Raw genomic sequence first — 110,606 nt, forward strand, 5'->3', positions numbered from 1 at the left:
TTTTTGTGTTTTTTTTTTTTTTTTTTTGGTTTGGGGTGGTTGTTTTTGTTCGTTCCCCCAAAAAAAAAAAAAGGGGGGGGGGGGGGGGGGGTGGGCCCCCCCCCCCCCCCCCCCCCCTCGGCATGCCTCCTACAGGTACAGCCCCGTGGAGTCCTCCGACCCCTCGAACCGGTCGGCGGCGACGGCGTGCAGGTCACGCTCGCGCATCAGCACGTACGCCACACCCCGCACCTCGACCTCCGCCCGGTCCTCCGGGTCGAACAGGACGCGGTCGCCGGGCTCCACCGTCCGGACGTTCTGACCGACGGCGACGACCTCGGCCCAGGCCAGCCGCCGCCCGACCGCCGCGGTGGCGGGAATCAGAATGCCGCCCCCCGACCGCCGCTCGCCCTCACCCGTCTCCTGCCGCACGAGAACCCGGTCGTGCAGCATCCGGATGGGGAGCTTGTCGTGGTGGGGAGTGCTGTGCTCGTTTCTGTTGGCGCTCACGCCTCGAACCTACCCGCCCCCGTCAGTCCCGGCGCCGCCGGGCCCCAAGGGCCAGCAGCCCCACGACCCCGACGACGACCAGGGCGACCGGCACGACCCGCTCAAGGCGCGGCGCCCCCTCGTCGTCCACGAATCGCGCCCGGACGTCGCTGACGACCCGGTTGACCTGCACGTACGCCCGTCCGACCGTGTGATCGACATGGGCGACGGCCTTGGCCTTGGCATCCCCGACGATGGTCTTGGGATGCACACGCACCCCGATCTCGTCGAGCGTCTCGGCCAGCACTTCACGGCGGCGCCTGATGTCCGCCTCGATCTGCGCCGGGGTTCTGGTGTCCGACGTGTCCGCCACCGTACGGCCTCCGAAGTCTGCCGAAGTCTGCTGATGCTGGTTGATGCTGTTCTCGAACAGTCTGTCAGCTCACGGCCCCACCGCACCGCAAGGCCCCCCGGTTACGCTAGTCCGATGAGCGAGCGACTCCAGCCCGGGGACGTGGCCCCCGCCTTCACCCTCCCCGACGCCGACGGCAACGAGGTGTCCCTGTCGGACCACAAGGGCCGCAAGGTCATCGTCTACTTCTACCCCGCCGCCCTGACTCCAGGCTGCACCAAGCAGGCCTGCGACTTCACCGACAACCTGGAGGTCCTGGCCGCCGCCGGCTACGACGTCATCGGCATCTCCCCCGACAAGCCGGAGAAGCTCGCGAAGTTCCGCGAGAAGGAGTCCCTGAAGGTCACCCTGCTGGCCGACCCCGACAAGCGGGTCCTGGAGGCGTACGGCGCCTTCGGAGAGAAGAAGCTGTACGGCAAGACGGTCGTCGGCGTCATCCGCTCCACGGTGGTCGTGGACGAGGACGGCAAGGTCGAACGCGCCCTGTACAACGTCAAGGCCACCGGCCACGTCGCCAAGATCCTCAAGGACCTGGGCGTCTGACCCCCCGCCCCACCAAACGGCCCGCACCGGAAGCCCCGGCGCGGGCCGTTCCCCGTTCCCGTCATTCCGGGCGTGACTGTCCGACAACCGGTTCGTTACTCCGTACGGGTGGCGAACACCCGCCCGGAACGGAGGGGGCTCGATGGGGGCCGGCACATACACCAAGGAACGGCTGGAGACGGCGGCCCGCGGGGCACGGACGCTGTCGGAGGCCCTGGAGGCACTGGGGGTGGATCCGAGGAGCCCGGCACGGCGCTACGTGCTCGGACGGATGAAGAAGCTCGGGGTGGGCGTCTCGCACTTCGAACGGGAGGGGGTGAAGTGGACCAGGGAGGTCCTCGAGCGGGCCGTGGCCGCCTCCACGAACATGAGCGAGGTGCTGCGCCGTCTCGGCCTGGAGGTCGTCGGCGGCCATCACGCGCACATCAGCCGGAGGATCAGGGCGTACGGGATCGCCACCTCGCACTTCACGTCTGTGGTCCGAACCGAGCGGATGCGGGACAACCGGCGCCGCCGAACTCCCGAGGAGATCCTTGTCGAGGACACCTCGGTACATGCTCCGCGCATTCCGAGTCAGCGGCTCAAGCGGGCGATGATCGAGCTGGGCGTGGAGGAGCGCTGCGTCCTGTGCGGTACCGAGCCGAGCTGGCTCGGCGAACGACTCCCACTGGAGGTCGACCACGTCGACGGCAACTGGCGGAACAACCGCGTCGAGAACCTGCGACTCCTCTGCCCCAACTGCCACTCGACCACCGACACCTACCGAGGGCGTGGCAAGGGCCGTCCCCGAGCAGGTGCCGTATGAGCAGCGGAGTGCAGTACACGCGCGAGCGGTTGGTCCAGGCAGCCGCGCAGTGCGCCGACATTGACGAGGTCATCGCCTTTCTAGGCGTACGTCCTTATCGCAACCTGCGGCGGCATCTCTATAAGCGCTTCGAACACTACGGTGTTGACATCTCACACTTCCCACGTCGGCGGCGGGCTGGTGGAGCGCCGCCGAAGCCGGCCGCCGAAGAACTGCAGCGTGCGGTCGAGAAGGCAACCTCCGTCGCGGGTGCTCTCCGCGTCCTGGGTATGCCATGCACTGGCCAACTACGCACGCTGTTCCAGCAGTGGGTGGCAGAGGACAGCCTCGATACCACCCACTTCCTCGGCCAGGCACATCAACGAGGGAAGCCGGGTACGAATGCCAAGCGGCCGGAGGCTGTCCTGGTGCGGCATGACGGCGGACACCGGATCGCGACCACACGCCTCCGGCGCGCACTCCGGGAAGTAGGCGTTGCCGAGCAATGCGCCAGGTGCGGGATCGGCCCGGAGTGGCGTGGCAAGCCGATGACGCTGGAGATCGACCACATCAACGGGGACTGGCGCGACAACAGACGGGAGAACTTGCGCCTGCTGTGCCCCAACTGCCACGCGATCACGAGTACCTGGTGCAGAGGCGGTCGGCGAGACGCGCGCAGCGCCCAGTAGAGTAGTGCACCGCTGAGGGCCCGTACCCCAGCTGGCCAAGAGGGCGCCGGTTTAGGTCCGGTGTGTCGTGGGTTCGAGTCCCACCGGGCCCACAGGGTAAGGGGCCTACGCACCTTCGATCTGAAGGTGCGGGGCCCCTCCGTGAAGTCAGCCCAGCAACTCCCGCACCACCGGCACCAGCGCCCGGAACGCCTTCCCCCGATGGCTGATCGCGTTCTTCTCCTCCGGGCTCAGCTCGGCGCAGGTCCGCGTCTCGCCCTCCGGCTGGAGGATGGGGTCGTAGCCGAAGCCGTTCGTGCCGGCGGGGGCGTGCCGCAGGATCCCCCTCAGCTGTCCCTCGACCACCCGTTCCGTGCCGTCCGGCAGGGCGAGCGCCGCCGCGCAGGCGAAGTGGGCGCCGCGGTGTTCCTCGGCGATGTCGGAGACCTGCGCCAGGAGCAGTTCCAGGTTGGCCCGGTCGTCGCCGTGCCGGCCGGCCCAGCGGGCGGAGAAGATGCCGGGGGCGCCGTTGAGGACGTCCACGCAGAGGCCGGAGTCGTCGGCGACCGCGGGCAGGCCGGTGGCCTGGGCGAGGGCGTGGGCCTTGAGGAGGGCGTTCTCGGCGAAGGTGACGCCGGTTTCCTTGACGTCGGGGACGTCCGGGAAGGCGTCCGCGCCGACGAGTTCGTGGGGGAGTCCGGCTTCGGCCAGGATGGCCCTCAGCTCGGTGATCTTTCCGGCGTTGCGGGTGGCGAGGATCAAGCGGGTCATGTCCGCCAGTATTCCTCGCCGCCCGGTTCCCGCCGTGCCCCGCCCCGCTCGGGTTCCCGCGGTGCCCGCCCCGGCTACAGCTCGGCCTGGCCCGCGCCCTTCAGGGTGCGGAGGTCGAAGACGTCGGCCATGGTGCGGTAGCCCAGGTCGCTGGGGTGCAGGTGGTCCCCGGAGTCGTACTCGGGGCGCAGTCGGCGTGGGTCGTACGGGTCCCGGAGGGCCTTGTCGAAGTCGACGACCGCGTCGTAGACGCCGCCGGCCCGGATCTGGGCGTTGACCTGCAGGCGTACGGCTTCCCGGGCGGGGGTGTAGCCGCGGTGGCCCTGGAAGGGCATCAGGGTGGCGCCGACGACCTTCAGGCCGCGGGCGTGGGCCTGGCGGACCAGGGTGCGCAGGCCGGTGACGATGCGGTCGGGGTCGGCGAGCCTGCGGTTGCGCAGGATGTCGTTGACGCCGAGGTCGATGACGACGACCTTGACGCCGGTGCGGGAGAGTGCGTCCCGGCCGAAGCGGTCGAGGCCGCTCTGGTTCTCGGCGGGCCGGCCGAGGCCGTCGGCGAGGACCTGGTTGCCGCTGATGCCCTCGTTGACGACGCTGTAGCGCGGCAGTTGCCGTCCTTCCTCCAGTGCTCCGCGGAGCCGGCCGGAGAGGACGTCGGGCCAGCGGCGGTTGGTGCCGGTGGTGGAGGTGATGCCGTCGGTTATGGAGTCGCCGAAGGCGACGACGGTGCCGGCGGCCTCGTTGCTGAGCACGTCCAGGGCGGTCAGGTAGCGCCAGTAGGGGGTCTGTCCGGTGTAGGGGGTGCCGGTCGCGTCCTCGGTGCGGTCGCCGTCGGCGACGTACGAGACCTGCCGGGCGTGGGGGTGGTAGGTGACCGGTCCGGAGGGGGTCGGGGAGTAGGTGGTGACCAGGACGTCGGCGTCGTGCGGGACGGTGACGCGTACGGCGTCGCTGACGGCCTGTCCGCCGGCGGGTATGACGATGCCGGTGCTGCCGCCGAAGGTGAGGCGCCGCATCGTTTCCGCGTCGGCCGCCGCGGTGCCGTCGCCAGTGGCGAGGGCGAGGGAGGCGTGGGTGATGGTGAGGGCCGACTGGCCGTAGAGATTGGACAGCGTGATGCGGGCACCCGTACCGCCGGCGCTGGTGTGCACCACGTTGCGGACCGAGTGGCCCGCGAGGCCCGTCGACTCGGTGCCGGGTTCGCCGCCGACGGGGGCGGTGGCCCAGGCGCCGACCCAGGTGCCGGTGGAGGCGGGGGCGGCGTGGGAGTCGCGGTGCGCGCTGCCCGCGGCGAGGGTGCTGCGGGGGGTGCCGTCGTCGGCGGCAACGGTGACGTATATGCCGGCGGACACCGCGATGACCAGGGCGATCAGCGCTCCGAGCACCGCATAACCATGACGCTTGGCCACTCTTGTGTTGTTCTCCTCGGGAGATGGGAGCCTGGGGCTCCGATCTTGTTGTTCCCATGATGCGTCATGGGCCGGGGAGGCCTGACAGGACCCTGCCACTGCCGCCCTTCAGACAGACGCCGGGAACTCCCGTTTCGTTCCGGGAGTCGGTCAGGAAGGGACAATTGTGTGCGGGATCACCGAACGGGTGGAGCTGATGGAACCTACCGAGACGGGAACGCCGGAGCGGGTGGCGTCGTACAAGACGATGACGGCGTTCACTCCGGCCGACGAGGAGCGCCGGCGCGGGGTGCGGCGGATGAAGCTCACGGCGACGGGTCTGCTGCTGTTCGTCGCGGTGGTCTACGCCTTGGCGAAGACGGCCGGCGGCGCGGGTGCGGGGCCGTGGGCGGACTATGTGGCGGCGGCGGCGGAGGCCGGCATGGTCGGCGCGCTCGCGGACTGGTTCGCGGTCACGGCCCTCTTCCGGCACCCGCTGGGGCTGCCCATCCCGCACACCGCGATCATTCCGACGAAGAAGGACCAGCTTGGCGTCTCGCTCGGCGAGTTCGTGGGGGAGAACTTCCTCTCCGAGGACGTCGTGCGGCAGCGGCTGCGCGCGGTCGGCATCGGCAGTCGGCTCGGTGCCTGGCTGGCGGAGCCCGCGCACGCGGACCGGGTGACGGCGGAGCTGGCGACGGCGCTGCGCGGTGCCCTGACCGTGCTGCGGGACTCCGATGTGCAGGCGGTGGTCGGTGAGGCGATCAACCGGCGGGTCGGTGCGCAGGAGATCGCGCCGGGCATCGGCAAGACGCTGGAGAGGATCGTCGCCGACGGCGGGCACCGGCGGGTGGTGGACCTGGTGGTGTCGCGGGCGCACGACTGGCTGGTGCTGCACCGGGACGACGTGATGGTGGCCGTGGAGGGCGGGGCGCCGGGGTGGACGCCGCGGTTCGTGGACCGGAAGGTCGGCGAGCGGGTCTACAAGGAGTTGCTGCGGTTCGTGACCGAGATGCGGGACATGCCGACGCATCCGGCGCGCGGCGCGCTGGACCGTTTCCTCACCGATTTCGCCTCGGACCTGCAGTCCGACACGGACACCCGGGCGCGGGTGGAGCGGCTCAAGGACGAGGTGCTGGGGCGTGGGGAGGTGCAGGACCTGATCGCGTCCGTGTGGACGGCCGTACGGTCGATGATCGTGGCGGCGGCCGAGGACGAGCGCAGCGAGTTGCGGCAGCGGGTGCGGGCCGCGCTGCTGTCCCTGGGGTCGCGGATGGCGACCGAGCCGAAGGTGCAGGACAAGGTCGACAGCTGGGTGGAGGGCGCGGCGGTGCACGTCGTGACGACGTACCGGGCGGAGATCACCTCGTTGATCACGGACACCGTGGCGGGCTGGGACGCCGAGCACACCACTCGGAAGATCGAGGCGCACATCGGCCGTGACCTGCAGTTCATCCGTATCAACGGCACGGTGGTGGGGTCGCTGGCGGGTCTGGTGATCTACGCGGTGTCGCGGGGGCTGGGGGCCTGACCGGACTGTTCGGTGTGCGCCCGGTGTGCTCAGGGCACCCGTTATCCCGCCTCGACGTGGAGGGAGCCCCATGAGCGCAGCAGCCGAAGCGCCGTCGCCGGAGACGGGCCGGACCATCACCACGAACATCCCCGCCCGACTCGACCGTCTGCCGTGGTCCCGCTGGCACTGGACGATCGTGATCGGGCTGGGGACCGTGTGGATCCTCGACGGCCTGGAGGTCACGGTCGTCGGCAACATCGCCAGCCGGCTGTCGGAGCCCGGCAGCGGTCTGTCCATCTCGTCGGGGCAGGTCACCGGCATCGCCGCCGCCCTGTACGTGGCGGGTGCCTGTCTGGGCGCGCTGTTCTGGGGGCGGCTGACCGACCGGTTCGGCCGGAAGAACCTGTTCATGATCACGCTGGCGGTGTACCTCGCGGCGACGGCGCTGACGGCGGTGTCCTGGGAGGCCTGGTGGTTCTTCCTGTTCCGCTTCCTGACGGGTTTCGGTATCGGTGGTGAGTACGCGGCGATCAACTCCGCGATCGACGAGCTGATCCCGGCCGACTACCGCGGCCGGGTCGACCTGGTCATCAACGGCAGCTTCTGGCTGGGCGCGGTGGGCGGTTCGCTGCTGTCGATCGTCGCGCTCGACACCGACGTGCTGGCGGCGAACGTCGGCTGGCGCCTCACGTTCGCGCTCGGCACGGTCCTCGCCCTGGTGATCCTGCTGGTACGACGGCACGTCCCGGAGAGCCCGCGGTGGCTGCTGATCCACGGCAGGGACCGCGAGGCCGAGGAGATCGTCACCGGCATCGAGCGCCGCATCGAGGAGGAGCGGGGCGAGCGGCTCCCGGAGCCGGAGGGCGAGCTGGAGATCCGCCAGCGCAAGAACGTCACCTTCCTGGAGATCGCGCGGACGGTCTTCGGCCAGTACCGCAAGCGGGCGGTGCTCGGCTTCTCCCTCTTCATCGGCCAGGCGTTCCTGTACAACGCGATCACCTTCGGTTTCGGTGCCATCCTGACCAAGTTCTTCGACGTGCCCGCCGACCGCACCGGGTACTACTTCGCGGTGATCGCGGTCGGCAACTTCTGCGGTCCGCTGCTGCTGGGCAAGCTGTTCGACACGGTCGGCCGCCGCGTGATGATCTCCTCGACGTACCTGCTCTCCGGCCTGCTGCTGTTCGGCACGGCGTGGCTGTTCGACCGGGGTTCGCTGAGCGCGGGCACACTGACGGCGTGCTGGTGCGCGGTGCTGTTCTTCGCGTCGGCGGGTGCCTCCAGCGCCTACCTGACGGTGTCGGAGATCTTCCCGATGGAGACGCGGGCGATGTCGATCGCCTTCTTCTACGCCCTCGGCACGGCGGCCGGCGGTATCAGCGGACCCCTGCTGTTCGCCGACCTCACCGGTACGGGCCGGGTCGGCGACACGGTCCTGGCCTTCTGCATCGGCGCGGCGCTGATGTGCGTCGCCGGTCTGGTCGCGGCGGCCCTGGCGGTACGGGCCGAACGCCGCTCCCTGGAGGACGTCGCCCGCCCGCTGACGGCGGTGGCCGGCCGGGCGAAGGCGGCGGCGCGCAACACCCGCCCCGGCACCCGGGGCGGTGGCCCGGCGGCACCGCCGGCGGCGAGCAGGCCGTAGGGGCGGGGTTCGCGGGGGAGGGCCTCGCAGGAGAGGCCTCGCGGCGGGTGGCGGCGGCGGGGCGGTGCGCTCCCCGCGCCCGGTGCGAGGCGTCGGCGGGTGGCGGCGGGCCGTGGGTTCCGTGTGGTGCGAGGCGTCGGCGGGTGGCGGCGGGCCGTGTCCTTCGCCTGGTGCGGCCCGGCGGGTGGTCTCAGGCGCCGGTGGTCGAGCCGGGCCGGACGATCATCAGGACGGTCACGGTGGCCCAGAGCAGGTTGAACAGCCCGGTGACCATGGCGAGCCGCGCGGTCGGTGTGGGCCTGCCTTCGAGGAGGGCGGCCTGGGCCGGCAGCACCAGCGCGACGAGGACGAGCGCGGCGAGTGCGGTGAGGGCGATCGACACGATCAGCCAGGCACTGCCGAGCACGCCCATCTCACTGGCGGTGGCGAACCCGAAGACGGGGACGACGACGCCTACGACGGCGTAGACGCGGCAGATCCGGTGCAGCAGGTGGAGCGTGCCGTCGGTGCCCGGGCCACCGGGGCCGTCGCCGGCGCCGGGCTCACCGGACCCCGCGCCGACACCGGAGGTACCGCCGACGCGGACCCCTACGCCGGCTCCGGCGGCCAGGACGCGACGGGCGGCGGGCGGGAACATGCTGGCGGCGACGGCGACGGGTCCGATGGCGAGGATCGCGGCGATGACGTGGACGGCGAGAAGGAACTTGGTCACAGAGGGACGGTAGGAGCGGCGGAGACCGCGGAGGAGTGGCAGGAGTGCCAGGCTCCAACGGATTCCCGCCAGGACGCCTGCGCGCCTGGGCGCATGCCCGCGGGGACGGGTGCTCGCCAGGGCACCTGCCCGCCTGGGCGCCTAGATGCGTGGGCGCCTGCTCGCCTGATGCGCACCCGGGCCGGAGAGAAGGCCCCCACGGGGAGCCGGAGCCCACGTTTGGCGAGACTCCGCCGCCCCCCTACCCTCTCGCCATGCACACCGTGGCCGTACTGGCGCTGGACGGCGTCATCCCGTTCGACCTCTCCGCCCCCGTCGACACCTTCGGCTGGGCTCGGCTGCCGGACGGCCGGGAGCCGTACCGGATCCGGGTCTGCTCGGTGCGGGAGGAGGTGAGCGCGGGTGCGTTCACGGTCCGGGCGCCGTACGGCCTCCAGGCGCTCGCGGAGGCCGACACGATCATCCTGCCCGGGGTCGCGGACCCGCCGGAGACCCTGCCGCCCGGGGTCGGCGAGGCGCTGCGCGCGGCGGCGGCGAACGGCACGCGTATCGCGTCGATCTGCGTGGGCGCGTTCCTCTTCGCGGCGACGGGGCTGCTGGACGGCCTGCGCGCGACGACGCACTGGATCGCGGCCCCGGATCTGGCCCGGCGTCATCCGGCGGTGACGGTGGACCCGAACGTCCTGTACGTCGACAACGGCCAGTTCCTGACGTCGGCGGGCGCCGCGGCCGCCCTGGACATGTGCCTGCACATGATCCGCAAGGACTTCGGCTCGGCGGTGGCCGCGCACGCGGCCCGCATGTCCGTGATGCCGCTGGAGCGGGAGGGCGGCCAGTCCCAGTTCATCGTCCACGACCTCCCCCCGGCCCCCGCGGGTACCACGCTGGAGCCCCTCCTGAGCTGGCTGGAGGACCACTGCGACCGCGATCTGACGCTGGCCGGGATCGCGGCGGAGGCCGGCATGAGCACCCGCACCCTCAACCGCCGTTTCCGGGAACAGACGGGCACCACACCGCTGCAGTGGCTGCACCGGGCGCGGGTGCGGCGGGCGCAGCACCTGCTGGAGACCACGGCGCACCCGGTGGAACGGATCGCCGTCCAGACGGGCTTCGGCTCACCGACGGCCTTCCGGGAACGGTTCCGCAGGGTGGTGGGGACGAGTCCGCAGGCGTACCGGAGGTCGTTCAGGGCGGGTGGGTCGTAGAGGCGGGTCCTCAGGTGTCCCGGCGGTCGGCGACGGCCCAGGAGGCGAGGGCGACGGCACCGGCGACACCGAGGACGGACGGCCAGGCGCCGACCTTCTTGGCGAGCGGGTGGGACCCGGCGAACGCGGCGACGTACGCGGCGCTCAGCGCGCCCGCGGCCTTCCCGCCGGCCTGCGTCCGCCACTGCCGCGCGGCGGCGACCCCGGCCGCCGCCAGGACGACCCCGCCCAACTGCCGCTTCTTGGTCCAACGGGCGACGCCGTAACCGCCGACGAGTCCGGTGGCGGCTACGACCGCGCTGGGAACCTTGGCCATGTGTGCCTCCTCGTATCCGCACCGAGGCTAACGCGCGGGCGGGACTGGGCCGTCAGCCTGAGCCGAGGCTTGTCAACTTTCCCGCGCAGAGTTATATAAATAGCCGTAGGGCATCGCATCCCAGTCCCTGAGGAGAGGAGTGACCTGTGATGCTCATGCGTACGGACCCGTTCCGCGATCTCGACCGGCTCACGCAGCAGGTCTTCGGCGCGACCGCCCGCCCGGCCGCGATGCCGATGGACGCCTACCGCTCGGGGGACGAGTTCCTGGTCCACTTCGACCTTCCCGGTATCGACCCCGAGTCGATCGAACTCGACGTCGAGCGCAACGTCCTCAACGTCCGGGCCGAGCGCAGCAACCCCGCCCCCGAGGGCGCGGAGATGCTGGTCGCCGAACGCCCCACAGGCACCTTCACCCGCCAGCTGTTCCTGGGCGAGACCCTGGACACGGAGCGCATCGACGCCTCGTACGACGCCGGCGTCCTGACCCTGCGCATTCCGGTGGCCGAACAGGCCAAGCCGCGCAGGATCCAGATCAGCGGCGGTGGCGACGGCCGCAAGCAGATCGGCGGCTGAACCGACAGTCCCAGTCCCTGACAGGGGCCGACCACGGCCGGCCCCACTGATCCACACGCACCACGCATCCACACGCACCACGCATCCACACGCACCACGCGTCCACACGCACGCGTCCCGCGGCCGGAGCGGGCCACGGGACGCGGCGGCCTGCCCCCGGACCCACCGGCGTACTGGCCCACACCACTCACACGGGCCACGCGGGCCCCCACGGCAGGCCCACCCCCGACGTCCCCACCCGACCGCACGACCCCACCGGCCGCACCTTGGCCGAAGTTCCGCTCATGCCCGCCGCGTTACGGGGTAACCGGGCTTCCGGTGCCCCGAAGTGTCCCGGAGGAGGAGCCACCACGATGACCGTGACGACCCCGCAGCCCAGAACCACCATCCCCACCCCGTCCCCGCGCCCGCGCGCCAAGGGCGAGGCGGAGAACGCCGACTGGCTGGCGCTGATCGAGGCGGTGCGTGACGCGGGCCAGTACCCGACGAGGGCGGAGGCGGAACGCGTCACTCGCATCGTCCTCTCGGCGCTCGGCGGCCATGTCACCGGCGAAGAACGCGTGGCCCTGGCCCAGGCGCTCCCCCGCGAGGCGGGCAGCGTGATCGCCTCCCAGATCCCCGCGACCCACCCCCTGACGGCCCGCGAGTTCGTCGAATCGGTGGCCACCCGCATAGAGGGCTCGACCCCGGCGACGGCCCGCTGGGACGTCAGCTCGGTCCTCAGCGTCCTGTCGACCCACATCGGCGAAACGCTGACGACCCGCGTCCTGACCCAACTCCCCCCGGGGTACGCGCTGCTGTTCGGGCGGGCGGAACTGGCGGCGACGGCTTAGCAGGTGGTGGGCGCCGCGGTCGTCGGGCGGCGCCCGCCAAAGGTGACCTTGCCTTTTGTGTGGCACCTTTGCGGCCTACGGCATCCCTGGCTTGTAAGCGGTCAACTCGCGGTGATGGCCGAGTACGTCCATGCGTCGGCCGGCAGCTCGTGCTTGAGGCGCCACGTGATGGACATGGGCTTGCTACCCGTGTGCGTCTCATACGTCGCAGGGCCGAGAAGCATCCACGGTTGTGGCTTGCCGATGTCGGTGTTCTTGTAGCGGCGCATGAACAACAGGACTTCGCTGTCTCGCCGCACGTGCTCCTGGTATCGCCTGCCAGTGCCGGAGTCAGCGGCTGTCGAGTTCTGGGACTCCCAGTGGAAGAGCGTTGGGCTCAGCGCGTAGTCCTTGTACCGGACCGTTGGTGAGAAATCCTTCTCATTCTTCTCCAAGGTAATGAGCAGGGCATCCGTCTGGAGCTCTTCCACCCACTGCACTCCTTGCGCGAACGACCGTGGCATTTGACCGCCGAAGCGTGCCACGCCCAGTGCGGCGAGGATCTCGGAGCGGTTGTACGCGCAGTGCACCTTCAACGGTACGTCGCTGAGGCGGCCCGACAGCGAGATGGGGAAGTGGTCCGCCTGTTCGATGACGTACGACAGCATCTGCCGTAGCTCGTCACGGAAGGGGCGCTGGGAGCGCAACGACTGCAGGCCTTCCTCGAAGCTGGTGAAACCGCCGGCGTTGTCCCAGATGTTGAAGAACAACATGCGTGCGTACACCTGGGCGGTGGGCCCTAGCTCCCCGTACGGCGGGGCGTCGTCTTCCAGGAGATGGAGGTAGGCCTGGGCGCGCTCGGGATCATCCACGTGGAGAAAGGCATGAGCTCTCTTGAGTAGTGCTGCTTCGCCCGCCGGTGCGGCATCCTGGATCAGTCCGGCTCGGCGGAGAATGGTTGTCCAGGAGTTGTCATTCTTGTACAGCTCCTTGATCTCCCGTCGGCTCTCGCGGAGGTAGTCCGCGAGGCGCGGCGTGCTGTAGGCCTTGACCTCGCTCACCAAAGTGCGGATGGTGGCGCCCAGTTGGCTCCGGATGTTGTCGAGGATGAGGTCCTTGGACTTGCCTTCCAGGAGGATCTGGCAACCAGAGGGCAGTTGGGGAAAGTCATGCTCAATGTGTTCAACCAGCCGGTTCCGTGACAAGTTCGTTAGGGCCCGGAACTGTTCCTCGAAGCGGAATTCCGCTCGGTGCTGTCCGATGAAGTCGAGGACGGTGAGCACCGGCTTCTTTTCCGTACGCCTCAAACCCCGTCCCAGCTGCTGAAGAAAGATCGTCGCGCTGTTGGTCGGACGGAGGAGGAGAAGGGTGTCGACGTCGGGGATGTCGAGTCCTTCGTTGAACAAGTCGACGGAGAAGATCACCTGTAGCTTGCCGTCACGCAGGTCTTTCAGTGCCTGAGTGCGCACCTCAGCGGGCGAATCGCTGTCCAGCGCCACGGCCTGGAACCCAGCCCTGGTGAAGAAGTCCGCCATGAAGCGGGCATGCCTCTTGCTGACGCAGAAGCCCAGCGCGCGCATCGTAGCCGGGTTCGAGACCTTGTCCCGGATCTGTTTCACCACGATCCGGGCCCGGGCGTCGTTGCCTGTGTAGACGTTGTCGAGGTCTTGATCGGCGTACGTGCCCTTCCGCCAGCCAAGGTTCCTCAGGTCTGTACCGTCCGGGATACCGAAGTAGTGGAACGGGCACAGCAAATCGTTTTCCAGTGCCTCCCACAGGCGCATCTCGGCAGCGATGCGTCCCTCGAAGAACTCATCTTGGACGTTGCGCCCATCCATCCGCTCAGGGGTCGCCGTCAGGCCGAGCAGTTGCTGTGGCTTGAAGTGATCGATAACTCGGCGGTACGTCGTGGCGGTGGCGTGATGAAACTCGTCGATGACAATGATGTCGAAGTGATCGGGAGCCAACTGCTCCAGCCGCTGGATGTTCAGTGACTGAACGCTGGCGAAGACGTGGTTCCCCTCCCGTGGGACCTGCCCCGCGTGCAGCAGTTCCCCGAATGAGGCGTCGTCCAGCACTTCCCGGTAGGTGCGCAGGGATTGGTTGAGAATTTCCTTGCGGTGGGCCACGAACAACAAGGTGGGTCGTCCGTTGGTCGACTTCTTGCACAGGTTGCGGTAGTCCAGCGCGGCCATCACGGTCTTTCCCGTGCCAGTGGCGGCAACCAGCAGGTTCCGGTTCCGTCCACGCAATTCCCGCTCGACACTGAGTCGTTCGAGCATGTCTCGCTGGTGCGGAAACGGACGTACCTCCAGACCCGAGAGGCTGATCTTCAGATCGGTGGTGGCAGCCGTGCCGCTTGCCTGAGCGAGTGCGCCATCCAAGCGTTCGCCATGGAGGTGCGGGTCGTACGTTTCGAAAGCGATGTCGTTCCAGTACGCGTCGAACGTTGCCCCGAATTTGTCCAGGACAGCGGGTGTGGCGACCGATGACAGGCGCACGTTCCACTCCAGGCCATCGAGCAGCGCGGCTTTGGACAGGTTCGAGCTGCCGACGTAGGCGGTGTCGAAACCGGTGCGGCGACGGAACAGCCAGGCCTTGGCATGCAGCCGGGTGGAGCGGGTTTCGTAGTTGATTTTGACGGTGGCCCCGAAGTCACGGACGAGACGGTCAAGCGCGTGGCGGTCCGTGGCACCCATGTACGTGGTCGTGATGACCCGGATCTCCACGCCCCGGTCTTTCGCGGCCCGAAGAGCGTCCTCCAGGACCCGTATGCCGTACCACTTCACAAATGCGCAGAGCAGATCGATGCGGTCCGCCGTGGCCAGTTCTGCCCTTAGCTCCGCCCCAAGGCTGGGGTCATCCGGAGCATTGGTGATCAGCGCAGTCTCCGATAGTGGAGTGAGGGGGCGGATGGCGAAGACACCTGGGGCTTCCTGCTTGGCCAGCGCCAGCAACTGCCGAGGCCCCTCCGCGATGGCCCCGACCACCCCACCGCCTTCGAGGCCAGCAGTGTGGGACGCCAGCGCACGCATGATCGCGTTTGCTGCTTCAACCTGCTTGTCGTGCGGAAGTTGGCTCAACTGGTTGCGGATCTCTTCGCCGATGTGTCGGGCGAGCACGTGTGGAGTGGACTCTTCGCTCACCTCTGCCTGCACGGCCTTCCAGCCGGCTGCGTCCAGCTCCTGCAAGCGGTCCTGCAAGCGACGGGTGACAAGCTCTTCGTACACACCCGCCACCGGCTGAGTCTGGTCTGACTGCGTCACGCCCGCCCCCTTGGTCCCTCTGCGACGCGACCAGTTGTAACAGGGGCCACTGACAGCCTGCGCTTGTGTCACATTGGGAATCGAGAGTGACACAAGTGATCGATTTGTTTCAGTATGGCGTCGTGGGAGAACGAAAGATCGGTCACATCGACGGCATTGCCCCGGGTGCGGAGTTTCACCGCCGCGTGCAGGTGAAGCGCAACAACCTGCACAGCGACACCGTAAGGGGCATCTCCACCCTCGTGGATGAGGACGGCAGCCACATAGCGGATGCCATCGTCCTGCACGGAGGGTACGAGGACGATCACGACGACTGGGACAGCATCCGCTATACGGGCGCCTCACCTGACGTGGACAAGTACAAGGTCAAGGGGGTGCCAAGGCTCCGGCGCAGTCAATCCTGGGACTACGCGGACAACGCCGCTCTGAAGCGGAGTTACGAACGCGGCCATCCGGTCCGGGTCATCCGTGGGTGGAAGGGTGACAAGCGGTACTCCCCGATCGACTGCTACAGGTACGACGGCCTGTACCTGGTCACGGACATCCGCACCGCCGTCGCGCACTCGCCCGCTCCCGACGGCACACCAGTCGACATCTGCCAGTTCGACTTGAAGCGCCTCCCTGAAGACCGCCAGGATCCGACCTCTTTGGAGCATCAGATCGCCGACTTGCTCGAACGGCGCTCCGAAGTGCCCGCGGGCAGGGCAGACGACGAAGGGGGACACGATGAAGGCACCATGGACGAGCCCGAGGAGGGGGCGGAGGCCGAAGAGGAAGCGGCTCAGGGGGAGAAGTTCCCTGAGACGCGGACGGCCCGGGTCCAGCGTCTGGTACGAGACGACGCGGTGATACGGAACGTGAAAAGGCTCTATGCCGGAGAGTGCCAAGTGTGTGGCCTTCGCTTGCTCGGCCCGGACGGTGAGCCGTACAGCGAAGGCGCCCACATCAGGCCTTTGGGTAAGCCACACCGGGGCCCTGACGTCGAGCCGAACGTCCTGTGCCTCTGCCCCAACTGCCACGTCCGCCTAGACATAGGCGCGATCGTCATCGAGGACGACTGGTCGATCGTCGTACGGGCAGGGGCCTTCGGCATGGACGTTCGGCCGAAGCTCAAGCGGCACCGACGGCACAAGGTTCACCGGGACTACCTCCGCTACCACCGGGAGTGGTGGTTGGGCCGCTAGTCCACCCCGTGGCACTCGCCGTAGCCCAACCCGGCCCCACACCAACACCCCGCCCCCTCCCCCGGAGGCCAGGCCACGGCCCGCCCCCGCGCGGCCAGCGTCGTCGCGTACTGCGGCAGCAGCGTCGCGTCGCCCGGTGAGGCTCCCTCCGATGCCGCGAACGCCTCGTACGACGGGACCGTGGCCGTGACGATGCCGAGGTTGGGGGTGCCGGAGGCGGAGAGTTCGCGGAGGGAGGACTCTATGGTCGCCAGGTGCTCGGCGTGGGAGGGGTACTCCGAGGACAGGGTGGGGTACGCCGACAACAGCTCCGACAGCTCCGGGGCCGGCCAGTGCAGGACCGCCACCGGGAACGGGCGGGAGAGGGCCTCGCGGTAGGCGCCCAGTTCGGCGCGGAGGCGGGAGATCTCCGCTTGCAGTTCGGCGGGGTTGTCCGAGCCCAGGGACCACACGCGTTTGGGGTCGTGGAGTTCGTCCAGGGGGATGGAGGACGTGTGGAGGGTGTCGGCGAGGGTGTCCCGGTCGTCGTGCGGCAGGCCCAGCATGCGGCGGACGCGGTGGCGGCCGTAGAGGACGGGGTGGGTGGCGGGAGGGGGCTGCTCCACGGAGGCCAGCAGGAGGTCGGCGGCCTCGCCGAAGGTGTCCGCCGCCGCCTCCAGCTCGTCGTGGGACTCCAGGGCCTCGGCCACGATCACCCAGGGGGCGGGGTCCCGCGGGGCCGTCGTGCGGATGCCCTCGATGATCGCCCTCGCCTCCGCCTCGTGGCCGTACTCCCAGAGGTTCGACGCCTTCAGGGCGCGGACCAGGGCGGCGTTGTCCAGGCCTTCGGCGGAGGACAGCAGGCGGTCGTAGAGGGCCGTCGCCGCGGGGCGGTCGCCGGACAGTTCCAGGTGGGCCGCCGCCCGCAGGAGGAGGGCCTCGGCGTCCTCCGGGTACAGGCCGGCGGTCCGCTCCAGGCGTGCCGCTTCGGCGGTGTGGTCGACGTTCTCGGCAGGCGTGTCGGGGCGCATGGGGGACACCGTACTGCCGGGACGCGACAAACGTGAGGTGCCCCCGGGCCCCGCACCCCGCAGGGATGTCCGGTGGTCGTACCGGGATATCTTCGGTGCCGCGTCTACACACGGAGTCGGCATGCAGAAGACGGGTGCGCCGGCCGAGGACACTCGGGCCGACGCCGGGAGCGAGGAGGGCCTCCGGGCCGAGCCGCCCCGCCACTGGGTGCTCCTCCTCGTCGGTGCCGCCGTCGTCCCCGGTGCCCTCCTCTTCCTCCTCGGGCGTTGGGGGGACGCCCCGGCCGTGCAGGCCTGGCGGACGGTGTGTCTGGCCGTCGTCGTGCAGGCCCTGCCGTTCCTGCTGCTCGGTACGGCCCTGTCCGGCGCCATCAACGCCTTCGTGCCGGAGGGGGTGTTCCAGCGGCTGCTGCCCCGTCGGGCCGTGTTCGCCGTGCCCGTGGCCGGGGTCGCGGGAGTCGTGCTGCCGGGGTGCGAATGCGCCTCGGTGCCCGTCGCCGGCAGTCTCATCAGCCGCGGGGTCACCCCGGCCGCCGCCTTCGCGTTCCTGCTCTCCGCGCCCGCCGTCAATCCCGTCGTGCTGACCGCCACCGCGATCGCCTTTCCCGGGAACCCCGCCATGGTGCTCGCCCGGCTGCTCGCCTCCCTCGCCACCGCCGTCGCCATGGGCTGGCTGTGGCTCCGGTTCGGGCGGGCCGAGTGGCTGCGGCCCGTCGTACGGCACACCGGGCACAAGGAGGGAAGCAGCCGGTTCGACGAGTTCCGGCGCGGGTTCCAGCACGACTTCCTGCACGCCGGGGGGTTCCTGGTGCTCGGCGCCATCGCCGCGGCCACCTTCGACGTCGCCGTCCCGCGCTCCGTGCTCGACACCTTCGCCGCCGCGCCCTGGCTGTCCGTGCTGTTCCTCGCCGGGCTCGCCGTGCTGCTCGCGGTGTGCTCCGAGGCCGACGCCTTCCTGGCCGCCTCGCTGAGCGGGTTCCCGCCGGTCGCGCGGCTGGCGTTCATGGTCGTGGGGCCCATGGTCGACCTGAAGCTCATCGCCCTGCAGGCGGGGACCTTCGGGCGGGCCTTCGCGGTACGGTTCTCCGCCGCCACCGTCGTCGTCGCCGTCGCGTGCAGCGCGCTGGTCGGAGGGGTCCTGCTGTGAAACGGTCGCTCCAGGCGGGGCTGCTCGTCCTGTGCGGGCTCGGACTGCTGCGCGTCTCCCTCGTCACCGACCTGTGCCTGCGGTACGTCAAGGAGGGCATGCGGCCCCTGCTCGTCGTCTCCGGGGCCGTCCTGCTCCTGCTCGGGATCGCCGGCGCCCTCCTCGACCGGGGGGAGGGGTCCGAGGACCACCACGGCCACTCCGGTGTGCCCCGGGTGGCCTGGCTCCTGCTCCTGCCCGCCCTCAGCCTGCTCTTCCACGCCCCGCCCGCCCTCGGCGCGTACACCGCCGCCCGGCAGCCGGCGAAGGCCGTCGTCCACGACGCCGACTTCGATCCGCTGCCCCGCACCTCGCCCCTGCCCATGACCCTCTCCGACTTCACCAGCCGGGTCCGGCAGGACCGGGGGCGGGCCGTCCAGGGGCGCACCGTCCGGATGACCGGGTTCGTCACCCCCGGGGCCGGCGGAAGCTGGGAGCTGACCCGGATCATCCTCAACTGCTGTGCCGCCGACGCCCAGTCCGTGAAGGTGCGCATCTACGGCGGGCCCGCCCTGCCCGCCGACACGTGGGTGACGGTCACCGGGACCTGGCACCCGGGCGGGACCCTGGGCACCGCTTCCGCGGCGGTCGCGCTGGACGCTCGTACGGTCACCAGGGTGCCCCGGCCCGTGAACGGCTATCAGGACGCCCTGCCGCTGGGCTGAACCCGGCGCGTCCTGCCGCCGGGCTGAACCCGGCGCGTCACACCGTGACGCCGTCCACCTGGAGCGTCTGCACCGACTTCGCCGCGAACGGCACGGACACCGACGTCCCGCTCAGGCGGGTGTCCGAGTGGGCCGTGTAGCGGTCGCCGCCCGTGGTCACCGTGTTCCAGCGGGGGACCAGGCCGCCCGGGCCGCCGGTCACGGCGGAGAAGCGGGAGAGGTCGAAGGTCAGGGTCTGGGCGGTGGAAGAGGTGTTCGCGGCGACGATCACCAGGCGTTTCGCCGAGCGGTCCAGGGCGGCCGCCGCGTAGCTCGCCCCGGTGTCCAGGATCGTCATACCGGGGCGGATGTGGCGGGTGAACTGGGCCAGGACGTAGTACTTCGTCTGGACCGCGCCCGGCCGGAGCGTGTCCGGGTCGTAGGCGATCGTCGCCCAGCCCGCGCTCGAGTCCATGACCTGCCAGTACACCCAGGCGGTGGGGTGCAGCCAGCGGAAGTCGTAGAGGAGGTTGCTCGCCGTCGTCAGGCCGGTGGCGTCGCCGTCGCCGGTCTCCGAGTTCCACAGGGCCTTGCCGGCCGTAGTCACCACGTCCGTGTGGAGCAGGTCGCGGCGGCCGCCGGAGCCCTGGTAGCCGTGCACGTTGACGCGGTCCACGTAGCCCTTGGTGGTGGCGGAGAAGGAGTTCCAGGTGGTGCGGGCGAGGTCGTAACCCGTCTCGTCGGAGGCGGAGATACGGGTGCCGGTCAGGCCCCGCTTGTCCAGCTCGCCGCGCAGGTACGGCAGTACGGCCGCCTGGGTGCCCGCGTCGATGTGGCAGCCCTCCTGGGTACCGGTGGCCGTCCACCACGACGAGGACGGCTCGTTGAAGGCCTCGACCGCCGCGAAGGTCACGCCCCAGTGCTGCTTGGCGTACAGGGCCACGGCGGCGAGGTGGGAGGCGTGTTGGCGGTGGTTCCAGGACTGGAGGTTGTCGCCCCCGTCGGCCGCTCCGGAGGGGTTGTGGTTGGAACACATCCACCACATCGGGGAGTTGGCGAAGAGTTCCGAGACGGCGCCGCGCTGGGTGGCCTTGACGAGCATGGCCCGCTGGGTGGCGTCCGCCGTCCACTTCCAGGCCGGGGAGGCCGGGTCCTCGTTCGTCCAGTCCTGCCAGTAGCCCTCGATCTGCTTGAAGGAGGGGATGTGGGGGGAGACGGCCATCGACGCGCCGCCCACGCTGTTCCAGCTGCACGCGCCCAGGTTGTAGCGGGCGATGTTCAGGCCGAGACCGGGCAGCGAGGTGCCGTTGTACGTCGTGCTCCCGGTCGTGAAGAAGATGTCGGCGAAGTCGTCCCGCGTGCCGAAGACGTTCGCCCACCAGGCCAGGGAGGTACCCCAGCCCTCCCAGGTGCCGTAGGTGGCGGCCGGGTCGACGGCGATCGTCGCGTCCGCCCGGGCGGTGCCCGTGGCGAGTGCGCTGCCGAGGAGGCCGCCGCCCGCGGCGGCCAGCAGTGTTCTGCGTCGGATCATGGGTCGTTCGCTGCCTCTCCGTGCGGCTCGGGCACCGCGTCCTGTGCGCGGTGCCGACTCGTGGCCCCCCGGCATGCCGACAGGAAGCATGGGGGGCGCCGTACGGCGTTGTCGAGGGGTGCGACGGCTGTTTCCCGAACCCCTTTCTCAAACCCGTGGAAAAAGCGATGCGCCCCTTCTGCATGGCCGGTTGAGGGTGTCGCGCCTATCGTGCGGGCGGCTTCGGGTGGAGGTGGGCGCGGATGCGGGCTGTGGCGGGCGTGCGGGTCGTACGGCATGGCGACCGGCGCAGGAGCGCCCGGCGCAGACGGGTGCTGTGGACCGGGGGCGAGGTGCTCGTGACGGCCGGGCTGGTGCTCCTGATGCTGGTCGTGCACCAGATGTGGTGGACCGGCCGGGAGGCCCGGCGCGGGGCCGAGCACGCGGTGGCGGCGCTGGAGCGGGAGTGGGGGAGGGGAGGGGGAAGCGGTACGACGGGCGCCCCCGACGGCGACTCTCCCGCTGACCCCTCCCCGCCCGGCACCGCCACGGCGCCGGGCGCCCCCGCGGCCCCCGGCACGCCCCGGCACCCGTCCACCCCCGCGGCCCCGCCCCGGCGCTCCCAGGCGTACGCCGTGCTCACCATCCCCCGGCTGCACCTGCGCGTCCCCGTCGCCGAGGGGGTGAGCAGGACGGAGGTGCTGAACAAGGGGTACGCCGGCCACTACCGCGGCACCCAGCAGCCGGGCGAGCCCGGGAACTTCGCGCTCGCCGGGCACCGGAACACGCACGGCGAGCCCTTCCGCCACCTCCCCCGGCTGCGGCGCGGGGACGCGATCGAGGTGGAGACGCGCTCCGCGACGTACACGTACGACGTCGACCAGGTCCTGCCGCGCACCTCGGCCCGGGACTCCGGGGTCCTGCGGCCCGTACCGCGCTCGCTGGTCAGGCCCCGGTACGGGTACGACGCCCCGGGCTCCTACCTCACCCTGACCACCTGCACCCCGGAGTTCACCTCCCGGTACCGGCTGGTGGTGTGGGCGAGGCTGGTGTCCGTACGGCCCAGGTGGGCAGGGCTCGGCGGGCCCGCGTGACCCCGGCCCGGCGGCCCCGGGTGCCCCGGCCCGGCGGCCCCGGGTGAGTCGGGCCCGGTGGCGCCCCCGCCCCGGGGCCCCGGCCCGCCGCAGCGCGTCCCGTCACGCCCGCTCCCGCAGCGCCAGCACGCTCACCGCGCCCGCCACCGCCAGCCCCGCCGACACCAGCAGCGCCGCGTCCGCGCCCCGGGTGAGGCTGTCGGCCGAGGTGGCGACGGCGATGGTCAGGGCCACGCCGGCGCAGGAGCCGACGTAGCGGAAGGTCTGCTGGGCGCCGGAGCCCATCGCGGCCCGCCCGGGCGGCACCGACTCCACGGCGAGCAGCGGCAGCGCGCCGTTGAGCAGGCCGCTGCCGAGGCCGCCGAGGATCAGGCCGGGCAGCAGGCGGGGCCAGGAGCCGGAGTCGAGGGAGCCGAGCATCGTCACCACGGCGACCGTGTGCAGGGCGAAGCCGACGGCGAGCTGGACGCGCGGGGCGATCCGCCCGGCCAGGTGCTTGACCTGGAGGGCGACGGCGAAACTCAGCCCGGACCAGAGAAGGAACAGCCAGGCCGTGGCGAGCGCGGAGAGGCCGAGCGCCTGCTGGAGCAGCGTGGGCAGAAAGCTGAACAGGCCGATCACGGCGAGGCCGGTGAACAGGCCGCCCGCCGAGGAGGCCAGGAAGCGGGGGTGGCGCAGCAGCCCCAGGTCGATCATCGGAGTGCCGGTCCGGCGTTCCACCGCGACGAACCCGGCGACCAGGACGACGGCGGCCGCGGACAGCAGGCCGACCGGGGCGCGCAGCCAGCCGTCCCGGCCCAGGGTGAGGGCCGCGACCAGGGCCACCAGGGCCAGGCCGAAGGTGAGCGCGCCGAGCGCGTCCGGCCGGCCGCCGCGCGGGGCGCGTGACTCGGCCAGCGTCCGGGTGCCGAGGGCGGCCACGGCGAGGGCGGCGACGCCGAGGACGACGTAGCCGACCCGCCAGTTCGGCAGCGCGCCCGCGAGCAGCGGGCCGACGGCGATGCCGCCGCTGACGAAGGCGCCCCACACCCCGGTGGCGTGCAGCCGGCCGCGCGGATCGGGGAAGGCGTGCACGATCAGGCCGAGGGCGCTGGCCAGCAGGGCCGCGCTGGCCGCGCCCTGGGCGATGCGGGCCAGGGTGAACTGCCAGGTCGACGTGGTGAGGGCACCGAGGGCGGTGGTGAGACCGAGCCCCAGGGTGCCGGCGAGGAAGATCCGCCGCCGGCCGTGGTCGTCGGCGAGGCTGCCGGCCACCAGGAGGAGGGCGGCGAGACCGAGAGGCGCGCCGTTCAGCAGCCAGGCCTGGGCGGAGAGCGGGGTGTGCAGGGCCTTCGCGGTGTCCGGCAGCGTGACCATCGGGGCCGTGTACGTCATGAGGGCGACGGCGGTGGCCGCACTGGTCAGGGCGAGGGTGGCGCGGGGGCGTACGGGGGTGTCCCCCGGGACGGCGGGGCGTACGGCCGCGGGGGCGGCGGTGGAGTGGAGCCGGGGCATTGGCTGTCCGTCCTGTCCTGTCGTGGCGGTCGTGTCCTGCCGGGTTCTGCCGGGTTCTGCCGGGTCAGCCGGGTCCGCCGGGCTCCGGCGAGTCCTGCCGTGTCCTGCCGTGTCCTGTCCTGTCCGCCCGGACCCGGCCCTTGAGCCGCCGGGGGCGGGCGGTCCTGCGGTTCCGTACCGCGGTCGGCTTCCGCGGTTCGGTCCCGCGGTTCGGTTCCGCGACCGGAGGTTCGGTCACTGAACTGACCCGGCTCACGCCACCGTACCACCGAAGGTTCGTTGAATGAACCCACCCTCGCCGAGTGGTTACAGTGGACGACATGGCACTGGGCAAGGACTACGTGACGCAGGAGTGCTCCATCGCCCGGGCGCTGGAGGTCGTCGGCGAGCGGTGGACGCTGCTCGTCGTCCGCGACGCGATCTACGGCGTCCGGCGCTACAACGACTTCCTCGTCCACCTCGGAATCCCGCGCGCCGTCCTCTCGGCCCGGCTGCGGACGCTCACCGAGGAGGGCATCCTCGAAAAGCGCCGGTACCAGCAGTCCCCGCCCCGGGACGAGTACGTCGTCACCGAGCGTGGCGCCGCCCTCTGGCCCGTGCTGCGCGCCCTCGGCCACTGGGGGCGCGAGCACGTCGACGCGAGCCGGCTGCGCTCCTTCCGGCACGCGGACTGCGGCGGGGAGGTCGAGCCGTACGGAAAGTGCGCGGCCTGCGGAACTCTGGTGACGGCCCGGGACGTTGTCATGGTGCCGGGGCCGGAACTCGACCCGGACCCGGCGGATCCGGTCAGCAGGGCGCTGCTGCGGCCGAAACGGCTGCTGGAGCCCCTGGAGACCGACCCGGATCACCTGGCACACTGACCGTCGGACACGAGAGGCAAGCGGGGGGGAGAGACGATGACCGGTCGTTCCGGCGCCGTGCGCGCCCTCGCCTCCCTGCTGCTCCTGGCGCATCTGCTGCTGCTCCAGGCCGCGCTCCTCGGCACCGGCGGCCTCAGCACCGCCGTCGCCCTCGCCGCGACCGCCACCGTGGCCGCCGGCCTCACCGCCTGTGCCCTGCTGTCCGCGCGCGGCGTGCCCGCCGTACCGCCGACCCGCGTCCGCACGGCGATACGCGACCGGGCCCGCCGTACGGCCTTCCTGCCCCAGCGCGATCCCGACGCGCCCGGCCGGCGGCGCCCCCGAGCCCCCGGACTCGCCGGTCCGGCGACCGCCGCGTAGGGCACGTCCGCACACCTTCTCAGCGCGTGACCCGGCGCGGGTCGTCATGCCGTCTTCCGCTCACTTCCGGCACGACGAGACCCCCGGAGGGCTCACCCATGTCCGTTTTCGCCCGTCTGGTCGAGCAGTTGGCCGACCTGCTGACCCCGCTCTTCCACGCCTCCGCGGCAGCCGCCGCGATCGTCCTGTTCACCGCGCTGGTACGGCTCCTCGTCCACCCGCTGTCCCGGGCCGCCGCCCGCGGCCGCAAGGCCCAGGCCGCGCTCCAGCCGAGAATCGCCGAACTGCGCCGCACGCACGCCAAGGACCCGCAGCGGCTCCAGCAGGCGGTGCTGGAACTGCACACCCAGGAGAAGGTCTCGCCCCTCTCCGGCTGCCTGCCCAGCCTGCTCCAGCTGCCCGCGTTCTTCCTGCTCTACCACCTGTTCTCCAGCTCCACGATCGGCGGCGAGGGCAACGGCCTGCTCGGCCACCAGCTGTTCACGGCCCCGCTCGGCGGGCGCTGGGCCGACACCCTGACGGACGGCGGGCTGTTCGGCCCGGCCGGACTGGTCTACCTCGTCCTCTTCGCCGTCGTCGCCGTCGTCGCCACCGCCAACTTCCGGCGCGCCCGGCGCATGACGGCCGCGCAGCCGGCCCCCGCCGGCCCCGCGGGAGAGGTGCCCGCCCTGGCCGCGGTCACCCGGTTCACGCCGTTCCTGTCCTTCCTCACCCTCGTCACCGTGGCGGTGGTCCCGCTCGCCGCCGCGTTGTACGTCGTCACCAGCACGGCCTGGAGTTCGGCGGAACAGGCCCTGCTGTCCCGCTGAGCGGTGACGGCCGTCCGGTTACGGTCCAGTACGTGAACAGGGTCTTGCGGACTGGACAGCGCGATTGGAGGATCAGCCAGTCCTCCGATGGCTGCACCCATCGGTCGGGCGCCCGCGATCGAGGGAGATTGTGACCATGAAGCTGCTGCGAGTCGGTACGGCGGGGGCGGAGCGCCCCGCGCTGCTCGACGCCGGGGGAACCCTCAGGGACCTGTCGGGCCTCGTGGCCGACATCGACGGCGCGCTCCTCGCCGACGACACCGCGCTGGACCGGGTGCGGGCGGCGGCCGAGACCGGTGAGCTGCCCGCGCTGGACGCGGCCGGCCTGCGGATCGGCCCCCCGCTCGGCCGGATCGGCAAGGTCGTGTGCATCGGGCTCAACTACCACGACCACGCCCGCGAGACAGGCGTCGAGCCGCCGCCCGAGCCGGTGGTCTTCCTCAAGGCGCCGGACACGGTCGTCGGGCCGAACGACACCGTGCTGGTGCCGCGCGGCTCGGCCAAGACCGACTGGGAGGTCGAACTCGCGGTCGTCATCGGCCGTACGGCCCGCTACCTGGACTCCGCCGAGGAGGGCCTCGCGCACGTCGCCGGGTACGCGGTGGCGCACGACGTCTCCGAGCGGGAGTTCCAGATCGAGCGCGGCGGGACGTGGGACAAGGGAAAGAACTGCGAGACGTTCAACCCGCTGGGCCCGTGGCTGGTGACGGCCGACGAGGTACCGGACCCGCAGCGGCTGTCGCTGAAGCTGTGGGTGAACGGGGAGCTGAAGCAGGACGGCACGACGGCCGAACAGATCTTCCCCGTGGGCGAGGTCGTGCGGTACCTCAGCCGGTTCATGACGCTGTACCCCGGGGATGTCGTCAACACGGGGACGCCGGCGGGGGTGGCCATGGGGCAGCCCGAGCCGAAACCGTACCTGCGGGGCGGGGACGTGGTGGAGCTGGAGATCGCGGGACTCGGCCGTCAGCGGCAGGAGCTCAAGGACGCCTGACGGGCCGGGGCCGCGCGGGCGCCGTGGGCGCTCGCGCGGTTCCCCGCGCCCCTCGGTCCGGTCCGCTCACGCCAGCAGGGAAGCCAGCCGGCGCCACTCCTCCCTCGGGAGGGCGTCGTCCGTGGCCGCCGTCACGACCTGGAGGGCCACGTGGTCGGCGCCCGCCTCGTGGAAGGCGGTGATGCGCTCGCGGATCCGGGTCTCGTCGCCCCAGGCGAAGACCGCGTCGACGAGCTGGTCGCTGCCGCCGTCGGCGAGGTCGGTCTCGGCGAAGCCGAGGCGGAGGAAGTTGTCGGTGTAGTTGGGGAGTCGCAGGTAGCGGGCCAGATAGGCGCGGGCCGTCTCCCGGGCGCGGGCCGGGTCGGTCTCCAGGATCACCTTGAACTCGGGGGCCAGCAGGGGCTTCTCGCCGAGGGTCTCGCGGGCCCGGGCGGTGTGCTCGGGCGTGACCAGGTAGGGGATCGCGCCGGCCGCGCGGTCGCCGGCCAGGCCCAGCATCCTGGGGCCCAGCGCGGCGAGTACGCGGCGGTCGGCCGGGACGCCCGCCTCGTCCAGGTCGTCGAGGTAGCCGGCCATCGCCGTGTACGGGCGGCGGTAGCCCCGCACCAGCGGCCCGTGGCTCACACCGAGGCCCAGCGCGAAGCGGCCGGGGTGGGCCGTCTCCACGGCGAGGAAACCGGCCGCCGTGGTGGCGGCGTCCTGCTGCCAGATGCTCTGGATGCTGGTGCCGACGACGAGGGTCCGCGTCGCCCCGATGAGCGGGACCGCGTGGTCCACGGTGGTGCTGCCGCCCAGCCAGACGGCGCCGTACCCGAGTTCCTCCAGTTCGGCGGCGGCCTCGGTGAGTTCACCGTGCCGGCCCGGGTCGTCCGAGCGCAGCTCGTGGCTCCAGATGCCGTGGCGGCCGACGGTCTCCTTCAGCGAAGCGGTCATCGCGGTGGTCCCTCCGGTGGATGGGTGCGTGATCATCACGTCCTCAGCCACGGCCAACCGGAGGGCGCCCCGGCTGATTCCCGCCGCCGGCTCAGCCCGCCGAACGGTCCAGGAACCTCTCCAGCGCCTCGGCCACCAACCGGTGGTCCTGGAGCTGGGGCAGACCGGAGACCGTCACCGCGCCGATCACACCCGCGCCCTCGACCGTGATCGGGAAGGATCCGCCGTGGGCCGCGTAGGTGTCCGGGTCGAGACGGGAGGACTCCTCGAAGGTCGTGCCCTTGGCGCGGAAGCGGGCCCCGACCAGGTAGGAGGGGGCGCCGTAGCGTTCCACCACCCGTCGCTTGCGGGCGATCCAGGCGTCGTTGTCCGGCGTCGAGCCCGGCAGGGCGGCGTGGAAGAGCTGCTGGCCGGCGCGGTGGATGTCGATGGCGACCGGCGCCTGGCGCTCCCGGGCCAGCTCCACCAGCAGGGAGCCGAGGGCCCAGGCGTCCTCGTGGGTGAACCGCTCGAAGACCAGACGGCGTTGCTGCGCCTCCAGCTCCTCGACGGACGGGACCGGTTCGGACGTGGTCCGGGGCGTTTCCTGGGGCATCAGAGGGTCACCGTCACCTTGTCGCGGGCGGACCTGCGGGCCGCTTCCAGTACGTCGAGCGCGGCGGCCGCCTCCAGGGCGGTCACCGGGTTGGGGCCGGTACCGCGCAGGGCGTCGGCGACGGCCGCGTAGTAGGCCGGGTAGTCACCGGGGAGGGTCGGTACCGGGGTGCCGCCGCCGGTCAGCGGGGACTCGCCGGAGCCGATACGACCCCACAGGGACTCGTCCTCGGCGCCCCAGTCGGCGACGGAGCCGGGGCGGCTGCCCTCGCGCAGGGCCGCTTCCTGCGGATCCAGGCCGTACTTGACGTAACCCGCGCGGGAGCCCAGCACCCGGAAGCGGGGGCCGAGCTGGGCGGCGGTCGCCGAGACGTGGAGGTGGGAGCGGACGCCGCTCGCGTGCGTGAGCGCGATGAAGGTGTCGTCGTCGGCCTCGGCGCCGGGGCGGCGGATGTCCGACTCCGCGTAGACCTCGGTGGCCGGGCCGAAGAGGACCAGGGCCTGGTCGACGACGTGACTGCCGAGGTCGTAGAGCAGACCTCCGATCTCTGCCGGGTCCCCGGACTCCCGCCAGCCGCCCTTGGGCCGGGGGCGCCAGCGCTCGAAGCGGGACTCGAAGCGCCAGGCGTCGCCGAGCTCGCCGTCCGCGAGGAGCCTGCGGAGGGTCAGGAAGTCGTTGTCCCAGCGGCGGTTCTGGAAGACCGAGAGGAGCAGGCCGCGCTCCTCGGCGAGGGCGGCGAGCGTGCGGGCCTCGGCCGCGGTGCCGGCGACCGGCTTGTCCACGACCACCGGCAGACCGGCCTCGAGGGCGGCCGTGGCCAGCGGGACGTGCGTCTTGTTCGGGGAGGCGACGACGACCAGGTCCAGCGCGTCCGCGCGGTCGAACAGCTCTTCCGCGGTGGCGGCGAGCGTCACGTCCGGGAACTCGGCGCGGGCCTGCTGCTGCCGTTCCGGGCGGGAGGTGACCACGGTGTCCAGGGCGAGGCCCTCGGTGGCGGCGATCAGCGGGGCGTGGAAGACGGAGCCGGCGAGGCCGTAGCCGATCAGGCCGACGCGGAGGGGGGTAGCAGTCATGACTCCCACTTTGGCAACGCTGTTGCGAAAGTGCAAGCGGCGAGGAGAATGGGGGCTGTGAAGAGGGTGAACGCGGCGGCGACCGGGCCGGGACCGAGAAGCGGGGCGTCCGCGGGGGCGAACCTCGGGGTGCTGCGCAGCCACAACACCGCGCTGGTGCTGGGGCTGCTGCGGGACGCCGGGGCGGAGGGCATCAGCCGGCTCGAACTCGCCGAGGGCACCGGGCTGACCCCCCAGGCCGTCAGCAAGATCACGGCGAGGCTGCGGGAGCAGGGGCTGGCCGCGGAGGCCGGACGGCGGGCGTCGACCGGGGGCAAGCCGCGGACCGTGCTCCGGCTGGTGCCGGAGGCGGGGCACGCGGTCGGGGTCCATCTGGACCGCGACCGGCTGCGGGTGGTGCTCGTGGACCTGGACGGGGCCGTGGTGGCGGAGCGGTGTGCGGAGCTGGACCTGGGGGCCGGGGCGGAGGCCGTGCTGGGGGCGGTGTCCGCGGCGGTGCGGGAAGTGGCCACGGGCTCGGCCGGGGGCGGCGGTTCCCCGGGCGGCGGTTCCCCGGCTGTCGGAGGGGAGGACCCTGCCGCCGCCGGCGCGGGGCTCGGCGGGATCGGGACGCTGGTGGGGGTGGGGGTCGCGCTGCCCGGGCCGTTGGACCACGCGCGGGGGGTGCTGCACCGGGTCACCGGTTTCCCCGAGTGGGACGGCTTTCCGCTGCGGGACGCGCTCGCGGAACGGCTGGGGGTGCCGGTGGTGGTGGACAAGGACACCAACGCGGCGGCGCTCGGGCTGGCGGTCTGCGGGGAGACGGGCGGCGCGGGGAGGTCCTTCGCCTACCTCCATCTCGGTACCGGGCTCGGAGCCGGACTGGTGATCGGCGGGAGCGTGCACCGGGGGGCGCGGACCGGGGCGGGTGAGTTCGGGCACCAGGTGGTCCAGCTGGACGGACCGCTGTGCGAGTGCGGGAACCGGGGGTGCGTGGAGGTGCTCTGCCTCGCGGCGGTGGCGCGGGAGGACGTGGGCGAGGCGGCGCGGGTGCTGGGGGTCGCGGCCGGGAACCTCGTCGGGCTGCTCGACATCGACGTGGTGCTGCTCGGAGGGCGCACCGTGGCCGGGGCGCCCGAGGCGTACGTGCGGGGAGTGGCCGACGTGCTGGGGGCGCGGGCGCGGCGGGAGGGGACGCGCGGGGGTGCGGTGCCGGTACGGGTCGCTCCGCGGGGGGAGCGGGTGGTGGCCGAGGGGGCCGCGCAGTTGCTGCTGGCGCCGCTGTTCGGGCGGGGGGATGCGTGACGGAGCCTGTGTCGGGGCCTGTCGGGGCGGGAGGAATGGGTGCCGGGCGTCGGCCCCACCCGTTCCGCTGATCGAGGGGACTTCGGTCCCGCCCCGGAGCGGTGCCGCTCCTCACCCACGCCGACCGGCATGGTTATGTGTTCATGCGACCGCGCACGTCCCTGTTCCTCCGCCGCACCGCATCCGTCACCGCGGCTCTCACCGCCGCGACCGTCGCCGTCCCCCCGGCGGCCCTCGCCGCCACGACGCCGCCCCCCTCCTGCGTCGGCGGTGACGCGCGGGCCTTCCCGCTGGCCACCCGGATCCACGGCGGCCCCGGCTCCTACGAGGCCGGCGGCGGATACGGCACCTGGTACATCGACCTCACCAACACCACCCGCCGGACCTGCGCCGGCATCCACCCGGTCGTGGTGCTCGTCGACGACACCCGCGCGCTGCGGCCGGACCAGCCCCGCCTGGACTTCTACGACGGCGTCCGCAACCGCCCGGTGGCCTTCGAGAGCACCGACGAGCAGGAGCTGGTCGGCGTGCTGGACGGCGCCGGTTTCGGCGGGTTCACCGTGCCGCCCGGACGCACGGTGAGCGTCCGCGTCCGGTTGGCGCTCCCCTCCGACGCCGCGGCCGACCAGGTCACCGCCAACGCGGCCGTCGTGCAGCGGCGGGGCGCGGACGGGGACTGGGTCGGCGAGTCCAACGCCTACCGCTTCTCGATCGGCGAGGAGGGCGAGGAGGGCACACGGGAGGCGGCGCAGGAGGACGAGGACGCCCAGGAGACCGGGGACCTGCCGGCCACCCCGCCCAGCAGCACACCGTCCACCGACTCCGCCGGCACGGACGGCACCGCGGACACCGCCGGAACCGACGGCACCTCCGTCACGGACGTCTCGCAGGACACGGACGACCTCGACGATCCGGACGGCCCCTACGACCCGGACGACCCGGACGGTTCCCACGACCCCGACGACCCCGACGACCCGGACACCTCCCTGACCCTCGCCCGCGAGGCACGCGAGCTGGCCCGCACCGGCCCCGGCGCCCTCGCCCACGGCCTCCTCGCGGCCCTCGCCGCCCTCGGCTGCGTAGGCATCGGCGCCTGCCTCCTCGCCCGCAACCGCCGCTGACCACCGAACCGGCGGCACCCGCGACCGCCTCACCCGGAACCGACGGCGCCCGCACCGCTCGCCCGGAGGCCGGCCGTTCAGCGGCCCGGGTCTCCCGGTTGGCGGTCCTCGGAGGGTTCGTCCGGAACCGGCGGTCGTTCAGCGGCGGGGTTTTTCGGTTGGCGGTTCTGGGAGGGTTCGCCCGGAACCGGCGGTCGTTCAGCGGTCGGGTCTCCCGGTTGGCGGTTCTCGGAGGGTTCGCCAGGATCCGGCGGCCCCTCAACGGCCGGGTCTCCCGGCTGCCGGGTCCCGAACGGTTCGCCCGGAACCGCCGGCCCCTCAGCGGCCGGGTCTCCCGGTTGGCGGGCCGCGGACGGTTCGCCCGGAACCGGCGGTTTCTCAGCGGCCGGGTCTCCCGGTTGGCGGTTCTGGGAGGGTTCGCCCGGAACCGGCGGTCGTTCAGCGGCCGGGTCTCCCGGTTGGCGGTCCTCGGACGGCTCGCCAGGATCTGGCGGCCCCTCAACGGCCGGGCCTCCCGGCTGCCGGGCCCCGAACCGTTCGCCCGGAACCGCCGGCCCCTCAGCGGTCGGGTCTCCCCGCTGCCGGCCCCCGAACGGCTCGCCCGGAACCGGCGGCCCCTCAACGGCCGGGCCTCCCGGCTGCCGGGTCCCGAACGGTTCGCCCGGAACCGGCGGTTTCTCAGCGGCCGGGTCTCCCGGCTGCCGGGTCCCGAACGGTTCGACCGGAACCGCCGGTCCCTCAGCGGTCGGGTCTCCCCGCTGCCGGCCCCCGAACGGCTCGCCCGGAACCGGCGGCCCCTCAGCGGTCGGGTCTCCCCGCTGCCGGTCCTCGAACCGCTCGCCCGAACCTGCGCAGCCCCCGCGAGACGCGGCAGCGCGTCGCCGAGGCGCGGGAGCCGGCCGGCGCGACCGGGTAAGCGCGACGGGGACGACATCGGGGAGCGGGGAGACCTCACGCCGTACGCCGGGGGGCTGGAAGGCCGCCACCGGCGCCTGGCCGGCAGCTGACCCGCGGCTGTCAGGCGGCGGCGGATGATCGGCGGGGTCGGGAACGGCCGGTCCTGACTAGGCTGGGGGCGTCGGTACGCCGTGGTTCCGGCGCCCCCGCTCCCCGACCGTACGTACGCCAGGAGACGCACAGCATGGCAGACCGCAAGCCCATCGAGTCGTGGCTCACCGACATGGACGGCGTCCTGATCCACGAGGGCGTCCCGATCCCCGGCGCCGAGGCCTTCCTGAAGAAGCTGCGCGAGTCGGGCCGGCCCTTCCTGGTCCTCACCAACAACTCCATCTACACCGCCCGCGACCTGCACGCCCGGCTGCGCCGGATGGGTCTGGACGTACCGGTGGAGAACATCTGGACCTCGGCGCTGGCCACCGCGCAGTTCCTGGACGACCAGCGGCCCGGCGGCACCGCCTACGTCATCGGCGAGGCGGGCCTGACCACCGCGCTGCACGACATCGGCTACATCCTCACCGACCACGACCCCGACTTCGTGATCCTCGGCGAGACCCGCACCTACTCCTTCGAGGCCCTGACCAAGGCCGTCCGGCTCATCAACGACGGCGCCCGGTTCATCGCCACCAACCCCGACAACGTCGGCCCGTCCACCGAGGGCGACCTGCCCGCCACCGGCTCGGTCGCCGCCCTGATCACCGCCGCGACCGGCAGGAAGCCGTACTTCGTCGGCAAGCCCAACCCGCTGATGATGCGGGCCGGGCTGAACGCGATCGGCGCCCACTCCGAGACCTCCGCGATGATCGGCGACCGCATGGACACCGACGTCCTCGCGGGCCTGGAGGCGGGGATGCGCACCTTCCTGGTGCTCAGCGGCGTGACCCAGCCGAAGGACGTCGACCGCTACCCCTTCCGCCCCTCCCAGGTGGTCGACTCCATCGCGGACCTGGTCGACCTGGTCTGAGCAGGCGGTACCGCCGAAACCCGGCATCACCCGTTCGGAGCAACAAGGCGCCTCCCGAGGATGCGGAGGCCCCTGGGGCGGGGGAGCCTCCAGATAACTGGAGGTTCACGATGGGCTCACTACGCCTCACTCTCTGCACCGGACTCCTCGCCGTCGCCGCCGGCGTCGCGGCCGCCCCGGCCGCCCGCGCGGCGGACGGCGGCGCCGTCACCGTGACCCCCGCCACCCCGGCGCCGGGCGACGACGTCACCCTGCGGATCAGCGGCTGCGCCGGCGAGCAGGGCACCGCCGCCTCGGCCGCCTTCGTCGCCGACGCCCAGCTGACCGGCGCCCAGGGCGGGCTCACCGGCGAGACCCGGGTCCGCTCCGCCCTCGCCCCCGGCGCGTACACGGTGAAGATCAGCTGCGCCGGTTCCGTGCGCACCGGCAGCATCACCGTCACGGAGGCGGGCGGCGCCGGCCGCCCGGCAGAGCCCATGGAACCGCCCGCCGCGGCCGCCGCGGCCGCCTCGCCCGTCGCCCCGGTCTCCGCGGGCGGCGGCGGCACCGCGCACTTCGCCACCGTGGCCACCAGCGGCTCCGGCCCCGACACCGGGCAGGCGATGACCGGCCTCGCACTCGCCGGTGTCGCCGCGGTCGCCGTCGGGCTGCGCGCCCGCCGGAGCCGCGAGCCCCGCTGAGCCCGCCATGTCCGACGAGGGGCACACCACCGGCACCGGACGGCTGCTCACCGTCCTGACCTGGGCGCTGCTGCTGTGCGGCCTGTGGCTGTGGGGGCGCGGGGTGTCCGGCACGCCGGAGGGCACGGACGACCCGGCCACCGACGCCGTCCTCGCCGTCGGCAGGGACGCCGGCCCCCTGCGGCTGCCGAGCCCGGCGAGACCCCTGGCGGGATCGGTGCCCCAGCGCGTCGACATCCCCCGGCTGGGCGTCCAGGCCCCGGTGGTGGCCCGCGGTCTGGACGCCCGTGGCGCGCCCGACCCGCCGCCCTACGACCAGCCGGGCGTGGTCGGCTGGTACGGCGCCGGCCCCGCACCGGGTGCCGCCGGGCCGGCCCTGCTGGTGGGGCATGTCGACACCGAGACCCGGCCCGCCGTCTTCCACCGGCTCGGCACGGTCAGGCCCGGGGAGAGGGTCCGGGTCTTCCGCGCGGACGGCAAGGTCGCCGAGTTCACCGTCGACGACGTCCGTGTGCTGCCCCGCGACGGCTTCGACGCCCGGCAGGCCTACGGCCCCCGCCGGCCCGGCCGCGCCGAGCTGCGCCTGATCACCTGCGGCGGCTCCTTCGACCGCGCCGGCCGCAGCTACACGGCGAACGTCGTGGTCTCCGCGTACCTCACCGGGACGCGCGGCTGAGGGTCCCGCGAGGCGGGCGGAGGCTCACCGGTGGGGCACGGCGGCCGGGGACAGCCGGCTGCGCAGGTTGCCGAAGTGGTCCCGTATGGCCCGCTCGGCGCGCAGGGAGTCACCGGAGCGCACCGCGTCCAGGATCTCCCGGTGCTGGCGGCAGGTGAGCCGCGGATCCTGCGCCACCTCCACCAGGTCCCGCTGCACCCGGTGGAAGGCCTCCCAGAACGCCTCCAGCACCTCGCCGAGCAGCACGTTGTCCAGGCCCCGGTAGAGGGTGGCGTGAAAGGCGCGGTCGGTCCCGGCGAGCCCGGTGCCCTCGGCGGCCTCCCGTTCCATGCGCTCCACGAGCGCCTCCAGCTCCACCAGGTCCGCCTCCGGCAGCCGCCCGGCCAGCCGCGACACCAGCCCGGTCTCGACGGCCTCGCGCAGCTCCAGCAACTGGAGCAGGGAGTCCTCGCCGCGGTAGTGGCCGGCGACGGTCCGGAAGGCGAGCCCCTCGATCATCGGCGCGAACGACATCGAGCCCACGTACGTCCCGAACCCGTGCCGGATCTCCACGATGCCCATCGCCTGGAGCGCCTTCAGGGCCTCCCGCACCGAGTTCCGGCTCGCCCCCAGGAGCCTCATCAGCTCCGGCTCGGTGGGCAGCGGCGCGCCCGAGGGCAGCCGCTGGTCCACGATCAGCTTCTTGATCCGCTCCTGAAGGTCCCGGGCTGCCATGGCGAGAGGGTATCCGGCCATTCGGGCGGAAGGGATAGAGCGGAGGCATGCGAAAGGCCCCCCGCTTCCGCGAGGGGCCTTCCGGTCGGTGCGCCGCCAGGGACTCGAACCCCGGACCCGCTGATTAAGAGTCAGCTGCTCTAACCAACTGAGCTAGCGGCGCCTGCTGACAGGGAAAACTCTACCCGACCCCGGAGGGTGCTCCCGACCACCGGGGGGCGGCGCGGGAGGGCCGCGGAGGCGCGAGGGGGGCGGCGTACATCATTCGGACCGTCAAAATGCGCGTTCTGTGCACAGTTGGGAAACTGATCAACGTGCACACTCGCGGACAAAACACCCCCGAATGTGAGGCAGATCGCATGACCGCTCCCGTGTTCGAGGACGTCGACCCGGCGAGCGACTGCGACTGCCCAGGCTGTGTCCACGGACGGCGGTCCGCCTCCCGCCCGCTGCCCGGCCGCGGCCGGGCGGCCGCCCGGGGCGTGGTGGTCGTGGCCGCCGCGTCCGCCGCCCTCGCCCCCGTCCCCCCGGCCGCCGCCCTCGCCCCCGGCCACTCCCCGCACCGCCAGGCGGTGCCCGGCGACGGCGAACCCGACACCCCGCAGGGCGCCAAGGCCCCCCTGCACGGCCCGGCGGGCCGCCCCGGCGGTTCCGCCACCGACCCGATCCCCGCCACCACCCGCACCCAGATCATCAACCGGGCCAAGACCTGGGTCGCCGCGCAGGTGCCGTACAGCATGTACGCCTTCTGGTCCGACGGCTACCGGCAGGACTGCTCCGGCTACGTCTCCATGGCCTGGGGCCTGCCGAACAACGAATGGACCGGCAGCCTCGGCCAGTTCGGAGTGAAGATCACCAAGGAGGAGCTGCAGCCCGGCGACATCCTGCTGTACCACAACCCCGACAACCCCGAGAAGGGCTCCCACGTCGTGATCTTCGGCGGCTGGACGGACCACACGCACACCTACTACACGGCCTACGAACAGACGCCCCCGCACACCCGCCGCCAGGCCACCCCGTACCCCTACTGGAGCAACGCCGGCAAATACGTCCCGTACCGCTACAAGGGCGTGACCAAGGCCGCGGCCGCCGCGCAGCCGGCGGCCGGCGGGAAGGCGGTGGAGGCCTACCCGGGCGCGGCCTCCTTCGGCCCCGGCGCCGACAACCCCTACGTCACCCTGCTCGGAGAGATGCTGATCGCCAGAGGCGCGCGCGGCTACTACGGCACGGGTCCGGGCCCGGTCTGGGGCGAGGCCGACCGGCGTGCCACCCGGGCGTTCCAGCTGGCGCAGGGGTGGACGGGCGCGGACGCCGACGGGATCCCCGGCCGGCGCACCTGGCGGCTGCTGAGCACGGGCCAGGGCAAGGACGTCGGACCCGGCGCCGGCGCACCCGCGTCGCACGGGGTGCCCGGCTATCCCGGCCGGCAGTACTTCCGCCCGGGCGCGACCAACGACCACATCACGCGCCTGGGCGCGCAGCTGGTGAAGAAGGGGTTCGGCCGGTTCTACGCCCACGGTCCGGGCCCGCACTGGGGCGAGTCGGACCGCAGGGCCGTCGAGGCCTTCCAGCGCGCCCAGGGCTGGCGGGGCGGCGCGGCCGACGGCTACCCGGGCCCGGAGACCTGGCGCCGCCTGTTCGCCTGACCGGTCCGGGCGCAGCCCCCCCCATCCACCCCCTGTTCATGACGCGTCTGGCGCGGAGGCTGGAGCACGCATGAGTACGACCACATCCCACACGCCGCCCGAGTCCGAGGGGCAGTCGGACGGCGCGGGCACCGGGCCCGGCACCCGGCCGGCCCGTCTGATCCACACCGAGGCGACCACCGAGATCCCCGTCCACCTGCTCTTCCGGGACGATCCCGACCCGGTGAAGGTTCCGCTCCGGCCCGCCGTGGTGGCCCGCCGGCAGGGCACCGGTGAACAGCCCCGGCTGGGCCGCCCGGTGCCGGTGCGCCGGCGGCCGCTGCCGGAGGTCGACGCGGGACTGGCGGAACGGCCGGCGCGGGTGCTGCCCGGCGCGGCCGGGGTGCTCGCCGGGGCCTGCGGGGTCACCGGCTGTCTGGCCACCACCTGGTGGGCGGGGCTGCTGCCGCCGCTCGCCGCCGAGGCACTGCGGCTGCCGGCGGTCGCGGGCGCCGGTCCCGGTCCCGCGCAGTGGGCCGCGTACGCCGGGGCCGGGATGCTCGGGGTGCTGGGTTTCGGCGGGCTGGCCCGGGGCCGGACCGGCCGGGCCTGGGTGCTCGGGCTGTTCGGCCGGTACCGGGGCACGGTCCGGCGCACCGGGCTGCTGTGGGTGAACCCGCTCGTGCCGCGCCGCCGGGTCGATGTGCGGCTGCGGCACTGGCGCAGCGAGGCGATGCCGGCGACGGACCCCGACGGGGTGGCGCTGCGGGTGGTGCTGCTGGTGGTGTGGCGGGTGCGGGACACCGCGCGGGCCCTGCTCGGCATCGACGATCACGAGACGTACCTGCGCGAGTGCGTGGAGGCGGCGCTGGCCCGGGTGCCGGTGGAGCACGCGGGCGGGGTGCGGGGCGGGACGACGGCGGCCGGGGACGCGCTGACCCGGCTGGTGGCGCAGGAGACCGCGCCGGTCGGTGTGGAGGTGTTCTCCGTACAGCCGGTCCGGGTGGACTACGCCCCGGAGGTGGCCGCCGCGATGCACCGCCGCCGGATCGCCGCGCTGGACGCCCGGCAACGGGCCAGCATGCTCAGCTCGGTGGTGGACTCGGTGGAGGACACGGTGACCCGGCTGACCATGCGCGGGCTGGTCGAACTGGACGACTACGAGCGCAAGGTGCTGGTCCGCGACCTGACGGTGGCGTTCTGCTCGGGGCGTGCGGAGCCCGTGTAGGGCGGGCCCGGAACCACCCGGCAATTGGTATGGACATGTTCAACAGTCAGCAATAATCTGGGACTTGGTCTAGACCTACGTGCACGGCTCACCGAACTCCCCACGTTCCCCAGGAGCGGCAGTATGCGCACCAAGACCAAGTTGTCCGCGGTCGTGCTGGGCGCGGTGACCGCCGGAGCGTTCGCGCTCTCCACCGGCGGCGCCAGCGGGCACGGCTACACCGACCTCCCCGTCAGCAGGCAGAAGCTCTGTCAGAACGGCACCGTCACGGGCTGCGGCCAGATCCAGTGGGAGCCGCAGAGCGTCGAGGGCCCCAAGGGCTTCCCGGCCGGCGGCCCCGCCGACGGCCAGCTGTGCAACGCGGGCCTGGGCCAGTTCGCCCCGCTCAGCGCGCCGAGGACGCCGTCCGGCGCGGCCTGGCCCACCACCAAGGTGACGGGCGGTCAGTCGTACACCTTCCGCTGGCAGTTCACCGCCATGCACGCCACGACCGACTTCAGGTACTACGTCACCAAGCCGGGCTGGAACCAGAACCACAACCTCTCCCGCTCGGACCTCAACCTCACCCCGTTCCTGACGGTGCCGTACAACGGCCAGCGCCCGCCGGCCACCCTCAGCCACAGCGGTACCCTGCCGACCGGCCTGAGCGGGCACCACGTCATCCTCGCGGTGTGGACGATCGCCGACACGGGCAACGCGTTCTACGCCTGCTCGGACGTCACCTTCTGATCTCCCTTCGGGTACGGCCCGGAAACTGAGGTTCCCTTGAGGCCGGGCGCCCCGCGCGCCGGGTAGGTTCCCGCCACACTGCTCGACCAGGAGCGGCGGACCTGACTCGGGGGGCCCCATGTTCCAGTTGCTCTTCTACGCCGTGCCCGCAGTGATGCTCGCGGGCTTCGCGTACGCCGCGTACCTGCTGGTCCGCCGTGCCCGGCGGATCAGCAGGACGTGGGCGCACGGCCTGACCGCCGAGGCGCGCTGCCTGCGGATGTACACGACGACCAGCGGGGGCGCCGGGGACACCTCCGTGCACACGACCCTGCACCACGTCTACGAGTTCACCACCCGCGACGGCCGCACGGTCCGCTTCGAGGAGGAGGACGGCCCCGCGACCGTCCTGGAGGGCGACTTCGTGACCGTCCGCTACCTCCCGGAGCTTCCCCAGCAGGCCACCGCCCGCCCCCCGGCCCCCGGGAAGCTCGCCGCCGGCACCGGCGTCGGACTGGTCCTCCTCGGTGTGGCGTGCACCTTCTGCGTCGGCTTCATGGCCGTGGCCCACATGATGTTCACCGAGTCGGGCGGGATGCCGTAGGCCTCCCCATTTGACGCATCGTCAGTTACCGTGCCGGGTCATGGAGTCCACGACGGTCGCCGCGCTCGTCGCGGCGCGCTGGGGCGACCACCGGCCGGGGCTGTGGTGCGAGGACCGGGTGCTGACCCACCACGAGACGGCCGCCGGAGCCGCCGCCCGCGCCGCGCTGCTGGCCGACCTCCTCCCGGCCGGTGCCGTACCGCACGTCGGGGTGCTGCTCGACAACACCGAGGAGTTCCCGCTCTGGCTCGGCGCCGCGGCCCTCGCCGGAGCGGCCGTCGCGGGGATCAACCCGACCCGGCGCGGCCCGGAGCTGGCCCGGGACATCCGGCACACCGAGTGCCCGGTCCTGGTCACCGAGAAGGCCCACTTGCCGCTGCTGGCCGGGCTCGACCTGCCCGGGGTACGGCTCCTCGTCACGGACACCCCGGAGTACGGCGCCCTGCTGGCGCCCTACGCCGGCGCCGTGCCCGACCCGGCCCGGGCCGCACCGGCCGACCGGCTGCTGCTGTACTTCACCTCCGGCTCCACCGGCGCCCCCAAGGCCGCGCTCTGCTCCCAGGGGCGACTGGCGGCGGCCGGGCGCGCCCTGGTCCGGCAGTTCGGGGTTCGCGCGGACGACGTGCACTACGTCTGCATGCCGATGTTCCACGGCAACGCCGTGATCGCGGACTGGGCGCCCGCGCTGGCCGCCGGTGCCGGCGTGGCCCTGCGCCGGCGCTTTACGGCCTCCGGTTTCCTGCCCGACGTACGCCGCTACCGCGCGACCTACTTCACCTACGTCGGCCGGGCGATCCAGTACCTCCTCGCCACCGAGCCCCGCCCCGACGACCGGGACCACCCGCTGCGCCTCGGTTTCGGGACGGAGGCGGGCACGGTGGACGCGGCGGCCTTCGAGCGGCGCTTCGGGGTGCGGCTGGTGGAGGGGTACGGCTCCTCGGAGGGCGGCGCGGCGATCCGGTGGGCACCCGGGACCCCGCCGGGCGCGGTGGGTCCGGCCGGGCCCGGCCTGGTGGTGCTGGACCCGGCCACCGGGCGGGAGTGCCCCCCGGCGCTCTTCGACGGTGCCGGGCGGCTGCGCAACGCGGAGGAGGCGATCGGCGAGCTGGTCAACCGGGGCCCCAGCCCCTTCGAGGGCTACTGGCGCAACCCGGCCGCCGAGGCCGAGCGGCGCCGCGCCGGGGCGTACTGGACCGGTGACCTGTTCTACCGGGACACGGCCGGCCATCTGTACTTCGCGGGCCGGACCGACGACCGGATCCGCGTCGACGGGGAGAACCTCGCCGCCGCGGTGATCGAGAACATCGTGGCCCGGTACCCGGGCGCGGACGCCGTCGCCGTGTACGGCGTGCCGGACCCGGTGACCGGGGACCAGGTGATGGCGACGATCGCCGGGACCTTCGACCCGGCGGCCTTCGCCGCGTTCCTGCGGGCCCAGCCGGACCTCGGCACGAAGATGGCACCCCGGTTCGTGCGGGTGGTGGGGCGGATGCCGGTGACCGCGACCCACAAGATCGAGCGGGCCCGGCTGCGGCGGGAGGGGTACGCCTGCGCCGACCCGGTGTGGTGGCGGCCGCCGGGGGAGGAGTCGTACCAACGGCTGACCGCGGAGGACGCCGAAGGGCCCCTCGCTTCCGCGAGGGGCCCTTCGATCACGTGCGCCGCCAGGGACTCGAACCCCGGACCCGCTGATTAAGAGTCAGCTGCTCTAACCAACTGAGCTAGCGGCGCATGACTCCCGCCTGCCTCGGTCTTTTACCTCCGTGGCCGGCGACGAAGAAAATACTACCTGGTCCTGCAGGGTGCTCGTGACCATCGCCAGATCTAGATCGTCAGCGAGAGGACCACCGGGGTCGCGCTCCGGTTCAGGGTCTCCGCGGCCCGCTTCAGCCGGTGCGCGTGCTCCACCGGGAGCGAGACGGCCAGGCAGCCCACCGAGGAGCCCGCGGTGAGCGGTACGGCCGCGCAGACCGTGCCGACCGCGTACTCCTGGAGGTCCAGCACCGGCACCGTCGCCGGCTGCGACTCCAGCCGGGACAGCAGCAGCTTGTCGCTGGTGATGGTCCGCGAGGTGAGGCGGGCCATCTTGTACCGCGAGAGGTGGTCGCGGCGGGCGTTGTGGTCCAGCTGGGTCAGCAGGCTCTTGCCGACGGCGGTGGCGTGGGCGGAGCAGCGGAAGTCCACCCACTCGTTGACCGCCGGGGTGGTCGGCCCGGCGGCGTACTGGGTGACCCGGACCTCGCCGTCGAGGTACCGGCTGAGGTAGACGGCCGCGCCCACCGAGTCGCGCAGCCGGTCCAGGGTGTGCTGGAGCTTGTCCCGCAGGGCCCGCTCCCGGTCGTGCGCCGAGGTGAGCCGGCGCAGGGTGTCGCCGGTGACGTACGCGTCGTCGCCGGCCTGCTCGACGTAGCCCTCGCGGCGCAGCATGCGCAGCAGGGCGGTGAGCCGGTCGGGCCCGAGGCCGGTGCGGCGGGCCAGCTCGGTGTCGGTGGCACCGGCGGGGTGCCGGGCCACGGTCTCCAGCACGCGCAGCGCGTCCTGGGCGGAGTGGTACGGGGCGGTCGGCTCGATCCTCATGTCGGTCCCCCTCGGCCACGACCCGGGTCGGCGGATCGTCACCACGATAGCCGCCAAAGGCTGCACGGCGAGAGGGTGTTGGCGAGATTGCGGCCGTGCGCCCCGGCCCCCAGCTGCGGTGGTGATCCGCTGGCATATGCCAGTGTCATGTCCCAGCGAGCGGACCTCGGTTCTTTCCGCCCCTGCGCCCCTTCCTCACCGGACCGCGCTGATGAACTCCCGGGTCCGTTCCCGCTCCGGGTCGCCGAAGATCTTCTCCGGCGGGCCCGCCTCGATGACCCGGCCCGCGTCGAACATCAGCACCTGGTCGGAGATGTCCCGGGCGAAACCCATCTCGTGGGTCACGCAGAGCATCGTGATGTCGGTGCTGCGCGCGATGTCCCGGAGCAGGTCGAGCACGCCCGCGACCAGCTCCGGGTCGAGCGCGGAGGTCACCTCGTCCAGCAGCAGCACCCGGGGCCGCATCGCCAGCGCCCGGGCGATCGCCACCCGCTGCTGCTGGCCGCCGGAGAGCCGGGTCGGCCTGGCGTCGCACTTGTCGGCCAGGCCCACCAGGTCCAGCAGCTCCCGCGCCCGCGCCTCCGCCTCGTCCTTCGACAGGCCGAGCACCCGCACCGGCGCCTCCGTGAGGTTGCGCAGCACCGACATGTTCGGGAACAGGTTGAACTGCTGGAAGACCATCCCGATCTTCTTGCGGACCTCCCGGACCTGCCGCTCCGGCGCCGGGAACAGCCGCTGCCCGTCGACGGTGATCGTGCCCGCGTCCGGCTTGGCGAGGGTCATCAGCAGTCTGAGGATCGTGGTCTTGCCGGAGCCGGACGGCCCGATCAGGGTGACGTGCCGGCCCGCGTCCACGGACAGGTCGAGACCGTCGAGGACGGTGTTGTCCCCGAACCGCTTGGTCACCCCCTCGATGCGGATCAGCTCGGTCGTCGGGGTGCCGGTCACGGCCGGCTGCTTGCTGGTCTCAACGGACAAGGCGTCGCTCCAGGGTGCGCAGACAAACGGAGGCCAGGTACGAGACGACGACGAAGGCGACCCCGATCACCGTCAGGGGCTCGGTGAACTGGAAGTGCTGCTGGGAGACGAGCCGCGCCCGGCCCAGCATCTCCAGCACGCCGATGGTCATCAGCATCGGCGTGTCCTTCAGCATCGCGATGACGTAGTTGCCGAGCGGCGGCACCACCCGGCGGACCGCCTGCGGCAGGACCACCGCCGTCCAGGTGCGCCGCACCGGCAGGCTGAGCGCGGTCGCGGCCTCCCACTGCCCGGCCGGCACCGCCTCGATACCGGCCCGGTAGACCTGCATCGTGTACGTCGAGTAGTGCAGCCCGAGCCCCAGCACGCCGGTGGTCAGCGGAGACAGGGTCACGCCCGCCTCGGGCAGCACGTAGAACAGGAAGAACAGCTGCACCAGCAGCGGGGTGTCCCGCACGAACTCCGTGAGCACCCCCACCGGCCAGCGCACCCAGCGGGTCGGTGTGCGCATCAGCAGGGTCCACACCAGGCCCAGCGCGAACGAGATCAGCGACCCCAGGGCCAGCGCCTCCAGGGTGACCAGCAGGCCCTTCCAGAAGTACGGCATGAAGTCGGACACGGCTCCCCAGTCCCAGTTCACCGGGCCACCTCCGCCTTCAGCCGGCGCTCCAGCACCCGCATCCCGCGGGTGAGCGCGAACGCGATCACGAAGTAGATCAGCAGCAGGTAGGCGTAGATCGGGCCGCTCTGCTGGAGGGCCAGGCGGACCAGGTTGCCGCTGAAGGCCAGGTCGCCCATGCCCGTGATGGACACCAGCGCGGTGCCCTTGAGCAGCTCGACCAGCAGGTTGGAGAAGGACGGGACCATCTCCGGCACCGCCTGCGGCAGCAGGATCAGCCGCAGCCGCTGCCAGGGCGAGAAGCCGAGCGCGATCCCGCCCTCCCGCTGGGCCGGGTCCACCGCGGCGAGGGCGCCGCGCACGATCTCCGCGCCGTACGCGCCGTAGGTGAGGCCCAGCGCGAGCGTGCCCGCCCACATCGGCACCAGCTGCCAGCCGAAGGCGACCGGCAGCACGAAGAACACCCAGAAGATCATCACCAGCGCCGAGATGCCGCGGAACACCTCGGTGTAGCAGGCCGCGAGGAAGCGGACCAGCCGCGAGCGGTGGGTGCGCGCGGCGCCCACCACGAAGGAGACCGCCACGGCGAGCAGTGCGCTGTACACCAGCAGCTGGAGGGTGATGCCGATCCCCTGGAGGACGAGTTCCCACAGTCCCGTGGTCACGAGCCGCACAGCTCCTTCGCGGTCAGGGTCGTCATCTCGGCCCGGGTGAAGCCGAAGGGCCGGACGATCCGGTACAGCTCCCCGCTGCGGCGCAGCTTGTGCAGCTCGGCGTTGAAGGCGTCCCGCAGCCGGGTCTCGGCCGGCCGGAACGCGAACGCCCCGCCGTCCGCCTTCGGCTTGCCGTCGACGAGCGCGACGAACGGCTTGGTGGACTCGGCCTTGGCGGAGCCCCGCGCGACCAGCCGGGCGGTGACGGCCGTGGCCGCGAACAGGTCGACCCGTCCGGACTCCACCGCGTTCAGCCCGGCGACCTGGTCCGGGACGATGACGAGGTCGCTCTCCTGGTAGCCCGCCTCCACGGCGTGCTGGATCTGCGCGTACCCGGTGCCGGTGGCCACCTTGGCGTGCCGGCGCAGCGCGTCCGCGTAGGTGCGCAGCCCCAGCGGGTTGCCCTTGCGGACGACGAAGGCGTCCGGCATCTGGTAGTCCGGGTCGGCGAAGATCACCTGCTCGCAGCGATCCGGGGTGACGTACATGCCCGCGGCCACCACGTCGAACTGCTGCGACTTCAGCCCGGGTATCAGCGAGCCGAACTCGGTCGGCACCGGCTGCACCCGGTCCACCCCGAGCCGCTTGAAGACCGTCTTCGCCAGCTCGGGCGCCTCCCCGGTGAGTTTCCCGTCCCGGTCGATGTACCCGAACGGAATCTCCCCGGCGATCCCCAGCCGCACGACACCCAGCGCGCGCAGCCGGTCCAGCAGGTCGCCGCCGTCCTTCCCGGACGCCGACGCCACCCGGGTGCAGCCCGCCGCGCCCAGCGCGCCGAACGCGGCGAGACCCGCCAGCACCGAGCGCCGGGTGTGTCTGTGTTCCGGCCGGACCGTGTGTACGTCGTTGCCAAGTGGTGGAGCCATGGCGGCGCGGCTACCCAAGCGCAACCGGGCTATGCACCCCGTTTCTCGTGGCCCGACGACTCGTCACCGTCCCGCCCGGCCGGCGGCATCCGCCCCACACGGCACGCCCGTTCACCCACCGCACGCCTCTGACCTGCACAGCAGCGGGGCAGGGACGGGCCGCCCACCGGCGGCGTCCGCCGCGCCGTGAGCACGCGCGACCGGATCCGCGTCCGCTGCGGTGTCCTCCGTCTCCACGGAACCCCCACCGGAGAACCCGACGGTCACCGCGATCCCCGCCCGTGCCGCGAGCTACGTCGAGGCTGCGCTCGGTGCCCCGGTCGTGCAGCACCCGACCGTGGCGGCACCGGCCGCCCCGGTCCCGTCCAGGGGGTGCGCGGCCCGCGGTACCGGGTCGTCGTGGTGCCGGGCCGCGACGACCGGCGTCACCGCCGGCGGACCACCGGCCGCAGGTGAGACCGGTGAGCCGCACGCACCCTCCAGAAGGCCGGTGACGGGCACGTCAGCGTCCGGGCACGTAACCACGCGTCTTGTCGACCACGTTCGTCAGGGATCTGCCCGCCACCCACCGCTCGTACAACTCCACGAACTGCGCACCCAGTTCGTCACGCCAGCCGACCGTGTCGCCGCTCATGTGCGGGGACACGATCAGTCCCGGCAGCCTCCACAGCGGGCTGCCCTCGGGCAGCGGCTCGGTGGTGAACACGTCCAGGGCCGCGCCCGCGATCCAGCGCCGGGTCAGGGCCCGCGCGAGGGCCCCCTCGTCGACCAGGCCGCCCCGGCCGACGTTGACGAAGAACGCCGACGGCTGCATCACACCGAACCGGTGGGCGTCGAACATGCGGTACGTCTGCGCGGTCAGCGGAGCCGCCGCGACCACCCAGTCCGCGCGGGAGACCAGCCGGTCCAGTTCGTCGGGACCGTGGATGCCGGTCCGCGGCACCCGCCCCACCAGCGCCGTCGTCACCCCCAGCGCCTTCAGCGTGCGGGCGATCGCCCGGCCGATCGGGCCCGACCCGACCACGCACGCGCGCGTGCCCGCCACCCGCCGGGTCTCCCGGTGCCGCCAGACCCGCTCCCCCTGGTGCTCCAGCGTCCGCGGCAGGTCCTTGGCGACCGCCAGCACCAGGGCCGCGACGTACTCGGCGATCGGCTGGTCGAAGATCCCGCGCGCGTTGGTCACCACCGTGTCCGACGCGGCCAGCTCCGGGCACATCAGATGGTCGACGCCCGCGCTCGCCGTGTGCACCCAGCGAGGCCGGGGCCCGCCGCCCGGCCACGCCTCGCGCACCGCGTGCGAGGTGAAGTCCCACACCAGCAGCACGTCCGCGTCCGGCAGCCGCTCGGGAAGGTGCGCCGCGTCCGTGTGCACGATCCGGGCGCGGCCGGTGAGGCGGCCGAGCCGGGGCGGCGGATCGGCGTCCAGGACCACGACGGTGGGGGGTGTCGGCGTCATGCAGGGCGGCTCCCGGCGTCTGACATGCGCGGATCGTGCGCGGATCGACCACGCTCGCACCCGGATCCGCCTTCGTCAACACGGGCCTGTCCACAACCCGTTGCCCGCTCGCCCCCCGGGCCTGAGACCGGCGCCGACGGTGGCCCCCCTCCTTTCCCGGCGCCCCCCAACCCTGAAGCCCGGCACCGGCGTCCCACCTCGCGGCCGCGCACACCGGGCGCCGCGCCGTTCCCCGGGGCGGACTTCCGGAGACCGACGCGGAACCCCAGCGCGGCATCGGCGTGGCGGCCCCCTTCGACTTCGCCCTGGGCCGCGAAGTGTGACGCGGGGCGCCAGAAGAGGTCTCCCCGCACCTGCTCCGCGCTCTGCTCGTACGGGTCGAGGGGCGCCCGGCCCGGGCCCGGCCGGCGGGCACGCGATGCCCGGCGGGGTGGCCCGCGCGCCCGACGCCGTCGCCCACTGAGGCCGTCGCCTGCGCCCGGCGCCTCCGGCAGCCCCCTCGGAGGGATCCCCGGGGAGCGGGCGATGCGCGTGGCGACGACCATGGCCGGATCCTTCCCCTCGCCGACCGCCTCCGGCGCGCTGCCGGAGCCGTCGGCCGGGCCGGATTCGCGGCGGCCCGCCCCGGCGCCGCCGACGCGCTCTGCCTGACCTGCGTCGACCCGTCGGCCCACGACGTCATCCCCCGGCTGGGGGCCGAGCCGAGGAGGCCGGCGATCTCGGCCAACCAGGTCACGATGTGGGCGTCGCCGCGCCGACTGGGTACCCGGGCCGTGGGGCCGTATCAGGCGCTGCGGGACGCCGCTGCCCGCGCATGGCCCGTACTGCCGGAAGAACAGCAGGAAGGCTGGACATGACCGCACTCGGATTCCTCTACCCGGGCCACTCCGCCGAGGACGACTATCCACGCATCGAGCAGCTCCTGGGCAGCGACATCCGGGTGGACCTGTTCCACACCGACAGCGGGGAGGACGCGCAGCGGGTGGCCGCCCTGCGCGAGATGGGCTCCGCCGAGCGGCTCGCCGCGGGAGTGGAGGAGCTGCGGCTGACCGGAGCCGAGACGGTGGTGTGGGCCTGCACCAGCGGCGGCTTCGTCCACGGCTGGGAGGGCGCCCAGGAACAGGTGCGGACCCTGGCCCGGCTCGCCGGCATGCCGGCCTCCTCGACCTCCTTCGCCTTCGTGCACGCGGCCCGCGAGATCGGGGTGCGCCGGGTCGCCGTCGGCAGCACGTACCCCGAGGACATCACCGCGCTCTTCGCGGACTTCCTGCGGGCCGGCGGCCTGGAGGTGACCGGGACGCGTTCCTCGGGGATCGTCACCGCCGCCGAGGCCGGCAGCTGGGGCGAGGAGGACGTGCTCACCCTGGCCCGCGCCGCGGACACCCCCGACGCCGAGGCCGTCCTCCTCCCGGACACGGCCCTGCACACGGCCGCCCACCTCGGCCTGCTGGAGAAGGCCCTGTCCAAGCCGGTCCTCACCGCCAGCCAGGTCACGGTCTGGGAGGCCCTCAGGCTCACCGACCGCCGGGTGAACGCGCCCTCCCTGGGGACGCTGTTCACACGGGAGCCCCTGGTGCAGGTCTAGGCGTCCGGCCCCGGGGAATAACCGGAGACACCCTCCTGTTAGCCGGGCGAGGACACTCACGCGCGATACAGGAGGCCCACACCGTGGCGGCAGACGAGGCAGACGAGATCCGGGGGACCACACACGGCACCGCGCCCGTCCCCCTCTCGGTACTGGACCTGGCCACCGTCGGCGCGGGCAGCACCGCGAGCGACGCCCTGCGCACCGGTGTCGCGCTCGCCCGGCTCGCCGAGTCCCGCGGCTTCCACCGCTACTGGGTCGCCGAGCACCACTCCATGCCCGGCGTGGCCTCCTCCTCGCCCGCGGTGATCCTCGCCCACCTGGCCGCCCACACCCAGCGCATCCGGCTCGGCTCGGGCGGCGTGATGCTGCCCAACCACGCCCCCCTGGTGATCGCGGAGCAGTTCGGCACGCTGGAGGCCATGGCGCCGGGGCGGATCGACCTGGGCCTCGGCCGGGCGCCGGGCACGGACGGGGCCACGGCGGCGGCCCTGCGCCGCACCGACACCCCGGGCGAGGGCGCCGACGACTTCCCGCAGCAGCTCGCGGAGCTGACCCGGTTCCTGGACGACGACTTCCCCGACGGGCACCCCTACGGCCGGATCCACGCGATCCCCGGCCCGGTCCAGGGAACCACCCCCGGCGGCGTGCAGTCCCCGCACCGCCCGCCGGTCTGGCTGCTCGGCTCCTCCGGCTACAGCGCCCGGCTCGCCGGCCTGCTCGGCCTCCCCTTCGCCTTCGCGCACCACTTCTCCGCGCAGAACACCATCCCGGCCCTGGACCTGTACCGGCAGACCTTCCGGCCCTCCGCCGTCCTGTCCGAGCCGTACGCCCTCATCGGCGTGTCCACCCTCGCCACGGACGACGAGCGGGAGGCCCGCCGGCAGACCCGCGCGCTGGCACTGAACATGCTCCGGCTGCGCACCGGCCGCCCGGGCCTGTTCCCCGCACCGGAGGACGCCGAGCGCCACCGGTTCAGCCCGGTGGAGGAGGACTTCGTCACCTCCTGGACGAGCAACGTCGTGCACGGCACCGCCGACGAGGTCCGCACCGGCCTGGACGACCTCCACAAGCGCACCGGCGCCGACGAGCTGATGATCGTCACCCACGCGCACAGCGGTGAACTGCGCCTGCGCTCCTACGAGCTGGTCGCCGACGCCTACGGCTTGCCGACCGCGCAGGCCTGAGCCCCGAGCAGCTCGGAGATACGATCCGGCGGCACCGGGCGGGAGTACAGCCAGCCCTGCCCGGTGTCGCAGCCGATCCGGCGCAGCCGGGTGGCCTGGGCCGAGGTCTCCACGCACTCCGCGGTGACGGTCAGCCCGAGCCGGTGGGCGAGCTGGATCATCGCCTCCACGATGACCTCGTCGGCCGGGTTGGGCACGCCCCCCTTCGCGGCCTCCTCGTACTGGAAGCCCCGGACGAAGGAGCCGTCCAGTTTCAGCGCGGAGACCGGCAGCCGGCTCAGGTAGGCGAGGTTGGAGTAGCCGGTGCCGAAGTCGTCGATGGCGATGTGCACGCCCATGTCGCTGAGGGCCTGCAGCGCCTGGAGCGGCCGGCCCGCCGAGCCCATCACCGCCGACTCGGTCAGCTCCAGCTGGAGCAGGTGCGGGGCCAGCCCGGTCTCCGCGAGGGTCTCCGCGACGTCGGCCACCAGGTCCGAGTCCCAGACCTGCCGCACGGCGACGTTCACGCTGACGAAGATGGGCGGTTCGCCGGGGTGGTCCAGCTGCCAGCGGCGGGCCTGCCGGCAGGCGGTGGCCAGCGCCCAGCGGCCCAGCTGCACGATCGAGCCGTCCTCCTCCGCCAGTCCGATGAACCGATTCGGCGTCAGCGTGCCGAACTGCGGGTGATGCCAGCGGATGAGGGCCTCCACACCGTTGAGCCGGCCGTCCTCCATCGCCACCAACGGCTGGTACTCCAGGGCGAACTCGCCGCGCTCGATGGCGGGGCGCAGGGTGGAGGACAGCGCCTGACGGGTCATGCGGTGGGCGTTGCGCTCGGGGTCGAACAGGGTCCAGCGGCCCTTGCCGTCGGCCTTCGCCCAGTACAGCGTCGTATCGGCCGCCTGCATCAGACCCGTGGCCGTGGTGCCGGCCGCGTGCCGTTCCACGACCCCGATGGACGCGGTCAGCGACAGCCGCTGCCCGGCCAGGTCGAAGGGCTGCTGCAGCGCCTTCAGCGCGGACTCGGCGAGATCGGCGAGCTGTTCGGTGCCGGTGGAGTCCTCCACCAGCAGGGCGAACTCGTCACCGCCGAGCCGGGCGACCAGGGGAGTCGCGGCGCGGGCGTACCCGGCCTCGTCGGCGACCGTGGTCAGGCGCTCGGCCACGGCCGCGAGGAGCCGGTCCCCGACCCGGTGGCCGAGGGTGTCGTTGACGGCCTTGAAGCCGTCGAGGTCCAGATAGCACAGGCCGATCCGGCCGGTGCCGCTCTGCTCGTACGACTCCGCCTCCAGCGCGGCCGAAAGACGCTCGAAGAACAGCGTGCGGTTGGGCAGCCGGGTCACCGGATCGTGCATCTGCAGGTGCCGCAACCGCGCCTGGAGTTCGCGCCGGGAGCTGATGTCGACGACCGAGAGCAGGACGCCGGGCTCGCCGTCGGCCAGCGGGGCGACGGTGATCTGCACCCACAGCGAGTGCCCTCCGGGGTGCTTGAGGCGCCGGGTGCAGCGCAGCCGGGCCTGCCGGCCGCGCAGCACCTCGCGGTAGGCGTGCCGGCTGCGGGCGTCGGAGGCCAGGTCCACCAGGTCGGCCGCGACCCGTCCGACGAACGCGTCCGGATCGCCGCCGAGCAGCTCGCCGAGCGCGGCGTTGGCGCTGATGACGAGGCCTTCCGGGGCCACGACCGCCATGGCGAGCGGCGCCGTCGCGAAGACACGGTGGTAGGTGGTGTGGTGACTGTCTGTGACGGCTGACCGGTCGAGGTCTGCCGCGGGCGTCGGCCCTTCGGACGTTCCGCTCACCGCTCGCTCCCGCAGTGCACTCGATCTGTGTCCGTGCCTGTCCGTGCCGGAAAGTGTGCCGATCATAGAGGCTGGCCCCGGGCCCTTCCAGCCACTGTCCAGTCTCCCGGACGGAGTACAGGTTCTGACAGATCGTTTCTGCCCGCACCTGGACGGCTTCTTGAGGCCTCCGACCAGTTGTGACGTTCCGTGAGTGTTTCGGGGTGTCGAGCGCCGGGGCGCGCCGGCGTGCGACGGGGGCGCGCTCACCCTTCTGGTGCATGCAAACAGGGCAAAACACGGTGAACACCAGCAATCTGGGTGCGGGTCCCGCGAACCGCATCCGGAGGTCAAGTCCGTGCCCAAGCTGCGCAGCACCGCCGCCGTGTTCACCACGATGTCGGCGCTCGCCGCGACCTCGATCCTCACCGGTCCCTCGGCCGCCGAACCGTTCTCCACGGCCCCCTGCGCCCTGCACCGCGGCGAGGCCCACCACTCCGAGGGCGTGGACGGCTGGAACCCCTCCTACAGCCGCCCGACCGGTGCCCTCGACGCCGTGATGGTCTTCCTCTCCTTCCCGGACTCCACCCCCCGCACCACCCCCGCCCAGTTGACCGCCGACCACTTCCCGGCCACCAGCCGCTTCTACGAACAGGCGTCCTACGGCAGGTTCACCCTGCGACCGCACCCGCTGGGGCACTGGCTGCGCATGCCGCGCCCGTCGACGTCGTACGCCATGAGACGGGACTGGAGCGCCGAGGACCGGGCCGCCTACCTGCGGGACGCGTTCGCCGTGGCCGACAAGGAGGTCGACTTCTCCCGCTACCCGGTCGTCTACCTCGTCGCCGACCCCGACGCGCCCGGCGTCGACTCGGACGCCACGAAGGTCGTGAACCTCGACACGCCGGTGCGCGTCGACGGCACCGACGTCCAACGGGTCGTCACCGTGTTCGAGCACCATCCGCCGGACCGGCTGGTCCTCGCCCACGAGACCGGCCATGTCTTCGACCTGCCCGACCTCTACCACCGGCCGGTCGACGGCAAGGGCGACTGGGACACCTACGTCGGCGACTGGGACCTGATGGGCAGCCAGTTCGGGCTCGCCCCCGACCTCTTCGGCTGGCACAAGTGGCGGCTCGGCTGGCTGGGCCCGCGCCAGGTGGTCTGCGTGCGCGGCAGCACGCCGACCCGGCTCACCCTGGAGCCCCTCGCGGCCGGGCCGGGCGTCGCGGTGCCGGGCCCGGGCGGCAACCCCGCGTTCGGCCTCGGGCACGGCGTCAAACTGGCCGTCGTGCGCACCGGCGAGGACAGCGCCCTCGCGTTCGAGGCACGCGGTACGGCCGGCAACGACCGGCTGTCCTGCCGGCAGGGGATCCTGGTCTACCGGGTGCGGGGTGACGCCCCGTCCGGCGACGGCCCGGTCCAGGTCGTGGACGCCCACCCGCGCACCGAGGCCTGCTGGGAGAACTCCGTCTACCCGCCCCTCGCCGACGCGCCGGTCCTGCTCGGGGAGAGCTTCACCGTGCCCGGGGAAGGCGTGAGGGTCGAGGCGGAGGGGCGGACGGCGTCGGGGGCCTGGACGGTGAAGATCACGCCCGGGACGAGCGACTGAAGCCTCGTGTACACGAAAACGGCGGGCCGGATTCTTTCGAACCGGACCCGCCGTTTCCCTCAGGTGCGCCGCCAGGGACTCGAACCCCGGACCCGCTGATTAAGAGTCAGCTGCTCTAACCAACTGAGCTAGCGGCGCCTGCTGACGTCGTAGACATTAGCATCCTGGTCGGCGGGAGGAAAAATCGAAATCCGCACGGCGGCCCGGGCGGCTCGTACGGCCGCCCAGAGCAGCACCTCGGGGCCGGGCAGCCAGGGGTGCCGGGTGTCCGGGGCGACCACCCAGCGACCGGCGCCGACGGCGTCCTCGCAGGTGAGGGCGGGCACGGTCACCGCGTCGCCGGTGCCGTGGCACAGCAGCGGCGGGACCTCCCGGGCCCGCTGCGAGCCCCACTCCTCCCAGTCGAGCAGCGAGGGCAGCCGCTGGGCCGTGCCGGGGGCGGCGAACAGCAGCATCCGGCCCCGGAATACCGCGACCGGGCCGGAGCCGGCGCCCTCGTCCCAGAGCCGGTCCAGCATGCGGCGCCCGAACACGGCCGGGGCGCTCACCACGTCGAAGACGGTGCCGCAGGGCAGGACGACCGGGGCGTCCGGGCGGTCCTCCCACAGGGCGAGGGTGCTGCGGGGGAACGCCGCCGCCGACGCGAGCCAGGCGACGCCGTCGGAGCCGACACGGGAGACGTTCGGTGCGCTGCTCATGCCACCCAGGTGTACAGGCGGTGAGCGGACCGTTCTTCTGAGTTGCGGAAAATCGGGACACGCGGGGGAAAGGAGGAGTATCTTGCCCGCCTGGCATATGCCGGGTGGGTGCTACACCGGGTCGGCGGTCGTCCGCCCGTCCTGTTCCCCGCGCAGCAGGTCCCGGCCGAACTCGACCATCTTCTTCGCGTAGTCCTCGGTCCACTCCGCGCGCTCGGCGATGTCCGCCGGGGTCAGCCGGTCGAAGCGGCGCGGGTCGGCGAGCTGGGCCGCCGCGATGGCTTGGAACTCCACGGCCCGGTCGGCGGCCGCGCGGAACGCCTGGGTCAGCTCCGTCGCCCGGGTCAGGAGCGCCCGCGGGTCCTCGATCGACTCCAGGTCGAAGAAGTGCTCGGGATCGGAGGCCGCCTCCGCGGGCTCGAAGAGCAGGGGCGCGGGGCGTAGCCGCGGTTCGTTACGACGCGGCGTGGGCTCCGCCATGTCTTCTCTCCTCCTCGTACGGTTCACCGGCACCGCCGACGGGCGGGCCACCGTCCATTGTCCCGCGCCGGCGCAAGGGGCCCTCCCTCCGCCGGCGGACCTCCTGTTCGCCGGGCTGTTCGCCGGGCGCGCTCACACCCGCCAGCCCACCTTGTGTTCCGCCAGGTGGGACAGGACCGCGTGGTTCGCCTCCCAGCCGTCCGGGAACTTCACCAGGGTGCCGAGCCGGACCGGTTCCGTGGACGGGTAGTCGTCCAGGAGGTCGGTGACGCCGGCGCGGCAGACCACGATGCAGGCGTGGCGGTGGCGGGAGGCCAGGACGCACAGGCGGCCGGTCTCCAGGTGGAACGCGGTGGCGTCGGGGCGGCCGGAGAGCGGGTGCAGGACGACCGTGACGTCGTACTCGCGGCCCTGGAGCCGGTTCGCGGTGTCGACGGTCACGTCCGGCACGCCCAGCTCGGCCAGGGCGGCGCGGACCGCCGCGGCCTGGTCGCGGTGGGCCGTGCCCACGGCGATGCGGTCGGCCGTCAGCGGGACGGGGTGCGGGCCGCGCTCCGACAGGGCCGCGCCGCCCCGGTCCAGCAGACGGCGGACCACCGCCGCCACCGCCCGCACCGCCTCCGGGTCCGTGCGCGGGGTGTGCCGGGCGGGCAGCTCCAGCAGGCCCCAGCCGGACCCGGCCGCCTCGTCGATCACCCGGTCCGGACCCGAGCCGTCGGAGGGGACCGCGAAGGTGAGGCGGCGGTCGCCGTGGTCGGTGCCGCTGCGGAAGGGCGTGTACGGGTAGAACGCGTCGGAGACCAGGGGCGCCGCGGACGCGGGCAGGCGCCAGGACACCGGGAGGCGGTGCTGGGGCAGGCCCGGGTTGTGCGCCAGCAGGGTCGTCACCGCGGAGGCCGACGGGTCGTAGGACAGGCCCGCCCACTGCTCGCTGCCGACGATCGAGAACGGGTCCAGCTGGCCCGGGTCGCCCACGAACAGCGCCCGCTCGAACAGGCCGGCCACGGCCAGCAGCGAGTCCGAGCGCATCTGGTACGCCTCGTCCACGATCGCGTGCCGCCACGGCTCGTCCACCTTCACGTGCGCCCACTTCGCGGCCGTGGACAGCACCACCGGGAGGCCGTTCAGGTCCGCCGCCTTCGCCGACGTGCGGACCTGGGGCAGGGCGTCCAGCGCCCGGTCGTACGCGTCGGCGTCGCTGCTGTGCAGGCGGCCCACCGGCAGCTCGGGGTCCTTCTCCGCCAGACGCAGGACCAGGTCGTCCACCTGGGCGTTGGTCTGCGCCACGACCATCAGCGGGCGGCCCGCGCCGGCCAGCTCCAGGGCCGCGCGGACCACCAGCGTGGACTTGCCGGCGCCGGGCGGGGAGTCGACCACCACGCCCCGCTCGCCGCCGTGCAGCGTGTCGTGCAGGATCGCGTCGGTGGCCTGGGCGGCCGCGGCTCCGGGGTCGAAGTCGACGGTCGTCACAGCACGTCCTCCTCGGTCACGGGGTCGGGCGCCTCCGGTGCCGGCTCGCCCGGCGGGCCGCCGTGCGTCCAGGGGGTCTCCTCGGGGTCGGGCAGCTTCGCCCCGCCGCGCTGCTCGTGCTCGAAGAGGGTGAAGCAGACCAGGTCGCCCTTCTCCGGCACCGACCCGGGCTCGGGCTCCTTGCCGCGGCCCATCTTGTCCAGGATCCGCAGCACCAGCGCCCCGTCCTCCTCCTGCCCGGCGAACTCCGCCGACTGCGGCCTGCCGCCCAGCGAGCGGTACACCTTCGCCCGCCCCGCCAGATGCGGCCGGTCCTCCGTGCGGACCGTCACCAGCGGGCGCGGGCTCGGCCGCCTGCCCTCGCTGTACGCCATCACGACGTCAATCACCTCGCCGGCGAACGCCTCCCCGGCCAGCCGCCGCTCCGCCATCACCAGCGGGTCGTCCAGCGCCTCCTGCGCCTCCAGCCGGGCCTGCTCCCGCTCGCGCGTGGCCAGCTTGTTCGCGGCCGTCACCGCGTCGTCCCGGCGCGGCTGCGGGGGCTCGCCGGCCAGCACCCGGTCCCGGTGCGCGGTGAACGACCAGCGGTCCCGGGTCCAGCGCTCCTCCACGTGCGCCCCGGCCGGGAGGGCCCGCAGCAGGTCCAGTCCCCGCCACACCGCGTCCCAGGTGGGCCGGGCGCGGCTGTCGACCAGGTCCCGGACCTCCCGCTCGGCCCGGGTGAGCGCGGCCAGCCGGTCGTCGGCCTCCAGCGGGTCCTCGGCGGCGGCCAGGGCGGTACGCGCGCGGTCGTAGCGCTCGATCGCCGGGGCCAGCAGCCTGTTGTCGAACGCGGGGTCGGTGGCGGGACCGGCCGGCGGGCACAGCAGCTGCCCGTCGGCGTCCCGGGCGAGTTCGGCCCGGCGGGCGGCCTCGGCGCCGGTCCGGCCCTCCGGGGGGTCGATCCAGGCGAGCAGCGCGCCCAGGTGCTGGTCCTCGAGGCCGGACTGGCCGGTCGCCCAGTGCCGGGACAGCACGTCGGTCAGGGCGAGCAGCAGCGAGGAGCCCGGCACCCGGGCCCGCTCGCCGTAGTGGGTGAGCCAGCGGCCGAGCAGCGGCACCCGGGGCGGCGCCGGGTAGGGCGCGTCCGGGTCCTGCTCGGCGGTGCGCCGGAACCGCATCGAGCGGCCCAGCAGCCGTACGAGGTCCAGGCCCGTGCGGCTCGGCACGATCAGCTGGGGCGCGTCCGCGCACAGCTCGGCCTCCACCTTGACCCGCTTGCCGGTCTCCGGGTCCGTCTCGGTGCGCTCGGCCGCCTCCACGGACTCCGCGTACGCCTCGATGTACGGCAGGACGACGTCGGCCAGGTCGGCGAGGAACGTGAAGCGCAGGTCGCGGTCGCGGGGCTGGGGGACGACCAGCAGGCGGGGCGCGTCCCGGTCGGTGCCGACCAGCGCGCCGAGCGGGGCGCCGGTCTCGCCGGCCGTGGTGAGCGGCACGAACACCAGCGGGTGGTCGGACAGATGCCGGTGCCGGACCGTCGCGGCCGGCTGCGCCCGGCCACTGCCGACGGCCTCCAGCCGGGCGAGGGTGGTGATCAGGGACACGTGGTCGCCTCCCGGGCCGTCGCCAGAGCGTCCCGGGCGGTCGCGGCGGTGTCCCCTGCCGGTGTCCGCGCTGCCGGTGTCTGCGCGCGGGGGGCCGCGACGCCCGCGGCCGTCCGCGAGGCCGTCGTGCCGGCCACCCGGAGGGCTTCCGCGCGCAGGGCCGCCGCGCGGCGCAGGGCGGCCACCGCCGGGTCGTCCGGGTCGCCGCTCTCGCCGCGGGCCGCGGCCAGGACCTCCCCGACCGTGGCCAGGCCGCCCAGTTCGGCCCGCAGGGGCCGGCCGAGGCGGGTGACCGCGCCGGCCGAGCGGGCCCGGTCGCGGCAGTGGAAGGCCAGTTCGCAGGCGGACAGGCACTCGGGCGCGTACGTCGCCGGCACCGCCTCCACGGCCGCCGTCAGATCCTCGGCGGGCCGGTCGGGCGCGAAACAGGTGCCCTCGGGCAGCGCGTCGGTGAGTTCCTCGATGCGGGTGAGCCGGGCCAGCTGGCGCGCGGTGACGGCGCGCTGCTTGCGGACGTCCACGGCGGAGCCCGCGGGCAGGTTGGAGAAGTCCTTCGGGCACACCAGCAGCACCCGGTGGCGCACCCGCGGGGCGGGGGCGTGCCCCTCCGGCTCCGCGAGCCGGGCCGCGACCTCCTCCAGCGCGAGCACGTAGACGGCCGCCTGCCGGGCCGCCGCGCCCACCTTCGCGGGGTCGGCGGCGCCGTCCACCATCGGGAAGGACTTGATCTCCACCACCGACCAGCTGCCGTCCGGGTGCACCACCACCGCGTCCGGCTCCAGGAAGGCGAGCGAACCGGCGACGTCCAGGGCGAGCATCGGGTGGTCCAGCAGCGTCCAGCCGCCGGCCCGCACGGCCTCGCGCAGCGCCAGCGCCGTACGCGCCGTGCGCCCCTCGGGGCCGTGCGCGCTCAGGTCCGGCACGGCCGCCCCGGCGGGGGGTTCGGCGCCCGGGTCGAGCCGGGCGTGCGCCAGCCGCAGCAGCTCCGCGCCGCCGTCCGCCTTCACCCGCGCCTCGAACGCGTTGCCCCGGGTCAGCGCGAACTGCGACTGCCCGAAACCGGACGGCGCGCCCAGCGCGTTCGCCAGCCGGGCCTTGTCCACCCCGGCGCCGTCCAGGACCGCCCGCCGGGCGCACCCCGGGTTCGCGGCGAGCGCCGCGAGGGCGCGGGCGTCCAGGGCCTTGGCCGGTACGTCGGGACCGCGCAGCTCAGCGAGCCGGTGTCGGAGCCTGCTCGCCGACGTCGACGGGGGAGGCGTCCGGTCCGGCCGCGGGGTCGAGCCGCGACTCGCGCTGCCGTGGAATTCGCTCACCCGCGGAAGTCTGGCACCCGGCACTGACAATCGGGGAACCCGTGCCGTCCGCGGCCGGTGCGACACGGCGCGCCGACCGGGTCCGGACCAGGTCCACGGCCCGGATCACGCGCGGTGCCAGCAGCAGGCCGACGCCCATCGCGGCGACGCCGGCGACCGCGTCCAGCAGGTAGTGGTTGGCGGTGCCCATGACCACGAGCGCGGTCATCAGCGGGTAGACGACACCGAGGACCTTCGTCAGGCGCGTACCGCCGTGGCGCCACAGCATGACCCCGCACCACAGCGCCCAGCCCACGTGCAGGCTCGGCATCGCCGCGTACTGGTTGGTCATGCCGCCCATGCCGCGCGGGGCGCTGGCCGCGCCGCCCCACCAGCCGTACGAGCTGTACTGCGCCATCGTGTCCACGAAACCGTGGCCTGCGGAGAGCAGCCGGGGCGGGCAGGTCGGCAGCAGGGTGAAGCCGATCAGCCCCAGGAACGTCGACGTCATCAGCCAGGTGCGGGCCGCCCGGTAGTGCCGGGCACGCGCGTGGAACAGCCAGACCAGGACGGCGGGCGTGACCAGGTAGTGCAGCGAGGCGTACCAGAAGTCGGCCGGCACCCCGAGCCAGGCCTCGCGCGTGAACAGCCGGTTCAGCGGGTGCTCGGCGTTGAGGTGCAGGGCCTTCTCGACGCGCAGGATCGCCAGGCCGTGGTCGACGGCGCTGGTGACGTCACCGCGCGCGAGGAGCCGGCCGGCCGAGTAGCAGCCGTAGACCAGCAGGATCAGGGGCAGCTCGGTCCACCAGCGCAGCCGGGGCCGCGGGGCCACCTCGGTGCCCGGTGTCTCGGTCTGCGGCATCCGATGCCCTCCCCCTTCTGCTGTGCGGCGCCCCGGCGGGCGACCGTGCCACTTTACGGTGTGCCTCCTGCGCCCATCACGGCGCTCCGATCACGCCGGTGCGTCAGCCCTGCAAGACGCCGGGATCGCCCCGCCGGTTGCCTCGGACCAGGGTGCGCGATGATGGAAGGACCGCATCCACTCACCGAGAGGCAGCCATGGCACCGCGCATCCTGCTGGCCCGGCACGGACAGACGGCGTGGTCGCTGTCCGGCAAGCACACGGGCAGGACCGACGTGCCGCTGCTGGAGGAGGGCCGGCGCGGGGCCAAGCTGCTCGGCGAGCGGCTGCACCGGGCGCCGCTGGACGGACTGGCCGGGGCGGAGGTGCGCACCAGCCCGCTCTCCCGCGCGCGCGAGACGTGCGAACTGGCCGGCTTCGGCGACCGTGCCACGGCGTGGGACACGCTCATGGAGTGGGACTACGGCGCGTACGAGGGCATGACCCCGGCGGAGATCCAGGCCGTCCGGCCCGGCTGGCTGATCTGGCGGGACGGGGTCCCGCGGGGCGAGACCCTCGCCGAGGTCACCGCGCGCGCGGACGAGGTCGTCTCCTGGGCCCGCTCCGCCGACCGTGACGTCCTCGTCTTCGCCCACGGCCACATCCTGCGCTCGATCGGCGCCCGCTGGCTGGGGCTTCCCCTGGACTTCGCCGCCCGCATCCGCCTGAACCCCACCTCCCTGTCCGTCCTGGGCTGGGCCTACGGCGAACCGGCGATCGAGAGCTGGAACGACGTGGGGCACCTGGCCGGCTGAGGCGGTGGGCCGGGGCCGTGCCGGGACGCGGCCGCGCCACGTGGGCGCGACCGGCCCTACACCCGCCGCGGCAGCGAGGCGTGGCGGTCGAGGAAGGCCGACACCCCCGAAGCCCGCCGGTGCGGCAGCAGCACCCGCGCCGTACCCGCGAGCATCGTCTGGATGCGGGAGGACTGGACCTGGTCCAGCAACCCGAGCACCCGCAACCCCGCCTCCGCCGCCTCGTCGGGACGGCCCTCGCGGGCGAGGTCGTCGGCCAGCTCCGCCGTGTAGAGCGCGATGTTGCGCGTGAAGTGCGGATCCTGCAGACGTGTCGCCCGCCGCGCGTGCCGGGACGCCCGCCGCCAGTCGCCCAGCGTGGACCAGCACTGCGCCTCCAGCCCCTCCAGCTCCGCCTCTCCGTAGAAGCTCATCCACTCGGGGTCGGCGTCCGAACGGCCCCGGTCGAAGAGGGCCTGCGCGCGCACCAGCGCCTGCTCGCAGGCGGTGCGGTCGGCGAGCCCGGCCCAGCCGCCCGCCTCGCGCAGCGCGAGCAGCGACATCAGCCGGTTCGAGCCGAGCGACCGGGCGGCGCGCTGCGCGGCCTGCGCGGCCCGGACCGCCTCCCGGGGACGCCCGGCGTCCCGGGCCAGGAACGCGGTGTTGCAGAAGGCGTGCGCCTCCAGCGCCGGGTCGCCGGTCATGCGGGCGGTGGCCAGCGCCTCCGCGTAGTGCGAGCGCGCGTCGTCGAAGCGGCCGGAGTCGTGGGCCAGCCAGCCCACGGAGATGGCGAGTTCACCGGCGCCCGCGTGCAGCCGGTCGGCGGTGGTCTGCCGGGTCGCGCCGGCGTCGAGCAGCGCGTAGGCGGCGCGCAGCGGAGCCGCCGCGCGCCGGTAGAGGCCGTCCGCGCCGTGCCGGTCGTCAAGCAGCCGGATCCGGCGGACGGCCTCCTCCAGCGCCGTCGCCTCGGGGGTTCCCGCGCGCCGCAGCGGCCGTTCCGCCGCCGTGGCGGGCGTGTTGAGCCCCAGCGGGGCCAGAGTGGCGGCGGCCACCGTGGCGCCTCCGCCGGTCATGAATGCGCGACGCAGCACGTCGCTCTCCTCGTGGTTCAGGGGGTCTTTCTCGTGGGGGTCCTGCGGGTCATACGGATCGGGGATCCCGCCCGACTCACCGGGCCCCGCGTCGGGGGCGAGCGCCTCCGGCGCCTCCCCGGCCGTGCGCGCCGCGCGCCCGCGGACGGACGAGCGGGGGGCGAAGCCGAGGTCGGTGAGCGTGCGGCCGGGGAACATGTGCAGGAACACCCGTTCGTACGCGTAGTTGGGGCAGCGGATCTCGCCGGCCTCGACCCGGCCGATGTAGCGCGCGTCACAGCTCACCCGCTCACCGATCTCCCGTGCCGCCCGCCGTACCAGCGCCGCGAACTCGGCCGGTGAACGCCGGCCGCGCAGTTGCCGGAAGGCGAGGTTCGGCCGGGCTGGCCGTTCGGGGTGTGACGAGGTCACGGTTGACGACGCCATGGCCGGGTCCTCTCGTGCGAACCGTCGAACCATGCCGGGGTCCAGGCCGTTTCGGGACGAGTTGCCCGTGGGACGCCCTGGTTCCGGCGGGCATGAACGTACCTGCTGTGACCGGCCCGCCACGCTGTGTTTGGCTACAAACCGGATATCTCATCCACGATCTGCCATGAAGTGCCATCCTTTGCGGCGCACTTGTGCCGTAGCCGTTGACGCCACTCGCGCGTTGGACCCCATGGACCGCAACAGGCTGTGTGGTGGAGGCCGGCATGGAGACCAGCCAGAGCAACGACCCTTGTACGTCGCCGTCGCTGTCGTGCGACCTCGTGACGGTACCGACCCGGCAGGGGCTGGAGGCGGTCGACATCCTGCGGCGGGGCGCCGCGGACGCCGTCGGACCCGTGCTGCACGACGACGGCTGCGGCACCCTCGGCTTCCTGGTGCCGGCCGGTACGGCCGCCGGCTGGGACCTGCCCGGCAGCACCTGCACCGAGACGAACGGGCGCGGGCTGCGGCTGAACCCCGGGCCCCCGGTGGAGGGCTCCGACTGGCTGCTGCCCCCCGGCGAGGCCGACCTCGCCACCGACCCGGTGGTCCTGCGCCGGGCCCTGGGCGAGGCGGCCCGCCTGATCGAGGCGGCCGACAACTGCCGCTGAGCGGCTCCGGCGCGGCGGACGGCCCCACGCCTGCGAAAATGGACGGATGGGCAGGTCCAGGAACACGCGCCGCAGGTCGGCCGCAGCAGCCGCCGTCGAGGAGCCGGTCGACGGCGGGCTCGCGCGGCTCGTACCCGATCCGGACCGCGGCCGGGCCTGGACCCTGCTGATCGACGGCGCGCCCCAGTCGCACGTCGACCTGGACGACCCGGCGTACCTCTCCTTCGAGTACCAGCGCCGCCTCGGCCACGTCATCGACCTCGTCGCCCCGCCCGGCAAGCCGGTGCACGCCGTGCACCTCGGCGGCGGCGCGTTCACCCTCGCCCGGTACGTCGCCGCGACCCGGCCCCGCTCCACCCAGCAGGTCGTGGAGCGTGACGCCCGCCTGGTCCAGCTGGTCCGCCGGGAGCTGCCGCTGGACCCGAACGCACGGATCCGGGTGCGGACGGACGACGCCCGCGCGGGGCTCGCCAAGGTGCCGGACGGCTGGGCCGACCTGGTCGTCGCGGACGTGTTCAGCGGCGCCCGCACGCCCGCCCACCTCACCTCCACCGAGTTCCTCGACGAGGTCCGCCGCGCGCTGAGGCCCTCCGGGGTCTACGCCGCCAACCTCGCCGACGGACCGCCGCTCGCGCACCTGCGCGGCCAGATCGCCACCGCCGCCGCCCGGTTCGGCGAACGCGCGCTGATCGCCGACGCGGCCGTCCTGCGCGGCAAGCGCTTCGGCAACGCGATCCTGGTCGCCTCCGATCTCCCGCTGCCGCTCGCGGAGCTGACCCGCCGCGCCGCCTCCGACCCCCACCCCGGCCGGGTCGAACACGGCCGGCAGCTCACCGACTTCACGGGCGGCGCGGTGCCGGTGACGGACGATGCCGCGGTGGCCTCCCCCGCCCCGCCGCCCTCGGTGTTCCGCTAGGACCCCGCTGCCGGCACCGGGCCGGTCGCCACCCCGACACGAACCGTCACCAACCGTCGGGAACGGTCGGCTTCGGGCAGCTCACGCCCAAATCGGGGCCGCTCCGCGTGTCGCCCGACGGCCGCTGCTGACCTGGTGGTTCAGCACACCGGAAGAATCCGGTGGGAACCGGAAGGAAACGGTTATGAGCGCTGCTGTCCGACGGACCGCCTACGCCCTGGGCGCGGTCGCCGCGGTCCTCCTCGCCCTGGTCGCGTTCGACTCGCTGACCCCGTCCTCGGCCGACGCCGCGGTCACCAACCCCGTCGTCCGGTCCAAGTACTTCACCAACGGCTCCGCCACCGTCTCCTGTCCGTCCGGCTGGGCGGCCACCGGTGGCGGTGCCGGCGTCGACTGGCCGAACAGCATGCACGTCGCGCGCACCGAGCCGGTCCGGAACTCGGCCGGCAAGCCGGTCGGCTGGAAGGGCGACATCCGGCAGCGCGGCACCGGCGGAGCCGCCAGCGGCACCGTCTACGTCGTCTGCGCACCCTGACGCCCGTCCCCTCCGGTGGGGTCAGTACGTCCCCACCTCCACCCGCGGCGGACCGTCGTGCCAGGTGCAGAACACCGACACCCGGTCCGCGCCCCGGCTGAACTCCACGCGGATCCAGCTCTCCGTCTTCCACACCTGCATCGCCCAGCCGGTCCCCGGGGTCGCCGACACCAGGGTCGCGCTGGAGGCGCCCAGGTCGAACACCGCCCGGCCGCCGTCGGTGTCGTAGGACCTGACCCGGCCGGAGGCGGTGGCGGTGGGGGAGGGCTCCCGCGTGCGGGCCGGGGTGCGCGTGGGCGCCGGCGCCGGCCGCTCGCGGGACGGGGACGACGGGGACGGGGTGAGGGACGGAGCGGGCGCGCGGGAGGCGGAGGTCCTGTCCCGGCTGTCCGCGTCGGCCGCCGTGACCGGCAGGGCGCGCGGCGGCTCGTAGGCCGTCCCCGCCATCACCGTGTGCACACCCCACCACGACAGCGTGACCGCCGCTCCGGTCGCGAGCAGCCACGCCAGTACGTGTACGAATCCTCTGCGCATCGCGGGCCATACTGCCCCAGGGGAACGGCCGTACGCACATGTGACGAGTTGTCCACAGGCCCCGGCCCGGCCTTGCCCGCATGGCGTACGGTGCGGCGCATGGCAAGTGTGCTCGTGGTAGAGGACGACCAGTTCGTACGCTCGGCGCTCATCCGGCACCTGACCGACGCCGCCCACACCGTGCGCAGCGTCGGTACGGCACTGGAGGCGCTGCGCGAGGTCGCCCATTTCCGCTTCGACGTGGTCGTCCTGGACCTCGGACTGCCCGATCTCGACGGCTCCGAGGCCCTGAAGATGCTCCGCGGCATCACCGACGTGCCCGTCATCATCGCCACCGCCCGGGACGACGAGACGGAGATCGTCCGGCTGCTGAACGCCGGGGCGGACGACTACCTGACCAAGCCGTTCTCCGTCGAGCACCTCTCCGCCCGGATGGCGGCCGTGCTGCGCCGGGCCCGTTCCGGCGGCGCGGAGCCCCCGCCCTCGTCCGTGCTGCGCGTCGGCGGGCTCACCGTCGACCCGCTGCGCCGCCAGGCCGAGCTGGACGGGGTGCGGCTCGACCTCACCCGCCGCGAGTTCGACCTGCTGGCCTTCCTGGCCGGCCGCCCCGGGGTCGTCGTCGCGCGCCGGGAACTGCTCGCCGAGGTCTGGCAGCAGTCCTACGGCGACGACCAGACCATCGACGTCCATCTGTCCTGGCTGCGCCGGAAGCTGGGGGAGACGGCCGCCCGGCCGCGCTATCTGCACACCCTGCGCGGTGTCGGCGTGAAGCTCGAACCCCCCGCGGAGCCCTCGGCCGACGGGCGGGCCCCGCGATGAGATGGGCCCTGGTCAAGGTCTGCCTGGCGGTCACCACGATGGTCGTGGTCGCCTTCGCCGTGCCGCTCGGCCTGGTCGTCAGGGAGATGGCCCGCGACCGCGCCTTCTCGAACGCCGAGCGGGAGGCCGCCGCGGTCGCGCCCGCGCTGTCCATCACCACCGACCGGGACCAGCTGGAGCGGGTGGTGGCCTCGGCCGGTGCCGACTCCGGGATGGCCGTCCACCTGCCCGCCGACGGCGGCCGGCCCGCACTCGACCTCGGCCGGCAGCGCGCCGCCGGCCGCGACATCCAGGCCGTGCGCGGACTCGGCCGCGCCTCCACCACCTCCGTGCCCGGCGGCTCCACCCTGCTCCAGCCGGTCGCGCTCGGCTCCGGCGCGATCGCGGTGGTCGAGGTGTACGTCCCCGAGTCCGAGGTGACCAACGGCGTCGGCACGGCCTGGGCGGTGCTCGCGGCCGTCGGGCTCGCGCTGATCGTCGGCTCGGTCGCGGTCGCCGACCGGCTCGGGGTGCGCATGGTCCGGCCCGCCCGGCGGCTGGTCGAGGGCGCGCACGAACTGGGCGAGGGCCGACTGGGCGCCCGCGTCCCGGAGGAGGGCCCAACCGAACTGCGGCTGGCCGCGGGCGCGTTCAACTCCATGGCCGACCAGGTCGTCCAGCTCCTCGCCAACGAGCGGGAACTGGCCGCCGACCTCTCCCACCGGCTGCGCACCCCGCTCACGGTGCTCCGGCTGAACGCGGCCTCCCTCGGTGCCGGCCCGGCCGCCGAACAGACCCGGGCGGCCGTGGCCCAGCTGGAGCGCGAGGTCGACACCATCATCCGGACGGCCCGGGAGGCCAAGCCACAGACGGCCGCCGCCGGACCGGGCGCCGGCTGCGACGCGGCCGAAGTGGTCCGCCAGCGCATGGAGTTCTGGTCCGCGCTCGCCGAGGACGAGGGCCGCAAGTGGCGGGTGGCCGGCGTGGACCGGCCGGTGCGCGTACCCGTGGCCCGCGCCGACCTCGCCGCCGCCCTCGACGCCCTGCTCGGCAACGTCTTCCGGCACACCGCCGAGGGCACCGCCTTCGCGGTCGACGTGCACAACGGCGAGGACGCGGTGATCGTGCTCGTCTCCGACGCGGGCCCCGGCATACCCGACCCGGACGCGGCGATGGCCCGCGGCCGGGGCTCCGGGCACGCCGGCTCCACCGGTCTCGGCCTGGACATCGTCCGCCGGCTCGCCGAGTCCACCGGCGGGGACGTCCGCATCGGCGGTTCGGTGCTGGGCGGTACGGAGGTGCGGATCTGGTTCCAGCTGGACGGCCGCAAGACCGTGGGCCGCAGACAGCGAGGAGCCGTACGCAGGCGCCGAACGGGCAAACTGGTCTCGACCTTTAACCGTCCCCGATCGCTTCCTTAAGCGAACCCTAAGGTCTGCGACCGGAGCAGGGAACGCCCGGATCGTCCCTTTCCTGATCGCTAGCGTGCTGCCGCACCCCACCCCGTGAACAGCGAAGGCAGGCACGCGCATGAGCACGCACCGGCGCAGGATCAGTGGCAGGAACAAGGCGATAGGCGGCCTGGTCGCCGCGGCCGTGATCGGCGGCGGCGCGGTCCTGCTCACCGGCACCGCGAACGCGGCCGGGGTGAACGCCGCGTACACGAAGACCAGCGACTGGTCCACGGGGTACACCGCCCAGTACGTCGTCACCAACAACACCGGCCAGGCCGAGAAGACCTGGTCGCTGGAGTTCGACCTCCCCGCGGGCGCCACGCTCTCCTCCCTCTGGAACGGCGAGTCGAGCGTCAGCGGCCGGCACGTCACCGTCCGGCCCGCCCAGTGGGACACCGGCGGCCTGGCCCCCGGCAAGTCGGTGACCGTCGGCTTCGTGGTCAACGGCAGCGGCGACCCGACGGGGTGCCGTATCGACGACGCCCGGTGTTCCGCGGACGGCGGGGCGACCCCCGAGCCGAGCGGCCGGCCCACGCAGACCACCCAGTCGCCCGCCCCCACCCCCACCAGGACGACGACGCCGACCCCGACCGCCACCCCCACGGGCGGCACCGGCGCCGGCTCCGGGACCGGCACCACCTCCTCCGCCGGCTTCGCCCCCTACGTCGACACCAGCCTCTACCCGGCCTTCGACCTGCTCGGCGCCGCCGACGCGACCGGCGTGAAGGACTACAACCTCGCCTTCCTCACCGACGGCGGCGGCTGCACCCCCAAGTGGGGCGGTGTCACGGACCTCACCGGTGACGCCGTGGCCGCGCAGATCGGCGCGCTGCGCGCCAAGGGCGGAGACGTCCGCGTGTCCTTCGGCGGCGCCTCCGGCTCCGAGCTGGCCACCACCTGCTCCTCCGCCGACGCACTGGCGGCGGCCTACGGCAAGGCGATCGACGCGTTCAAGCTGACCAAGGTCGACTTCGACGTCGAGGGCGGCGCGCTGCCCGACACCGCCGCCAACACCCGCCGCGCCCAGGCCATCGCCAAGCTCCAGACCCGGCACCCCGGCCTGGACGTCTCCTTCACCCTGCCGGTGATGCCCGAGGGCCTCACCCAGGACGGCGTGAACCTCCTCGCCAACGCCAAGGCCAACGGCGTGAAGACCACCACCGTCAACATCATGGCGATGGACTACGGCCCCTCGTACAGCGGTGACATGGGCACCTACGCCGAGCAGGCCGCGACCGCCACCCAGGCCCAGGTCAAGAGCGTACTGGGGCTGTCGGACTCCGCCGCCTGGAAGACCGTCGCCGTCACCCCGATGATCGGTGTCAACGACGTCTCCTCCGAGGTCTTCACGGTGGACGACGCCACCCAGCTGGTGAACTTCGCCAGGGCCAAGGGGATCGGCTGGCTGTCCATGTGGTCCGCGACCCGCGACAAGCAGTGCGCGGGCGGCGCCAAGCCCACCGCCGACGCCACGTGCAGCTCCGTCACGCAGGAGAAGTCCGCCTTCTCGAAGGCGTTCGGGGCGTACAAGTAGGCGCGTCCCGGCCGGCGCGGCCCGCCCCCACAACGGGCCGCGCCGCCGGTCACGCGGCGGAGTCCACCGGCGGCAGCGCCCCCGTGCGGGCTGCCTCCGCGTACCACCGCGCGCTCGACTTCGGCGTCCGCTCCAGCGTGGCGTAGTCCACGTACACCGCGCCGAACCGCTTGCCGTACCCGTACGCCCACTCGAAGTTGTCCATCAGCGACCACAGGAAGTAGCCGCGCACATCGGCGCCGTCGGCGATGGCGTGGCGCACCTCCGACAGGTGGCCGTGCAGGTAGGCGATGCGCTCGGGGTCGTGCACCCGGCCCTCCGGGTCGGGCTTGTCGTCGTAGGCCGCGCCGTTCTCGGTGACGTAGAGCGGCAGGCCGGGTGCCTCGCGCGTGTAGCGCATGATCAGGTCGTACAGGCCCGTCGGGTCGATCGTCCAGCCCATCTCCGTGCGTTCGCCGGGGGTCTGGTGGAAGACGATGTCGTCGCAGGCGGGCCAGGGCGAGTGGGCGCTGCTGCCGTGGCCGTCCGCCCGGGGCCCCTTGACCTCGCCGGACGCGGCCGACACGAGGGTCGGGGTGTAGTAGTTCAGGCCGAGCGCGTCCAGCGGGGCGTTGATGGTGCGGACGTCGCCGTCGAGGACGTACGACCAGTCGGTGACCGAGCGGGTGGCGTCGAACAGCGTCGACGGATACGCGCCGCGCAGCATCGGACCGTGGAAGACGCCGTTGGCCAGGTCGTCGATCCGGCGGGCCGCGACCAGGTCGGCCGGGTCCTGGGAGAGGGGCCGTACCACCGAGGAGTTGAGGCTGATCGCGATCTGGTTGCGGGCCGGCATCACCGACCGCAGGGCCGAGACGGCCAGCCCGTGGCCGAGGTTGAGGTGGTGGGCCGCGCGCAGCGAGGCCGCCGGGTCGGTCCGGCCGGGCGCGTGCACCCCCGAGCCGTAGCCCAGGAAGGCGCTGCACCACGGCTCGTTGAGGGTGATCCAGTGCTCCACCCGGTCGCCCAGCGCCTCGCCGACGAGCTGCGCGTACTCCGCGAACCGGAACGCGGTGTCCCGCACCGGCCAGCCGCCCGCGTCCTCCAGCTCCTGCGGCAGGTCCCAGTGGTAGAGGGTGAGCGCCGGCTTGATGCCCCGCGCCAGCAGTTCGTCGACCAGGCGGCGGTAGAAGTCCAGGCCCCGCTGGACCGCCGGGCCCCGGCCCGTCGGCTGCACCCGTGACCAGGAGACGGAGAAGCGGTACGCGGTCAGGCCCAGCTCCGCCATGAGCGCCACGTCGTCGCGGTAGCGGTGGTAGTGGTCGACCGCGACGTCCCCGGTCTCGCCGCCGGCCGTCCTGCCCGGTGTATGGCTGAAGGTGTCCCAGATGGAGGGGGTGCGCCCGTCCTCCCGCACCGCCCCCTCGATCTGGTACGCCGAGGTCGCGGCGCCCCAGAGGAAGGCGGGAGGAAAGGTCACGGACGAAACGGAGTCAGGCATGGAAGCGCTCCCATGAAGGGTCTCAAGAGCCGGTGGATGCGTGGAGGAGGGGCCGGGACGGCGGTGACCCGGCCCCCGTGAAGCGGACGGGCGGATCAGCCCTTGATCGCGCCCTGCATGATCCCGCCCACGATCTGCTTGCCGAACAGCAGGAAGGCGACCAGCAGCGGCAGCGTGCCGAGCAGCGCCCCCGCCATGATCACCGCCTGGTCGGGGACGTACCCGGTACCGAGCGAGTTCAGGGCCACCTGCACGGTCGGGTTCTGCTGGTTCAGGGCGATGATCGGCCACAGGAAGTCGTTCCAGGCGAACACGAACGTCAGCAGGCCCAGCACCGCCATCGCGGGGCGCGCCGCCGGGAAGACCACGTGCCAGACGATCCGCAGACTGCTCGCCCCGTCCACCCGGGCCGCCTCGATCAGCTCGGTCGGCAGCGCCTGTACCAGGTACTGCCGCATGAAGAACGTACCGAACGCGGTCACCAGGCTCGGCAGGATCACCGTCTGCAGCTGGTTCGACCAGCCCAGGTCCGACATCCACAGGTACAGCGGTACGACGGCGAGCTGCGGCGGGATCATCATCGTGCCGATGGTCAGCAGCAACAGCAGGCCGGAGAACCGGAACCGCAGCTTGGCGAAGGCGAAGCCGGCCAGGGTGGAGAACAGCACCGTGCTCACCGTGATCGTGCCCGCCACGACCACCGAGTTGACCATCGCGGTGCCGAGCCCGGCCTCGTCCCAGGCCGCCTGGAGGTTCTTGAACAGGTTGCCGCCGAACCACAGCGGCGGCGGGGTCTCGGCGAGGCGCCGGTCGGTCCGGGAGGCCGCGATCGCCGTCCACACCAGCGGGGCCAGCGAGACCAGCGCGAACACGGTCAGCACGACATAGGTCACCGGGCCGGCGTGCAGCTGCTTGCCCGCGCCCATCCGGCCCCGGCGCCCGCCGGTCTTCCGGGGCAGCGTGAGTTCAGTGGTGGTCATTGGGACTTCCTCAGCCGTCGGGTGAGCAGCAGGTTGACCGCGGCGATGATCAGCAGGATGAGGAACATCGACCAGGCGATCGCGGACGCCTTGCCGAGGTTGCCGATGATCCAGCCCTGGTCGTACATGTACAGGCCGAGGGTCTGGTACTGGTGCTCCGAGCCGCCCTTGGACCCGCTGACCCCGCCGAACAGCAGCGGCTCACCGAAGAGCTGGGTCGCGCCGATGGTGGAGACGACCACCGTGAACAGGATCGTCGGCCGCAGCTGCGGAACGGTCACGTGCCGGAACTGCTGCCAGCGGCTGGCACCGTCGATCGCCGCCGACTCGTACAGGTCGGCCGGGATCGCCTGCATGGCGGCCAGGTAGATCAGCGCGTTGTACCCGGTCCACCGCCAGATCACGATGGAGGAGACCGCGAACTGCGAACCCCAGTCCGACTCCCGCCAGTTGACGGGATCCACCCCGAAGAAGTGGAGGACCCAGTTGACCATGCCGCCGTCCCACGAGTACAGCAGCGTGAACACCAGGGTCGCCGCGGCCACCGAGGTGGCGTACGGGGTCAGCATCACCACGCGCCACACGGTCGAGCCGCGCAGCTTGTAGTTGAGCAGGTGCGCGAGCGCGAGCGCGGCCAGCAGCTGGGGCACGGTCGAGATGACGCCGATGCTCAGGGTGTTCTTCAGGGCGTTCCAGAAGAAGTCCGAGGACAGCAGGTGCTGGTAGTTGTCCAGGCCCGCCCAGGTCTGGTGGTCGAGGGCCGACAGCTGCACGTTGTGCAGCGAGTACCAGGCCGTGTAGAGCAGCGGGACCAGGGAGAAGGCCCCGAAGAGGATGAAGAAGGGGGCGACGAAGGCGTACGGCGACGCCTTCATGTCCCAGCGGTACAGCCGGCTGCGCCAGGAGTCGGCGCCCGCCGGGGCACCGCGACCGCGAGCGCCCCGGGCCGCGCCCGGCGTGGAGCCGGGCGCGGCCTCGGCGCTCGACGCGGTACGCGCGAGAGCCTGCTTGGAGCTGCTCACTGGCCGAGCACGTCCTTGATCTCGTTCTTCGCGGCGTCCCAGCCCTGCTCGGGCGACTTGCCCTTCTGCTCGACCTGGAGGATGCCGACGTCGGTCAGCGCGGTGTTGATCGGCTGGTCCTTGATGCCGAAGTACTGGACCGGGATCGTCTTCGCGGAGTCGGCGAAGATCTGCGTGATCGGCGCGCCCGAGAAGTACGCCGTGGTGTCGGCGGCCGGCTTCAGGCCCGCGTAGGCCGACGGCGTGGACGGGAAGCTGGCCTGCTTGGCGAAGACCTTCGCCTGCTGCTCCGGCGCGGTCAGCCACTTCGCCAGCTCGATGGCCTCCTTCTGGTGCTTGCCCGCCGTCGGCACGCCGAGGAAGGAGCCGCCCCAGTTGGCCGCGGTCGGGGCCGCGGCGACGTCCCAGTTGCCCTTGCCCGAGTCACCGGACTTCTGCTCGATGTAGCCGATCATCCAGGCCGGGCAGGCGACGGAGGCGAAGGTGCCGTTGGCGAAGCCCTGGTCCCATGGCTTGTCGAACTGCTTCAGCTTGGCGGACATGTCGCTCGTGGCCACCGTCATCGCGGCGTCCCAGGCCTTCTTCACGCCGTCGGACTTGTCCCAGACGACGTTGCCGTCCTTGTCGTAGTACCGGGTGTCGGCGCCGCCGAGGGCCGCGTTGTAGACGGAGGAGGCGGAGTCCACGAACTTGGTGCCGTTCGGCGCCTTCTTCATGTACTGCTTGCCCACGTCGACGTACTTGGCCCAGTCGCCCTTCCACTGGGCGGCCAGCTTGTTCCGGTCCGTCTCCAGGCCGGCCTTCTTGAACAGGTCCTTGCGGTAGCAGATCGCCATCGGACCGACGTCGGTGCCGAGGCCGATGGTCCTGCCGTCCTTGGTGGTGGCCTGGGCGAGCTTCCAGTCCAGCCACTGCGACTTGTCGACCTCCTTGCCGAGGTCCACGAACTTGTCCGCCTGGGTCTGCACGGCCTCGGTGATGTTGCCGACCTCGATGGCCTGGATGTCGTCGGTGCCGGAGCCGGCCTGGAGGCGGGTGAGCACCTTCGGCCAGTACACGTCTGTTCTGGTGGTGACGTTCTCCTTGATGTTGATGTCCTTGTGCAGCCTCATGTACTCGTCGTACAGGCCGGCCTGCTTGTAACCGAAGACGCCGAAGGTTCCGATGGTCAGCGTGATCCTGCCCTTGCCGCCACCGCCGTCGCCGCCCGAGTTGTCGGACGAGCCGTCGTCCGAGTCGTTGGCGCAGCCGGCCAGCAGCCCCGTGGTCAGCGCGGCGACGGCCGCGAGGGCCATCAGCCGCTGGGACCGGCGGATGCTCGTGCGCATTGCGTCCTCCTGTTGCCTGACGTGCCGACCCCCCGGCCAACTGCATGGAAATCGGGCCCGTTCGTACTCGCTGCGGCTCGGGCGGGGAACGTGCGGGATGTGTAGGTGTCAGGTACTGTGGGAGCGCTCCCACAAGTGATGTGTTGAAGAGTCGTCGGTTCCCGGCGGGGTGTCAAGGGAGCGGACGGGGCGAACCGCGTTCAGTTATCTGCCTGTTAACTGCCCTCGCGCGTCTCCTCGCACCGCTCGTCACTCTGGCCAGGACTGTTAGATTCCAGCCATAAGCAGGACACGCAGGACGCGGCGAGAAAGGCGGAGCCCATGGCAAGCCATGGAGGGCGGGGCCGGAGCGGAGGGCGGCCCACGCTCGAAGAGGTCGCCGCCCGGGCCGGGGTCGGACGGGGAACGGTCTCCCGGGTGATCAACGGCTCGCCCCGGGTCAGCGACGCCACCCGTGCCGCGGTCGAGGCCGCCGTCGCCGAGTTGGGGTACGTCCCCAACACCGCCGCCCGCGCCCTCGCGGCCAACCGCACCGACGCCATCGCCCTGGTCGTCCCCGAGCCGGAGACCCGCTTCTTCGCGGAACCGTACTTCTCGGACATCCTGCGGGGCGTCGGCGCCGAACTCGCCGACACCGAGATGCAGTTGCTCCTGATCTTCGCCGGCAGCGACCGCGAGCGGCAGCGTCTCGCCCAGTACCTGGCGGCCCACCGCGTCGACGGGGTCCTGCTGGTCTCCGTCCACGCCGACGACCCCCTCCCCGACCTGCTGTCCCAGCTGGAGATCCCGGCCGTGATCAGCGGCCCGCGCTCGGCGGCCGAGTCGCTCACCTCGGTGGACTCGGACAACTACGGCGGCGCCCGCTCGGCGGTGGAGCACCTGCTGGGCCGTGGCCGCCGCCGGATCGCGCACATCACCGGCCGCCTGGACGTCTACGGCGCCCAGCGCCGCGTCGACGGCTACCGCGACGCCCTGCGCGACGCGGGTCATCCGGCGGACGACCTCCTGATCGAGCCGGGCGACTTCACCGAGGAGGGCGGCCGCCGCGCGATGCAGCTCCTCCTCTCCCGTCACCCCGGCCTGGACGCGGTCTTCGCCGGCTCCGACGTGATGGCGGCCGGCGCCCGGCAGGTGCTGCGCGAGGCGGGCCGTCGCATCCCCGACGACGTCGCCCTGGTCGGCTACGACGACTCCGCCATCGCCCGCCACATGGACCCGCCGCTGACCAGCGTCCGCCAGCCCATACAGGAGATGGGCCGCGCGATGATCGGCCTCCTCCAGACGGAGATCGCCGACCGCCGCCCGCCCGCGTCCCGGGGCCTGGACCGCCGCCGGGCCGTGCTGCCCACGGAACTGGTGGTGCGGGCGTCGTCGTGAGGCGGGCCGGCTTCCCCGTTCAGCGGGTGCCGGCTTCCTGGATCGGCGGGCGGAGGCGGCGCGTGCGGGCCTCGCCGCGGGATCTCCGCGGGGTTTTTCCGTGGGGGCTTTCCGGGGGGAAAACAGAATCAGCCGGTGACCCGTCTTGCGACGGAGTCACCGGCTGATCACTCAGGGTGAGTGACGGGACTCGAACCCGCGGCATCCTGGACCACAACCAGGTGCTCTACCAGCTGAGCTACACCCACCATGACCGGCTGTTCGAGGAGTGTTTTCCCCGACCGGCCGAGAAGAAGTCTACAGGGTCCGAAGGGGTGCTCGCGCACAGGTTTTCGCGCGGCCCCCGCGCGGCGGCTACCGCGCGGGCAGGACGTGCCGGGCGGCGATCGTCCTCGCGGTGTCGGAGTCCGGGCCGGGCTGCGGCACGAAGATGGCCTCGCGGTAGTAGCGCAGCTCGGCGATCGACTCGCGGATGTCGGCGAGGGCCCGGTGGTTGCCGTTCTTTTCCGGGCTGTTGAAGTACGCCCGCGGGTACCAGCGGCGGGCCAGCTCCTTGACCGAGGACACGTCGACGATGCGGTAGTGGAGGTAGTCCTCCAGCGTCGGCATGTCCCGCAGCAGGAAGCCGCGGTCGGTGCCGACGGAGTTGCCGCACAGCGGGGCCTTGCCGGGCTCCTTCACGTACTCCCGGACATAGGCGAGGACCTGCTCCTCGGCGTCCTGAAGGGTCGTACCGTTCTCCAGCTCGGCGAGCAGCCCGGACGCGGTGTGCATCTGACGCACCACCTCCGGCATCGTCTCCAGCGCCCGGGCCGGCGGCCGGATGACGATGTCGACCCCTTCGCCGAGCACGTTCAGCTCGGAGTCGGTGACGAGGGCGGCCACCTCGATGAGAGCGTCGTCGGACAGCGAGAGGCCGGTCATCTCGCAGTCGATCCACACCATGCGATCGTTCATGCGACCACCCTAAAGCGGACCTGGGCTTTTGGGTGCCCCCTGTGACGGGGGCCGTCGGGACGGAGAAGCCGCCGGTACGGAAGAGAGGGGCCGAGCCGGCGCTCGCCCCCTCTCCTCCTTGCCTGAGCTTTCCTCCGCGCTCAGCTGCCGCTGCGCGGTCCCGGCAGCAGCCCCACCGCTCCGGCGGCGGCCCGGCGGGCCTGCATCGGCACCCCGCCGTCCCGGTGCTCGTACGGCAGGCCGGGCGGCGGACCGCCCACCGGGCCGGACAGGCCCGCGGGCGCGCCGTGCTGGCCGGGCTGCTGCACCGCCGTCTCCGGCTCACCCGGCTTGTCGCCCTGCGGCCGGCGGGCCCGGTAGGCGGCCCGGTAGGCGGCGGGGGACGAGCCGAGCTGGCGGCGGAAGTGGCCGCGCAGGGCCACCGGCGAGCGGAAGCCGCACCGGCCCGCCACCTCGTCCACGGAGTAGTCCGACGTCTCCAGCAGCCGCTGCGCCTGCAGCACCCGCTGGGTGATCAGCCACTGAAGGGGTGCGCTGCCCGTCAGCGAGCGGAACCGGCGGTCGAACGTACGGCGGCTCATGTAGGCGCGTGCCGCCAGTGTCTCCACGTCGAACTGCTCGTGGAGGTGTTCCAGCGCCCAGGCGACGACCTCGGCGAGCGGGTCGGCGCCGATCTCCTCGGGTAAAGACCGGTCGAGGTAGCGCTCCTGCCCGCCGGACCGGCGCGGCGGGACCACCAGGCGGCGGGCCAGCGCGCCGGCCGCCTCGTTGCCGTGGTCCGTCCGCACGATGTGGAGACAGAGATCGATTCCGGCCGCCGTCCCCGCCGACGTGAGCACGTCGCCGTCGTCGACGAACAGCTCGCGTGGATCCACGTGGACCGACGGGTAGCGCTTGGCCAGCGTCGGTGCGTACATCCAGTGAGTGGTCGCCGGGCGGCCGTCCAGCAGTCCGGCCGCCGCGAGCACGAACGCGCCCGTGCACAGCCCGACGATCCGGGCGCCCTCCTCGTGGGCCCGACGCAGCGCGTCGAGCGCCTCCTCCGGTGGTGGTGAGGTGATCGAACGCCAGGCCGGTACGACGACCGTCCCGGCGCGCGAGATCGCCTCCAGCCCATGCGGTGCGGTCAGTTCCAGGCCCCCTGTGGTCCGCAGCGGGCCTTCCTCGCCGGCACACACCAACAGGCGGTAGCGCGGCACGCCGGCGTCCTGGCGGTCGATCCCGAACACCGACAGCGGAATGGAACTCTCGAAAATGGGGCCGCCGCTGAACAGCAGCACCGCGACGATCTCCTTGCGGCGTCGCCCGGACAGTTTCCGGGCCGTGGCGTCCGGCGAGGCAGTGGAGTCGTGGCTCATACTGCTAAGCCCCCCTCGGTGGTCGCGGCTCCTCGGTTGTGTCGCTCCTGCACGTTTCCCCTCGGTCCTGCACGAGTCCCCCGCCGTAAAGACAGTCAAGATCGAATTTACTGGCTCCCGCGATCGCACGGTGACCAGCTCCCCACGCGGCACATTGTCGACATGACAACTTGGCGTGAAGCATTCGATCACGAAGCGTTGCACTCCCGAGGCGCGCAGGGAAGTGCGCCTTGTCGCAGTGGCCAAACCGCGTAGGGTGCGCAGCGGCCCGTAGACCCTTTCCGTGCAGGTGGAACGGGGGTTGGAGGGTGGTTCGGACCCCTCCTGGCCGATATCGAGAAGTTGGCTGAAAAGAAACGTTCGAAGGCGCGGAAACAGGTCAGTCGACCGGTGTCTGCTCCCGGGTGTGACGTCCACCTCTTTGCGCCTCGCAACGCCGGGCGCACCGCTCGGAGCGGCGCAGCAGCACCCGGCAGACCGCCGTGACGGCGGCGAGACCCAGCGCGCAACCCGCGGCGCCGGCCAGCGAGGTGCCGTACCAGACCAGTACCACGGGGACGAGTACGCAGCTGAAGGCGGCCCAGCGGATCACCTCGCTCGCGGTGTCCGGCACGGGGCGCGGGTCGGCACTGGGGCGGGGTGCGGGCATCTCGTACTCCCTGGGGCGGTGGCTCACCCCGATTCAACGCCCGTCCGGCCGCTCGGTCACCGCAGGCGCATCTGTGAACGCTGTGCAAACCGCCTGTACGGGGCAGCAACCATTGCGTTACGGGCGTGGCTCGTGCATGCTCCGGTGAACCCCTACGGACGTCGGGGGGCCGCTCACGGAGCGTGCGCGGTGTCTGGGCTCAGGAGGAGTGCCGCCGTACCCTTGGGGGTATGGGCTTGGGAAGATGTTTCCCGGACACAGCTCCGCCGCACACTGTCGTCCCACCCGATCAAGGATCACAACGCCGAGACAGCCATGGCCGGTCACGAATTCTTCGAACCCGCGGACCGCAAGCGGCCGGTCGCCGACCCCACGGCGGCCGATCCCCTGGCGGCGGAAGAGGCACGTCCCTCCTGCGACCCCGCCTTCCGGCACGGAGTCGTCGTCGGCTTCGACGGCTCCACCTCCAGTGAGCGCGCCCTCGCGTACGCGATCGGCATGGCCCACCGGTCCCACTCCGGCCTGATCATCGTCCATGTCGCCAACCGGCTGCCCACCACCGTGTGGGCCGGCTGCGAGCCGCCGGTCTTCGTCGACGTGCCGGACCACCGCACGGAGGTGCTGGGGCTGGAGCTGGCCTGTGCGGACTACCTGGCCGAGGTGCCGTGGATCCTGGTCGAGCGGGGCGGTGACATCTGCCACGAGCTGGAGGAGGTCGGGCGGGAGTACGAGGCGGACGCGATCGTCGTCGGCTCCACGCACGGCATCGTCGGCCGGATCTTCGGCTCCGTCGCGGGGCGGCTCGCCAAGCGGGCGCGGCGGCCCGTGATCGTCATTCCCTGAACTCCCCCCTCGACTCCCTCGGTTCAGCCGGGGGCGGCTCGAAACTACTCGCGCGTAGAGGTGGTTCGTGCCCTTGTGAAGGGCATATAGCGCTCACCGCACCACCGCACCGCACGAAGGGGGCACGGGTCGCCCTCTTGTGCGCGGCGGCGGCGCACTGGCCCACGGCCCCTCCGGGACGTGCCGCAGGCCGGGGGGTGACGGCCACCGGCTGAACATCCAGCGGCACGGGAAGGACCCCCACGTGACGGGTGGCACACGTGGGGGTCCGTTCCGTCTCCTACTCGACCGTCACGGACTTCGCGAGGTTCCGCGGCTTGTCGATGTCCCGGCCCAGGGCCTTCGCCGTGTGGTAGGCCAGCAGCTGGAGCGGGATGCCCATCAGGATGGGGTCCAGTTCGTCCTCGTTCTTCGGGACGAGGATCGTCTGGTCGGCCTTCTCCTGGTGCTGGTGGGCCACGGCGAGGATCTTGCCCTCGCGGGCCTTGATCTCCTCCAGGGCCGCGCGGTTCTTCTCCAGCAGGTCGTCGTCCGGGACGATCGCGACCGTGGGGAGGGCCGGCTCGATGAGGGCCAGCGGGCCGTGCTTCAGCTCGGAGGCGGGGTAGGCCTCGGCGTGGATGTAGGAGACCTCCTTGAGCTTCAGGGAGGCCTCGCGGGCCACCGGATAGCCCCGGACGCGGCCGATGAAGAGCATCGAGCGGGCGTCGGCGTAGGTCTCCGCCAGCTGCTTGATCTCCTCTTCCTGCTTGAGGATCTCGGTGATCTGCTCGGGCAGCCTGCGCAGGCCCTCGATGATCCGCTTGCCGTCGCGCACGGAGAGGTCGCGGGTGCGGCCGAGGTGCAGGGCGAGCAGGGCGAAGGCGACCGTGGTGTTGGTGAAGCACTTCGTCGAGACGACGCAGACCTCCGGGCCGGCGTGCACGTAGACGCCGCCGTCGGCCTCGCGGGCGATCGCCGAGCCCACCACGTTGACGACGCCGAGGACCCGGGCGCCCTTGCGCTTCAGCTCCTGGACGGCGGCCAGGACGTCGTACGTCTCACCGGACTGGGAGACCGCGATGTAGAGGGTGTCGGGGTCGACCACCGGGTTGCGGTAGCGGAACTCGGAGGCCGGCTCGGCGTCGGCGGGGATGCGGGCCAGCTCCTCGATCATCTGGGCGCCGATCATGCCCGCGTGGTACGAGGTGCCGCAGCCGAGGATCTTCACGCGGCGGATCTGCCGGGCCTCGCGGGCGTCCAGGTTGAGACCGCCGAGGTGCACGGTGGAGAACCGGTCGTCGATGCGGCCGCGCAGCACGCGGTCCACGGCGTCGGCCTGCTCGTGGATCTCCTTGTGCATGTAGGTGTCGTGGCCGCCCATGTCGTACGACGCCGCCTCCCACTCCACGGTGGTCGGCTCGGCCGAGGTGCGGGTGCCCTCGGTGGTGTACGTGCGGAAGTCGTCGGCCTTGAGGGTGGCCATCTCGCCGTCGTCCAGCGTCACTATCTGGCGGGTGTGGGCGACCAGCGCGGCGATGTCCGAGGCGACGAACATCTCCTTCTCGCCGATGCCGAGGACGACGGGGGAGCCGTTGCGGGCCACCACGATGCGGTCGGAGAAGTCGGCGTGCATGACCGCGATGCCGTAGGTGCCCTCGACCACCCGGAGGGTCTCGCGGACCTTGTCCTCCAGCTTCTCGGCCGTGGAGCGGGCGATCAGGTGGACGAGGACCTCGGTGTCGGTCTCGGACAGGAACTCGACGCCGTCCGCCTCCAGCTTGCGGCGCAGGTCGGCGGCGTTGTCGATGATGCCGTTGTGGACGACGGCCACCTTGCCGTCGGCGGACATGTGCGGGTGGGCGTTCACGTCGGAGGGGGCGCCGTGGGTGGCCCAGCGGGTGTGGGCGATGCCGGTGGTGCCCTTGAAGCGCGCCGGGACCTTGGCCTCCAGGTCGCGCACCCGGCCCTTGGCCTTGACCATCTTCAGACCGGGCGTCTTCGGGGAGGTGACGACGATGCCCGCGGAGTCGTAACCGCGGTATTCCAGCCGCTGGAGGCCCTCCAGGAGGAGGGGCGCCACGTCACGCTTTCCGATGTATCCGACAATTCCGCACATGTACAGGTATCTCTCAGCCTGGCGTCTCAGCCGTAGACCATGCGGCGCAGCTGCCTGAGCGTCAGCTCCGGCGGCGCCACCGCCCGGTATTTCAGGTCCGCCTCGATCCGTTCGAAGATCTCCGCGTTCACCAGGCCCTGGGCCTGGAGTTCGCGGTGGCGGCGACGGACGAAGTCCTGGGTCGTCTCGTCGAAGTAGGCGAGCACGTCCTGGACCACCCGCAGCGCCTCGCCCCGGTTCAGGGGCGTGGACCGCGTCAGGTGATCGACAAGTTCCTCGTGCACCCGGTAGATCCTGGAGTACCGGCGCCTCTTTCGCAAGAATCGTGCCCGATTCCGGGCAGGCGCCTGTTGGATCTCTCATGGTGCGCTGTTCGCACGTTGTCCATCCTGCGTCTTGTGTCCCGTCGCCCGGGCGGACGAGTTTCAGACGCCATGGACATTCCTCGTATGGGAGTACCCGAGAAGCTGGCCGAGCGCATGAGCATGGCCGAGCAGCACGAGTACCTGCGCGCCAGGTTCTCGCGGCGCACCATGATCCGGGGCGGCGCCGTCACGCTGGGCGCCGTCACGGGCGGCGCGTTCGTGCCCGGCGCCACCGCCCGGGCGGCCGTGCCGACCCGGCGAACCGTCACCTCCGCCGCCACGGTCGACGGTTCCCTCGTCGCCCCCTTCGGCCGCCACCTGGCCTGGGGCAACGACCCGCGCACCGAGATCACCGTCTCCTGGCAGGTCCCGGTCGCCGTCAAGAAGCCGTTCATCCGCATCGGCGCCCACCCCTGGGACCTCTCCCGCAGGATCGAGGCCGAGGTCCGCACCCTGTACACCCCGGCCGGTGTCGGCGCGAGCGGTGACCACACCCAGTACTACCTGCACGCCAAGCTGACCCACCTGCGCCCCGGCAGGACGTACTACTACGGCGTCGGCCACCAGGGCTTCGACCCGGCCCAGCCGCACCTGGCGGGCACCCTGGGCACCTTCACCACCGCCCCCGCCCACAAGGCGCCGTTCACCTTCACCGCCTTCGGCGACGAGGGTGTCGGCTACCACGGCCTGGCCAACAACGCCCTGATCCTCGGCCAGAACCCGGCCTTCCACCTGCACGCCGGTGACATCGCCTACGGCGACCCGTCCGGCGCGGGCAAGCCCACCGACGCCGGGTTCGACTCGCGCACCTGGGACCAGTTCCTGCACCAGACCGAGTCGGTCGCCAAGCAGGTCCCGTGGATGCCGGCCTACGGCAACCACGACATGGAGGCCTGGTACTCGCCCAACGGCTACGGCGGCGAGGAGGCCCGCTGGACGCTGCCCGACAACGGGCCGGACCGCAGAAACCTGCCGGGCGTCTACTCCTTCGTCTACGGCAACACGGCCGTCATCTCGCTCGACGCCAACGACATCTCCTTCGAGATACCGGCGAACCTGGGCATATCGGGCGGGACTCAGACCACATGGCTGGAACGCCAGCTGAAGAAGTTCCGCGCCGCCAAGGACGTCGACTTCATCGTCGTCTTCTTCCACCACTGCGCCTACTGCACCTCCACCGCGCACGCCTCCGAGGGCGGCGTCCGCCAGGAGTGGGTGCCGCTGTTCGAGAAGTACACGGTGGACCTGGTCATCAACGGCCACAACCACCAGTACGAGCGCACCGACGTGATCAAGGCGGGCAGGGTCACCAGGAAGCTGCCGATCGGCGGCACCGCCTATCCCGAGACCGACGGTGTGGTCTACGTCACCGCGGGCGCCGCCGGTCGCAGTCTGTACGCCTTCTCCGCCCCGGACTCCTACGAGGGCCACGAGCACGAGACCGACTCGGTCGCCTCGTTCGTGAACACCAAGGACGGCAAGGTCGACGAGACCGTCGCCTGGTCCCGCGTGCGCTACCTCGACTACTCCTTCCTCCGCGTGGACGTCACGCCCGCCGCCAAGGGCCGGCAGACCACGCTGAAGGTGTCGGGCATCGCCGAGACCGGCGACCGCATCGACCACTTCACGGTCTCCCGCAGGGCCAAGTAGCCAAGGCAGCCCACGCGAGCAGGCGGCCCTCACATGCGCCGGAGGACCGCCTGCTTGGCCAGCGCGAACTCCTCGTCGGTCAGCACACCGTCGCGGTGCAGCTCGCCCAGCTCGCGCAGCCGGCGCAGCAGCACGTCGTGGTCGTCACCGGCCGGCTCCGCGGCCCGCTGCGGCGGGATCTCCGCCACCTCCGGCCCGGCCGCCGAGGGGTGCGGCAGGCGCGCCTGCACGGCCGCCGCCACCAGGGCCATCAGCGGGTCCTTCCGGAAGCCCCACAGCTCGACCGCGTTCGGGTCGTACTTGGGCGGCACGGCGTCCGGGGCGCCGCGTACCAGGAACCGCAGGTACCCGTTCTCCAGGCCGGCCGCCGGCTGCCACTCCACACCGGTGATCTCCGCGAGGGGGATCGTGCGCGGACCGGCCGAGGCCTTGGCGTCCTCCGTCTTCCAGTTCCACTCCAGCCGCACCCGCTCCCCGTCGAAGCCCGCCGTGCCGTCCCCGGCCGACACGGACACCGGCACCGGCGGACCCGGCAGCAGGTAGGCGGTGACCGGGTCCGCCGGAACCCCTTCCAGCAGCAGGGCGTTGCGGACCTCGTCGGCGACGTACTCGGCGACCCCGTACCGGTCGGGCTCCACGGTCAGCCGATACGGGTCCTGCGCCTCGGCCAGCCGGCCCGCCGTGGCCTGGAGGAGGGGATCGGCACCGTCGCGCAGCCGCAGCCTGAGCCGCCCCGCCTTCCGGCCCTGCTCGAACGAGATCCCCGCCAACGCGCCGAGCGGTACGACGAGTTCGCCCAGCTCGCGGCGGAGCGGGCCCACGGTCTTGTCCCGGCCCGGGGTGAGGCGCAGGGCATCGCCGTCGAAGGCCCAGGTGCCGTCCTTCTGGATGATTTCCGCCATGCGGGGATTGTTCCACCCGATCTGCGGGACAGTTGGTCTCGACCACGTCGGACGGTCAGCCCCCGCCGACGGTCGACTCCATCCGAAGGGAGCGCATGTGAGACGGAACCACAGCACGACTCCCCGAACGCCCCGCGCCCTCGGCGCCCTGCTGCTGCTCGCGGCGGCCGGCGCCTTCACCCTGGGCGCGGCCCCCGCGGCCCCCGCGGCCCACGCCGCCGCCCCGACCCCGCTGAACCGGGTGGTCCCGGCGCCCGCCTCGGTCGCCCCGGGCGGGACGCCGTACCGCATCACCCGTGCCACCGCCGTCCGCGTCGACGGCTCCGCCGAGGTCCGCCGCATCGGCGGCTACCTGGCCGGCCTGCTGCGCCCCGCCACCGGCTACCCGCTGCCGGTCACCGACCGCGGCACCGGCGGCATCCGACTGCGACTGGCCGACGGCGACTTCGGTGCGGAGGGGTACCGGCTGCAGAGCGGCGCCGGCGGTGTGACCCTCACCGCGCGCACCCCCGCCGGGCTCTTCCACGGCGTCCAGACGCTGCGCCAGCTCCTCCCCGCGGCCGTCGAGAAGAAGAGCGTCCAGCGCGCGGCCTGGCAGATCGCCGGCGGCACCGTCCAGGACCGCCCCCGCTACGCCTACCGGGGCGCCATGCTGGACGTCTCCCGGCACTTCTTCACCGTCGCCCAGGTCGAGCGCTACATCGACCAGCTGGCGCTCTACAAGGTCAACGAGCTGCACCTGCACCTCAGCGACGACCAGGGCTGGCGCATCGCGATCGACTCCTGGCCGCGCCTGGCCTCCTACGGCGGCTCCACCCAGGTCGGCGGCGGCCGGGGCGGCTTCTACACCAAGGACGACTACCGGGAGATCGTCCGGTACGCGGCCTCCCGCTACCTGGAGGTCGTCCCCGAGATCGACATGCCCGGCCACACCAACGCCGCCCTCGCCTCCTACGCGGGGCTCACCTGCGACGGCGTGGCGCCCCCGCTGTACACCGGCACCCAGGTCGGCTTCAGCTCGCTGTGCGTGCCCAAGGAGGTCACCTACGACTTCGTGGACGACGTGGTCCGGGAGCTGGCCGCCCTCACCCCCGGCCGCTATCTGCACATCGGCGGCGACGAGGCGCACTCCACCAGCCACACCGACTACGTGCACTTCATGGACCGCGTGCAGCCGGTCGTCGCCCGGTACGGCAAGACGGTCATCGGCTGGCACCAGCTCACCGGCGCCCACCCGGCCCGCGGCGCCCTCGCCCAGTACTGGGGCCTGGACGGCACCGGCGCGGCGGAGAAGGCCCAGGTGGCGCAGGCCGCCCGGAACGGCACCGGACTGATCCTGTCCCCGGCCGACCGGATCTACCTCGACATGAAGTACACGAGCGGCACCCGCCTCGGCACCAAGTGGGCGGGCCTGGTCGAGGTCAGGCGGTCCTACGACTGGAACCCGGGCGCCTACCTGGCCGGAGCACCCGCCTCCGCGATCAGGGGCGTCGAGGCGCCGCTGTGGTCCGAGACCCTGACCACGTCCGCCGACATCGAGTACATGGCGTTCCCGCGGCTCGCCGGCGCGGCCGAGCTGGGCTGGTCCCCGGCGGCCACGCACGGCTGGAACGCCTACAAGGCGCGGCTCGCGGCACAGGGTCCGCGCTGGGACGCCCTCGGCATCCGCTACTACCGGTCGCCGCAGGTGCCCTGGCCGGCACGCTGACCCGGAAGCCGACGGGCACCCCGCGGGACCGTACCGCGGGGTGCCCGTCGGGTCCGTGGCCCCGTCAGAACCCGGCGATCGGGTTCCTCAGGGTGCCGACCAGCTGGAGCGCGCCCGACGGATCGGCGAGGTCCACCATCTGCCTGTTGTCGCGCAGCTGGAGCCGGTTGAGGCAGGACAGCGCGAACTCGGGGGCGAACATGTCGTACCGGCGGAACCGGTCGGCCAGCTCCGGGTTCGCCTCCTGGTACGCGCGGGTGACCTCGGCGACCGTGCGCCAGAAGTCGTCCTCCGTCAGGACGCCCTCGGCGGCGAGGTGGGCGGCGAGGAAGCGGAAGAAGCAGTCGAAGACGTCCGTGAAGACGGACAGCAGCTTCTTGTCCTCCGGGACCTCGACCCGGATCCGCCGCACCTCCGGCGGCAGGGCCGCGTCCGGGTCCATGACGGCGATCTCCTCGGCGATGTCCTTGAAGACCGCCCGCTGCACGGCGCCGTCCTTCAGCACCAGGATGACGTTCTCGCCGTGCGGCATGAACACCAGGTCGTAGGCGTAGAAGCTGTGCAGCAGCGGGACGTAGTAGGCCCGCAGGTACCGCCGCAGCCACTCCGCCGGGGCCAGACCCGACCGCTCGATCAGCGCGCCCGCCAGCGAGGCGCCCTCCTGGTCGACGTGGAGCAGGCAGGCCATGGTCGCCAGGGTCTCGCCGTCGCGCAGCGAGGGCACCGGGCTCTCCCGCCACAGCGCCGCGAGCATCTTGCGGTACGGCGAGTAGCGGTCGGTGGCCGCCTCGTACTCCAGGTGCCGGTAGCCGACGGCCGCCCGCTCCCGGATGACCGACAGGCCCGTCGACCTCAGCACCGGGTCGCTGTCGACGAGCCGGGCCAGCCAGTCGTTGATGGCCGGGGTCGCCTCCATGTAGGCGGCGGACAGGCCCCGCATGAACCCCATGTTGAGGACCGACAGCGCCGTCTTCACGTAGTGCTTGTGCGGGTCGCTGGTGTTGAAGAAGGTCCGGATCGACTGCTGGGCCAGGTACTCGTCGTCGCCCTCGCCGAGGCAGACCAGCAGCTCACGGGCGACCTCGGCGGCGAACGTGACGCTCAGCTTGTTCCACCACTGCCAGGGGTGGACCGGGATGAACAGGTAGTCGGCGGGGTCCAGGCCCCGGCCGGTGAGGACGCAACGGAACCGCTCCACCGTCTTCTCGCCCAGCTCCGCCCGCAGGAAGGACTCGTACTCGATGCCGGCGCCGGCCGTGAACGCGGCCCGCGAGCGGTGGGCGGCCAGCCACACCAGCCGCACCGGGCTCGCCGTCTCCGGCGCGTACGACAGGTACTCGTGGATGCCGAAGCCGAGCCGCCCGTTGTTCGCGACGAAGCACGGGTGGCCCTCGGTCATCCCGGTCTCGACGGCCTGGAAGCCGGCACGGGCCAGCTCGGCGGAGGTCACCCCGGGCTTGGCCAGCTTGTAGCAGGTGCTCGACAGGGTGGAGGAGATCTCCTCCAGGTACACCGGCAGGATCTCGTCGCTCAGCCCCAGCGACTCCCTCAGCTCGACGAAGAAGTCCAGCGCGGCCGGCGGGAGGTCGGCGCCGTCGCGGTGCCGGGTGACGGAGTCCGGGTCGATGTCCCAGTGGTCCAGGGCCCGCCGTACGGCGCTGAACCGGTAGCTGGTGAGCCCGTCGTCGCTGCGGACGACGTACCGGCCGCCGCCCTGCTCCTCCGGGGTGATCAGCCGCTCGTGCGCGAACTCGGCGAGCGCCTTGCGCAGCAGCAGCCGGTTGGCGGTCGCCCAGCGCTCGGGGGACAGATGGGCCACGGCGTCGGCGAGGGTCATGCGGTAACCGCCTTCTCGAACTGCTCGCGGGTGCAGAAGCTCAGCAGCGCCCGCTTCTCCGGCTTGTCGATCTCCCGTGCGGCCACGAAGCCGACGGCCTCGTTCAGGGCGTGCACGGCCGTGTTGCGGACGTCCGGCTCGACGACGATCCGCCGCACCGACGGGTCCTCGAAGAGGTGGAACATCACGGCGGTGAGGACCGACCTGGTGAAGCCGTGCACGGGGGTGTCGGTGGCCGGCACCAGGAAGTGCATGCCGACGTCCCCGGACCGCGGCTCGTAGAGCCCGGCCAGCTCCCGGTGCGCGGGGTCGTACCGCTCCATCAGGAACGCGGGCGTGCCGTCCTCGGCGAGACCGAGCAGCGCGTGGTGGTGCTCGTCCGCCGCGATCTCCATGTAGGCCCGCTCGACGTCCTCCGGTCTCGCGTCCTGCATCATCCAGTACGCGGCCTTGGGGTGCGTGACCCACGTGTGCAGCAGCCCGGCGTCCTTCAGGGGGTCGACGGGCCGGAACGTGAAGGTCATACGGCGAACTCCTGGAAGGCGATGCTCTTCTCGACCGGGTAGTACTCGGTGCCGAGCAGCTCACGGATGATGTACGCGTTGCGGTACGCGCCCATGCCCAGGTCGGGGCTGGTGATGCTGTGCGTGTGGACGCCGGCGTTCTGGAGGAAGACGCCCCGGCCGGTGACGTCGACGGCGTAGTTGCGGGCGACGTCGAAGTTGCCGTGGGAGTCGTAGACCAGGCGGTCCTTCACGGGGTTCAGGAACTCCGGCTCGGCGTACCGGTAGCCGGTGGCCAGCACCAGGCCCTGGGACTCGATCCGGAAGTCCTTCTCCTGCTCCTCCTGGCGGAAGGAGAGGGTGTACGTGCCGTTCTCGTGGGCCGCGCCGGTGAGCGCGGAGTTGGTGAGCAGGCGGGTGGGGACCGGGCCGGCCAGGCTCTTCTGGTAGAGCAGGTCGAAGATCTCGTTGACGAGGTCGCCGTCGATCCCCTTGAACAGGCCCTTCTGCTCGGCCGTGAGGCGGTAGCGGGTGGCCTCGGGGAGCCCCCGGTAGTAGTCGATGTACTCCGGGGACGTCATCTCCAGCGTCAGCTTGGTGTATTCGAGGGGGAAGAAGCGGGGCGAGCGCGTCACCCAGTTCAGCCGGTAGCCGTGGACGTCGATCTCGCCGAGGAGGTCGAGGTAGATCTCGGCGGCCGACTGCCCGGAGCCGACGAGGGTGATGGACTCCTTCTTCACCAACTCGGCCCTGTGGTGCACGTACCGGGAGTTGTGGATGAAGTCGCCGCCCAGATTCCGGCAGGCCTCCGGGACGTACGGCGGGGTGCCGGTGCCGAGCACCAGGTGGCGGGCGCGGTACACGTCCCCGGAGTCGGTGCGCACGAGGTAGTGCTCGTCCTCGTACGTCACCTCCGTCACCGTCGTACCGAAGCGGACGCTGCTCAGCTGGTGCGCGGCCCAGCGGCAGTAGTCGTCGTACTCGACCCGCAGCGGGTAGAAGTTCTCCCGGATGTAGAACGAGTACAGTCTGCCCCTCTCCTTCAGGTAGTTCAGGAAGGAGTACGGCGAGGTCGGGTCGGCCAGGGTGACCAGGTCCGACATGAACGGGGTCTGGAGGTGGGCGCCGTCCAGGAACATGCCGGCGTGCCACTCGAAGTCGGGCTTGGACTCCAGGAAGACGCCGTTCAGTTCGGCGATCGGTTCGGTGAGGCAGGCGAGCCCGAGGTTGAAGGGGCCGAGCCCGATCCCCACGAAGTCACAGGTCGTGGTCGGGGCTTCAGGACGCGCGGTCAAGGGACTCTCCCAGGTACTGCTCGGCGTGGCCGGCGATCAGATCGAGAACGGCGGCGATGTCGGCCGCCCGGGTCTCGGGGTTGAGCAGGGTGAACTTCAGGTAGTGGCGGCCGCCCACCTTGGTGCCCGCGACGACGGCGTCACCGGAGGCGAACAGGGCCTTGCGGGCGTAGAGGTTGGCGCGGTCGATCTCGGCCGGGTCGGTGACGGCGGCCGGGATGTAGCGGAACACGAGGGTGGACAGGCTGGGCCGGACGACGACGTCGTAGCGCGGGTCGGCGGCGAGCAGCTCCCACCCCTCCCGTGCCAGGTCGCACACCTCGTCGAAGAGCTGCCCGATGCCGTCGGCGCCCATGGTGCGCAGCGTCATCCACAGCTTGAGGGCGTCGAAGCGGCGGGTGGTCTGGAGGGACTTGTCCACCTGGTTGGGGATACGTTCCTGCACCATGCGGCGCGGGTTGAGGTACTCCGCGTGGTAGGTGGCGTGCCGCAGGGTGGCCGCGTCACGGACCAGGAGGGCGGAGGAACTGACCGGCTGGAAGAAGGACTTGTGGTAGTCGACGGTGACCGAGTCGGCGCGCTCGATGCCGTCGATGCGGTCCCGGTACTTCAGGGAGGCGAGCAGTCCGCAGCCGTAGGCCGCGTCCACGTGCATCCACACGCCGTACTGGGCGCACAGGCCGGCGATCTCCGGCAGCGGGTCGATGGAGCCGAAGTCGGTGGTGCCGGCGGTGGCGACGACGGCCATGGGGACCAGGCCGTCGCTCGCGCACCGCTCCAGCTCACGGGCGAGCGCGACGGTCTGCATGCGCTTGTCGTGGTCGACGGGGATCACGACGACGGCGTCCGGCCCGAGCCCGAGCAGCTTCGCGGACTTCTTCACGCTGAAGTGGCTGACCTCGGAGGCGAAGATCCGCAGTTTCGCGAGCGGGGCCCCCTCTTCCCACCCCTCCCGGCCCGGCTTGGCCTCCTCCCGGGCCAGCAGCAGCGCCTGGAGGTTGGACTGGGTGCCGCCGGAGGTGAACACGCCGTCGGCGGCGGGACCCAGGCCGGTCCGCCGGGCCGTCCAGTCGATCAGCTTGCGCTCGATGAGGGTGCCGCCGGCCGACTGGTCCCAGGTGTCCAGCGAGGAGTTGACCGCGGAGAGCACGGCCTCGCCGAGCACCGCCGGGATGACGACCGGGCAGTTGAGGTGGGCGAGGTAGCGGGGGTGGTGGAAGTAGACCGCGTCCCGGAGGTAGACGTCCTCCAGTTCGTCCAGCACGGCGCCGGTGTCGCCCAGCGGGCGGTCCAGGTCGATCGCGTCGATGGCGGGGGAGAGGGCGTCCACGGTGACGCCGGTGAACGGACGGTCGGTGGTGGCGAGTTTGGCCGCCACCCGCTCGACTCCTTCGGTCACGGAGCGACGGTAGTGCTCCGCGGTGAGGCCATTGAGCAGGTGCGAGCGCATGTGGGGGTCCTCCGAGGGGACGGTCCGTGCGAGATCAACTTAGGTTAGCCTAACCTAATTTCTCTGGTCCAGGGCACACCTCTGCCGTGACGGGGCCACGAGCAGGGGAGCGGCCGGCGCCTACTCGGCGGCCCGGAGCTGCTCCTCCGTCATGCCCTGCCGCCAGTACCCGACGAAGGTGACCCGCCGCCGGTCCACCCCGCGCTCGCCGACGAAGTGCCGCCGCAGCGCCTTCACCTGGCCGGACTCGCCCGCGAGCCACACGTACGCCCGCCCGGTGTCCGGCAGTTCGGCGGCCCGTACGGCGTCGACGGCCATGGGGGGCCCGTCGTGCCGTACGAGCCACGTGATCTCCGCGTCCGCCTCCGTGCGCACGTCCTGGATGTCCCCGGCGTGCGGCACCTCCAGCCAGGCCCGGGCCCGGGTGCCGGCGGGGAGGGATTCGAGGATCGCCGTCGCGGCGGGTACGGCGGTCTCGTCTCCGCACAGGACGACCAGCCCGGTGTCCTCGGGCGGGCGGAAGCGGATCGCCCGGTTGTCGGCGAGGGCCGGCCCGAGCAGCAGTACCCGGTCGCCGGCGGCCGCCCGGGCGGCCCAGCGGGAGGCCGGTCCGGCGGGCGTGGCGGCGTCCGGCCCGACGCCGTGCAGGGCGAAGTCGATGTCGATCTCGTCGGGTGCGCCGGGTTCGCGGCGCAGTGCCCGCAGTGTGTACGAGCGCATCACGGCCCGTACGTCGTCCGGGAGTTCCCGCCACCCCTGCCACCAGCCGTCCCCCAGCTCCAGCGGCACCACGGGCTCGCTCTGCCCCGGATGCGGCAGGAACAGCGACAGGGACTGGTCCCGCCCGAGCGAGTGGAAGGCGTGCAGGTCGGGCCCGCCGAAGGTGACCCGGACCAGGGACGGGCCGAGCCGCCTCGTCCGCACGACCTGAAGGGAGAAGAAACGGAACGGGGCGGCTACGGCCGTCGTCATCTGTGGCTCCTGAGGGTGGGGTTCAGGGCGTTGTGGGCAAGCTCCGCCGAGGGGCCTCGCCGGAGGTCAGCTGACCTTCTCGGCCTTCTCCAGGGCCTCGGCCAGGTTCGTCAGCAGCGGCACGCACTTGTCGTACGACAGGATCGGCTCGGGGGAGCGGGGGATGACCTGCCCGGCCTTGACCGCGGGCAGCTTCTTCCAGGTGGCCTTGGTGATGTCGGCGGGCTGGATGGCCGAGGAGCGGTCGTCCATCATGATGAGGTCGGCCCGGTACTTGTCGACGTTCTCCCAGCTGAGGGACTCGTACCAGCCGCCCTTCTCCTTTGCGCTCTCCGGCGGCTCCACGAAGTTCACGCCGAGGGCCTTGAAGTACTCCAGGTCGATGGAGAGGTTGGTGCCCGAGACGTAGAACAGCTGGTCGCTCGCGGAGCCGGCCATCACCTTGATGTCGGGCTTGGCCTTGGCGGCGGCGCGCAGCCGGGCGGCCGCGTCCTCGAACCGCTTCCTGGCGTCGGTGACCTTGGCGGCCTTCATGTCCGCGCCGAGCGACTCCGCGAGGTCCCACATGCGCTGGAGGGGCTGGGTCAGCTGGCGGTCGTAGACGGAGACGCCGACACTGGGGGCCAGCTGGGCGATCTTCTTCTTCGACTCCTCCGGGACGTACCAGAGGGTGCCGGCGTCGTCGAACATCGTGCTGATGAGCACGTCCGGGGCGAGGGAGGCGTACTTCTCGATGCTGAACTGGCCCCAGGCGTTGCCGAGGACCGTCACCTTGCTGATGTCCATGTCGCCGGCCTGGACGTCGGCCTTGCCCGCGGTGGTCCTGGTGGGACCGAAGACGCCCTTCACCTGGATGCCGTAGTCGTACAGCGCGGCCCCGACGCCGGTGAACGCGACGATGTTCGCGGGGACCTTGTCCAGCTTCACGGTCGTGCCGCGGTCGTCCTTGAAGGACCAGGGGCCGGACGTGCCGGCCTTCCCCGCCGAGCCGGCGCCACTGTCCTTGCCCTTGTCGTCCCCGCAGGCGGCGAGCGCGGCACCGAGTCCGAGGGCGCCGCCGGCGGTGAGCAGGCCGCGGCGAGTGAGGTGGGTGGCACGGGCAAGGGGCATGGGTATGACTGCTTTCGACCGGGGCGGAGCGCCCGCCGGACACGTTCCAAGGTAGGTTAGCCTAACCTCAGCTGATGTCCAGGGGGGCGACTCCGTGCCGGTCCTAGGATGAGCCCGTGATCACCTCGTCCCGAAGGCTCGCACGTCGGGCCGCCGTTCTCCTGATGCTCCTGATGCCGGCCGCCGGATGCGCCCTCGTGGACGACACGGCCACGGTCTCGGTGCGCCAGGTCGTCGGCACCTGGAGGGCGGCGGACGGCGAGACGCTGACGTTCGCCGGCGACCGCACGTTCACGTCCACCGGCCTCGACTCCAAGAGGCTCGTCGACTACTCCGAGCTGTGCCCCGGAAAACGGGCCACCGGCACCTGGTCGTTCTTCGCCGACCAGGGCGATGGCGCGTACGGCACCAGCGACAAGGCCGGCTCGGGCTCCGAACTGGGTCTCGACTTCGACGAGGAGCCGTCCGGATCCTGCTCGTTCTCGCTGCTGGTGATCGACGGCGGCGCGACCCTGTGCGCCACCGTCGACCCCGACGACCCCTGCGGCCCCGACGTCCGCTTCACCCGGCGGAAGTGACCCTCGGCCCGCCGGCCCTCAGCCCGCCAGCCCCAACTCCCGTGCGATCAGCATGCGCTGGACCTCGCTCGTGCCCTCGCCGATCTCCAGGATCTTGGAGTCGCGCCACATGCGGGCCACCGGGTACTCGTTCATGAAGCCGTAGCCGCCGTGGACCTGGGTGGCGTCGCGGGCGTTGTCGACGGCGACCGTGGAGGAGTAGAGCTTGGCCAGGGCCGCCTCCTTCTTGAAGGGTTCGCCCGACACCAGGCGGGAAGCGGCGTCGCGCCAGGCCAGACGGGCCGTGTGGGCCTTCATCTCCATGTCGGCGATCTTGAACTGGATGGCCTGGTTGGCACCGATCGGCCTGCCGAAGGCGTGGCGTTCCCTGGCGTACTTCACCGACTCGTCCACACAGCCCTGGGCCAGGCCGGTGGCGAGGGCCGCGATGGCGATCCGGCCCTCGTCCAGGATGCGCAGGAACTGGGCGTAGCCGCGCCCCGGTTCGCCGAGCAGGTTGGCCGCGGGGACGCGGACGTCGGTGAACGACAGCTCGCGGGTGTCGGAGGCGTTCCAGCCGACCTTCGAGTACGGCGCCGCCACCGTGAAGCCCGGTGTGCCGGAGGGGACGATGATGGCCGAGATCTGCGGGCGGCCGTCCGGTTTGCGGCCCGTCACGGCGGTGACGGTCACCAGGCCCGTGATGTCCGTGCCCGAGTTGGTGATGAAGCACTTCGTGCCGTTGATGACCCATTCGTCCGTGTCCGGGTCCAGGCGGGCCGTCGTACGGGTCGCCCCGGCGTCGCTGCCGCCGTCCGGTTCCGTCAGGCCGAACGCGCCCAGGATCTCGCCCGAGCACAGGCGCGGCAGCCACTCCCGCTTCTGCTCCTCGGTGCCGAACAGGTGCAGCGGCATCGCGCCCAGCGAGACGCCCGCCTCCAGGGTGATCGCCACCGACGAGTCGACCCGGGCCAGCTCCTCCAGGGCGATGCCGAGCGCCAGGTAGTCGCCGCCCATCCCGCCGTACTCCTCCGGGAACGGCAGCCCGAACAGGCCCATCCGGCCCATCTCGCGGACGATCTCGTACGGGAACTCGTGCCGCTCGTAGAAGTCGCCGATCTTCGGCGCCACCACGTCGTGGGCGAACTGCTCGACCGTACGGCGGAGTTCCTCCAGCTCGGGGCTGAGGCGGTGGTCCATGCTGATCACTGGTCCTTGTGGGAGAGAGCGCGGACGGTACGGGACGGGCTGGGCCGGTCCAGGTGGGCGGCCATCCACACGCTCGTGGCGGTCAGACGGCCGAGGTCGACCCCGGTCTCGATGCCGAGGCCGTGCAGCATCCAGACGAGGTCCTCGGTGGCGAGGTTGCCGGTGGCGGACTTGGCGTAGGGGCAGCCGCCGAGCCCCCCGGCGGACGCGTCGACCGTGGTCACGCCGTGCTGCAGCGCGGCCAGCGTGTTCGCGAGCGCCTGGCCGTAGGTGTCGTGGAAGTGCACGCCGATCTCGGGCGTCGGCACCCCGTTCTCGTTCAGCAGCGCGAGCAGTTCCAGGACGTGCCCCGGGGTGGCCACCCCGATCGTGTCGCCCAGGCTCAGCTCGTCGCAGCCCATGTCCCGCAGCGCCGTGCAGACCCGGGCCACCTGGTGCAGGGGGACGGCGCCCTCCCAGGGGTCGCCGAAGCACATCGAGACATAGCCCCGTACGTGCACCCCCTCGTCCTTCGCCCGCCGCACCACCGGCGCGAACACCGCGAGGGACTCGTCCAGCGTGCGGTTGAGGTTGGCCTTCGCGAAGGACTCGGTGGCGCTGGCGAACACGGCGACCCGCTCGGCACCGAGGGCCAGCGCCCGGTCCAGGCCGCGCGAGTTGGGGACCAGGACCGGGAGTTCCACCCCGGACAGGTCGCTCACCAGCGGGTACAGCTCCTCGGCGTCCGCCAGCTGGGGCACCCACTTGGGGTGCACGAAGCTCGTCGCCTCGATCGTCGTCAGGCCCGAGTCGGCCAGCCGGCGGATGAACTCCGCCTTGACCGACGTCGGTACGGCCATCTTCTCGTTCTGCAGACCGTCCCGCGCCCCCACCTCGTGGATCCGCACCCGCGCGGGCAGGCCCGGGGCCGGTACGACCATGGGCAGACCGTCGGCACTCATTCCGCCGCCTCCTTGGGGGCGATGACGGCCAGCACCTGGTCCATGGCGACCGTCGCGCCGGGCCGCACGTCCAGCTCGGCGACCGTGCCGGCGTGCGGGGCGGAGATGACGTGCTCCATCTTCATCGCCTCCACCACCAGCAGGCTCTGTCCGGCGGCTACCTCGTCACCCACGGCGACCTTCACCACGGTCACCGTGCCGGGCATGGGGGCGGTGAGGGAGTCGGCGCCCGCGTGGGCCGCCTGGTTCAGCGACGCGGCCACCGGGTCGTGGTCGCGCACCAGCCAGGCGTCGCCGTCCCGGCCGATCCAGTCACCGGCGCGGTGGAAGGTGTGCCGTACGCCGTCCAGGGTGACGCTCACCCGGTCCCCGGTGACGGTGTGGGCGCCCCGGGGGGCGTACGTCAGGGGTTCGTGCACCCGGAGGGGGAAGGCGGGCGGCTTCGGGGTGCCGCCGAGGCGCCAGCCGCTCGGCACCGAGAAGGGGTCCGTCCAGCCCTCCGCGCGCGGCTCCAGCGCCTCCATCCGTACGGCCGCCGCCGCCTCGTACACCTCCTCCGGCACGTCCGTGGAGACCAGCTCGTCCACCACCCGCTCGACCAGGCCCGTGTCCAGCTCGCCCGCGACGACCGCCGGGTGGGCCAGCAGCCGGCGCAGGAAGCCCGCGTTGGTCGGCACCCCCAGCGTGACCGTCTCCGCCAGGGCCGAGCGGAGCCTCCTGAGCGCCGTCTCCCGGTCGGGGCCGTAGGCGATCACCTTGGACAGCATCGGGTCGTACAGGCTGCCCACCTCGGTGCCCTCGCTGAGCCCGGAGTCGGTGCGCACGCCGTTCCCCTGCGGCTCGTTCAGCAGCAGGACCGTGCCGCCGGAGGGGAGGAACCCGCGCGCGGGGTCCTCCGCGCAGATACGGGCCTCCACCGCGTGCCCGGTCAGCCGCAGCTCCTCCTGCGCGAAGCCCAGCCGTTCCCCGGCCGCCACCCGCAGCTGCCACTCCACCAGGTCGAGACCGGTGACGAGTTCGGTGACCGGGTGCTCCACCTGGAGACGGGTGTTCATCTCCATGAAGTAGTACTGCGTGGGGTCGCCGCCGGGGACGATGAACTCCACCGTGCCCGCGCCCCGGTACCCGCACGAGCGTGCCGCCTGTACGGCCGCCTCGCCCATCGCGGCCCGGGTCCTGTCGTCGAGCAGGACGGACGGCGCCTCCTCGATGATCTTCTGGTGCCGGCGCTGGAGGGAGCACTCGCGCTCGCCGAGGTGGACCACGTTCCCGTGGCCGTCGGCCAGCACCTGGATCTCGATGTGCCGGGGCCGGTCGATCCACCGCTCCACCAGCAGGGTGTCGTCACCGAAGGAGGCGCGGGCCTCGCGGCGGGCGGCGGCGATCTCCTCCTCCAGGACCGACAGGTCCCGGACCAGCCGCATGCCCTTGCCGCCACCGCCCGCCGAGGGCTTCAGCAGCACGGGCGCGCCCAGCTCACGGGCCGCCTCGGCCAGTTCCGGGTCGCGGCCGCCGGGCACCACCGGCACCCCGGCCGCCTTCACCGTCTCCTTGGCGCGGATCTTGTCGCCCATGAGGGCGATCGCGTCGGCCGACGGGCCGATGAACACCAGCCCCGCCTCCTCGCAGGCGCGCGCGAAGGCCGCGTTCTCCGCGAGGAAGCCGTACCCGGGGTGCACCGCCTGGGCGCCGGTGCGGGCGGCGGCGTCCAGCAGCCGCTCCACCGACAGATAGCTCTGGGCGGCCGGCGCCGGGCCGATCCGTACCGCCGTGTCGGCCTCCCGGACGTGCCGCGCGTCGGCGTCGGCGTCGGAGAAGACCGCCACCGAGCGCACGCCCAGCGAGCGGAGCGTACGGATGACGCGTACGGCGATCTCGCCCCGGTTGGCGACCAGCACTGTGTCGAACACGGTTCCCCTCCTCACATCCGGAAGACGCCGAACTGGGGATCTCCCAGCGGCGCGTTGGCGCAGGCCGTCAGGGCGAGTCCGAGCACCTGACGCGTCTCCAGCGGGTCGATCACGCCGTCGTCCCACAGGCGGGCGGTGGCGTAGTAGGCGTTGCCCTGGCGCTCGTACTGGGCGCGGATGGGGGCCTTGAAGCTCTCCTCGTCCTCGGCCGGCCAGTCCTCGCCGCGCGCCTCGAGCTGGTCGCGCTTGACCGTGGCGAGGACGGACGCGGCCTGCTCGCCGCCCATGACGGAGATCTTGGCGTTGGGCCACATCCACAGGAAGCGGGGGGAGTAGGCCCGGCCGCACATCGAGTAGTTGCCCGCGCCGTAGGAGCCGCCGACGACGACGGTCAGCTTCGGCACGCGCGTACAGGCCACCGCCGTCACCATCTTGGCGCCGTGCTTGGCGATGCCGCCCGCCTCGTAGTCCTTGCCGACCATGAAGCCGGAGATGTTCTGCAGGAACACCAGCGGGATGCCGCGCTGGTCGCACAGCTCGATGAAGTGGGCGCCCTTCTGGGCGGACTCGGAGAACAGGATGCCGTTGTTGGCGACGATCCCGACCGGGTGGCCGTGGATCCGGGCGAACCCGGTGACCAGGGTCTGCCCGAACTCGCTCTTGAACTCGGCGAACCGGGAGCCGTCGACCACGCGCGCGATGATCTCGCGTACGTCGTAGGGGGTGCGGGAGTCGACGGGGACGGCGCCGTAGAGCCCGTAGGGGTCGACCTTGGGCTCGACGGCCGGCCGGACCTCCCAGGGGAGGGACTGCCGGGCGGGCAGGGTGGCCACGATGTCCCGGACGATCCGCAGCGCGTGCGCGTCGTTCTCGGCGAGGTGGTCGGTGACCCCGGAGACACGGGAGTGCACCTCGCCGCCGCCCAGCTCCTCCGCGGTGACGACCTCGCCGGTGGCCGCCTTCACCAGCGGCGGGCCGCCCAGGAAGATCGTGCCCTGGCCCCGGACGATCACGGCCTCGTCGCTCATCGCCGGGACGTACGCCCCGCCGGCCGTGCACGAGCCGAGGACGGCCGCGATCTGCGGGATGCCCGCGCCGGACATCCGCGCCTGGTTGTAGAAGATCCGGCCGAAGTGGTCCCGGTCCGGGAACACCTCGTCCTGCATCGGCAGGAAGGCCCCGCCGGAGTCGACCAGGTAGACGCACGGCAGCCGGTTGTCCAGGGCCACCTCCTGGGCGCGCAGGTGCTTCTTCACCGTCATCGGGTAGTACGTGCCGCCCTTGACGGTGGCGTCGTTGGCGACGATCACGCACTCGCGCCCGCTGACCCGCCCGATCCCGGCGATCACGCCTGCCGCCGGGGCCTGACCCTCGTACATCCCGTCGGCCGCGAGCGGTGCCAGCTCCAGGAAGGGCGAGCCCGGATCGAGCAGTGTGTCCACCCTGTCCCTCGGCAGCAGTTTGCCGCGCGCGGTGTGCCGGTCCCGTGCCTTCTCCCCGCCGCCGAGGGCCGCCGCGGCCAGCTTGCCGCGCAGCTCCTCCACGAGCGCGAGATGGGCTCGTTCATTGGCCCGCCAGGCCTCCGACGCGGGATCTGCCGCGCTGTGGAGCTCCGGTGCCTCGTGCATCCTTGCGGTCCCCTCACCCGGTGATCGAACCTGTGATCCGGTGTTAATGAGCGTTAACCATTGCGACCAGGTTAACGACCGCTAACCTCGCTGTCTAGAATTGTCTGCATGGCCAGCAGAACCGACGCCCCCACCCGCCGCGAGCAGATCCTCAAGGAGGCCGCGCGACTCTTCGCCGAGCGCGGATTCCACGGCGTCGGCGTCGACGAGATAGGCGCGGCGGTCGGCATCAGCGGCCCCGGCCTGTACCGGCACTTCCCGGGCAAGGACGCGATGCTCGCCGAGCTGCTCGTCGGCATCAGCGGGCAGCTGCTGACCGGGGCCAGGCGGCGGCTGGCCGAGGCCGACGGGGTGCCCGCGGCCCGTGTCCTCGACTCCCTGCTCGAGGGCCACATCGACTTCGCCCTGGACGACCGCCCTCTGATCACCCTGCACGACCGCGAGCTGGACCGCCTGCGCGACAGCGACCGCAAGCTGGTGCGGCAGCTCCAGCGGCAGTACGTCGAGCTGTGGGTGGAGGTGGTCCGCGAGGTGTACCCGGGCCTGACCGAACCGGCCGCCCGCTCGGCGGTCCACTCGGTCTTCGGCCTGCTGAACTCGACCCCCCACCTGGGCCGTGCCGGCACGCTTCCCGGCCGGGGGGCCATGGGGGCCCTGCTGCACCGGATGGCGCGGGGCGCGTTCGAGGCCGCGGGCGAGGAGTAGTCCGGCCGGACCGTCCACGCGGGTCGGCCCCAGGACCCGATGCCCCTTCGCACCCGAGGGGAGGGGGAGCCGTGACGACCGGCACGGCCGGAAACGCGACGGCGCGAGAGCACCGCGAGCGGTGGCCGTGCTCGCCGTCGCGGGGGTGCCGACCGCGGCGGCCGGGGGCGACCGGGTGCGGGACTGCGCCGAGGGGCGGGCCCTGGCCGGGACGGGCGACGCGATCGGCTTCGAGCACGCGCGCGGCCGTGAGTACCGGGTGGGCCCGCCCCTGCGGACCGGTGTCGGCGGAGCGCCGCTCACGGTGCTACGACGCGGTGGCTCCACGCGCCGCGGGGTGTGAAGGGGCTGCGCTACGGCGTGCTCACACCGCGGGAGAGGGGGCTGCGGCCTCCTCGTCGCCGACGACGAGCGGCTCGCCCAGGACGGCCCGGCACGGGTCGGCGCCGAGTGCCCCGTCGTGGTGCCGCCGCACGTGAGCGCGCGTGCCTGTGTCCTCGCCCCCGTCCGGGTGACCGGCCCCGTCCGCGACGACCCTTCCGGATACCGCGTCCGGTACCGCCGGGGATCGGCCGAGTGCCGCCAGGGCCTCGCCCGGGACGCCGGGCTCCGCCTCCGGCCGGAGGATCCCCGGGCGTGACGAGCGTTACGGCGGGATCCCCCTGGACGGGCTTCCGTACTCGCCGGTACGGTTGAGTGAGCAAGCGCTTAGACATGCCGAGGTACGTGGAGGTGGCGGCGTGCGCCGTACGGTGTTCAACGAGGATCACGAGGCGTTCCGGGAGACCATCCGCGCCTTCATCGAGGCCGAGGTCGTCCCGGTCTACGACGAGTGGTTCGCCGCCGGCCAGGCGCCGCGCGACTTCTACTACAAGCTCGGCGAGCTGGGCGTCTTCGGCATCAGCGTGCCCGAGGAGTTCGGCGGCGCGGGCATCGACAGCCACAAGTTCGAGGCCGTCCTCTACGAGGAGACCGCCCGCGCCGGCGTCCAGTTCGGCGGCTCCGGCGTGCACGTGCTGCTCGCCCTGCCGTACCTGAAGATGCTGGCCACCGACGAGCAGAAGAAGCGCTACCTGCCGAAGTTCGTCACCGGCGAGGAGATGTGGGCCATCGCGATGACCGAGCCGGGCACCGGCTCCGACCTCGCGGGCATGAAGTCCACCGCCAAGCTCTCCGAGGACGGCACGCACTACGTCCTCAACGGCGCCAAGACCTTCATCACCGGCGGTGTCCACGCCGACCGCGTGATCGTGTGCGCCCGCACCGCCGCGCCCACCGCCGAGGACCGCCGGCACGGCATCTCCCTGTTCGCCGTGGACACCAAGTCCGAGGGCTACTCCGTCGGCCGCAAGCTGGACAAGCTCGGCCTGAAGACGTCCGACACCGCCGAGCTGGCCTTCGTCGACGTCAAGGTCCCGGTCGAGGACCTCCTCGGCGAGGAGAACAAGGGCTTCTACTACCTCGGCCACAACCTGGCCTCCGAGCGCTGGGGCATCGCCTTCGGCGCCTACGCCCAGGCCAAGGCCGCCGTCCGGTTCGCCAAGCAGTACGTGCAGGAGCGCACCGTCTTCGGCAAGCCGGTCGCGCACTTCCAGAACACCAAGTTCGAGCTGGCCGCCTGCCAGGCCGAGGTGGACGCCGCCGAGGCCGTCGCCGACCGCGCCACGGAGGCGCTGGACGCCGGCGAGCTGACGCCCGCCGAGGCCGCTTCCGCGAAGCTCTTCTGCACCGAGGTCGCCCACCGCGTGATCGACCGCTGCCTCCAGCTGCACGGCGGCTACGGCTACATGAACGAGTACCCGATCGCCCGCCTGTACGCGGACAACCGCGTCAACCGCATCTACGGCGGCACCAGCGAGATCATGAAGACGATCATCGCCAAGGACATGGGCCTGTAGGACGCCGGGCACCACTGGCCGGTACAACCCACCCATGAGCCAGGCACTCCAGGATCTCCTCGATCTGCTCGACCTGGAGCAGATCGAGGAGGACATCTTCCGCGGCCGGTCCCGCTTCGCCGTCGTACCCCGCGTCTTCGGCGGGCAGGTCGCGGCGCAGGCGCTGGTCGCCGCCGGGCGGACGGTCCCCGCGGACCGGCCCGCCCATTCCCTGCACGCCTACTTCCTGCGCCCCGGCGACCCCGGCGCGCCGATCGTCTACACCGTGGACCGCATCCGCGACGGACGGTCCTTCACCACCCGCCGCGTGGTCGCCGTCCAGCACGGCAAGCCGATCTTCCACCTGTCGGCGTCCTTCCAGGCGCACGAGGAGGGCCTGGAGCACCAGGCGCCCATGCCGTCCTCGCCCGACCCGGCGTCCCTGCCCACCTCCCAGGAGCGGCTGCGCGGTTACGGCCACCTCGCGCCGGAAGTGGTGGAGCGGTTCCTCGAGGCCCGCGAGGCGATCGACCTGCGGTACGTGGACGAGCCGCCGTACGGGCAGTTCGGCGAACCGCGCGAGCCGCACAGCCAGGTCTGGTTCCGCACCAACGGCAAGCTGGACGACGATCCGCTGCTGCACGTCGTCCTCGCCACCTACGTCTCCGACATGACCCTGCTCGACTCGGTGCTGCTCGCACACGGGCGCGGCGGCTGGGCCGTGGGGGACGTCGTCGGGGCCTCCCTGGACCACGCGATGTGGTTCCACCGGCCCTTCCGCGCGGACGAGTGGCTGCTGTACGACCAGGAGTCGCCGTCCGCGCACGGCGGCCGCGGCCTCGGCCAGGCCCGTATCTACACCCAGGACGGGCGGCTCGCCATCTCGGTGATCCAGGAGGGCGTGGTCCGCGTCCCGCGGTGACGGTCCGCGGCCCCGCCGTACGCGCCAGGAGGCGGACGGAAACCCCTTCCGGGGTCCCCGTCCGCCTCCTGCCGTGTGCCGGGTCAGTCGAGGTAGCCGCCGACGTGGGCGCAGCCCGCGTCGCCCCAGACGGCGTGCGTGTCACCGGCCGAGGCGCCGCCGCCGGACTGCCAGCAGTAGCTGATGTCGCCGCCGTCGTCGCCGCCGTGTGCCGCGGCGGGGGCGGCGGCCACGAATCCGGCCGCGAGCAGACCGGTGAGAACGAGGGATATGCGCCTGAGCATGGAGTGTCTCCTTGTCGTCGGGGGACCTGTCCCCGACTCTCCGGCAGGGGCCGCCGGCCCGCACGCCGGAAGGTACGACCGGGTGGTGCCGCGCCGTATCGCGCCGTAGCCCTCCGTTTCGCGCCGTTTCGCTTCTGGTTTGCCCCGAGATGACGTGTGACCTATGGGGCATTAGGCTCTCTGAGTGAAAGCCGCAGCGAACGGCATGCCCTGTGTACCCCGGTACCACGAGGAGCCTGAGGCCGTTCCGTTCATCCGGCTGCGGTGACACCTGAAGACCGCGCCGCATCTTCCCCTTCTCGCAGCGGCGTGGCCATCCGCCTCGCGCCTTCCCCCGGGAGCCGCGAGAGACGATGGAGATGGAAGGTATTCCCATGCGATCACAGCGCACGAGGCGTCTTGTCGCGTTGTCCGCCTCCGGCCTGCTGCTGGCCGGCGGAGCCGCGATCGGCACGGCCGGGACCGCCTCTGCCGCGGACCACAGTGACCACAGCTCCTACAGCAGCAGCTGGGGAGACGACGACAACGGACGTCACCACGGCGACTACGGCTGGTGGGGCGACGATGACGACGACTACGGCTACGGCGGCGACCACGGCGGTTACGGCGGCGACTACGGCGGCGACCACGGCGGTTACGGCGGTGGGGACCACGGCGGCTACGGCGGTGGCGACCACGGCGGTGGCGGCTACGGCGGTGGCGGCCATGGCGGAGGCGGCAACGGAGGAGGTGGCCACGGTCACTGACCGATTTGGACCGAACGCGAACTGACGAGACGTCGAACCGGCAGGACGTGCGGCCCCGTGTCACGGGACCGGACGTCCTGTCACCGCGTCAGGCACCGCGGGGTGCGCGGTGCCGGGCGACGGTTCAGGCCAGGCCCGCCTCCGCGAGCAGGTACGCCGTCATGGGGTCGTAGTGACGCGGGCTGACCACATGGTCGTCCATCGGCACCACGACCTGCACGGTGCCCTCCGACTCGGCCAGGAAGAGCGCCGGGTCGTTGCTGTCGGCGTACCCGACGGAGTCCACCCCGTGCTGCCCCGCGTACCCGGCCCAGCCGTGGTCGGCGACCACGAGGTCCGGCAGCGGGCGCCCCTCCCGCTCAAGTCCCGTCAGAACGGCCCGCATCGGCTCGCCCGAATGGGTGTGCCACAACGTCGCCCCGTGCTCCAGCACGGCGACGTCCGCGAACTGCATGACATACCCCTCGTCCGTCTGCAGCCCGTCCGGGATGACGACGATCTCACAGCCGGCGGCGCGCAGCGCGGCGGCCGTGGCCCGGTGGACGTCCAGCAGGCCGCCCGGGTGCCCGGTCGCGAACAGCACCCGTTGCCGTCCCTCGGCCGCCTTGCGCAGCCGCGCCGCCATCCTCTCCAGCGCGTCCACGGTCAGCTCGGGGTCGATGGTGTCCTGGCCGTACCGGTGCTGGGGGTCGTCGTCGACCCCCACCCGCTCGGCCATGACGGCGAGCACGTCCTGCTCGTCCGTCCAGCGGTCGCCCAGCTCCAGGCCGAACCAGTAGCCCCGGACACCGTTGGCGAGCTGGCGGTAGTGGGAGAGGTTGTTCTCGCGGGGCGTGGCGACGTCCCCCGCGATTCGGGTGCGCACCAGGTGGTCGACGAGCTGGGCGCGGCTGGGTGTCCCGGGTATCGGCATGCCTCCCATTGTGGAGCAGCACCCGTCCCGCGTCCTCGGCATACCGCCCGCTGGGACCGGGGTCACTCGGTCCCCGCGCTCAGCTCTGCCGCAGCGCGAACCACAACTCCATGCGCACGTCCGGGTCGTCCAGATCGGCGGTCAACAGCGCGGCACAGCGGGCGATCCGCTGCCGCACGGTGTTGCGGTGCACGCCCAGCGCCACCGCCGTACGGTCCCAACTGCCGTGCAGGGACAGCCAGGTGCGCAGCGTCTCGGCGAGCGCCGGCTGACCGTCCAGCGGCGCCAGCAGCGTACGGGCGTGCGTCTCGGCGTCCGCCCGCGGCACCAGGTCCTCCAGCGCCGGCCGGGCGGCGTGCCGGACCAGCGCGGTCCGGGTGGCCCGGGCCCGGGCGAGGGCACGGGCGGCCTGGGTGTCGGCGGCCGGCCACTCCCGCGGCCCGGTCGCGGCACTCACCCCGAGCGTCCAGCCCGGCTGCGGCCCGGGATCCCGGTCCGCCGGCACCAGCACCCGTACGACGTCGCCGGCCAGGTCGACCAGCGGTGAGCCGAGGGCGGCGCCGAGCGCGGAGGCGGCGACCGCGTCCGGGGCCTGCGCCTCCGGTCGTGCGCGCACGACCAGCCACTCGCCCGGGCCGAGCAGGGGGGCCACCTCCTCGGGCGGCGCGCCCAGCAGCAGCCGTACGAGCGCGGAGGACCGGGCCGCGCCGGTCCCGCTCTGGTGCTCGCCCGTCAGCAGGGACAGCAGCACGGCGGCGACGGAGGCGATGGTGTGGTCGCCGGGTTCGCGGCGCGGGGTGGCCACGCCGAGCACGAAGCCCTCGCCGGCGCCGAGGGCGTAGACGGCGAGCTGGGTGGCGGTGGCGCCGTGGGTGTCGGTGGCGGAGGCGGGGGTGGCCGGTGCGGCGGCGGGCTTCGTCCGGGCCGGCGGGGTGGCCGGTGCGGTCGCGGAGCCCGGTGCGGGGTCCGGGCGGCCGGGCCGGTCCGGTGCCGTCGCCGCCCTGCCCGCCGGCCGCACCACCCCGGCCAGCTCCGCCAGCGCCGTGAGCGCGCTCCGCGGTGTCTCCCGGCCCGCCCCCGCGATCTCGGTGCCGTCGGGCCCGTACAGCACGGCGCGGCCGCCCAGGCGCTGGGCCAGCTGGCGCAGCACGGAGGGGACCGGATCCGGCCGGGACGCGGCCGCCGCCAGGCTCTGCTGGGCCTCCGTGACCCGGCGCAGCTCGGCCAGCCGGGCCTGTGCCATCAGCTGCCACACCGCGCGGGCCACCCCGGAGAACGTGGTCTGCGGCGGGACCTCCAGCAGCGGCAGGCCGTACCGCTCGCAGGCGGCGACCAGGGCGCGCGGGACCGTGTCGTGCACCGGGGCGAGCCCGAAGCCGAGGGCCGCGCCGCCCGCCGCGACGATCCGGGAGACGTAGTCGTCGAAGTAGGTGCCCGAGCCGGCGGCCTCCGGGATGTGCACCCCGGCCGTCAGCAGCAGCTCGCCGCCCAGCAGGTACGGGTACGGGTCGGCCATCTCCGAGGTGTGCGCCCAGTGGATCACCGTCCCCGGGCCGTCCGGCCCGGCGATCTGCCGCAGGGCGAGGTCCTCGCGGGCCAGCAGCGCCTGGAGGGGTACCGGTGGGGTGGGTGGGACCGCTGGGGCGACCGGCTCCGGCATGGTGTGCGTTCCCTCCATCCCGTCCCGTACGTATGGATGAAACGTACACTTCGCAGTCGCTTTCCGGCCACCTACTGTCGAGTGAGCACGGCAGCCGCGGGTACGGGCGGATGTCCCCGCGAGCCGCTGCCGACCACCCCCGTAGCACCTGCACGACACGCCACCGGACAGTGAGCGAAGGAGGGCCGCCCCATGGCCGTCGACTACACAGTGATCGTCGTCTATCTCGCCGGCATGCTGGCGATGGGCTGGTGGGGCATGCGCCGCGCCCGGTCCAAGAGCGATTTCCTGGTGGCGGGCCGGCGCCTCGGCCCCGCGATGTACTCCGGCACCATGGCGGCGATCGTCCTGGGCGGCGCCTCCACCATCGGCGGGGTCGGCCTCGGCTACCGGTACGGCCTCTCCGGCGCCTGGATGGTCTTCACCATCGGCCTCGGCCTGCTCGCCCTGTCGGTCTTCTTCTCGGCCCGCATCGCCCGCCTGAAGGTCTACACCGTCTCCGAGATGCTCGACCTGCGCTACGGCGGACGGGCCGGCGTGATCTCCGGCGTGGTCATGTGGGCGTACACGCTGATGCTGGCCGTCACCTCGACCATCGCCTACGCCACGATCTTCGACGTCCTCTTCGACCTGAACCGCACGGTCGCGATCATCCTCGGCGGCTCGATCGTCGTCGCGTACTCGACCCTCGGCGGCATGTGGTCCATCACGCTGACCGACATGGTCCAGTTCGTGGTCAAGACGATCGGCGTGCTGCTCCTGCTCCTGCCGATCGCGGTCGTCAAGGCGGGCGGCTTCGGCGAGATGAGGGCGAAGCTGCCGACGTCCTACTTCGACCCGCTGGGCATCGGCGGCGAGACGATCTTCACCTACGTCCTGATCTACACCTTCGGCATGCTGATCGGCCAGGACATCTGGCAGCGCGTGTTCACCGCCCGCAGCGACAGGACCGCCAGGTGGGGCGGCACGGTGGCCGGGACCTACTGTCTCGCCTACGCCCTGGCCGGCGCGGTGATCGGCACGGCCGCCAAGGTGCTCTACCCCACGCTCGGCAGCCCCGACGACGCCTTCGCCACCATCGTCAAGGACGAACTCCCCGTCGGCGTGCGCGGCCTGGTGCTGGCCGCCGCCCTGGCCGCCGTGATGTCGACCTCCTCCGGCGCCCTGATCGCCTGCGCCACGGTCGCCAACAACGACATCTGGTCGCGGCTGAAGGGTGCCGTGCGGCGCGACGGCGCGGAACACGACGAGGTCAGGGGCAACCGCGCCTTCATCCTCGTCATGGGCGCGGCGGTGATCGGCACGGCGATCGCGCTGAACAACGTGGTCGAGGCGCTCACCGTCGCCTACAACCTCCTCGTCGGCGGACTGCTCGTGCCGATCCTCGGCGGTCTGCTGTGGAAGCGCGGCACGGCCCAGGGCGCGCTGGCGTCGGTGGCCGTCGGCGGCCTCGCCGTGATCGGCCTGATGGCCGGCTACGGCATCCTCGCCGACGAGCCCGTCTACTACGGCCTGGCGGCCTCCCTCGTGGCCTACCTCGCCGTCTCCCTGGCGACCCGGCCCACCGACGAGACGATCCTCGCCGTCTGGCGGGAACGCCTCGCCGGTGGCCGGTCCTCCGAACTCCCGTCCGAACCGGCCCCGGCTCACCAGTAGAGTCGTAGGGATAGCAGTACATGCGCGACGAAGCGCAGGAAAGAAGGCATTTCATCATGAGCAGCAACGAGACGCCCCGCGGCCCCGTCGACTCCTCCCGCATCCCGCGGTACGCCGGACCCGCGACCTTCGCCCGGCTGCCCCGCCTGGACGAGGTCGGCACCGCCGACGTCGCCGTGGTGGGCGTGCCGTTCGACTCCGGCGTCTCGTACCGTCCGGGCGCCCGCTTCGGCGGCAACGCCATCCGCGAGGCGTCCCGGCTGCTGCGCCCGTACAACCCGGCGCAGGACGCCTCCCCGTTCGCCCTGGCGCAGGTCGCGGACGGCGGCGACATCGCCGTGAACCCGTTCAACATCAACGAGGCCGTGGAGACGATCGAGGCCGCGGCCGACGACCTCCTCGGCACGGGCGCCCGCCTGATGACCCTGGGCGGCGACCACACCATCGCCCTGCCCCTCCTGCGCTCGGTCGCGAAGAAGCACGGCCCGGTGGCCCTGCTCCACTTCGACGCCCACCTGGACACCTGGGACACCTACTTCGGCGCCGAGTACACCCACGGCACCCCGTTCCGCCGCGCGGTCGAGGAGGGCATCCTCGACACCGAGGCCCTCTCCCACGTCGGCACCCGCGGCCCGCTGTACGGCAAGCAGGACCTGACGGACGACGAGAAGATGGGCTTCGGCATCGTCACCTCGGCCGACATCTACCGCCGGGGCGCCGACGAGGTCGCCGACCAGCTGCGCCAGCGCATCGGCGACCGTCCGCTGTACATCTCCATCGACATCGACTGCCTGGACCCGGCGCACGCGCCCGGCACGGGAACGCCGGAGGCGGGCGGCATGACCTCCCGCGAGCTGCTGGAGATCCTGCGCGGTCTGGCGTCGTGCAACCTGGTCTCGGCGGACGTGGTCGAGGTGGCGCCGGCGTACGACCACGCCGAGATCACCTCGGTCGCCGCCTCCCACACGGCGTACGAACTGACCACCATCATGAGCCGCCAGATCGCGGCGGCCCGGAAGGACGCGGAAGCGAAGTGACTCACGACCACGACCTGGTACTCCGCCCGACCGACCAGCAGACGGCGGCCGCGCTGAACCCCCCTCCCGGCCGGAACGGCGGAGACCTGGTCGTGGAGACGCTGGCCGGGCTCGGCGCGACCACGGTCTTCGGCCTGCCCGGCCAGCACGCGCTCGGCATGTTCGACGCGCTGCGACGTTCCTCCCTGCACTACGTGGGCCTGCGGGTGGAGAACAACGCGGGCTTCGCGGCGGACGCGTACGGCAGGGTCACGGGAGAGGCGGCGCCCCTGCTCCTCTCCACGGGCCCGGGCGCCCTGACCTCCCTGGCCGCGCTCCAGGAGGCGGCGGCCGCCTCCGCCCCCGTGCTGGCGATCAGCAGCCAGGTCCCGACGGCGGGCCTGGGCGGCGGCCGCCACGGCTACCTGCACGAACTCCCCGACCAGTCGGCCTCCTTCCGGGGCGTGGTGAAGTCCGTCCACACGGTCCGCGCCCAGTCCCAGATCCCGTCGGCGATCGCGGCGGCCTGGAAGTCGGCCCTGACGGCCCCGCACGGCCCGGTATGGGTGGAGATCCCGCAGGACGTCCTGCTCGCCGAGGCGTCCCTGCCGGTGGTGACGGCGATGGACGCGACACCCGAGGACGTGGTCCCGCGCCCCGAACTGACGGCACTGGCCGCCGACCTGCTCTCGCACGCGGCCCGCCCGGCGATCATCGCGGGCGGCGGGGTCGTACGGTCGGACGCCTCCGGGAAGCTGAGGGCGCTGGCCGAGAAACTGAACGCGCCGGTGGTGACGACGTTCGGCGGCAAGGGCGCGTTCCCGTGGAACCACCCGCTGTCGTTGCAGTCCTGGCTGGAGGACCGGCACACCACGGACTTCCTGGAGGACGCGGACGTCCTCCTGGTGGTCGGCTCGGGCCTGGGCGAACTGTCCTCGAACTACCACACGTTCAAGCCCCGTGGCCGGGTCGTCCAGATCGAGGCCGACCTCGGCAAGCTGGAGTCCAACCACCCGGCCCTCGGCATCCACGCGGACGCCCGCCTGGCGCTCCAGGCGCTGCTGGAGACGGTGGAGGAACGCCCGGACGACACGGCGCCGCAGCGCGTACGGGAGCTGCTGGCCCGCGTCTCGGCGCGCATCGCCTCCCAGGACCTGGCCCTGGAGCAGCAGGTCCTGGCCGCGGTCCGCCGCGCCCTCCCCTCCGACTCCCCGTCGTTCTGGGACATGACGATCCTGGCCTACTGGGCCTGGTCGGCCTTCGACGCCCAGGGGCCCAACACCATGCACTCGGCCCAGGGCGCGGGCGGCCTCGGCTACGGCTTCCCGGCGGCCCTCGGCGCGGCGACGGCGGACCCGACCCGCCCGGTGCTGGCGGTCTCGGGCGACGGCGGAGCCCTGTACTCGATCGCCGAACTGGCCACGGCGAAGCAGTACGACCTCCCGGTCACCTGGCTGATCATCGACGACGGCGGCTACGGCATCCTCCGCGAGTACATGACGGACGCCTTCGGCCGGCCGACCGCCACGGAACTGACCCGCCCGGACTACGTGGCCCTGGCGGAGTCCTTCGGCGTACCGGGGGTGCGTACGACGCCGGAGACACTGGAGGCCGACCTGACGAAGGCGCTGGCGACCCCGGGTCCCTCGGTGGTGGTCCTCCCGGCGGTCCTACGGATGTTCGCGCCGACGCATCTGGGCTGATCAGGCGACCTCCACACGCAGCAGTGGCGTCAACTTGACCAGTTTTCACGTGACTTGATGGCCGGAAGGTGCCGACTTCGTCAGCCGGTGGCCAGTATGCTCTGTGCCGCTGGTGCTTCGATCGCCGTCCAGTGCTCCGGTCCGCCAGGGCCGGATCCCGCAGTGCGGGACGCTACGGCGAGAGGAGCGCTGGCATGGCAAGGAGAAGGCGCGGTACCACGGAGCGCGAGCTGGAACCGCTTCCCCGGTGGGTGCGGGTCACGGTCGCGGTCCTGACGCCACTGGCCCCCCTTGTCGCGGTGTGTGTGCAGGCGTTCGCCAAGTAGGGCGACGACGGGAATGAGGTTCGGGCCGAAGGGACGACTTCGCTTCATGGCGAGGCGAGTCCGACCGGCCTCAGATCGGCCGGACCCACCCGGCGCATGCACTGCGGTCTGGCTCCGGTGGCCGCCGGGGCCAGACCTCGCCGCGCGTCCGCGCACCGACGCATCCGTACCCGTGTCCTTGCGGCACGAAGGAGTGCGGTGCACGCCGTCAGCCACTGTAGGCCAACCGCGCTGTACGGTTTTCGGAATCAGGCGAATGCCCTGCCGGCCGCACCAGCCTTCAGCAGCCGCCCGGCCCCACCCCGTCCATCCGGCCGCCGAAGTCGCCCCGGTACTGGGAGCGCCAGTCGCCGTTGAAGACGTCGCGTTTCTCCACCGGGCCCCAGTTGATGAAGCAGGCGCGGGTCGAGGCGACGAAGGAGCCGACGTGGTCGTGGAGGTTCGGCGGCAGGTCGCGGTAGCCGCTGCGAGCCGTCCACTCCCAGTAGTCGCCGCCGAAGCCCTCGCCGCTCCAGAAGCAGACGGAGCCGTCGGGGCAGGCGGGCTGGGCGGCGGCTGACGCGGCGTGCGCGGGCAGCAGTACGGCGGTCAAGGCGAGGGCGGCGGCCGGCGTCCAGGAGCGGAGCTTCTTCATGGGCTCTCCAGAGGGGGAGTCGGAAGGCCCGGCAGCGCGGTGCGCCGGGCATCGCCATGGTGGGGGCCGGCCGCCGGGACACGCCCGGGGGCAAGATCGCCGTCGCCGGTGTGAGGGAAGAAGTGGGACTAGTCGGACCGGCCCGGCCGGTCACCTCGCGGCTCCGGGACACCGGAGGTCGCTCGGTGACGGGCCCTTGAGGCG

102 protein-coding genes, 5 tRNA genes and 1 pseudogene are annotated in these 110,606 nt (G+C 72.5%); 51 read left to right on the forward strand and 57 right to left on the reverse strand.

Translation table 11 applies throughout. The features are described from left to right. Nucleotides 1–129: 129 nt before the first annotated feature. Nucleotides 130–489 carry a GroES family chaperonin gene (locus ACZ4VF_RS29705; RefSeq protein ID WP_014672972.1) on the reverse strand — a complete coding sequence of 120 codons (360 nt, stop codon included), beginning with the start codon at nt 487–489 and terminating at the stop codon, nt 130–132. Nucleotides 490–511: 22 nt separating this feature from the next. After that, nucleotides 512–841, reverse strand: coding sequence for a DUF3618 domain-containing protein (locus ACZ4VF_RS29710; protein WP_467929813.1), 330 nt, complete (start codon nt 839–841; stop codon nt 512–514). A gap of 114 nt (nt 842–955) precedes the next feature. On the opposite strand from ACZ4VF_RS29710, the gene bcp reads away from it, so the two are divergent. The 4 genes from bcp (at nt 956) to ACZ4VF_RS29730 (ending at nt 2,988) form a co-directional block, all read left to right on the forward strand. Then, nucleotides 956–1,423, forward strand: a complete 468-nt coding sequence (gene bcp / locus ACZ4VF_RS29715; RefSeq protein ID WP_467929815.1) for a thioredoxin-dependent thiol peroxidase — start codon at nt 956–958, stop codon at nt 1,421–1,423. Between the two features lie 142 nt (nt 1,424–1,565). Beyond that, nucleotides 1,566–2,228: an HNH endonuclease signature motif containing protein gene (locus ACZ4VF_RS29720; protein WP_467929816.1), complete on the forward strand. Its 663-nt coding sequence runs from the start codon at nt 1,566–1,568 to the stop codon at nt 2,226–2,228. Beyond that, nucleotides 2,225–2,896, forward strand: coding sequence for an HNH endonuclease signature motif containing protein (locus tag ACZ4VF_RS29725; protein ID WP_467929817.1), 672 nt, complete (start codon nt 2,225–2,227; stop codon nt 2,894–2,896). The genes ACZ4VF_RS29720 and ACZ4VF_RS29725 overlap by 4 nt, the downstream gene beginning before the upstream one ends. A gap of 16 nt (nt 2,897–2,912) precedes the next feature. Next, nucleotides 2,913–2,988 (forward strand) — tRNA-Leu (locus tag ACZ4VF_RS29730). 55 nt (nt 2,989–3,043) lie between these two features. On the opposite strand, the gene rdgB is transcribed toward ACZ4VF_RS29730, so the two are convergent. Together rdgB and ACZ4VF_RS29740 are read right to left on the reverse strand one after the other, a co-directional pair. After that, on the reverse strand, nt 3,044–3,646 hold the full coding sequence (gene rdgB, locus ACZ4VF_RS29735) for an RdgB/HAM1 family non-canonical purine NTP pyrophosphatase (RefSeq protein WP_467929819.1): 603 nt from the start codon (nt 3,644–3,646) through the stop codon (nt 3,044–3,046). 74 nt (nt 3,647–3,720) lie between these two features. Beyond that, the gene (locus ACZ4VF_RS29740) at nt 3,721–5,055 is read right to left on the reverse strand and encodes an SGNH/GDSL hydrolase family protein (RefSeq protein WP_467929820.1); all 1,335 of its coding nucleotides are present in this window, start codon (nt 5,053–5,055) and stop codon (nt 3,721–3,723) included. A 196-nt stretch (nt 5,056–5,251) separates the two neighbouring features. Between ACZ4VF_RS29740 and ACZ4VF_RS29745 the strand changes: the two genes are divergently transcribed. Beyond that, nucleotides 5,252–6,565 (forward strand): DUF445 domain-containing protein, encoded by a 1,314-nt coding sequence (locus tag ACZ4VF_RS29745; protein ID WP_467929821.1) that lies wholly within the window; start codon nt 5,252–5,254, stop codon nt 6,563–6,565. Between the two features lie 70 nt (nt 6,566–6,635). Continuing rightward, nucleotides 6,636–8,186 carry an MFS transporter gene (locus ACZ4VF_RS29750; RefSeq protein WP_467929823.1) on the forward strand — a complete coding sequence of 517 codons (1,551 nt, stop codon included), beginning with the start codon at nt 6,636–6,638 and terminating at the stop codon, nt 8,184–8,186. A gap of 190 nt (nt 8,187–8,376) precedes the next feature. Here the strand turns inward: ACZ4VF_RS29750 and ACZ4VF_RS29755 are convergent, their stop codons facing one another. After that, nucleotides 8,377–8,898, reverse strand: a complete 522-nt coding sequence (locus ACZ4VF_RS29755; protein ID WP_467929825.1) for a hypothetical protein — start codon at nt 8,896–8,898, stop codon at nt 8,377–8,379. 254 nt (nt 8,899–9,152) lie between these two features. Between ACZ4VF_RS29755 and ACZ4VF_RS29760 the strand changes: the two genes are divergently transcribed. Then, nucleotides 9,153–10,103, forward strand: coding sequence for a GlxA family transcriptional regulator (locus tag ACZ4VF_RS29760; RefSeq protein ID WP_467929826.1), 951 nt, complete (start codon nt 9,153–9,155; stop codon nt 10,101–10,103). 10 nt (nt 10,104–10,113) lie between these two features. On the opposite strand, the gene ACZ4VF_RS29765 is transcribed toward ACZ4VF_RS29760, so the two are convergent. Further along, nucleotides 10,114–10,419, reverse strand: coding sequence for a hypothetical protein (locus ACZ4VF_RS29765; protein ID WP_467929827.1), 306 nt, complete (start codon nt 10,417–10,419; stop codon nt 10,114–10,116). A 149-nt stretch (nt 10,420–10,568) separates the two neighbouring features. Here ACZ4VF_RS29765 and ACZ4VF_RS29770 point away from each other — a divergent pair, with 149 nt between their 5' ends. Continuing rightward, nucleotides 10,569–10,994, forward strand: coding sequence for an Hsp20/alpha crystallin family protein (locus ACZ4VF_RS29770; protein WP_467929828.1), 426 nt, complete (start codon nt 10,569–10,571; stop codon nt 10,992–10,994). 353 nt (nt 10,995–11,347) lie between these two features. Next, a complete protein-coding gene (locus tag ACZ4VF_RS29775; protein ID WP_467929830.1) occupies nt 11,348–11,827 on the forward strand; it encodes a DUF2267 domain-containing protein in 480 nt (159 codons plus the stop codon). A 101-nt stretch (nt 11,828–11,928) separates the two neighbouring features. Here the strand turns inward: ACZ4VF_RS29775 and ACZ4VF_RS29780 are convergent, their stop codons facing one another. Next, complete coding sequence (locus ACZ4VF_RS29780; RefSeq protein WP_467929831.1) at nt 11,929–15,072, reverse strand: DEAD/DEAH box helicase; 3,144 nt, start codon at nt 15,070–15,072, stop codon at nt 11,929–11,931. Nucleotides 15,073–15,194: 122 nt separating this feature from the next. Between ACZ4VF_RS29780 and ACZ4VF_RS29785 the strand changes: the two genes are divergently transcribed. After that, the gene (locus ACZ4VF_RS29785) at nt 15,195–16,256 is read left to right on the forward strand and encodes a YDG/SRA domain-containing protein (RefSeq protein WP_467929832.1); all 1,062 of its coding nucleotides are present in this window, start codon (nt 15,195–15,197) and stop codon (nt 16,254–16,256) included. Here the strand turns inward: ACZ4VF_RS29785 and ACZ4VF_RS29790 are convergent. Beyond that, a complete protein-coding gene (locus ACZ4VF_RS29790; protein WP_467929833.1) occupies nt 16,253–17,266 on the reverse strand; it encodes an SEC-C domain-containing protein in 1,014 nt (337 codons plus the stop codon). The genes ACZ4VF_RS29785 and ACZ4VF_RS29790 overlap by 4 nt on opposite strands. A 121-nt stretch (nt 17,267–17,387) precedes the next feature. Between ACZ4VF_RS29790 and ACZ4VF_RS29795 the strand changes: the two genes are divergently transcribed. Together ACZ4VF_RS29795 and ACZ4VF_RS29800 are read left to right on the forward strand one after the other, a co-directional pair. Further along, the gene (locus ACZ4VF_RS29795) at nt 17,388–18,413 is read left to right on the forward strand and encodes a permease (protein WP_467929835.1); all 1,026 of its coding nucleotides are present in this window, start codon (nt 17,388–17,390) and stop codon (nt 18,411–18,413) included. Next, nucleotides 18,410–19,117 (forward strand): TIGR03943 family putative permease subunit, encoded by a 708-nt coding sequence (locus ACZ4VF_RS29800; protein ID WP_467929836.1) that lies wholly within the window; start codon nt 18,410–18,412, stop codon nt 19,115–19,117. Before ACZ4VF_RS29795 ends, ACZ4VF_RS29800 begins: the two co-directional genes overlap by 4 nt. A gap of 37 nt (nt 19,118–19,154) precedes the next feature. Here the strand turns inward: ACZ4VF_RS29800 and ACZ4VF_RS29805 are convergent, their stop codons facing one another. Further along, nucleotides 19,155–20,627 (reverse strand): glycoside hydrolase, encoded by a 1,473-nt coding sequence (locus ACZ4VF_RS29805; protein WP_467929837.1) that lies wholly within the window; start codon nt 20,625–20,627, stop codon nt 19,155–19,157. Between the two features lie 242 nt (nt 20,628–20,869). Here ACZ4VF_RS29805 and ACZ4VF_RS29810 point away from each other — a divergent pair, with 242 nt between their 5' ends. Beyond that, on the forward strand, nt 20,870–21,700 hold the full coding sequence (locus ACZ4VF_RS29810) for a class E sortase (RefSeq protein WP_467929838.1): 831 nt from the start codon (nt 20,870–20,872) through the stop codon (nt 21,698–21,700). A 102-nt stretch (nt 21,701–21,802) separates the two neighbouring features. Here ACZ4VF_RS29810 and ACZ4VF_RS29815 read toward each other — a convergent pair whose 3' ends face one another. Next, nucleotides 21,803–23,194: an MFS transporter gene (locus ACZ4VF_RS29815; protein WP_467929840.1), complete on the reverse strand. Its 1,392-nt coding sequence runs from the start codon at nt 23,192–23,194 to the stop codon at nt 21,803–21,805. A gap of 320 nt (nt 23,195–23,514) precedes the next feature. Here ACZ4VF_RS29815 and ACZ4VF_RS29820 point away from each other — a divergent pair, with 320 nt between their 5' ends. The 4 genes from ACZ4VF_RS29820 to ACZ4VF_RS29835 all read left to right on the forward strand — a co-directional run bounded on the left by ACZ4VF_RS29820 (nt 23,515) and on the right by ACZ4VF_RS29835 (nt 26,217). After that, nucleotides 23,515–24,054 carry a winged helix-turn-helix transcriptional regulator gene (locus ACZ4VF_RS29820; protein ID WP_467929841.1) on the forward strand — a complete coding sequence of 180 codons (540 nt, stop codon included), beginning with the start codon at nt 23,515–23,517 and terminating at the stop codon, nt 24,052–24,054. Between the two features lie 36 nt (nt 24,055–24,090). Beyond that, nucleotides 24,091–24,414, forward strand: a complete 324-nt coding sequence (locus tag ACZ4VF_RS29825; protein WP_467929842.1) for a DUF6412 domain-containing protein — start codon at nt 24,091–24,093, stop codon at nt 24,412–24,414. 98 nt (nt 24,415–24,512) lie between these two features. Continuing rightward, nucleotides 24,513–25,223, forward strand: a complete 711-nt coding sequence (locus ACZ4VF_RS29830; protein WP_467929843.1) for a YidC/Oxa1 family membrane protein insertase — start codon at nt 24,513–24,515, stop codon at nt 25,221–25,223. 136 nt (nt 25,224–25,359) lie between these two features. Beyond that, complete coding sequence (locus ACZ4VF_RS29835; RefSeq protein WP_467929845.1) at nt 25,360–26,217, forward strand: fumarylacetoacetate hydrolase family protein; 858 nt, start codon at nt 25,360–25,362, stop codon at nt 26,215–26,217. 66 nt (nt 26,218–26,283) lie between these two features. On the opposite strand, the gene ACZ4VF_RS29840 is transcribed toward ACZ4VF_RS29835, so the two are convergent. The 3 genes from ACZ4VF_RS29840 to ACZ4VF_RS29850 form a co-directional block, all read right to left on the reverse strand. After that, a complete protein-coding gene (locus ACZ4VF_RS29840) occupies nt 26,284–27,150 on the reverse strand; it encodes an LLM class F420-dependent oxidoreductase (RefSeq protein WP_467929846.1) in 867 nt (288 codons plus the stop codon). Between the two features lie 91 nt (nt 27,151–27,241). Beyond that, entirely contained in the window at nt 27,242–27,745 is a 504-nt protein-coding gene (locus ACZ4VF_RS29845; RefSeq protein ID WP_467929847.1) for a heme-degrading domain-containing protein, read from the reverse strand. Further along, nucleotides 27,745–28,818 carry a Gfo/Idh/MocA family protein gene (locus ACZ4VF_RS29850; protein ID WP_467929848.1) on the reverse strand — a complete coding sequence of 358 codons (1,074 nt, stop codon included), beginning with the start codon at nt 28,816–28,818 and terminating at the stop codon, nt 27,745–27,747. The genes ACZ4VF_RS29845 and ACZ4VF_RS29850 overlap by 1 nt, the downstream gene beginning before the upstream one ends. A gap of 48 nt (nt 28,819–28,866) precedes the next feature. Here ACZ4VF_RS29850 and ACZ4VF_RS29855 point away from each other — a divergent pair, with 48 nt between their 5' ends. The 5 genes from ACZ4VF_RS29855 to ACZ4VF_RS29875 all read left to right on the forward strand — a co-directional run bounded on the left by ACZ4VF_RS29855 (nt 28,867) and on the right by ACZ4VF_RS29875 (nt 34,500). Further along, a complete protein-coding gene (locus ACZ4VF_RS29855) occupies nt 28,867–30,102 on the forward strand; it encodes an ROK family transcriptional regulator (RefSeq protein ID WP_467929850.1) in 1,236 nt (411 codons plus the stop codon). 143 nt (nt 30,103–30,245) lie between these two features. Then, a complete protein-coding gene (locus tag ACZ4VF_RS29860) occupies nt 30,246–31,223 on the forward strand; it encodes a hypothetical protein (protein ID WP_467929851.1) in 978 nt (325 codons plus the stop codon). A gap of 1,141 nt (nt 31,224–32,364) precedes the next feature. Next, a complete protein-coding gene (locus tag ACZ4VF_RS29865) occupies nt 32,365–33,144 on the forward strand; it encodes an HAD-IIA family hydrolase (protein WP_467929852.1) in 780 nt (259 codons plus the stop codon). 110 nt (nt 33,145–33,254) lie between these two features. After that, nucleotides 33,255–33,824 (forward strand): hypothetical protein, encoded by a 570-nt coding sequence (locus tag ACZ4VF_RS29870; RefSeq protein ID WP_467929853.1) that lies wholly within the window; start codon nt 33,255–33,257, stop codon nt 33,822–33,824. 7 nt (nt 33,825–33,831) lie between these two features. Continuing rightward, nucleotides 33,832–34,500: a class F sortase gene (locus tag ACZ4VF_RS29875; RefSeq protein WP_467929855.1), complete on the forward strand. Its 669-nt coding sequence runs from the start codon at nt 33,832–33,834 to the stop codon at nt 34,498–34,500. A gap of 24 nt (nt 34,501–34,524) precedes the next feature. On the opposite strand, the gene ACZ4VF_RS29880 is transcribed toward ACZ4VF_RS29875, so the two are convergent. Next, nucleotides 34,525–35,214, reverse strand: coding sequence for a FadR/GntR family transcriptional regulator (locus ACZ4VF_RS29880; RefSeq protein WP_467929856.1), 690 nt, complete (start codon nt 35,212–35,214; stop codon nt 34,525–34,527). Between the two features lie 89 nt (nt 35,215–35,303). Beyond that, a tRNA-Lys gene (locus tag ACZ4VF_RS29885) sits at nt 35,304–35,377 on the reverse strand. A 196-nt stretch (nt 35,378–35,573) separates the two neighbouring features. Here ACZ4VF_RS29885 and ACZ4VF_RS29890 point away from each other — a divergent pair. The 5 genes and pseudogenes from ACZ4VF_RS29890 (at nt 35,574) to ACZ4VF_RS29910 (ending at nt 41,071) form a co-directional block, all read left to right on the forward strand. After that, nucleotides 35,574–36,860 carry a peptidoglycan-binding protein gene (locus ACZ4VF_RS29890; protein WP_467929857.1) on the forward strand — a complete coding sequence of 429 codons (1,287 nt, stop codon included), beginning with the start codon at nt 35,574–35,576 and terminating at the stop codon, nt 36,858–36,860. 70 nt (nt 36,861–36,930) lie between these two features. After that, the gene (locus ACZ4VF_RS29895) at nt 36,931–38,067 is read left to right on the forward strand and encodes an SPFH domain-containing protein (protein WP_467929858.1); all 1,137 of its coding nucleotides are present in this window, start codon (nt 36,931–36,933) and stop codon (nt 38,065–38,067) included. Between the two features lie 123 nt (nt 38,068–38,190). Next, entirely contained in the window at nt 38,191–38,796 is a 606-nt protein-coding gene (locus tag ACZ4VF_RS29900) for a lytic polysaccharide monooxygenase auxiliary activity family 9 protein (protein WP_467929860.1), read from the forward strand. A 118-nt stretch (nt 38,797–38,914) separates the two neighbouring features. Beyond that, nucleotides 38,915–39,379: a DUF3592 domain-containing protein gene (locus tag ACZ4VF_RS29905; protein WP_467929861.1), complete on the forward strand. Its 465-nt coding sequence runs from the start codon at nt 38,915–38,917 to the stop codon at nt 39,377–39,379. A 40-nt stretch (nt 39,380–39,419) separates the two neighbouring features. Beyond that, nucleotides 39,420–41,071: pseudogene (locus ACZ4VF_RS29910) on the forward strand (AMP-binding protein). Here the strand turns inward: ACZ4VF_RS29910 and ACZ4VF_RS29915 are convergent. The 7 genes from ACZ4VF_RS29915 to ACZ4VF_RS29945 all read right to left on the reverse strand — a co-directional run bounded on the left by ACZ4VF_RS29915 (nt 41,037) and on the right by ACZ4VF_RS29945 (nt 46,588). Beyond that, a tRNA-Lys gene (locus ACZ4VF_RS29915) sits at nt 41,037–41,110 on the reverse strand. The pseudogene ACZ4VF_RS29910 and the gene ACZ4VF_RS29915 sit on opposite strands and share 35 nt — an antisense overlap. 93 nt (nt 41,111–41,203) lie before the next feature. Then, a complete protein-coding gene (locus tag ACZ4VF_RS29920; RefSeq protein WP_467929862.1) occupies nt 41,204–41,956 on the reverse strand; it encodes an IclR family transcriptional regulator in 753 nt (250 codons plus the stop codon). A 195-nt stretch (nt 41,957–42,151) separates the two neighbouring features. Next, a complete protein-coding gene (gene ehuA, locus ACZ4VF_RS29925; protein WP_467929864.1) occupies nt 42,152–42,934 on the reverse strand; it encodes an ectoine/hydroxyectoine ABC transporter ATP-binding protein EhuA in 783 nt (260 codons plus the stop codon). After that, entirely contained in the window at nt 42,924–43,574 is a 651-nt protein-coding gene (ehuD, locus tag ACZ4VF_RS29930) for an ectoine/hydroxyectoine ABC transporter permease subunit EhuD (protein WP_467929865.1), read from the reverse strand. Before ehuD ends, ehuA begins: the two co-directional genes overlap by 11 nt. Beyond that, a complete protein-coding gene (gene ehuC / locus ACZ4VF_RS29935; RefSeq protein WP_467929866.1) occupies nt 43,571–44,218 on the reverse strand; it encodes an ectoine/hydroxyectoine ABC transporter permease subunit EhuC in 648 nt (215 codons plus the stop codon). The genes ehuD and ehuC overlap by 4 nt, the downstream gene beginning before the upstream one ends. Next, nucleotides 44,215–45,132 (reverse strand): ectoine/hydroxyectoine ABC transporter substrate-binding protein EhuB, encoded by a 918-nt coding sequence (gene ehuB, locus ACZ4VF_RS29940; RefSeq protein ID WP_467929867.1) that lies wholly within the window; start codon nt 45,130–45,132, stop codon nt 44,215–44,217. The genes ehuC and ehuB overlap by 4 nt, the downstream gene beginning before the upstream one ends. A gap of 502 nt (nt 45,133–45,634) precedes the next feature. Then, nucleotides 45,635–46,588 carry a D-2-hydroxyacid dehydrogenase gene (locus tag ACZ4VF_RS29945; RefSeq protein ID WP_467929869.1) on the reverse strand — a complete coding sequence of 318 codons (954 nt, stop codon included), beginning with the start codon at nt 46,586–46,588 and terminating at the stop codon, nt 45,635–45,637. Between the two features lie 853 nt (nt 46,589–47,441). On the opposite strand from ACZ4VF_RS29945, the gene ACZ4VF_RS29950 reads away from it, so the two are divergent. Together ACZ4VF_RS29950 and ACZ4VF_RS29955 are read left to right on the forward strand one after the other, a co-directional pair. Beyond that, nucleotides 47,442–48,173, forward strand: a complete 732-nt coding sequence (locus ACZ4VF_RS29950) for a maleate cis-trans isomerase family protein (RefSeq protein WP_467929870.1) — start codon at nt 47,442–47,444, stop codon at nt 48,171–48,173. 83 nt (nt 48,174–48,256) lie between these two features. Further along, nucleotides 48,257–49,360: an LLM class flavin-dependent oxidoreductase gene (locus ACZ4VF_RS29955; RefSeq protein ID WP_467929871.1), complete on the forward strand. Its 1,104-nt coding sequence runs from the start codon at nt 48,257–48,259 to the stop codon at nt 49,358–49,360. On the opposite strand, the gene ACZ4VF_RS29960 is transcribed toward ACZ4VF_RS29955, so the two are convergent. Continuing rightward, entirely contained in the window at nt 49,333–51,138 is a 1,806-nt protein-coding gene (locus tag ACZ4VF_RS29960; protein ID WP_467929873.1) for a putative bifunctional diguanylate cyclase/phosphodiesterase, read from the reverse strand. The two genes, ACZ4VF_RS29955 and ACZ4VF_RS29960, sit on opposite strands and share 28 nt — an antisense overlap. A gap of 376 nt (nt 51,139–51,514) precedes the next feature. Here ACZ4VF_RS29960 and ACZ4VF_RS29965 point away from each other — a divergent pair, with 376 nt between their 5' ends. Then, nucleotides 51,515–52,729, forward strand: a complete 1,215-nt coding sequence (locus ACZ4VF_RS29965; protein ID WP_467930057.1) for a M6 family metalloprotease domain-containing protein — start codon at nt 51,515–51,517, stop codon at nt 52,727–52,729. Nucleotides 52,730–52,793: 64 nt separating this feature from the next. Here ACZ4VF_RS29965 and ACZ4VF_RS29970 read toward each other — a convergent pair. The 7 genes from ACZ4VF_RS29970 to ACZ4VF_RS30000 form a co-directional block, all read right to left on the reverse strand. Then, nucleotides 52,794–52,867 (reverse strand) — tRNA-Lys (locus ACZ4VF_RS29970). Continuing rightward, nucleotides 52,858–53,427: a bifunctional DNA primase/polymerase gene (locus ACZ4VF_RS29975; protein WP_467929874.1), complete on the reverse strand. Its 570-nt coding sequence runs from the start codon at nt 53,425–53,427 to the stop codon at nt 52,858–52,860. The genes ACZ4VF_RS29970 and ACZ4VF_RS29975 overlap by 10 nt, the downstream gene beginning before the upstream one ends. Before the next feature lie 111 nt (nt 53,428–53,538). Then, nucleotides 53,539–53,907, reverse strand: coding sequence for a hypothetical protein (locus tag ACZ4VF_RS29980; protein ID WP_467929875.1), 369 nt, complete (start codon nt 53,905–53,907; stop codon nt 53,539–53,541). Nucleotides 53,908–54,039: 132 nt separating this feature from the next. Continuing rightward, the gene (locus tag ACZ4VF_RS29985) at nt 54,040–55,377 is read right to left on the reverse strand and encodes an AAA domain-containing protein (RefSeq protein ID WP_467929877.1); all 1,338 of its coding nucleotides are present in this window, start codon (nt 55,375–55,377) and stop codon (nt 54,040–54,042) included. Then, nucleotides 55,374–56,963 (reverse strand): hypothetical protein, encoded by a 1,590-nt coding sequence (locus ACZ4VF_RS29990; protein WP_467929878.1) that lies wholly within the window; start codon nt 56,961–56,963, stop codon nt 55,374–55,376. Before ACZ4VF_RS29990 ends, ACZ4VF_RS29985 begins: the two co-directional genes overlap by 4 nt. Then, nucleotides 56,954–58,276, reverse strand: coding sequence for a hypothetical protein (locus ACZ4VF_RS29995; protein ID WP_467929880.1), 1,323 nt, complete (start codon nt 58,274–58,276; stop codon nt 56,954–56,956). The genes ACZ4VF_RS29990 and ACZ4VF_RS29995 overlap by 10 nt, the downstream gene beginning before the upstream one ends. After that, nucleotides 58,173–59,117 (reverse strand): phosphatase PAP2 family protein, encoded by a 945-nt coding sequence (locus ACZ4VF_RS30000; RefSeq protein ID WP_467929881.1) that lies wholly within the window; start codon nt 59,115–59,117, stop codon nt 58,173–58,175. The genes ACZ4VF_RS29995 and ACZ4VF_RS30000 overlap by 104 nt, the downstream gene beginning before the upstream one ends. A 197-nt stretch (nt 59,118–59,314) precedes the next feature. On the opposite strand from ACZ4VF_RS30000, the gene ACZ4VF_RS30005 reads away from it, so the two are divergent. Beyond that, complete coding sequence (locus ACZ4VF_RS30005) at nt 59,315–59,911, forward strand: histidine phosphatase family protein (protein WP_467929882.1); 597 nt, start codon at nt 59,315–59,317, stop codon at nt 59,909–59,911. Nucleotides 59,912–59,967: 56 nt separating this feature from the next. Here the strand turns inward: ACZ4VF_RS30005 and ACZ4VF_RS30010 are convergent, their stop codons facing one another. Further along, nucleotides 59,968–61,407 (reverse strand): hypothetical protein, encoded by a 1,440-nt coding sequence (locus tag ACZ4VF_RS30010; RefSeq protein ID WP_467929883.1) that lies wholly within the window; start codon nt 61,405–61,407, stop codon nt 59,968–59,970. Nucleotides 61,408–61,673: 266 nt separating this feature from the next. Between ACZ4VF_RS30010 and ACZ4VF_RS30015 the strand changes: the two genes are divergently transcribed. The 3 genes from ACZ4VF_RS30015 (at nt 61,674) to ACZ4VF_RS30025 (ending at nt 63,511) form a co-directional block, all read left to right on the forward strand. Next, nucleotides 61,674–62,060, forward strand: coding sequence for a hypothetical protein (locus tag ACZ4VF_RS30015; RefSeq protein WP_467929885.1), 387 nt, complete (start codon nt 61,674–61,676; stop codon nt 62,058–62,060). 46 nt (nt 62,061–62,106) lie between these two features. Next, nucleotides 62,107–62,976 (forward strand): spermidine synthase, encoded by an 870-nt coding sequence (locus ACZ4VF_RS30020; protein WP_467929886.1) that lies wholly within the window; start codon nt 62,107–62,109, stop codon nt 62,974–62,976. 184 nt (nt 62,977–63,160) lie between these two features. Then, nucleotides 63,161–63,511, forward strand: a complete 351-nt coding sequence (locus ACZ4VF_RS30025; protein WP_467929887.1) for a hypothetical protein — start codon at nt 63,161–63,163, stop codon at nt 63,509–63,511. A 21-nt stretch (nt 63,512–63,532) separates the two neighbouring features. Here ACZ4VF_RS30025 and ACZ4VF_RS30030 read toward each other — a convergent pair whose 3' ends face one another. Then, on the reverse strand, nt 63,533–64,045 hold the full coding sequence (locus ACZ4VF_RS30030) for a hypothetical protein (RefSeq protein WP_467929888.1): 513 nt from the start codon (nt 64,043–64,045) through the stop codon (nt 63,533–63,535). A 99-nt stretch (nt 64,046–64,144) separates the two neighbouring features. On the opposite strand from ACZ4VF_RS30030, the gene ACZ4VF_RS30035 reads away from it, so the two are divergent. The 3 genes from ACZ4VF_RS30035 to ACZ4VF_RS30045 all read left to right on the forward strand — a co-directional run bounded on the left by ACZ4VF_RS30035 (nt 64,145) and on the right by ACZ4VF_RS30045 (nt 67,831). Next, nucleotides 64,145–64,864 carry a response regulator transcription factor gene (locus ACZ4VF_RS30035; RefSeq protein WP_467929890.1) on the forward strand — a complete coding sequence of 240 codons (720 nt, stop codon included), beginning with the start codon at nt 64,145–64,147 and terminating at the stop codon, nt 64,862–64,864. Then, nucleotides 64,861–66,264, forward strand: coding sequence for a sensor histidine kinase (locus tag ACZ4VF_RS30040; protein ID WP_467929891.1), 1,404 nt, complete (start codon nt 64,861–64,863; stop codon nt 66,262–66,264). Before ACZ4VF_RS30035 ends, ACZ4VF_RS30040 begins: the two co-directional genes overlap by 4 nt. Nucleotides 66,265–66,373: 109 nt before the next feature. Further along, nucleotides 66,374–67,831, forward strand: coding sequence for a glycoside hydrolase family 18 protein (locus ACZ4VF_RS30045; RefSeq protein ID WP_467929892.1), 1,458 nt, complete (start codon nt 66,374–66,376; stop codon nt 67,829–67,831). 49 nt (nt 67,832–67,880) lie between these two features. Here ACZ4VF_RS30045 and ACZ4VF_RS30050 read toward each other — a convergent pair whose 3' ends face one another. From ACZ4VF_RS30050 to ACZ4VF_RS30065, 4 genes are all read right to left on the reverse strand, one after another. Beyond that, nucleotides 67,881–69,311 (reverse strand): GH1 family beta-glucosidase, encoded by a 1,431-nt coding sequence (locus ACZ4VF_RS30050; protein ID WP_467929894.1) that lies wholly within the window; start codon nt 69,309–69,311, stop codon nt 67,881–67,883. Nucleotides 69,312–69,406: 95 nt separating this feature from the next. Next, a complete protein-coding gene (locus ACZ4VF_RS30055; protein WP_467929895.1) occupies nt 69,407–70,291 on the reverse strand; it encodes a carbohydrate ABC transporter permease in 885 nt (294 codons plus the stop codon). Further along, nucleotides 70,288–71,313: a carbohydrate ABC transporter permease gene (locus ACZ4VF_RS30060; RefSeq protein WP_467929897.1), complete on the reverse strand. Its 1,026-nt coding sequence runs from the start codon at nt 71,311–71,313 to the stop codon at nt 70,288–70,290. The genes ACZ4VF_RS30055 and ACZ4VF_RS30060 overlap by 4 nt, the downstream gene beginning before the upstream one ends. Further along, complete coding sequence (locus ACZ4VF_RS30065) at nt 71,310–72,641, reverse strand: ABC transporter substrate-binding protein (RefSeq protein ID WP_467929898.1); 1,332 nt, start codon at nt 72,639–72,641, stop codon at nt 71,310–71,312. The genes ACZ4VF_RS30060 and ACZ4VF_RS30065 overlap by 4 nt, the downstream gene beginning before the upstream one ends. 321 nt (nt 72,642–72,962) lie before the next feature. Between ACZ4VF_RS30065 and ACZ4VF_RS30070 the strand changes: the two genes are divergently transcribed. After that, nucleotides 72,963–74,018 carry a LacI family DNA-binding transcriptional regulator gene (locus ACZ4VF_RS30070; RefSeq protein ID WP_467929899.1) on the forward strand — a complete coding sequence of 352 codons (1,056 nt, stop codon included), beginning with the start codon at nt 72,963–72,965 and terminating at the stop codon, nt 74,016–74,018. A gap of 175 nt (nt 74,019–74,193) precedes the next feature. Here ACZ4VF_RS30070 and ACZ4VF_RS30075 read toward each other — a convergent pair. From ACZ4VF_RS30075 to ACZ4VF_RS30090, 4 genes are all read right to left on the reverse strand, one after another. Then, nucleotides 74,194–74,266 (reverse strand) — tRNA-His (locus ACZ4VF_RS30075). Between the two features lie 106 nt (nt 74,267–74,372). Further along, nucleotides 74,373–74,975 carry an oligoribonuclease gene (gene orn / locus ACZ4VF_RS30080; protein WP_467929901.1) on the reverse strand — a complete coding sequence of 201 codons (603 nt, stop codon included), beginning with the start codon at nt 74,973–74,975 and terminating at the stop codon, nt 74,373–74,375. A 140-nt stretch (nt 74,976–75,115) separates the two neighbouring features. Further along, nucleotides 75,116–76,333 (reverse strand): helix-turn-helix domain-containing protein, encoded by a 1,218-nt coding sequence (locus ACZ4VF_RS30085; protein ID WP_467929902.1) that lies wholly within the window; start codon nt 76,331–76,333, stop codon nt 75,116–75,118. Between the two features lie 379 nt (nt 76,334–76,712). Next, complete coding sequence (locus ACZ4VF_RS30090) at nt 76,713–76,982, reverse strand: hypothetical protein (protein WP_467929903.1); 270 nt, start codon at nt 76,980–76,982, stop codon at nt 76,713–76,715. Between the two features lie 315 nt (nt 76,983–77,297). Here ACZ4VF_RS30090 and ACZ4VF_RS30095 point away from each other — a divergent pair, with 315 nt between their 5' ends. Next, nucleotides 77,298–77,825, forward strand: coding sequence for a universal stress protein (locus tag ACZ4VF_RS30095; protein WP_467929905.1), 528 nt, complete (start codon nt 77,298–77,300; stop codon nt 77,823–77,825). Nucleotides 77,826–78,105: 280 nt separating this feature from the next. Here the strand turns inward: ACZ4VF_RS30095 and glmS are convergent, their stop codons facing one another. Together glmS and ACZ4VF_RS30105 are read right to left on the reverse strand one after the other, a co-directional pair. After that, the gene (gene glmS / locus ACZ4VF_RS30100; RefSeq protein ID WP_467929906.1) at nt 78,106–79,923 is read right to left on the reverse strand and encodes a glutamine--fructose-6-phosphate transaminase (isomerizing); all 1,818 of its coding nucleotides are present in this window, start codon (nt 79,921–79,923) and stop codon (nt 78,106–78,108) included. Between the two features lie 26 nt (nt 79,924–79,949). Beyond that, entirely contained in the window at nt 79,950–80,207 is a 258-nt protein-coding gene (locus ACZ4VF_RS30105; RefSeq protein ID WP_467929907.1) for a hypothetical protein, read from the reverse strand. Nucleotides 80,208–80,372: 165 nt separating this feature from the next. Between ACZ4VF_RS30105 and ACZ4VF_RS30110 the strand changes: the two genes are divergently transcribed. Further along, nucleotides 80,373–81,938 carry a purple acid phosphatase family protein gene (locus ACZ4VF_RS30110; RefSeq protein ID WP_467929909.1) on the forward strand — a complete coding sequence of 522 codons (1,566 nt, stop codon included), beginning with the start codon at nt 80,373–80,375 and terminating at the stop codon, nt 81,936–81,938. Between the two features lie 29 nt (nt 81,939–81,967). Here the strand turns inward: ACZ4VF_RS30110 and ACZ4VF_RS30115 are convergent, their stop codons facing one another. Next, a complete protein-coding gene (locus tag ACZ4VF_RS30115; RefSeq protein ID WP_467929910.1) occupies nt 81,968–82,840 on the reverse strand; it encodes a DUF4429 domain-containing protein in 873 nt (290 codons plus the stop codon). Between the two features lie 97 nt (nt 82,841–82,937). On the opposite strand from ACZ4VF_RS30115, the gene ACZ4VF_RS30120 reads away from it, so the two are divergent. Beyond that, a complete protein-coding gene (locus ACZ4VF_RS30120; protein WP_467929911.1) occupies nt 82,938–84,548 on the forward strand; it encodes a beta-N-acetylhexosaminidase in 1,611 nt (536 codons plus the stop codon). A 64-nt stretch (nt 84,549–84,612) separates the two neighbouring features. Here ACZ4VF_RS30120 and ACZ4VF_RS30125 read toward each other — a convergent pair whose 3' ends face one another. From ACZ4VF_RS30125 to ACZ4VF_RS30150, 6 genes are all read right to left on the reverse strand, one after another. Then, nucleotides 84,613–86,385, reverse strand: coding sequence for an IucA/IucC family protein (locus tag ACZ4VF_RS30125; RefSeq protein WP_467929913.1), 1,773 nt, complete (start codon nt 86,383–86,385; stop codon nt 84,613–84,615). Continuing rightward, nucleotides 86,382–86,909 carry a GNAT family N-acetyltransferase gene (locus tag ACZ4VF_RS30130; protein ID WP_467929914.1) on the reverse strand — a complete coding sequence of 176 codons (528 nt, stop codon included), beginning with the start codon at nt 86,907–86,909 and terminating at the stop codon, nt 86,382–86,384. Before ACZ4VF_RS30130 ends, ACZ4VF_RS30125 begins: the two co-directional genes overlap by 4 nt. Beyond that, nucleotides 86,906–88,183: a lysine N(6)-hydroxylase/L-ornithine N(5)-oxygenase family protein gene (locus tag ACZ4VF_RS30135; protein ID WP_467929915.1), complete on the reverse strand. Its 1,278-nt coding sequence runs from the start codon at nt 88,181–88,183 to the stop codon at nt 86,906–86,908. Before ACZ4VF_RS30135 ends, ACZ4VF_RS30130 begins: the two co-directional genes overlap by 4 nt. After that, nucleotides 88,167–89,633 carry a lysine decarboxylase DesA gene (gene desA, locus ACZ4VF_RS30140; RefSeq protein WP_467929916.1) on the reverse strand — a complete coding sequence of 489 codons (1,467 nt, stop codon included), beginning with the start codon at nt 89,631–89,633 and terminating at the stop codon, nt 88,167–88,169. The genes ACZ4VF_RS30135 and desA overlap by 17 nt, the downstream gene beginning before the upstream one ends. Before the next feature lie 120 nt (nt 89,634–89,753). After that, entirely contained in the window at nt 89,754–90,605 is an 852-nt protein-coding gene (locus tag ACZ4VF_RS30145) for a siderophore-interacting protein (protein ID WP_467929918.1), read from the reverse strand. A gap of 66 nt (nt 90,606–90,671) precedes the next feature. Further along, complete coding sequence (locus tag ACZ4VF_RS30150; RefSeq protein WP_467929919.1) at nt 90,672–91,715, reverse strand: ABC transporter substrate-binding protein; 1,044 nt, start codon at nt 91,713–91,715, stop codon at nt 90,672–90,674. Between the two features lie 116 nt (nt 91,716–91,831). Between ACZ4VF_RS30150 and ACZ4VF_RS30155 the strand changes: the two genes are divergently transcribed. Then, nucleotides 91,832–92,293, forward strand: a complete 462-nt coding sequence (locus tag ACZ4VF_RS30155) for a hypothetical protein (RefSeq protein WP_467929920.1) — start codon at nt 91,832–91,834, stop codon at nt 92,291–92,293. Between the two features lie 18 nt (nt 92,294–92,311). Here ACZ4VF_RS30155 and ACZ4VF_RS30160 read toward each other — a convergent pair whose 3' ends face one another. From ACZ4VF_RS30160 to ACZ4VF_RS30175, 4 genes are read right to left on the reverse strand one after another with little or no spacing between them, the layout of a single operon-like run. Next, nucleotides 92,312–93,472, reverse strand: a complete 1,161-nt coding sequence (locus ACZ4VF_RS30160) for an acyl-CoA dehydrogenase family protein (protein WP_467929922.1) — start codon at nt 93,470–93,472, stop codon at nt 92,312–92,314. Between the two features lie 5 nt (nt 93,473–93,477). Further along, complete coding sequence (locus ACZ4VF_RS30165) at nt 93,478–94,422, reverse strand: hydroxymethylglutaryl-CoA lyase (protein WP_467929923.1); 945 nt, start codon at nt 94,420–94,422, stop codon at nt 93,478–93,480. Next, on the reverse strand, nt 94,419–96,332 hold the full coding sequence (locus ACZ4VF_RS30170) for an acetyl/propionyl/methylcrotonyl-CoA carboxylase subunit alpha (RefSeq protein ID WP_467929924.1): 1,914 nt from the start codon (nt 96,330–96,332) through the stop codon (nt 94,419–94,421). Before ACZ4VF_RS30170 ends, ACZ4VF_RS30165 begins: the two co-directional genes overlap by 4 nt. Before the next feature lie 11 nt (nt 96,333–96,343). Then, nucleotides 96,344–97,960: a carboxyl transferase domain-containing protein gene (locus tag ACZ4VF_RS30175; protein ID WP_467929925.1), complete on the reverse strand. Its 1,617-nt coding sequence runs from the start codon at nt 97,958–97,960 to the stop codon at nt 96,344–96,346. A 108-nt stretch (nt 97,961–98,068) separates the two neighbouring features. Here ACZ4VF_RS30175 and ACZ4VF_RS30180 point away from each other — a divergent pair, with 108 nt between their 5' ends. The 4 genes from ACZ4VF_RS30180 to tesB all read left to right on the forward strand — a co-directional run bounded on the left by ACZ4VF_RS30180 (nt 98,069) and on the right by tesB (nt 101,464). Continuing rightward, the gene (locus tag ACZ4VF_RS30180; protein ID WP_467929927.1) at nt 98,069–98,665 is read left to right on the forward strand and encodes an SACE_7040 family transcriptional regulator; all 597 of its coding nucleotides are present in this window, start codon (nt 98,069–98,071) and stop codon (nt 98,663–98,665) included. A 121-nt stretch (nt 98,666–98,786) separates the two neighbouring features. After that, a complete protein-coding gene (locus tag ACZ4VF_RS30185) occupies nt 98,787–99,008 on the forward strand; it encodes a hypothetical protein (protein WP_467929928.1) in 222 nt (73 codons plus the stop codon). A 397-nt stretch (nt 99,009–99,405) separates the two neighbouring features. Then, nucleotides 99,406–100,563: an acyl-CoA dehydrogenase family protein gene (locus tag ACZ4VF_RS30190; RefSeq protein ID WP_467929929.1), complete on the forward strand. Its 1,158-nt coding sequence runs from the start codon at nt 99,406–99,408 to the stop codon at nt 100,561–100,563. A 34-nt stretch (nt 100,564–100,597) separates the two neighbouring features. After that, on the forward strand, nt 100,598–101,464 hold the full coding sequence (tesB, locus tag ACZ4VF_RS30195; RefSeq protein WP_467929930.1) for an acyl-CoA thioesterase II: 867 nt from the start codon (nt 100,598–100,600) through the stop codon (nt 101,462–101,464). A gap of 83 nt (nt 101,465–101,547) precedes the next feature. Here tesB and ACZ4VF_RS30200 read toward each other — a convergent pair whose 3' ends face one another. Further along, nucleotides 101,548–101,748 carry a hypothetical protein gene (locus ACZ4VF_RS30200; RefSeq protein ID WP_467929932.1) on the reverse strand — a complete coding sequence of 67 codons (201 nt, stop codon included), beginning with the start codon at nt 101,746–101,748 and terminating at the stop codon, nt 101,548–101,550. A 374-nt stretch (nt 101,749–102,122) separates the two neighbouring features. Here ACZ4VF_RS30200 and ACZ4VF_RS30205 point away from each other — a divergent pair, with 374 nt between their 5' ends. After that, nucleotides 102,123–102,494 carry a hypothetical protein gene (locus tag ACZ4VF_RS30205; protein WP_467929933.1) on the forward strand — a complete coding sequence of 124 codons (372 nt, stop codon included), beginning with the start codon at nt 102,123–102,125 and terminating at the stop codon, nt 102,492–102,494. Between the two features lie 124 nt (nt 102,495–102,618). On the opposite strand, the gene ACZ4VF_RS30210 is transcribed toward ACZ4VF_RS30205, so the two are convergent. Next, nucleotides 102,619–103,407 (reverse strand): phosphatase, encoded by a 789-nt coding sequence (locus tag ACZ4VF_RS30210; protein WP_467929934.1) that lies wholly within the window; start codon nt 103,405–103,407, stop codon nt 102,619–102,621. 79 nt (nt 103,408–103,486) lie between these two features. After that, nucleotides 103,487–105,085, reverse strand: coding sequence for a PucR family transcriptional regulator ligand-binding domain-containing protein (locus tag ACZ4VF_RS30215; RefSeq protein WP_467929935.1), 1,599 nt, complete (start codon nt 105,083–105,085; stop codon nt 103,487–103,489). A 174-nt stretch (nt 105,086–105,259) separates the two neighbouring features. Between ACZ4VF_RS30215 and ACZ4VF_RS30220 the strand changes: the two genes are divergently transcribed. The 4 genes from ACZ4VF_RS30220 (at nt 105,260) to ACZ4VF_RS30235 (ending at nt 109,768) form a co-directional block, all read left to right on the forward strand. Beyond that, nucleotides 105,260–106,723 carry a sodium:solute symporter family protein gene (locus ACZ4VF_RS30220; RefSeq protein WP_467929937.1) on the forward strand — a complete coding sequence of 488 codons (1,464 nt, stop codon included), beginning with the start codon at nt 105,260–105,262 and terminating at the stop codon, nt 106,721–106,723. A gap of 56 nt (nt 106,724–106,779) precedes the next feature. Then, nucleotides 106,780–107,760 carry an agmatinase gene (gene speB, locus ACZ4VF_RS30225; RefSeq protein WP_467900580.1) on the forward strand — a complete coding sequence of 327 codons (981 nt, stop codon included), beginning with the start codon at nt 106,780–106,782 and terminating at the stop codon, nt 107,758–107,760. Beyond that, the gene (locus ACZ4VF_RS30230) at nt 107,757–109,442 is read left to right on the forward strand and encodes a thiamine pyrophosphate-binding protein (protein WP_467929938.1); all 1,686 of its coding nucleotides are present in this window, start codon (nt 107,757–107,759) and stop codon (nt 109,440–109,442) included. The genes speB and ACZ4VF_RS30230 overlap by 4 nt, the downstream gene beginning before the upstream one ends. A gap of 194 nt (nt 109,443–109,636) precedes the next feature. Next, the gene (locus ACZ4VF_RS30235; protein WP_467929939.1) at nt 109,637–109,768 is read left to right on the forward strand and encodes a hypothetical protein; all 132 of its coding nucleotides are present in this window, start codon (nt 109,637–109,639) and stop codon (nt 109,766–109,768) included. 280 nt (nt 109,769–110,048) lie between these two features. Here ACZ4VF_RS30235 and ACZ4VF_RS30240 read toward each other — a convergent pair whose 3' ends face one another. Next, nucleotides 110,049–110,402: a peptidase inhibitor family I36 protein gene (locus tag ACZ4VF_RS30240; RefSeq protein WP_467929940.1), complete on the reverse strand. Its 354-nt coding sequence runs from the start codon at nt 110,400–110,402 to the stop codon at nt 110,049–110,051. Nucleotides 110,403–110,606 lie beyond the last annotated feature (204 nt).

It is taken from the genome of Streptomyces sp. NPDC029151 (assembly GCF_055564315.1).

Coding starts and splice junctions, on each gene's coding strand:
- ACZ4VF_RS29850 (WP_467929848.1), bottom strand. CDS start 28,818: ATGACTGCTACCCCCCTCCGCGTCGGCCTGATCGGCTACGGCCTCGCC.
- ACZ4VF_RS30180 (WP_467929927.1), top strand. CDS start 98,069: ATGGCCAGCAGAACCGACGCCCCCACCCGCCGCGAGCAGATCCTCAAG.
- ACZ4VF_RS30095 (WP_467929905.1), top strand. CDS start 77,298: ATGGCCGGTCACGAATTCTTCGAACCCGCGGACCGCAAGCGGCCGGTC.
- ACZ4VF_RS29775 (WP_467929830.1), top strand. CDS start 11,348: ATGACCGTGACGACCCCGCAGCCCAGAACCACCATCCCCACCCCGTCC.
- ACZ4VF_RS30115 (WP_467929910.1), bottom strand. CDS start 82,840: ATGGCGGAAATCATCCAGAAGGACGGCACCTGGGCCTTCGACGGCGAT.
- ACZ4VF_RS30010 (WP_467929883.1), bottom strand. CDS start 61,407: ATGGCGTCGTCAACCGTGACCTCGTCACACCCCGAACGGCCAGCCCGG.
- ACZ4VF_RS30220 (WP_467929937.1), top strand. CDS start 105,260: ATGGCCGTCGACTACACAGTGATCGTCGTCTATCTCGCCGGCATGCTG.
- ACZ4VF_RS29830 (WP_467929843.1), top strand. CDS start 24,513: ATGTCCGTTTTCGCCCGTCTGGTCGAGCAGTTGGCCGACCTGCTGACC.
- ACZ4VF_RS29870 (WP_467929853.1), top strand. CDS start 33,255: ATGGGCTCACTACGCCTCACTCTCTGCACCGGACTCCTCGCCGTCGCC.
- ACZ4VF_RS30055 (WP_467929895.1), bottom strand. CDS start 70,291: ATGACCACCACTGAACTCACGCTGCCCCGGAAGACCGGCGGGCGCCGG.
- ACZ4VF_RS29815 (WP_467929840.1), bottom strand. CDS start 23,194: ATGCCCCGGCTCCACTCCACCGCCGCCCCCGCGGCCGTACGCCCCGCC.
- ACZ4VF_RS30085 (WP_467929902.1), bottom strand. CDS start 76,333: ATGAGCCACGACTCCACTGCCTCGCCGGACGCCACGGCCCGGAAACTG.
- rdgB (WP_467929819.1), bottom strand. CDS start 3,646: ATGACCCGCTTGATCCTCGCCACCCGCAACGCCGGAAAGATCACCGAG.
- ACZ4VF_RS30125 (WP_467929913.1), bottom strand. CDS start 86,385: ATGACCCTCGCCGACGCCGTGGCCCATCTGTCCCCCGAGCGCTGGGCG.
- ACZ4VF_RS29835 (WP_467929845.1), top strand. CDS start 25,360: ATGAAGCTGCTGCGAGTCGGTACGGCGGGGGCGGAGCGCCCCGCGCTG.
- ACZ4VF_RS29865 (WP_467929852.1), top strand. CDS start 32,365: ATGGCAGACCGCAAGCCCATCGAGTCGTGGCTCACCGACATGGACGGC.
- ACZ4VF_RS30040 (WP_467929891.1), top strand. CDS start 64,861: ATGAGATGGGCCCTGGTCAAGGTCTGCCTGGCGGTCACCACGATGGTC.
- tesB (WP_467929930.1), top strand. CDS start 100,598: ATGAGCCAGGCACTCCAGGATCTCCTCGATCTGCTCGACCTGGAGCAG.
- ACZ4VF_RS29920 (WP_467929862.1), bottom strand. CDS start 41,956: ATGAGGATCGAGCCGACCGCCCCGTACCACTCCGCCCAGGACGCGCTG.
- ACZ4VF_RS29880 (WP_467929856.1), bottom strand. CDS start 35,214: ATGGCAGCCCGGGACCTTCAGGAGCGGATCAAGAAGCTGATCGTGGAC.
- bcp (WP_467929815.1), top strand. CDS start 956: ATGAGCGAGCGACTCCAGCCCGGGGACGTGGCCCCCGCCTTCACCCTC.
- speB (WP_467900580.1), top strand. CDS start 106,780: ATGAGCAGCAACGAGACGCCCCGCGGCCCCGTCGACTCCTCCCGCATC.
- ACZ4VF_RS29825 (WP_467929842.1), top strand. CDS start 24,091: ATGACCGGTCGTTCCGGCGCCGTGCGCGCCCTCGCCTCCCTGCTGCTC.
- ACZ4VF_RS29950 (WP_467929870.1), top strand. CDS start 47,442: ATGACCGCACTCGGATTCCTCTACCCGGGCCACTCCGCCGAGGACGAC.
- ACZ4VF_RS30210 (WP_467929934.1), bottom strand. CDS start 103,407: ATGCCGATACCCGGGACACCCAGCCGCGCCCAGCTCGTCGACCACCTG.
- ACZ4VF_RS29820 (WP_467929841.1), top strand. CDS start 23,515: ATGGCACTGGGCAAGGACTACGTGACGCAGGAGTGCTCCATCGCCCGG.
- ACZ4VF_RS30160 (WP_467929922.1), bottom strand. CDS start 93,472: ATGGACCACCGCCTCAGCCCCGAGCTGGAGGAACTCCGCCGTACGGTC.
- ACZ4VF_RS30150 (WP_467929919.1), bottom strand. CDS start 91,715: ATGCCCCTTGCCCGTGCCACCCACCTCACTCGCCGCGGCCTGCTCACC.
- ACZ4VF_RS29795 (WP_467929835.1), top strand. CDS start 17,388: ATGCAGAAGACGGGTGCGCCGGCCGAGGACACTCGGGCCGACGCCGGG.
- ACZ4VF_RS30110 (WP_467929909.1), top strand. CDS start 80,373: ATGGGAGTACCCGAGAAGCTGGCCGAGCGCATGAGCATGGCCGAGCAG.
- ACZ4VF_RS30240 (WP_467929940.1), bottom strand. CDS start 110,402: ATGAAGAAGCTCCGCTCCTGGACGCCGGCCGCCGCCCTCGCCTTGACC.
- ACZ4VF_RS29890 (WP_467929857.1), top strand. CDS start 35,574: ATGACCGCTCCCGTGTTCGAGGACGTCGACCCGGCGAGCGACTGCGAC.
- ACZ4VF_RS29760 (WP_467929826.1), top strand. CDS start 9,153: ATGCACACCGTGGCCGTACTGGCGCTGGACGGCGTCATCCCGTTCGAC.
- ACZ4VF_RS29720 (WP_467929816.1), top strand. CDS start 1,566: ATGGGGGCCGGCACATACACCAAGGAACGGCTGGAGACGGCGGCCCGC.
- ACZ4VF_RS30045 (WP_467929892.1), top strand. CDS start 66,374: ATGAGCACGCACCGGCGCAGGATCAGTGGCAGGAACAAGGCGATAGGC.
- ACZ4VF_RS29980 (WP_467929875.1), bottom strand. CDS start 53,907: ATGGCGGAGCCCACGCCGCGTCGTAACGAACCGCGGCTACGCCCCGCG.
- ACZ4VF_RS29770 (WP_467929828.1), top strand. CDS start 10,569: ATGCTCATGCGTACGGACCCGTTCCGCGATCTCGACCGGCTCACGCAG.
- orn (WP_467929901.1), bottom strand. CDS start 74,975: ATGAACGATCGCATGGTGTGGATCGACTGCGAGATGACCGGCCTCTCG.
- ACZ4VF_RS29840 (WP_467929846.1), bottom strand. CDS start 27,150: ATGACCGCTTCGCTGAAGGAGACCGTCGGCCGCCACGGCATCTGGAGC.
- ACZ4VF_RS29805 (WP_467929837.1), bottom strand. CDS start 20,627: ATGATCCGACGCAGAACACTGCTGGCCGCCGCGGGCGGCGGCCTCCTC.
- ACZ4VF_RS29765 (WP_467929827.1), bottom strand. CDS start 10,419: ATGGCCAAGGTTCCCAGCGCGGTCGTAGCCGCCACCGGACTCGTCGGC.
- ACZ4VF_RS30070 (WP_467929899.1), top strand. CDS start 72,963: ATGGCAAGCCATGGAGGGCGGGGCCGGAGCGGAGGGCGGCCCACGCTC.
- desA (WP_467929916.1), bottom strand. CDS start 89,633: ATGCGCTCGCACCTGCTCAATGGCCTCACCGCGGAGCACTACCGTCGC.
- ACZ4VF_RS29965 (WP_467930057.1), top strand. CDS start 51,515: ATGTCGGCGCTCGCCGCGACCTCGATCCTCACCGGTCCCTCGGCCGCC.
- ACZ4VF_RS29905 (WP_467929861.1), top strand. CDS start 38,915: ATGTTCCAGTTGCTCTTCTACGCCGTGCCCGCAGTGATGCTCGCGGGC.
- ACZ4VF_RS30165 (WP_467929923.1), bottom strand. CDS start 94,422: ATGAGTGCCGACGGTCTGCCCATGGTCGTACCGGCCCCGGGCCTGCCC.
- ACZ4VF_RS30065 (WP_467929898.1), bottom strand. CDS start 72,641: ATGCGCACGAGCATCCGCCGGTCCCAGCGGCTGATGGCCCTCGCGGCC.
- ACZ4VF_RS30005 (WP_467929882.1), top strand. CDS start 59,315: ATGGCACCGCGCATCCTGCTGGCCCGGCACGGACAGACGGCGTGGTCG.
- ACZ4VF_RS30215 (WP_467929935.1), bottom strand. CDS start 105,085: ATGGAGGGAACGCACACCATGCCGGAGCCGGTCGCCCCAGCGGTCCCA.
- ACZ4VF_RS30200 (WP_467929932.1), bottom strand. CDS start 101,748: ATGCTCAGGCGCATATCCCTCGTTCTCACCGGTCTGCTCGCGGCCGGA.
- ACZ4VF_RS29945 (WP_467929869.1), bottom strand. CDS start 46,588: ATGACGCCGACACCCCCCACCGTCGTGGTCCTGGACGCCGATCCGCCG.
- ACZ4VF_RS29975 (WP_467929874.1), bottom strand. CDS start 53,427: ATGAGCAGCGCACCGAACGTCTCCCGTGTCGGCTCCGACGGCGTCGCC.
- ACZ4VF_RS29875 (WP_467929855.1), top strand. CDS start 33,832: ATGTCCGACGAGGGGCACACCACCGGCACCGGACGGCTGCTCACCGTC.
- ACZ4VF_RS30025 (WP_467929887.1), top strand. CDS start 63,161: ATGAGCGCTGCTGTCCGACGGACCGCCTACGCCCTGGGCGCGGTCGCC.
- glmS (WP_467929906.1), bottom strand. CDS start 79,923: ATGTGCGGAATTGTCGGATACATCGGAAAGCGTGACGTGGCGCCCCTC.
- ACZ4VF_RS30235 (WP_467929939.1), top strand. CDS start 109,637: ATGGCAAGGAGAAGGCGCGGTACCACGGAGCGCGAGCTGGAACCGCTT.
- ACZ4VF_RS29745 (WP_467929821.1), top strand. CDS start 5,252: ATGGAACCTACCGAGACGGGAACGCCGGAGCGGGTGGCGTCGTACAAG.
- ACZ4VF_RS30020 (WP_467929886.1), top strand. CDS start 62,107: ATGGGCAGGTCCAGGAACACGCGCCGCAGGTCGGCCGCAGCAGCCGCC.
- ACZ4VF_RS30130 (WP_467929914.1), bottom strand. CDS start 86,909: ATGACCTTCACGTTCCGGCCCGTCGACCCCCTGAAGGACGCCGGGCTG.
- ACZ4VF_RS29860 (WP_467929851.1), top strand. CDS start 30,246: ATGCGACCGCGCACGTCCCTGTTCCTCCGCCGCACCGCATCCGTCACC.
- ACZ4VF_RS29810 (WP_467929838.1), top strand. CDS start 20,870: ATGCGGGCTGTGGCGGGCGTGCGGGTCGTACGGCATGGCGACCGGCGC.
- ACZ4VF_RS30035 (WP_467929890.1), top strand. CDS start 64,145: ATGGCAAGTGTGCTCGTGGTAGAGGACGACCAGTTCGTACGCTCGGCG.
- ACZ4VF_RS30205 (WP_467929933.1), top strand. CDS start 102,123: ATGCGATCACAGCGCACGAGGCGTCTTGTCGCGTTGTCCGCCTCCGGC.
- ACZ4VF_RS30015 (WP_467929885.1), top strand. CDS start 61,674: ATGGAGACCAGCCAGAGCAACGACCCTTGTACGTCGCCGTCGCTGTCG.
- ACZ4VF_RS29900 (WP_467929860.1), top strand. CDS start 38,191: ATGCGCACCAAGACCAAGTTGTCCGCGGTCGTGCTGGGCGCGGTGACC.
- ACZ4VF_RS30175 (WP_467929925.1), bottom strand. CDS start 97,960: ATGCACGAGGCACCGGAGCTCCACAGCGCGGCAGATCCCGCGTCGGAG.
- ehuB (WP_467929867.1), bottom strand. CDS start 45,132: ATGGCTCCACCACTTGGCAACGACGTACACACGGTCCGGCCGGAACAC.
- ACZ4VF_RS29845 (WP_467929847.1), bottom strand. CDS start 27,745: ATGCCCCAGGAAACGCCCCGGACCACGTCCGAACCGGTCCCGTCCGTC.
- ACZ4VF_RS30145 (WP_467929918.1), bottom strand. CDS start 90,605: ATGACGACGGCCGTAGCCGCCCCGTTCCGTTTCTTCTCCCTTCAGGTC.
- ACZ4VF_RS30000 (WP_467929881.1), bottom strand. CDS start 59,117: ATGCCGCAGACCGAGACACCGGGCACCGAGGTGGCCCCGCGGCCCCGG.
- ACZ4VF_RS29790 (WP_467929833.1), bottom strand. CDS start 17,266: ATGCGCCCCGACACGCCTGCCGAGAACGTCGACCACACCGCCGAAGCG.
- ACZ4VF_RS29725 (WP_467929817.1), top strand. CDS start 2,225: ATGAGCAGCGGAGTGCAGTACACGCGCGAGCGGTTGGTCCAGGCAGCC.
- ACZ4VF_RS30050 (WP_467929894.1), bottom strand. CDS start 69,311: ATGCCTGACTCCGTTTCGTCCGTGACCTTTCCTCCCGCCTTCCTCTGG.
- ACZ4VF_RS30090 (WP_467929903.1), bottom strand. CDS start 76,982: ATGCCCGCACCCCGCCCCAGTGCCGACCCGCGCCCCGTGCCGGACACC.
- ACZ4VF_RS29895 (WP_467929858.1), top strand. CDS start 36,931: ATGAGTACGACCACATCCCACACGCCGCCCGAGTCCGAGGGGCAGTCG.
- ACZ4VF_RS29750 (WP_467929823.1), top strand. CDS start 6,636: ATGAGCGCAGCAGCCGAAGCGCCGTCGCCGGAGACGGGCCGGACCATC.
- ACZ4VF_RS30030 (WP_467929888.1), bottom strand. CDS start 64,045: ATGCGCAGAGGATTCGTACACGTACTGGCGTGGCTGCTCGCGACCGGA.
- ACZ4VF_RS29855 (WP_467929850.1), top strand. CDS start 28,867: ATGGGGGCTGTGAAGAGGGTGAACGCGGCGGCGACCGGGCCGGGACCG.